The organism is Flagellimonas iocasae (genome assembly GCF_042682725.1).
In the GTDB taxonomy this organism is placed as follows: domain Bacteria; phylum Bacteroidota; class Bacteroidia; order Flavobacteriales; family Flavobacteriaceae; genus Flagellimonas; species Flagellimonas iocasae.
The window spans coordinates 230,687-346,029 of sequence record NZ_JBHUHU010000003.1; the positions used below are offsets into that span (position 1 = coordinate 230,687).

The 115,343-nt window shown below is 42.0% G+C and carries 96 protein-coding genes (1 of these 96 cut by a window edge); 53 read left to right on the top strand and 43 right to left on the bottom strand.

Going from position 1 to position 115,343, the window contains the following annotated elements; genetic code table 11:
- Nucleotides 1–158 precede the first annotated feature (158 nt).
- From ACFSJE_RS08330 to ACFSJE_RS08350, 5 genes are all read left to right on the top strand, one after another.
- Nucleotides 159–569 (top strand): VOC family protein, encoded by a 411-nt coding sequence (locus ACFSJE_RS08330; RefSeq protein WP_379830529.1) that lies wholly within the window; start codon nt 159–161, stop codon nt 567–569.
- Nucleotides 570–571: 2 nt separating this feature from the next.
- Nucleotides 572–988, top strand: coding sequence for a YybH family protein (locus ACFSJE_RS08335; RefSeq protein ID WP_379830530.1), 417 nt, complete (start codon nt 572–574; stop codon nt 986–988).
- A 115-nt stretch (nt 989–1,103) separates the two neighbouring features.
- Nucleotides 1,104–2,786: a hypothetical protein gene (locus tag ACFSJE_RS08340; RefSeq protein WP_379830531.1), complete on the top strand. Its 1,683-nt coding sequence runs from the start codon at nt 1,104–1,106 to the stop codon at nt 2,784–2,786.
- Between the two features lie 107 nt (nt 2,787–2,893).
- A complete protein-coding gene (locus ACFSJE_RS08345) occupies nt 2,894–3,331 on the top strand; it encodes a VOC family protein (RefSeq protein WP_379830532.1) in 438 nt (145 codons plus the stop codon).
- Between the two features lie 185 nt (nt 3,332–3,516).
- Nucleotides 3,517–4,215, top strand: a complete 699-nt coding sequence (locus ACFSJE_RS08350; RefSeq protein ID WP_379830533.1) for a hypothetical protein — start codon at nt 3,517–3,519, stop codon at nt 4,213–4,215.
- Between the two features lie 173 nt (nt 4,216–4,388).
- Here the strand turns inward: ACFSJE_RS08350 and ACFSJE_RS08355 are convergent, their stop codons facing one another.
- The 4 genes from ACFSJE_RS08355 to ACFSJE_RS08370 all read right to left on the bottom strand — a co-directional run bounded on the left by ACFSJE_RS08355 (nt 4,389) and on the right by ACFSJE_RS08370 (nt 8,388).
- Nucleotides 4,389–5,234, bottom strand: a complete 846-nt coding sequence (locus ACFSJE_RS08355; RefSeq protein WP_379830534.1) for a pseudouridine synthase — start codon at nt 5,232–5,234, stop codon at nt 4,389–4,391.
- A 73-nt stretch (nt 5,235–5,307) separates the two neighbouring features.
- The gene (locus ACFSJE_RS08360) at nt 5,308–6,213 is read right to left on the bottom strand and encodes a geranylgeranylglycerol-phosphate geranylgeranyltransferase (RefSeq protein ID WP_379830535.1); all 906 of its coding nucleotides are present in this window, start codon (nt 6,211–6,213) and stop codon (nt 5,308–5,310) included.
- A 10-nt stretch (nt 6,214–6,223) separates the two neighbouring features.
- A complete protein-coding gene (locus tag ACFSJE_RS08365) occupies nt 6,224–7,162 on the bottom strand; it encodes a mevalonate kinase family protein (protein ID WP_379830536.1) in 939 nt (312 codons plus the stop codon).
- 131 nt (nt 7,163–7,293) lie between these two features.
- The gene (locus ACFSJE_RS08370) at nt 7,294–8,388 is read right to left on the bottom strand and encodes a diphosphomevalonate decarboxylase (protein ID WP_379830537.1); all 1,095 of its coding nucleotides are present in this window, start codon (nt 8,386–8,388) and stop codon (nt 7,294–7,296) included.
- Nucleotides 8,389–8,480: 92 nt separating this feature from the next.
- On the opposite strand from ACFSJE_RS08370, the gene ACFSJE_RS08375 reads away from it, so the two are divergent.
- Nucleotides 8,481–8,957: a TspO/MBR family protein gene (locus ACFSJE_RS08375; RefSeq protein ID WP_379830538.1), complete on the top strand. Its 477-nt coding sequence runs from the start codon at nt 8,481–8,483 to the stop codon at nt 8,955–8,957.
- 69 nt (nt 8,958–9,026) lie between these two features.
- On the opposite strand, the gene ACFSJE_RS08380 is transcribed toward ACFSJE_RS08375, so the two are convergent.
- Nucleotides 9,027–9,569: a DUF1697 domain-containing protein gene (locus ACFSJE_RS08380; protein WP_379830539.1), complete on the bottom strand. Its 543-nt coding sequence runs from the start codon at nt 9,567–9,569 to the stop codon at nt 9,027–9,029.
- A 62-nt stretch (nt 9,570–9,631) separates the two neighbouring features.
- Here ACFSJE_RS08380 and glpK point away from each other — a divergent pair, with 62 nt between their 5' ends.
- Both glpK and ACFSJE_RS08390 read left to right on the top strand, forming a co-directional pair.
- Nucleotides 9,632–11,131, top strand: a complete 1,500-nt coding sequence (gene glpK / locus ACFSJE_RS08385; RefSeq protein WP_379830540.1) for a glycerol kinase GlpK — start codon at nt 9,632–9,634, stop codon at nt 11,129–11,131.
- A gap of 40 nt (nt 11,132–11,171) precedes the next feature.
- Entirely contained in the window at nt 11,172–11,900 is a 729-nt protein-coding gene (locus tag ACFSJE_RS08390; protein WP_379830541.1) for an MIP/aquaporin family protein, read from the top strand.
- Nucleotides 11,901–11,906: 6 nt separating this feature from the next.
- Here the strand turns inward: ACFSJE_RS08390 and ACFSJE_RS08395 are convergent, their stop codons facing one another.
- Together ACFSJE_RS08395 and ACFSJE_RS08400 are read right to left on the bottom strand one after the other, a co-directional pair.
- Nucleotides 11,907–13,172 (bottom strand): BaiN/RdsA family NAD(P)/FAD-dependent oxidoreductase, encoded by a 1,266-nt coding sequence (locus ACFSJE_RS08395; RefSeq protein WP_379830542.1) that lies wholly within the window; start codon nt 13,170–13,172, stop codon nt 11,907–11,909.
- Entirely contained in the window at nt 13,172–13,924 is a 753-nt protein-coding gene (locus tag ACFSJE_RS08400; RefSeq protein ID WP_379830543.1) for a glycerophosphodiester phosphodiesterase, read from the bottom strand. The genes ACFSJE_RS08395 and ACFSJE_RS08400 overlap by 1 nt, the downstream gene beginning before the upstream one ends.
- Before the next feature lie 190 nt (nt 13,925–14,114).
- On the opposite strand from ACFSJE_RS08400, the gene ACFSJE_RS08405 reads away from it, so the two are divergent.
- A complete protein-coding gene (locus ACFSJE_RS08405) occupies nt 14,115–14,534 on the top strand; it encodes a hypothetical protein (RefSeq protein WP_379830544.1) in 420 nt (139 codons plus the stop codon).
- A gap of 48 nt (nt 14,535–14,582) precedes the next feature.
- On the opposite strand, the gene ACFSJE_RS08410 is transcribed toward ACFSJE_RS08405, so the two are convergent.
- From ACFSJE_RS08410 to ACFSJE_RS08420, 3 genes are read right to left on the bottom strand one after another with little or no spacing between them, the layout of a single operon-like run.
- The gene (locus ACFSJE_RS08410; protein ID WP_379830545.1) at nt 14,583–16,454 is read right to left on the bottom strand and encodes an alpha-amylase family glycosyl hydrolase; all 1,872 of its coding nucleotides are present in this window, start codon (nt 16,452–16,454) and stop codon (nt 14,583–14,585) included.
- The gene (locus ACFSJE_RS08415; RefSeq protein WP_379830546.1) at nt 16,451–18,757 is read right to left on the bottom strand and encodes a glycoside hydrolase family 65 protein; all 2,307 of its coding nucleotides are present in this window, start codon (nt 18,755–18,757) and stop codon (nt 16,451–16,453) included. The genes ACFSJE_RS08410 and ACFSJE_RS08415 overlap by 4 nt, the downstream gene beginning before the upstream one ends.
- Before the next feature lie 57 nt (nt 18,758–18,814).
- On the bottom strand, nt 18,815–19,858 hold the full coding sequence (locus ACFSJE_RS08420; RefSeq protein ID WP_379830547.1) for a LacI family DNA-binding transcriptional regulator: 1,044 nt from the start codon (nt 19,856–19,858) through the stop codon (nt 18,815–18,817).
- Nucleotides 19,859–20,207: 349 nt separating this feature from the next.
- Between ACFSJE_RS08420 and ACFSJE_RS08425 the strand changes: the two genes are divergently transcribed.
- The 8 genes from ACFSJE_RS08425 (at nt 20,208) to ACFSJE_RS08460 (ending at nt 38,133) form a co-directional block, all read left to right on the top strand.
- Nucleotides 20,208–23,321 (top strand): SusC/RagA family TonB-linked outer membrane protein, encoded by a 3,114-nt coding sequence (locus ACFSJE_RS08425; protein ID WP_379830548.1) that lies wholly within the window; start codon nt 20,208–20,210, stop codon nt 23,319–23,321.
- An 18-nt stretch (nt 23,322–23,339) separates the two neighbouring features.
- Complete coding sequence (locus tag ACFSJE_RS08430; RefSeq protein WP_379830549.1) at nt 23,340–24,950, top strand: RagB/SusD family nutrient uptake outer membrane protein; 1,611 nt, start codon at nt 23,340–23,342, stop codon at nt 24,948–24,950.
- Between the two features lie 192 nt (nt 24,951–25,142).
- Entirely contained in the window at nt 25,143–28,454 is a 3,312-nt protein-coding gene (locus ACFSJE_RS08435) for a VCBS repeat-containing protein (protein ID WP_379830550.1), read from the top strand.
- On the top strand, nt 28,451–31,792 hold the full coding sequence (locus ACFSJE_RS08440; protein WP_379830551.1) for a VCBS repeat-containing protein: 3,342 nt from the start codon (nt 28,451–28,453) through the stop codon (nt 31,790–31,792). Before ACFSJE_RS08435 ends, ACFSJE_RS08440 begins: the two co-directional genes overlap by 4 nt.
- A complete protein-coding gene (locus tag ACFSJE_RS08445; RefSeq protein WP_379830552.1) occupies nt 31,785–35,024 on the top strand; it encodes a VCBS repeat-containing protein in 3,240 nt (1,079 codons plus the stop codon). The genes ACFSJE_RS08440 and ACFSJE_RS08445 overlap by 8 nt, the downstream gene beginning before the upstream one ends.
- Nucleotides 35,025–35,028: 4 nt before the next feature.
- Complete coding sequence (locus ACFSJE_RS08450; RefSeq protein WP_379830553.1) at nt 35,029–36,360, top strand: vanadium-dependent haloperoxidase; 1,332 nt, start codon at nt 35,029–35,031, stop codon at nt 36,358–36,360.
- Nucleotides 36,361–36,382: 22 nt separating this feature from the next.
- A complete protein-coding gene (locus ACFSJE_RS08455) occupies nt 36,383–37,279 on the top strand; it encodes a GyrI-like domain-containing protein (protein ID WP_379830554.1) in 897 nt (298 codons plus the stop codon).
- Nucleotides 37,276–38,133 carry an NHL repeat-containing protein gene (locus ACFSJE_RS08460; RefSeq protein WP_379830555.1) on the top strand — a complete coding sequence of 286 codons (858 nt, stop codon included), beginning with the start codon at nt 37,276–37,278 and terminating at the stop codon, nt 38,131–38,133. The genes ACFSJE_RS08455 and ACFSJE_RS08460 overlap by 4 nt, the downstream gene beginning before the upstream one ends.
- On the opposite strand, the gene ACFSJE_RS08465 is transcribed toward ACFSJE_RS08460, so the two are convergent.
- Nucleotides 38,130–41,843: a metallophosphoesterase gene (locus ACFSJE_RS08465; protein WP_379830556.1), complete on the bottom strand. Its 3,714-nt coding sequence runs from the start codon at nt 41,841–41,843 to the stop codon at nt 38,130–38,132. The two genes, ACFSJE_RS08460 and ACFSJE_RS08465, sit on opposite strands and share 4 nt — an antisense overlap.
- A gap of 56 nt (nt 41,844–41,899) precedes the next feature.
- On the opposite strand from ACFSJE_RS08465, the gene ACFSJE_RS08470 reads away from it, so the two are divergent.
- A complete protein-coding gene (locus ACFSJE_RS08470; protein ID WP_379830557.1) occupies nt 41,900–43,093 on the top strand; it encodes a Pycsar system effector family protein in 1,194 nt (397 codons plus the stop codon).
- A gap of 1 nt (nt 43,094) precedes the next feature.
- On the opposite strand, the gene ACFSJE_RS08475 is transcribed toward ACFSJE_RS08470, so the two are convergent.
- Entirely contained in the window at nt 43,095–45,464 is a 2,370-nt protein-coding gene (locus tag ACFSJE_RS08475; RefSeq protein ID WP_379830558.1) for a GAF domain-containing protein, read from the bottom strand.
- Between the two features lie 117 nt (nt 45,465–45,581).
- Here ACFSJE_RS08475 and ACFSJE_RS08480 point away from each other — a divergent pair, with 117 nt between their 5' ends.
- The 3 genes from ACFSJE_RS08480 (at nt 45,582) to ACFSJE_RS08490 (ending at nt 48,888) form a co-directional block, all read left to right on the top strand.
- Complete coding sequence (locus ACFSJE_RS08480) at nt 45,582–46,478, top strand: metallophosphoesterase (protein ID WP_379830559.1); 897 nt, start codon at nt 45,582–45,584, stop codon at nt 46,476–46,478.
- Nucleotides 46,479–46,487: 9 nt separating this feature from the next.
- Nucleotides 46,488–47,651 (top strand): helix-turn-helix domain-containing protein, encoded by a 1,164-nt coding sequence (locus tag ACFSJE_RS08485; protein ID WP_379830560.1) that lies wholly within the window; start codon nt 46,488–46,490, stop codon nt 47,649–47,651.
- Nucleotides 47,652–47,754: 103 nt separating this feature from the next.
- A complete protein-coding gene (locus tag ACFSJE_RS08490; RefSeq protein WP_379830561.1) occupies nt 47,755–48,888 on the top strand; it encodes an acyltransferase family protein in 1,134 nt (377 codons plus the stop codon).
- 31 nt (nt 48,889–48,919) lie between these two features.
- Here ACFSJE_RS08490 and ACFSJE_RS08495 read toward each other — a convergent pair whose 3' ends face one another.
- Nucleotides 48,920–49,582 (bottom strand): outer membrane protein, encoded by a 663-nt coding sequence (locus ACFSJE_RS08495; protein WP_379830562.1) that lies wholly within the window; start codon nt 49,580–49,582, stop codon nt 48,920–48,922.
- Between the two features lie 179 nt (nt 49,583–49,761).
- Here ACFSJE_RS08495 and ACFSJE_RS08500 point away from each other — a divergent pair, with 179 nt between their 5' ends.
- Nucleotides 49,762–50,403, top strand: coding sequence for a hypothetical protein (locus tag ACFSJE_RS08500; RefSeq protein ID WP_379830563.1), 642 nt, complete (start codon nt 49,762–49,764; stop codon nt 50,401–50,403).
- On the opposite strand, the gene ACFSJE_RS08505 is transcribed toward ACFSJE_RS08500, so the two are convergent.
- Entirely contained in the window at nt 50,404–52,572 is a 2,169-nt protein-coding gene (locus tag ACFSJE_RS08505) for an acylase (protein ID WP_379830564.1), read from the bottom strand.
- Nucleotides 52,573–52,623: 51 nt separating this feature from the next.
- Complete coding sequence (locus tag ACFSJE_RS08510) at nt 52,624–53,586, bottom strand: TPM domain-containing protein (protein WP_379830565.1); 963 nt, start codon at nt 53,584–53,586, stop codon at nt 52,624–52,626.
- Nucleotides 53,587–53,775: 189 nt separating this feature from the next.
- On the opposite strand from ACFSJE_RS08510, the gene ACFSJE_RS08515 reads away from it, so the two are divergent.
- Entirely contained in the window at nt 53,776–55,512 is a 1,737-nt protein-coding gene (locus tag ACFSJE_RS08515; RefSeq protein WP_379830566.1) for an ABC transporter ATP-binding protein, read from the top strand.
- Here ACFSJE_RS08515 and ACFSJE_RS08520 read toward each other — a convergent pair.
- The 4 genes from ACFSJE_RS08520 to ACFSJE_RS08535 form a co-directional block, all read right to left on the bottom strand.
- Nucleotides 55,509–55,841 carry a 2Fe-2S iron-sulfur cluster-binding family protein gene (locus ACFSJE_RS08520; RefSeq protein ID WP_379830567.1) on the bottom strand — a complete coding sequence of 111 codons (333 nt, stop codon included), beginning with the start codon at nt 55,839–55,841 and terminating at the stop codon, nt 55,509–55,511. The two genes, ACFSJE_RS08515 and ACFSJE_RS08520, sit on opposite strands and share 4 nt — an antisense overlap.
- Before the next feature lie 54 nt (nt 55,842–55,895).
- A complete protein-coding gene (locus ACFSJE_RS08525; protein WP_379830568.1) occupies nt 55,896–56,954 on the bottom strand; it encodes an NAD(P)/FAD-dependent oxidoreductase in 1,059 nt (352 codons plus the stop codon).
- Nucleotides 56,955–57,018: 64 nt separating this feature from the next.
- Complete coding sequence (locus ACFSJE_RS08530; RefSeq protein ID WP_036380319.1) at nt 57,019–57,258, bottom strand: NifU family protein; 240 nt, start codon at nt 57,256–57,258, stop codon at nt 57,019–57,021.
- 2 nt (nt 57,259–57,260) lie between these two features.
- Nucleotides 57,261–58,400 (bottom strand): Mrp/NBP35 family ATP-binding protein, encoded by a 1,140-nt coding sequence (locus tag ACFSJE_RS08535; RefSeq protein WP_379830569.1) that lies wholly within the window; start codon nt 58,398–58,400, stop codon nt 57,261–57,263.
- A 282-nt stretch (nt 58,401–58,682) separates the two neighbouring features.
- Here ACFSJE_RS08535 and ACFSJE_RS08540 point away from each other — a divergent pair, with 282 nt between their 5' ends.
- The gene (locus ACFSJE_RS08540; RefSeq protein WP_379830570.1) at nt 58,683–60,341 is read left to right on the top strand and encodes an amidase; all 1,659 of its coding nucleotides are present in this window, start codon (nt 58,683–58,685) and stop codon (nt 60,339–60,341) included.
- Here ACFSJE_RS08540 and ACFSJE_RS08545 read toward each other — a convergent pair.
- From ACFSJE_RS08545 to trmB, 3 genes are read right to left on the bottom strand one after another with little or no spacing between them, the layout of a single operon-like run.
- Nucleotides 60,338–60,661 (bottom strand): MGMT family protein, encoded by a 324-nt coding sequence (locus ACFSJE_RS08545; RefSeq protein ID WP_379830571.1) that lies wholly within the window; start codon nt 60,659–60,661, stop codon nt 60,338–60,340. The two genes, ACFSJE_RS08540 and ACFSJE_RS08545, sit on opposite strands and share 4 nt — an antisense overlap.
- A 2-nt stretch (nt 60,662–60,663) precedes the next feature.
- Nucleotides 60,664–61,293 (bottom strand): LysE family transporter, encoded by a 630-nt coding sequence (locus tag ACFSJE_RS08550; RefSeq protein WP_379830572.1) that lies wholly within the window; start codon nt 61,291–61,293, stop codon nt 60,664–60,666.
- Nucleotides 61,294–61,296: 3 nt separating this feature from the next.
- Complete coding sequence (gene trmB, locus ACFSJE_RS08555; RefSeq protein WP_379830573.1) at nt 61,297–61,965, bottom strand: tRNA (guanosine(46)-N7)-methyltransferase TrmB; 669 nt, start codon at nt 61,963–61,965, stop codon at nt 61,297–61,299.
- A gap of 84 nt (nt 61,966–62,049) precedes the next feature.
- On the opposite strand from trmB, the gene ACFSJE_RS08560 reads away from it, so the two are divergent.
- Nucleotides 62,050–63,162 (top strand): glycosyltransferase, encoded by a 1,113-nt coding sequence (locus tag ACFSJE_RS08560; RefSeq protein ID WP_379830574.1) that lies wholly within the window; start codon nt 62,050–62,052, stop codon nt 63,160–63,162.
- Here ACFSJE_RS08560 and ACFSJE_RS08565 read toward each other — a convergent pair.
- Together ACFSJE_RS08565 and ACFSJE_RS08570 are read right to left on the bottom strand one after the other, a co-directional pair.
- On the bottom strand, nt 63,066–64,142 hold the full coding sequence (locus ACFSJE_RS08565) for a sensor histidine kinase (RefSeq protein WP_379830575.1): 1,077 nt from the start codon (nt 64,140–64,142) through the stop codon (nt 63,066–63,068). The two genes, ACFSJE_RS08560 and ACFSJE_RS08565, sit on opposite strands and share 97 nt — an antisense overlap.
- The gene (locus tag ACFSJE_RS08570) at nt 64,142–64,828 is read right to left on the bottom strand and encodes a response regulator transcription factor (RefSeq protein WP_379830576.1); all 687 of its coding nucleotides are present in this window, start codon (nt 64,826–64,828) and stop codon (nt 64,142–64,144) included. The genes ACFSJE_RS08565 and ACFSJE_RS08570 overlap by 1 nt, the downstream gene beginning before the upstream one ends.
- A gap of 178 nt (nt 64,829–65,006) precedes the next feature.
- Between ACFSJE_RS08570 and ACFSJE_RS08575 the strand changes: the two genes are divergently transcribed.
- The 7 genes from ACFSJE_RS08575 (at nt 65,007) to ACFSJE_RS08605 (ending at nt 75,523) form a co-directional block, all read left to right on the top strand.
- Nucleotides 65,007–67,856: a TonB-dependent receptor domain-containing protein gene (locus tag ACFSJE_RS08575; RefSeq protein ID WP_379830577.1), complete on the top strand. Its 2,850-nt coding sequence runs from the start codon at nt 65,007–65,009 to the stop codon at nt 67,854–67,856.
- Nucleotides 67,857–67,919: 63 nt separating this feature from the next.
- Nucleotides 67,920–70,163, top strand: coding sequence for a hypothetical protein (locus ACFSJE_RS08580; protein ID WP_379830578.1), 2,244 nt, complete (start codon nt 67,920–67,922; stop codon nt 70,161–70,163).
- Between the two features lie 155 nt (nt 70,164–70,318).
- Nucleotides 70,319–70,627 carry a T9SS type A sorting domain-containing protein gene (locus tag ACFSJE_RS08585; RefSeq protein WP_379830579.1) on the top strand — a complete coding sequence of 103 codons (309 nt, stop codon included), beginning with the start codon at nt 70,319–70,321 and terminating at the stop codon, nt 70,625–70,627.
- 145 nt (nt 70,628–70,772) lie between these two features.
- On the top strand, nt 70,773–71,096 hold the full coding sequence (locus tag ACFSJE_RS08590) for a T9SS type A sorting domain-containing protein (RefSeq protein WP_379830580.1): 324 nt from the start codon (nt 70,773–70,775) through the stop codon (nt 71,094–71,096).
- Nucleotides 71,097–71,170: 74 nt separating this feature from the next.
- A complete protein-coding gene (locus ACFSJE_RS08595) occupies nt 71,171–72,148 on the top strand; it encodes a LuxE/PaaK family acyltransferase (RefSeq protein WP_379831546.1) in 978 nt (325 codons plus the stop codon).
- A 114-nt stretch (nt 72,149–72,262) separates the two neighbouring features.
- A complete protein-coding gene (locus ACFSJE_RS08600) occupies nt 72,263–72,808 on the top strand; it encodes a quercetin 2,3-dioxygenase (protein ID WP_379830581.1) in 546 nt (181 codons plus the stop codon).
- 162 nt (nt 72,809–72,970) lie between these two features.
- The gene (locus ACFSJE_RS08605) at nt 72,971–75,523 is read left to right on the top strand and encodes a DUF3857 domain-containing protein (RefSeq protein ID WP_379830582.1); all 2,553 of its coding nucleotides are present in this window, start codon (nt 72,971–72,973) and stop codon (nt 75,521–75,523) included.
- Here ACFSJE_RS08605 and tyrS read toward each other — a convergent pair.
- The gene (tyrS, locus tag ACFSJE_RS08610; protein WP_379830583.1) at nt 75,496–76,794 is read right to left on the bottom strand and encodes a tyrosine--tRNA ligase; all 1,299 of its coding nucleotides are present in this window, start codon (nt 76,792–76,794) and stop codon (nt 75,496–75,498) included. The genes ACFSJE_RS08605 and tyrS overlap by 28 nt on opposite strands.
- 84 nt (nt 76,795–76,878) lie before the next feature.
- On the opposite strand from tyrS, the gene ACFSJE_RS08615 reads away from it, so the two are divergent.
- Complete coding sequence (locus tag ACFSJE_RS08615; RefSeq protein ID WP_379830584.1) at nt 76,879–77,877, top strand: NAD-dependent epimerase/dehydratase family protein; 999 nt, start codon at nt 76,879–76,881, stop codon at nt 77,875–77,877.
- On the opposite strand, the gene ACFSJE_RS08620 is transcribed toward ACFSJE_RS08615, so the two are convergent.
- Genes ACFSJE_RS08620 through ACFSJE_RS08630 form a run of 3 tightly spaced genes read right to left on the bottom strand, consistent with a single transcriptional unit; the run spans nt 77,867 to nt 80,394 of the window.
- The gene (locus ACFSJE_RS08620; protein ID WP_379830585.1) at nt 77,867–78,325 is read right to left on the bottom strand and encodes a DUF4296 domain-containing protein; all 459 of its coding nucleotides are present in this window, start codon (nt 78,323–78,325) and stop codon (nt 77,867–77,869) included. The genes ACFSJE_RS08615 and ACFSJE_RS08620 overlap by 11 nt on opposite strands.
- Before the next feature lie 3 nt (nt 78,326–78,328).
- The gene (locus ACFSJE_RS08625) at nt 78,329–79,663 is read right to left on the bottom strand and encodes a dihydroorotase (protein ID WP_379830586.1); all 1,335 of its coding nucleotides are present in this window, start codon (nt 79,661–79,663) and stop codon (nt 78,329–78,331) included.
- A 2-nt stretch (nt 79,664–79,665) separates the two neighbouring features.
- Nucleotides 79,666–80,394, bottom strand: coding sequence for a polyprenol monophosphomannose synthase (locus ACFSJE_RS08630; protein ID WP_379830587.1), 729 nt, complete (start codon nt 80,392–80,394; stop codon nt 79,666–79,668).
- 117 nt (nt 80,395–80,511) lie between these two features.
- Between ACFSJE_RS08630 and ACFSJE_RS08635 the strand changes: the two genes are divergently transcribed.
- From ACFSJE_RS08635 to ACFSJE_RS08645, 3 genes are read left to right on the top strand one after another with little or no spacing between them, the layout of a single operon-like run.
- Nucleotides 80,512–82,170 (top strand): ArnT family glycosyltransferase, encoded by a 1,659-nt coding sequence (locus ACFSJE_RS08635; protein WP_379830588.1) that lies wholly within the window; start codon nt 80,512–80,514, stop codon nt 82,168–82,170.
- Nucleotides 82,167–82,823 carry a DUF4271 domain-containing protein gene (locus tag ACFSJE_RS08640; protein ID WP_379830589.1) on the top strand — a complete coding sequence of 219 codons (657 nt, stop codon included), beginning with the start codon at nt 82,167–82,169 and terminating at the stop codon, nt 82,821–82,823. Before ACFSJE_RS08635 ends, ACFSJE_RS08640 begins: the two co-directional genes overlap by 4 nt.
- A 6-nt stretch (nt 82,824–82,829) precedes the next feature.
- Complete coding sequence (locus ACFSJE_RS08645; protein ID WP_379830590.1) at nt 82,830–83,573, top strand: uroporphyrinogen-III synthase; 744 nt, start codon at nt 82,830–82,832, stop codon at nt 83,571–83,573.
- Between the two features lie 51 nt (nt 83,574–83,624).
- Here ACFSJE_RS08645 and pckA read toward each other — a convergent pair whose 3' ends face one another.
- Nucleotides 83,625–85,241, bottom strand: a complete 1,617-nt coding sequence (gene pckA / locus ACFSJE_RS08650) for a phosphoenolpyruvate carboxykinase (ATP) (RefSeq protein WP_379830591.1) — start codon at nt 85,239–85,241, stop codon at nt 83,625–83,627.
- Between the two features lie 428 nt (nt 85,242–85,669).
- Here pckA and ACFSJE_RS08655 point away from each other — a divergent pair, with 428 nt between their 5' ends.
- Complete coding sequence (locus tag ACFSJE_RS08655; protein ID WP_379830592.1) at nt 85,670–86,794, top strand: leucine-rich repeat domain-containing protein; 1,125 nt, start codon at nt 85,670–85,672, stop codon at nt 86,792–86,794.
- A gap of 116 nt (nt 86,795–86,910) precedes the next feature.
- Here the strand turns inward: ACFSJE_RS08655 and ACFSJE_RS08660 are convergent, their stop codons facing one another.
- Complete coding sequence (locus ACFSJE_RS08660; RefSeq protein ID WP_379830593.1) at nt 86,911–87,309, bottom strand: DUF423 domain-containing protein; 399 nt, start codon at nt 87,307–87,309, stop codon at nt 86,911–86,913.
- Nucleotides 87,310–87,388: 79 nt separating this feature from the next.
- Between ACFSJE_RS08660 and ACFSJE_RS08665 the strand changes: the two genes are divergently transcribed.
- The 4 genes from ACFSJE_RS08665 (at nt 87,389) to ACFSJE_RS08680 (ending at nt 90,282) form a co-directional block, all read left to right on the top strand.
- Complete coding sequence (locus tag ACFSJE_RS08665) at nt 87,389–88,762, top strand: saccharopine dehydrogenase family protein (RefSeq protein ID WP_379830594.1); 1,374 nt, start codon at nt 87,389–87,391, stop codon at nt 88,760–88,762.
- A 47-nt stretch (nt 88,763–88,809) separates the two neighbouring features.
- Nucleotides 88,810–89,280 carry an Lrp/AsnC ligand binding domain-containing protein gene (locus ACFSJE_RS08670; protein ID WP_379830595.1) on the top strand — a complete coding sequence of 157 codons (471 nt, stop codon included), beginning with the start codon at nt 88,810–88,812 and terminating at the stop codon, nt 89,278–89,280.
- Between the two features lie 39 nt (nt 89,281–89,319).
- Nucleotides 89,320–89,640, top strand: coding sequence for a hypothetical protein (locus tag ACFSJE_RS08675; RefSeq protein WP_379830596.1), 321 nt, complete (start codon nt 89,320–89,322; stop codon nt 89,638–89,640).
- 123 nt (nt 89,641–89,763) lie between these two features.
- Nucleotides 89,764–90,282 (top strand): ferritin, encoded by a 519-nt coding sequence (locus ACFSJE_RS08680; RefSeq protein ID WP_379830597.1) that lies wholly within the window; start codon nt 89,764–89,766, stop codon nt 90,280–90,282.
- A 63-nt stretch (nt 90,283–90,345) separates the two neighbouring features.
- On the opposite strand, the gene ACFSJE_RS08685 is transcribed toward ACFSJE_RS08680, so the two are convergent.
- From ACFSJE_RS08685 to leuS, 3 genes are all read right to left on the bottom strand, one after another.
- A complete protein-coding gene (locus ACFSJE_RS08685; protein ID WP_379830598.1) occupies nt 90,346–91,047 on the bottom strand; it encodes a zinc metallopeptidase in 702 nt (233 codons plus the stop codon).
- 91 nt (nt 91,048–91,138) lie between these two features.
- Nucleotides 91,139–92,239: an alanine dehydrogenase gene (gene ald, locus ACFSJE_RS08690; protein WP_379830599.1), complete on the bottom strand. Its 1,101-nt coding sequence runs from the start codon at nt 92,237–92,239 to the stop codon at nt 91,139–91,141.
- Between the two features lie 380 nt (nt 92,240–92,619).
- A complete protein-coding gene (leuS, locus tag ACFSJE_RS08695) occupies nt 92,620–95,487 on the bottom strand; it encodes a leucine--tRNA ligase (protein ID WP_379830600.1) in 2,868 nt (955 codons plus the stop codon).
- A gap of 89 nt (nt 95,488–95,576) precedes the next feature.
- Between leuS and ACFSJE_RS08700 the strand changes: the two genes are divergently transcribed.
- The 5 genes from ACFSJE_RS08700 (at nt 95,577) to ACFSJE_RS08720 (ending at nt 99,051) form a co-directional block, all read left to right on the top strand.
- A complete protein-coding gene (locus tag ACFSJE_RS08700; protein ID WP_379830601.1) occupies nt 95,577–96,455 on the top strand; it encodes a cell division protein FtsX in 879 nt (292 codons plus the stop codon).
- 9 nt (nt 96,456–96,464) lie between these two features.
- Nucleotides 96,465–96,728, top strand: coding sequence for a DUF3098 domain-containing protein (locus ACFSJE_RS08705; RefSeq protein WP_379830602.1), 264 nt, complete (start codon nt 96,465–96,467; stop codon nt 96,726–96,728).
- Nucleotide 96,729: 1 nt separating this feature from the next.
- Nucleotides 96,730–97,524, top strand: coding sequence for an undecaprenyl-diphosphate phosphatase (locus ACFSJE_RS08710; protein WP_379830603.1), 795 nt, complete (start codon nt 96,730–96,732; stop codon nt 97,522–97,524).
- 31 nt (nt 97,525–97,555) lie between these two features.
- Complete coding sequence (gene truB / locus ACFSJE_RS08715; RefSeq protein WP_379830604.1) at nt 97,556–98,242, top strand: tRNA pseudouridine(55) synthase TruB; 687 nt, start codon at nt 97,556–97,558, stop codon at nt 98,240–98,242.
- Between the two features lie 140 nt (nt 98,243–98,382).
- A complete protein-coding gene (locus ACFSJE_RS08720) occupies nt 98,383–99,051 on the top strand; it encodes a hypothetical protein (RefSeq protein ID WP_379830605.1) in 669 nt (222 codons plus the stop codon).
- Here the strand turns inward: ACFSJE_RS08720 and ACFSJE_RS08725 are convergent.
- The gene (locus ACFSJE_RS08725; protein ID WP_379830606.1) at nt 99,034–99,696 is read right to left on the bottom strand and encodes a thioredoxin family protein; all 663 of its coding nucleotides are present in this window, start codon (nt 99,694–99,696) and stop codon (nt 99,034–99,036) included. The genes ACFSJE_RS08720 and ACFSJE_RS08725 overlap by 18 nt on opposite strands.
- A gap of 133 nt (nt 99,697–99,829) precedes the next feature.
- Between ACFSJE_RS08725 and ACFSJE_RS08730 the strand changes: the two genes are divergently transcribed.
- Complete coding sequence (locus ACFSJE_RS08730) at nt 99,830–100,393, top strand: DNA-3-methyladenine glycosylase I (protein WP_379830607.1); 564 nt, start codon at nt 99,830–99,832, stop codon at nt 100,391–100,393.
- Nucleotides 100,380–100,934, top strand: coding sequence for a hypothetical protein (locus ACFSJE_RS08735; RefSeq protein WP_379830608.1), 555 nt, complete (start codon nt 100,380–100,382; stop codon nt 100,932–100,934). The genes ACFSJE_RS08730 and ACFSJE_RS08735 overlap by 14 nt, the downstream gene beginning before the upstream one ends.
- Before the next feature lie 17 nt (nt 100,935–100,951).
- Here the strand turns inward: ACFSJE_RS08735 and aat are convergent, their stop codons facing one another.
- Nucleotides 100,952–101,608 (bottom strand): leucyl/phenylalanyl-tRNA--protein transferase, encoded by a 657-nt coding sequence (gene aat / locus ACFSJE_RS08740; RefSeq protein ID WP_379830609.1) that lies wholly within the window; start codon nt 101,606–101,608, stop codon nt 100,952–100,954.
- Nucleotides 101,609–101,720: 112 nt separating this feature from the next.
- Nucleotides 101,721–102,098 carry a DUF3127 domain-containing protein gene (locus tag ACFSJE_RS08745; protein WP_379830610.1) on the bottom strand — a complete coding sequence of 126 codons (378 nt, stop codon included), beginning with the start codon at nt 102,096–102,098 and terminating at the stop codon, nt 101,721–101,723.
- A 124-nt stretch (nt 102,099–102,222) separates the two neighbouring features.
- Here ACFSJE_RS08745 and ACFSJE_RS08750 point away from each other — a divergent pair, with 124 nt between their 5' ends.
- On the top strand, nt 102,223–103,368 hold the full coding sequence (locus ACFSJE_RS08750; protein WP_379830611.1) for a sensor histidine kinase: 1,146 nt from the start codon (nt 102,223–102,225) through the stop codon (nt 103,366–103,368).
- A 10-nt stretch (nt 103,369–103,378) separates the two neighbouring features.
- The gene (locus ACFSJE_RS08755) at nt 103,379–103,729 is read left to right on the top strand and encodes a hypothetical protein (RefSeq protein WP_379830612.1); all 351 of its coding nucleotides are present in this window, start codon (nt 103,379–103,381) and stop codon (nt 103,727–103,729) included.
- Here ACFSJE_RS08755 and ACFSJE_RS08760 read toward each other — a convergent pair.
- Both ACFSJE_RS08760 and greA read right to left on the bottom strand, forming a co-directional pair.
- Nucleotides 103,722–104,114 carry an HIT family protein gene (locus ACFSJE_RS08760; protein WP_379830613.1) on the bottom strand — a complete coding sequence of 131 codons (393 nt, stop codon included), beginning with the start codon at nt 104,112–104,114 and terminating at the stop codon, nt 103,722–103,724. The genes ACFSJE_RS08755 and ACFSJE_RS08760 overlap by 8 nt on opposite strands.
- A 67-nt stretch (nt 104,115–104,181) precedes the next feature.
- Complete coding sequence (gene greA / locus ACFSJE_RS08765) at nt 104,182–104,658, bottom strand: transcription elongation factor GreA (protein ID WP_379830614.1); 477 nt, start codon at nt 104,656–104,658, stop codon at nt 104,182–104,184.
- 185 nt (nt 104,659–104,843) lie between these two features.
- Between greA and ACFSJE_RS08770 the strand changes: the two genes are divergently transcribed.
- Together ACFSJE_RS08770 and ACFSJE_RS08775 are read left to right on the top strand one after the other, a co-directional pair.
- Complete coding sequence (locus tag ACFSJE_RS08770; protein ID WP_379830615.1) at nt 104,844–105,281, top strand: Rieske (2Fe-2S) protein; 438 nt, start codon at nt 104,844–104,846, stop codon at nt 105,279–105,281.
- 9 nt (nt 105,282–105,290) lie between these two features.
- On the top strand, nt 105,291–106,277 hold the full coding sequence (locus ACFSJE_RS08775; RefSeq protein WP_379830616.1) for an aldo/keto reductase: 987 nt from the start codon (nt 105,291–105,293) through the stop codon (nt 106,275–106,277).
- A gap of 3 nt (nt 106,278–106,280) precedes the next feature.
- Here ACFSJE_RS08775 and ACFSJE_RS08780 read toward each other — a convergent pair whose 3' ends face one another.
- Both ACFSJE_RS08780 and ACFSJE_RS08785 read right to left on the bottom strand, forming a co-directional pair.
- Nucleotides 106,281–107,282, bottom strand: a complete 1,002-nt coding sequence (locus ACFSJE_RS08780; protein WP_379830617.1) for a Gfo/Idh/MocA family protein — start codon at nt 107,280–107,282, stop codon at nt 106,281–106,283.
- Between the two features lie 109 nt (nt 107,283–107,391).
- Nucleotides 107,392–109,542 carry a TonB-dependent receptor gene (locus ACFSJE_RS08785; RefSeq protein ID WP_379830618.1) on the bottom strand — a complete coding sequence of 717 codons (2,151 nt, stop codon included), beginning with the start codon at nt 109,540–109,542 and terminating at the stop codon, nt 107,392–107,394.
- Between the two features lie 474 nt (nt 109,543–110,016).
- On the opposite strand from ACFSJE_RS08785, the gene ACFSJE_RS08790 reads away from it, so the two are divergent.
- Nucleotides 110,017–112,476: an ATP-binding response regulator gene (locus ACFSJE_RS08790; protein ID WP_379830619.1), complete on the top strand. Its 2,460-nt coding sequence runs from the start codon at nt 110,017–110,019 to the stop codon at nt 112,474–112,476.
- Here ACFSJE_RS08790 and ACFSJE_RS08795 read toward each other — a convergent pair.
- From ACFSJE_RS08795 to ACFSJE_RS08805, 3 genes are all read right to left on the bottom strand, one after another.
- Nucleotides 112,451–113,785, bottom strand: a complete 1,335-nt coding sequence (locus tag ACFSJE_RS08795; protein ID WP_379831547.1) for a sigma-54-dependent transcriptional regulator — start codon at nt 113,783–113,785, stop codon at nt 112,451–112,453. The two genes, ACFSJE_RS08790 and ACFSJE_RS08795, sit on opposite strands and share 26 nt — an antisense overlap.
- Nucleotides 113,786–113,924: 139 nt before the next feature.
- Complete coding sequence (locus ACFSJE_RS08800) at nt 113,925–114,227, bottom strand: hypothetical protein (protein ID WP_379830620.1); 303 nt, start codon at nt 114,225–114,227, stop codon at nt 113,925–113,927.
- Between the two features lie 649 nt (nt 114,228–114,876).
- Nucleotides 114,877–115,343, bottom strand: the 3' portion of a protein-coding gene (locus ACFSJE_RS08805; protein WP_379830621.1) for a DUF4301 family protein. Its footprint extends 1,633 nt past the window's final position; the window shows 467 of its 2,100 coding nt (coding positions 1,634–2,100); its start codon lies beyond the right edge, outside the window; its stop codon occupies nt 114,877–114,879.

A 115,343-nucleotide genomic window follows, 5' to 3' on the forward strand; every position in this document is an offset into this window, starting at 1 on the left:
GCAACGTGCAGGGGATTTTTTTTACAATTCTCGCTCCCTATGGGTAAACTATGCTGGAAACAAATTCAATACGTCGCATTTACCCTTGAATTCGTCGGTATAGCCCCTCTATATATTTGCTGAAAGATTCTAAATTAGCATGGTACCACTAGCCAATCATGAAACAGATTTTCATCAATCTCCCCGTTAAAGACCCAAATGCGTCCATGGCGTTTTATTCCGAATTGGGATTTACCAACTACCCCCTGTTTGCGAACAACGACCAAAAATGTATGGTTTGGAGTGAACAGATCTATGTGATGCTTCAATCCCTTGAAATATTTCAGGGCAATACAGAAAAAACAACCCAGGATACACCACTCTCCGTCACGGCTAAGTTTACCCTTCCTGTGGAAAGCCTCGATAGGGTAAATTTCATCGCCCAAAAAGGAGTGAATGCAGTAGGAGTTGAAATCCAGCCCATGAAGGATGAGGGTTTTATGCAAATCCGAAGTATAGCAGATTTGGATGGACACCATTGGGATATCATCCATTTGGATATGGAAAAATTCAAAAGAATTAAAACCTGATTATGAAGGATATAGAAGATTTTTTTATTGCTTATAAAAACGCCGTTTGGCAAAAAAACGCCGCTGAACTGCTTTCACTTTATGACGAGAATGTGGTCTCCTTTGATATGTGGGACCGTGGTTATTACAAAAATTTACAAGAGTGGAGCCCGGAAATTGAAGACTGGCTGGATTCCTTGGCAGATGAAAAGGTAAAGGTTGATTTTGAAATGGTGGTCACACATGCTTCGGAAACTGTTGGTTTTGCAAGTGGGTTGATACGTTTTCGGGCTATTTCTTCTGACGGGACCGTGCTTAGGGGCATGAAAAATAGAATTTCTGTGGGCTTCTCAAAATTTGGGACAAAGTGGAAGGTGGTGCATCAACATATTTCCGCACCGGTGACATCGGAAAATCTTATGGCTGTTTTGAATCTATAAAAATCATTACCTTCACGGGCCTATGCTGAATTTGACTCAGCATCGTTCGATAGCGTTCATTTTATGATGAGCATCAACTATTGGAACATTAACCTTTAAACCAACCAGAAACCACATGCCATTGAAAACTTCCCCCGTTATTCTAGCACTACTCGTATTGCTTTCTTTCAGTTGTAAAAATGCCACTAAAGAAGAATCAGCAGAAGCCCAAAGCGAAACAGTAAATTTCACCTCCAACAAATACGAAGATTTGGTTTCCTTGTTCAAGGAGTGGAGGACCTTTGAAAACCCACCACTTCTTGATGGTGCACCTGACTACACGGCGGCAACATTTGAAAAACGATGGCCGAATTTTAAAGAATTACAATCAAAACTACAATCCATTGACACCACCAATTGGTCCGTGGAAAATAAAGTGGATTGGATGGTGGTTTGGGCCGAAATGAACGGATATGATTTTTACCATCACATTTTAAAACCTTGGGAGCGCGATCCCGCTTTTTACAAAACAGTTTGGATCAGTCGAAGTGATGTCCCCGCCCATGAAGGTCCAACGCATCATGCGGTAACCGACCTCTGGACGTACTCTTTTCCACTATCCACAGAAGAAAGGCAGCGATTGTTGTCCGATTTAAAGGTAATTGCACCTCTAAACTCCCAAGCCAAGAAAAATTTAACCGGAAATGCCAAAGATTTATGGGTCACCGGGATTAGGGACATCCAACAACAGAGCAGGGTACTTTCAAGGTTAAAAGAGCGAGAGTACATCAAAGATGATGCGGAATTGGTTTCCGTTATTGATGAGGCCTTGACCTCAACAGATGACCTCGTCTCTTGGTTACAGGAGGAATCGAAATCAAAGAATGGTCCATCAGGAATTGGGAAAGAAAATTATACGTGGTTCCAACAAAATGTAAACTTGGTTCCATTGACTTGGGATGACGAAGTCATGCTTCTAAAGCGAGAACTTGCACGCGCTTGGTCCTCCTTAAAATTGGAGGAACACCATAATAGAAATCTCCCCGAATTAATGGAGGCGGACTCGCCCGAAGCCTATGATAAAAAGGCGGATGCAGGGGCTAAAAGCTTGATTGCGTTTTTGGATAAACAGGATATTGTTACCGTAAAACCCTATTTTGAACCCGCACTACGAGAACATTTAGGTCGATTTGTACCCAAGGAGACCCGTAATTTTTTCTCCATTGCCATGCACTACGACCCTAGAACGCTATACTCCCATTCGTACCATTGGTTTGAACTGGCGCGTATGGATAATGAGCCGCACAAAAGTGAGATTCGAAAAGGCCCCGTTTTATACAACATTTACAATTCACGGAACGAAGGAACGGCAACTGCTGTGGAAGAAATGTTTATGCAAGCTGGATTGTATGATGATAGCCCAAGAACCCGGGAAATCATTTACATATTAATTGCCCAGCGCGCCGCAAGAGGTTTGGGGTCTTTATACGCCCATGCCAAAGAAATGACCATGGAGGAAGCCGGAGGAATCCATAGTGAGTATACCCCTCGTGGTTGGATGAAAACCGAAAAAGAGTTGCTCATTTTTGAACAACATCTGTATTTGCGCCAGCCCGGATATGGAACCAGTTATATTACCGGTAAATATTTATTGGAGACTGCCTTGGCCGATTATGCCAAACTCAAAGAGGTAAAAGATGAACCCTTTGTGGTAAAAGACTTTTTTGATACCCTAAACAGCATTGGAAACATTCCAGTTACGTTGGGGCACTGGCAAATGACAGGTTCCAATGACCATTTAAAAACCATTATGAAGTAAGATCCAATGGATACGTGGCGCAATCCGCCTCTTTTTTGACGTGATTCCCCGTGATGTATGTTTTAGGTTAGTGGTACTTTAGATGTATACAAATCAATTGGAATACCATGGCACTGATCAACCCACACGTTAACTTCAACGGAAATGCCGAAGAAGCCTTCAATTTTTACAAATCCGTATTTGGAGGAGAGTTTGCAACTATAATGCGGTTCAAAGACTTGGAAAGTGATGAATTTCCAGTAGCGGAACACGAAGCCCATAAAATAATGCACATTGCCCTGCCCATTGGCAACAACATTTTGATGGCCAATGATGTTCCCGAAAGTATGGGCAGAACCAACGAAAATGAACACCGAAGCAAAATATCCATAAGCGCGGAAAGCAAAGAGGAAGCTGACAAATTGTTTAACGGCCTTTCTGCCGGCGGACGAATTGAAATGCCCATTTCCAAGAGTCCCTGGGGTTCTTATTTTGGAATGTTCAGGGACAAATACGGCATTGAATGGATGGTGGATTATGATCCAAAATTTAAAGGGAAAATTTAGCTCCTAAAATTTTTTCTAAAAACTTTAAATCAATCCAAAAAAGGAACACATCAAATGTATCTGGATATTTTCCATGAAAAATCCTAACTTCACTCCTGTCTGCCGACAGGCAGGTATCGGTTAATATAAATCATTAAAACGATTCATATCTTCAAACGTTATGGGCAAGGTGAACAACGAACCAAGTGAAAGCAAGAATATTCTCAAATAGACAACTAATTGGAAGGACTGACTTACAAGTTGGAGACGAATCAATGGGCGGATTATTTGGAACCTTTGTTCCGACTGAGTTTTACATCGACAATATTCAAAAGTTCGTTTGGGAATTTTGGGCGACAAATAAGCCTGACTATAAAAAATGGAATGAATTACGACTAAATACTCAATTAGAAAACGGACTGTTTCTTTTCCCTGAAGGTGGTTACACAATTGACGATATTAGAGAACTGCCGAATGAAACAAAACGCCTTGACATTGCAGGGGTTGACAGAAAAATAATAAAAGACTTTTTCCTAACTAAACCGCCTAGACCATTTGTTGAAGAACCTTGGAATGAACTTCAAATTGAACAGAAAATTGCTTTTGAAGATGAACTAAAAAAAGAACTAGGAACAAACACCGATTCTATTTTTAACTTCCTAAGCAAACCCAAAAAGCATGAACTATCGGACATAGAAATCTCAGCTTTTTGCCACGACCAGAGAAGTGACGATGTGTTGTTTGAAATTTGGAAACCGAATCTTAACAAAAGATTTGCCTTAGTTCATTTGACTTGGACAGGAAAAAAGGAAAAGGAAGGATACCCGATTACGACATACTACAACGACTTTGATGATTTTAAATACTCGAAAATGTATCCTGACAAAGCTGAATGGGAAGACTAAAAAAATAAACCCTGCCCATAAAATCGGCTATAGCAAATGCGAGCTGACTGCTTAAATATGAAGATATTACAACTAAATAAAATTACAGTAGGCGGACAAGAAAGCGGTTTCAAAATCCCGCACTTGCCATAGCCAGGGCCGATAAGTGCAATTCCAGAAAATTCCCCTAAAACTTATTTTATCATCTTCAAATTAATGACCTCCTGCTCAGTGAGGTGGCGCCAATGACCTCGTGGCAAGTCTTTTTTAGTGAGTCCTGCGAAAATGACACGGTCCAGTTTGGTGACTTCATAGCCCAAATGCTCAAAGATGCGGCGCACAATACGGTTTCGTCCACTGTGAATTTCCACCCCTATCTCGCGTTTGGGTGCTCCTTGGATAAAACTGATGCTGTCCACTTCAATGGACCCGTCTTCCAGTTCCAATCCGGCTTCAATCTGGTGTAAGTCGGCCAAACTTAAACTTTTATCCAAATGCACATGGTAGATTTTGCGAACGCCATGGGTAGGATGCGTCAGTTTTTTGGTCAAATCCCCATCATTGGTAAAGAGTAGCAGACCTGTAGTGTTTCGGTCCAAACGACCAACGGGTAATAAACGAGATTTGGTGGCGCTGGAAATCAATTCCATTACCGTGCGTCTCCCCTTTTCATCGCTGGTGGTAGTGATAAAGTTTTTGGGTTTGTTGAGGAGGATGTATTCTTTTTTCTCTGGATTAAGGCGCTTTCCATCAAAACGGACATCATCGGAACGTTTTACCTTAAAGCCCATTTCGGTGATGACCTTTCCGTTTACGGAAACGTTTCCGGCTGCGATATAGGTATCCGCTTCCCTACGGGAACAAATGCCAGCATTGGCAATGTAGCGGTTCAACCGAATCTCATCAGGATTCGATTTTTTTACCGGGGCTTGCTTTAATCTAGGATTTGAAGTAGCCTGCCTTTTATAGGGCTTTTGAGAATTTCCTTTTTTAGAACCTTGGCCAGGTCTTTTACCACGGTTACTGTCTGATTTCGCCATCAGTCTTTATTTTTTTGCAAATGTAGTCTTTTACACCCCTAAAGTCCCCTCAAGGGGACAATTTATTATCAGTTCATAAAATGCGGTTCAGCACCAAATTCACATCAATCAACAAAATACTGAAGACCCCGGCTACAATGATGAATTTTAAGATGTTATGAAGCCCCACGTAGTGTTTTTTGTCCTTGGATTTCCATAAAAGCATCAAAAATAAGATCAAGAGGGCAATGCAGGCGATGAAATAGAGGTACATATAGCCCACATCAAAGGTTTTGATGAGCAACAGGGCAGGTACCAACGTCAATACAATCAATAGTGCAATAAGGAATTTGGAAACTTTTGCTCCATAGATAATCGGGATGGTGCGGTAGTTCTGGGCCATATCGCCTGCCATGTTTTCCAAATCCTTGATCATTTCGCGGGCCAAAATCAATAAAAATAGGAACAGGGCATGGACAAAAATGACTGTCTTAAAATTGTGATAGTACACAAACACCACAAAGAATGGGGCAATGGCCAAAGTGGCCGACACCAAATTACCCACGAAAGGAATTCGTTTCAGTTTGTGGGAATAGAACCAAATACCAAAAATATAGGCTGAGAAAAACAGCACCGCCCGAAACGAAATGTAACTGGCCGCCAGAACTGCCACAAAATTCAAGATAAAATAGGTGGTCAATTTAAAGCGTTGGCTAACGAGCCTGTCCAACATACTTTTGGTGGGTTTGTTGATCAAATCCTTTTCAGCATCATAAAAATTATTGATGATGTACCCGCTGGCTATCACAAGTGCCGAAGCCGTTACAATCAAGAACAGATTAAGGTCAAAAATTACTTCCCTAAGCGGTATATCCGGAGAGAGAATATAGATGGAGGCCAAGTACTGGGCCAAGGTAATCACTAAAATATTGTACCCGCGAACCACGGAGAATAGACTCAACAGCTTAAAAAGCAAGAGTTTGTTTTTTCTACTAAGCATGGGATTGCTTTTAGAAGTTGTAGACCACCTCTAAATTGTAGTCTTTGAGTGCCTTTTTGGCCTTTTCCAAATCTTCGGTAAAGCCCAGAATATAGCCGCCGCCGCCTGAGCCACAAAGTTTTAGGTAGTAGTCATTGGTTTCGATACCCTGCTGCCATAGTTGATGGAACTTAGCCGGAATCATGGGCTTAAAATGATCTAAAACCACATGGGAAAGTTGTTTTAGGTTTCCAAAAAGGGATTTGATGTTGCCATTCAGGAAGTCCTCCACGCAAGCATCCGTATGTTTCACGAACTGGTTTTTGATCATGTTACGGAATCCTTCTTGCTTCATTTTTTCCATAAAAATCTGAACCATGGGAGCCGTTTCTCCCGTGATTCCGCTATCCAACAAAAATACAGCTCCTTTGCCATTGGTATTTTGCGATGGAATGCTGGTGGATTCAATATTATCTTGGGAATTGATGAGGATTGGCAAACTTAGGTAACTGTTCAACGGATCTAATCCTGAGGATTTTCCATGGAAAAAAGATTCCATTTTACCGAAGATTTTCTTCAATTTTAGAAGCTTTTCCCGGGTAAGATTTTCCAATACGGTAATCTTATCATTGGCATATTTGTCGTAGATGGCGGCCACTAGAGCGCCACTACTACCAATACCATAACCTTGCGGAATGGAACTGTCAAAATACATCCCATTGGCGATATCCTTTTCCAAGGATTCCATATCAAAAGAGACCAATCCCTTTTCGTTCTTCTCGATGGTTTTTAGATACTCCGCAAAAGCCTTTAAACTCTTGTTGGATTTTTGGGCCAACTCAGACGAGTTATTGTCCCACTTTAAAGCTCCTTTAAAAAAGTTGTAGGGAATTGAAAGTCCTTTGGAATCTTTGATGATGCCATACTCTCCAAAAAGTAGAATCTTAGAATAAAATAATGGGCCTTTCATACGCTTCTACTAAGATACAAACAATTTTGTTTAATTTTAAAAACAAACCGATAAACAAAACAGTTTTCTCCTTGAAATTGTTGTTTCCTATTAAAACACGGGACAAATAACGCAAAAAAACAGCTTTGCTGTTAGTTCCGGTTAATTATTTTTTTAGCTCCCGTTCCAATTCGGTCGCAAAGATAGTGTCCTTTCTCGCAGTGTGCAACCAATTCATCCTGAATAAATTGAATGGCCTTTTCCTTAACCGATTCCGGGTACAGCACATGCACATTGGCCCCTGCATCCAAGGTAAAGCAAATGGGAACTTTGGTCTGACTCCGATAAGCCCAAATTTTGTTGATGATTTCCAAGGTATCGGGTTTCATCAAGATAAAATAGGGCATGCTGGTCATCATCATGGCATGAAGGGTAAGGGCCTCACTTTCCACCACTTTGATGAACTCCTCCAAATCTCCTTCAGCAAAAATCGGTTTAAGCTTATCCAAATTGTCATATGCCTGATGAAAACGGTTTTGTGCATACGGATGACCGTGCATCAAGTCGTGCCCCACCGTACTGCTCACCTGTTTTTGACCTTTGTGCACCAACAAAATGGTATCGTGGTAATTTTTGAAAACGGGGTTGACCTCGAATGGATATTTTATTCCAAACAGATTTGAACTATTGGGAATTTGAGGATGTTCCCCCCATTGAATCAAATCACCTTCAATACTCCTACAAGCACTTCCTGAACCCAATCGCGCCAAAAAAGAGGCTTTCTTTTTGAAAAATTCTTCATCCATAGCAGGATTCAATTGCTTTTCAATGTCCATCAAGCAAAGTGAGAGTGCTGCCATTCCACTTGCGGAAGAAGCAATCCCACTACTGTGCGGGAATGAATTCGAAGTCTCAATCGTGAAATGGTAGTCCTTCAGAAAAGGAACATATTCGACTACTCTATTGAAAAAAGTTTCAATCTTGGGCTTGAAATCCTCCTTCGGCTTTCCTTCAAAAAGCAATTTAAAAGAAAATGAATCTGTCTTGGTTTCTTTCTTTTGATACGAAACTGAAGTTGTGGTAGCACAGGCATCCAACGTAAAGCTAATGGAAGGATTTGCCGGAATTTGATGGGCCAATTTGCCCCAATACTTCACCAAGGCAATGTTGCTCGGTGCTTTCCAGGTCACTCTTCCATTTTCTGAAAAATGTGGATACGGTACAGGCACAAAATCTTTTTCCGTCATGGGAAGGCTATTTGGGCAAATATACGCTTGCGGCACACTTACTGAAAATAGGATTGAAATAAATTCTTATTTTAGACGGAGTTGCACCAACCATGAAAAAAAGAATCGGTTATATCGCCATAAGCGTTGCTGTTTGCCTACTGATAGGATTCTTAGCCGGAATTGCTACACAAAGTTCCGTAAATGATTGGTATGTAACGCTCAACAAGCCAGAATTCACTCCCCCCAATTCTCTTTTTGCTCCGGTTTGGACGGTGCTCTACATTTTGATGGGGGTGGCCGCAGGAATGGTATGGTCCAAGGGATATCATCATGTTTGGGTAAAAACGGCCTTGTACCATTTCTTTTTTCAGCTTTTGGTGAATGCTTTATGGAGTATTGTCTTCTTTGGTTTAATGAATCCATTCGCTGCCCTTCTGGTCATATTGGTGCTATTGATCTTAATCATGCTGACCATAAAATGGTTTAATGTGGTGAGCAAGCCAGCCGCCATTTTAATGATTCCTTATGTGCTTTGGGTATGTTTTGCAGCGGTCTTAAATTATAAGATTTGGGAGCTTAATTCTTAAAAAAGAAAAAGTTCAAGAGACAAGTTCAAGTTCAAAAATCGATTTTCTTGTGGGTTTGGAGTTTGAGATTTAATGATTCTTTGTCATTTCCCAAAGTTTTTCCATGGTTTTCTGATTGCGGGTCGTAGCTTCCACTTTTAGCTTTCGCTCAATGAGATTATTGTTGAGTTTGGAATTGCCATATCCTTTTTTACACATCAGATAAACGCATTTTTCCGTAATATGAAACGCCTCATTTTCAAAGCTGACTTCTTCCAATTGTTGGGTCAATTCTTTTTGCGGAGGCTGTTTTAGCAACACATAATATAGTTTGTTTTGTTCCTCTTTATCGGCAAACGGATTTGCATCCAAAACCTTTTTAATGTCATTTCCAGTTACCACCAAAGTGGGCACCTCAAAACCAAAATCCTTTAAAATTGCCTCAAAAACTAATTGTTCCAAATCTCTGGAATCTGAACTTTCACTATCAAAAATAATGTTGCCACTCTGTATGTAGGTTTCAACATTCTCCAGTCCACTTTTGGCGAGTGTTTTTCGCAATTCAGCCATTTTAATTTTCTTTTGGCCACCCACATTGATGCCTCGCAAAAGTGCAATAAAGGTCATTTTCATAATTTCTTAAAAAAGATACTCGGATAAATTTTACTAAATTCAAACGCATTAAATTAACTAAAATGAACCAATATATCCTTGCCTTAGATCAAGGCACCACAAGTTCCCGTGCTGTGGTCTTTGATCAAAAAGGAAGCATAATTTCTGTCGCACAAAAAGAATTTACCCAAATTTTTCCTCAACCGGGATGGGTGGAGCACGATCCCAACGAAATTTGGGCCACCCAAGCTGGTATGGCAGCGGAAGCTGTCAGCAAAAAGGGGTTAAAGGGTGAGCAAATGGCCGCCATCGGTATCACCAACCAACGGGAAACCGTTGTGGTTTGGGACCGAAAAACCAGTGAACCCATCTACAATGCCATTGTATGGCAGGACAAACGCACCGCGGATTATTGCGATGAATTAAAAAGTCAAGGGAAATCACAACTGATTCGTCAAAAAACAGGATTGGTCATTGATTCCTATTTTTCGGGCACAAAAGTGAAATGGATTCTGGACAATGTGGAAGGTGCCCGGGAAAAAGCGGAGGCCGGTGATTTGGCTTTGGGTACCATCGATACCTGGCTCATTTGGAAGATGACGGAGGGCAATCTCCATATCACCGACGTTACCAATGCTTGTCGCTCCATGCTGTTCAATATTAATTCCATGGATTGGGATGATGAACTTTTGGAACTTTTGACGATTCCCAAAAACATGCTCCCCGAAGTAAAACAATCCAGTGAGGTCTACGGACATACAAGTCCCAATTTCTTTGCTTCCAAAATACCGATTGCCGGAATTGCGGGAGATCAACAGGCGGCTTTGTTCGGCCAAATGTGCACAAAAAAAGGAATGGTAAAAAACACCTATGGAACGGGATGTTTTATGTTGATGAACATTGGGGACAAACCCATTGTTTCCGAAAATAAACTCTTGACTACCGTGGCATGGAAAATCAACGGAAAAACCCAATATGCCCTTGAAGGAAGCATTTTTATTGCCGGAGCAGTCGTACAATGGCTTCGTGATAGTTTGGGTATCATTAAAAAATCTTCGGATGTGGAGAAATTGGCGGAATCGGTGGACAGTTCGGAAGGCGTCTATTTTGTTCCCGCTTTTGCCGGATTGGGCGCTCCCCATTGGAACCAACGGGCTCAAGGCACCATTTTTGGGTTGACTCGCGGAAGCACCGATGCCCATATTGCAAGAGCTGCCCTGGAGTCGATTGCCTACCAGACCATGGATATTTTAAAAGCTATGGAAGCTGATTCTGGAATTACCATCAAGGAACTTCGGGTTGACGGCGGGGCTACTGTGAACGATATGTTGATGAAATTTCAAGCAGATGTATTGAACACGGTAACCGTACGACCAAAGATTGTGGAAACCACCGTGATGGGTGCTGCCTATTTGGCCGGATTGGCCGTTGGCTATTGGAAAGATACCGATGAAATTCAGGATATTTGGCAAGCCGATGTCCATTTTGACCCCTCAACAGACCGAGAAACCATAGAAAAAGGGATTCAAGGGTGGTACTGGGCGATAAAAGCACTGGAATATTGGACAGAAATTCCCAAATAAGTAAACATAAACCAAACTAGTAACGTTATCTTCAAACCGTATGACTCCATTTATCGCTGAGATTGTCGGCACGTTTCTCTTGATGCTCCTTGGCTGCGGCGTCAATGCCAATGTTTCTTTACAAAAAACCTACGGTTCTGGTTCCGGATGGATCGTAATTACCACGGGATGGGCTTTTGCGGTCTATACTGGAGTGGTGGTGGCAGGGCCATACAGTGGCGCTCACTTGAATCCGGCTGTGACCATTGGGCTTGCTGTGGCAGGTGAGTTTCCGGTCGGCGACATTGCTCCCTACATCATCGCTCAATTTATCGGTGCCATGTTGGGTGCTTTTTCGGTTTGGCTGATGAACAAGGATCACTTTAACATTACTCCAGATGGGGACACCAAAAGAGGTGTGTTCTGTAATGCTCCTGCCATTCCCAATACTTTTTTGAATCTGCTTACCGAAATTCTGGGAACATTCGTATTGGTTTTTGCGGTTCTCTATTTTACGGATGCCACCCTATCTTCGGACAATACCATTATTGGTCTGGGGTCATTGGGAGCTCTACCAGTTGCACTGATTGTCTGGGGTATTGGTTTGTCTTTGGGAGGCACAACAGGGTATGCCATCAACCCGGCCCGAGACATGGGACCCAGAATTGTCCATGCGTTGGTCCCCATAAAAGACAAAGGCTCAAGTGGATGGGGCTATTCCTGGATTCCGGTGGTAGGACCCATTTTAGGCGCCATACTGGCTGCTGGAATTGCAATGTTGTTGGGGTAAGGTTTCTTAGGAGGCAATGGCTTTTGCGACCAAATAGGCTCCTGTCCATGCATTTTGAAAGTTGAATCCTCCCGTAATCGCATCCACATTGATGATTTCTCCGGCAAAATAAAGGTTGGGGTGCAACTTACTTTCAAAAGTCTTGAAATTGATTTCTTTTAAATCGACCCCACCTGCAGTGACAAATTCCTCCTTGAAGGTACTTTTTCCTTCAACCCGAAACGAACAAACTGTAAGTTGTTTGGCCAGCTGGCTTAATTTCTCCTTTGTGATATCTGCCCATTTTTCATCGGCATGGATGCCCGCTGCTTCCACCAGTTTGGACCATAAACGCCTGGGAAGTTTTGTAGCTTGGGTCCGTGAGACGGTTTTCTTGGATTCCACTTCTTTTACCTTTTTAAGGTATCCCTCCATAGATCCCGTGGTATAGTCGGGAGTCCAGTTGACGTTGACTCGGAACACATAATTGTAATCATGAAGTAGGTTGGCTCCCCATGCTGAAAGCTTTAAAATGGCCGGACCACTAAATCCCCAATGCGTAATTAAGATAGGACCTTCGGAATACAAAACAGGCTCTTCTTTGATGGCACTTTTAAGCTTCAAATCGCTTTTGTCATTGGTAAAAATACGCTTGGGAGGAACCTCTACCGAAACCTCAGAACTGATTCCCTGAATTCCTTGGATTCTGGTGTCTTTTACATTGAAGGTAAACAGGGATGGGACGGGGGGAACAATGGTGTGTCCCAGAGCTTCCAACTGGTTCCATATTTTGGAATTACTGCCTGTTGCCAACACCAACTTTTTGGTTTGATAGTGTTTGTTCATTGTGGTCACCTGCCATCCATCATCCTGTTTTGTGAAGTGTTTTACAGAACTGTTTCGTAAAACTTTTACACCGAGTCGTTCTGCTTCACTCTCAAAACAGTCAATTATACTTTGGGAAGAATCACTTTGCGGGAAAACACGTCCATCTTCCTCAATTTTTAAGGGGACGCCCCGCTCTTCAAAAAAAGCCATGACATCCATCGGCGCATGGGAATAAAACGGTCCCAAAAGTTCCTTTTCGCCTCGTGGATAATTGGTGGTAAGCTCCTTTGGGTCGAACTCTCCATGGGTAACATTGCAACGGCCGCCTCCTGAAACCTTTACTTTGGAAAGTACCGTTTTTCCCCTTTCAAAAATGGCAACCTTAAGATGTGGTGCTTGCTCTGCAATATGGATTGCTGCATAAAATCCGGCTGCTCCGCCTCCAACAATTATGACATCGAACATCAATGTACCCGCTCAGGATAGTTGGTGATGATGCCATCCACCCCAAAATCCTTCATCCGTTGAATGTCTTCGGGTTCGTTTACCGTCCAAGTGTATACTTTTAAATCCTCATCATGGATTTTGTCCGTATTCTCGGCCGTTAATGTTTCAAAATTGGGATTAATGGCCACGGCATTGAGTTCCTTGGCAACCGGAATGGCCTCCAACGGGTCTTCTTCAGTAAGGACCGCAATCTGGATATCCTTGTTCAGCTTTCGCATCTCCCGTAACTCATCCCAAATAAAACTGGAAATGATAATGTTCTCTGGAGACCAGCCTTTATCCTTTATGTAATAACTTAGGATATGATTGACTTTATCAGCAGTTAAATACCCCTTCAACTCAATATTTAGCGCCACTTTATTATCAATAAGTTTTAAAACATCTTGAAGGAGTGGGATTCTGTGCCCACCTTCAACAACGAGTTGTCTCATGGCAAAGAAGTTGTAATCCTCGATCATGCCGCTACCATTGGTCAGTCTATCCACGGTTCTATCATGAAATACAACGACTTCCCCACTCTCAATTTTGAACACATCAATTTCTATCATATCCACACCTAAATCCATGGCCTTTTTTATGGAAACCAAGGTGTTTTCAGTCTCATGCCCCATAGCTCCCCTATGGCCAATGACCAAGGTTTTTGAATCTTCCATACCACAACTGTTTAACATTAAAACGGCCAGAACGGCCATGAGCAAACTTTTTTTCATGTTGTTCGTGTTTGAGAACGCTAAAAATACAATTTGAAAACGAAACTTGGAACCCTTTTTAAGAACAGGAAATACGCTTTCGAAATTCCTTTAAAATGATTAATCCATTATCTATAGGTAATAATATTATCATATTGATAAATTTTATTTGATATATTTATCATATTAGTAACCAATTAAATAAACCAGCATGTTTTCAAAAACTAATTTATTGGCCACCTTGGTCAGCGCGATTGTCATGTTTTTCTTGGGATACCTCATTTGGGGTCTTGCCACAGTAAACTTTTTTACGGAGCATACCATTGTAAACTCAATGAAGGAAGTCCCCGATTTGGGACTTATTGCCCTAGCCAATTTAATTGGGACTTTTATTATGAGTACTCTGTATAGCAAATGGGCCAGAGGGCATCATTCACTTGGACAAGGGTTTGAGTTTGGCGCTTTGATTGGAGCATTTGTTGGCCTATCCATGGGATTGCTTTGGTATGCTACTGCCAATATGATGGATTTAACGGCCCATGTGGTCGAAGCTATACTGGACATCGCCTTCTATGGGATTATTGGTATTTGTGTTGCTTTGGTATATCAGAAAATGGCCAAAAAAGAATAACATCAATGACCTCCTAAACTTGGGCGGATTGCTTTGCAATCCGCTTTTTTATTGCTTCAGGCCAAAAATGAAAGACTGCAATGGTTCCAGGTCCACTTGTACTTCTCCCCTACCGTCATTCACGGAAAGCTTTTTACTGGCCTTCCCGTACAGTTTCTCTTTAAGTTGATAGGTTTTATTTTCCAGTTGCCAGTTAGCGATGATATCTTCTGGAAGCTTTAATTGAAGGTCATAGCTCTTGTGGGCATCAAAGTTGGAGACAACAATAAGTTTTTGGTTCGATGACCATCGCACATAGGAAAAAACCCGATGGTCATATCCTTCCGTATGGTCCTTGTTGTAGTAATGGATTTCTTGGTAGTCGCCCATTAAAGCATCGCTCCCAATGGTGAAATTTAAAAGGCGTTGATAGAAATCACGAAGATCTCGTTCCTCTTCTGAAAGTTGACCTCCATCAAATTTTTTATTGTTCATCCATCTTTGGTGATGGGGCACTCCGATATAATCAAAAATTGATGTTCGGGTAGGGCTGCCAAAACCGGCTTCCTCTGCTCCCGGCTCCCCAACCTCCTGACCGAAATAAATCATGGTTGGCGAAGTGCTTATCGTAGCGGAAACCACCATTGCGGGTTTGGCCAATTTGGGGTCACCCACAAAATCTGGACTGGCGATTCGCTGTTCATCATGATTTTCGAGAAAATGGAGCATGTGGTGTTCTATATCCGCCACTTTTTGCTGCACCACGGGAATATGGTCTGTCCAACCGTAGCCCTTCATAATGTGCTTGACGCTGTCATAGAGGTCCACCTTATCATATAAATAGTCCATTTTTCCCAAATGGATATATGCTCGATATAATTCTGGATTGTACACCTCTGCCAATAAAAAGGCCTCAGGTTTTTTCATTTTGATGTTGGAATTGAGATAGCTCCAAAATTCCACTGGCACCATTTCGGCCATATCAAATCGAAAACCATCCACCCCAAAATCCAACCAATACAGCGCTATATCCTTGAATTTGTGCCAAGAATCGGGAAGGGTCTTGTCCTTCCAAAATTCATAATGGGCTATGTAGTCCTTTGTCCAAAAGGCTTCGGGGAGCTCATCAAAGTCTTTGGTGCCATCTGGCCGAATGCCATAATTGACTTTTACTGTTTCGTACCAATCATTGAAATGGGGTTGGGCCAAACGGGAACCGTTGCCCGTCCATTTCGCAGGATTTTCTTCAAACGTATTATCTACCAAGGAACTCTTCTCTCCCCCCAACGGCAAATAGCCATTTTGCCACTCAGGCACTTTAAAGGCCTCTCCGGGAATGTAGTAAAAGTTATTGTTGACATCGTACTCCTTACTCGTATCATCACTCACTCCAAAATCCTCAACGCCTTCAGGATTGGTAACACCCTCATAATTTCTAGCCACATGATTGGGTACAATATCGATGATGACCTTCATTCCTACGTTGTGGGTTCGGTCAATAAGCGCCTTGAATTCCTCTAACCGTTTTGCAGGATCTATGGCCAAATCGGGGTTTACATTATAATAGTCCTTTACGGCATAGGGCGAACCGGCCCTGCCTTTAACCACATCGGGGTCATCATTAGAAATTCCGTAAGCGGTATAGTCATTGATCAACGCATGGTGGGGCACCCCGGTGTACCACATGTGGGTTATGCCCAAATCCTTGATTTGGTTCAAGGCCTCATAGGTGAAATCCGCAAACTTGCCCACACCATTTTCTTGGATGGTTCCCCAAGGTTTGTTAGTGGTATTGGTGTTTCCAAAAAGGCGGGTAAAAACCTGATAGACTACGGTTTTTTTCTTCATTGGTGGTTCAATGGGCTTTTGGTTACGCTTCTCCTTACATGAATATACTGCGCCCAGCACAATCAAAAAAGTGATGAGCCGAATAGTTTTCATGCCCGGATTGTTTCTCCTGGCACCAATTTTACCGGTTTGCCATCAACTTGAATGGTCAAGGGCTCATTTCCAGTGATTTCAAAAGAATTTCCATCCGCTGAAACGTGAATAGTGACAATCTGATTCCTAAAGTTGATTTTAAAGGAATAGGATTGCCATTGGTCTGGAATTTTGGGTGCAAAACAAAGTTGGTCATTGAGAATACGCATGCCCCCAAATCCTTCCACAATGCTCATCCAGGTCCCAGCCATGGAGGTAATGTGCAATCCTTCCTTCACTTCTTTGTTGTAATCGTCCAAATCCAGTCTGGAGGTTCTTAAATAAAACGTATATGCTTGTTCCATTCGTCCCAATTTTGCCGCCTGGATGCTATGCACACAGGGTGATAACGAAGATTCGTGAACGGTGAACGGTTCGTAGAAATCAAAATGCCGCTCCAGTTCTTCTTGACTAAACTGATCTTCGAAGAAATAGAAGCCTTGAAGCACATCTGCTTGTTTAATATAGGGAGACCGTAAAATTCGGTCCCAACTCCATTTTTGGTTGATGGGTCGTTCGGATTTTTCCAAATCCTGAACTTTGACCAATTTCTTATCTAAAAACCCATCTTGCTGTAAAAAAACTTCGTGTTTTTCTGAATAGGGGAAATACATGTTGCCGGCCACCTTTCCCCAATCCTCAGTTTCGGAAGGGGTCAAATTGGTTATGGCCACTATTCTTTTATAGTCATCTGAATAGGATTCCTGCACTATTTTGAGCTGTTCCAAGGCATACTGAATGCACCATTTGGCCAAATAGTTGGTGTACCAGTTATTATTGACGTTGTTTTCGTACTCATTGGGTCCGGTTACGCCCAACATGACATATTTCTGCTTTTCTTCTGAAAAATTAACACGTTGATGCCAGAATCGGGCAATGCCGATCAACACTTCCAATCCCATTTTTGGGATGTAGCTGTAATCGCCTGTAAATCGGTAATAGTTGAAAATGGCGAAGGCTATAGCTCCATTCCTATGGATTTCCTCAAATGTGATTTCCCATTCGTTATGGCATTCCTCACCATTCATGGTTACCATAGGATAGAGTGCTGCCCCATTTGAAAAACCCAACTTTTGGGCATTTTCAATCGCCTTTTTCAAGTGGTTATATCGATATTTTAATAGGTTCCAAGCAACTTCCTGATTTTTGGTGGCCATATAAAAAGGTAAGCAATAAGCCTCGGTGTCCCAGTAGGTGCTTCCGCCATATTTTTCTCCAGTGAATCCTTTTGGACCGATATTCAATCTGGAATCTTTTCCCAGATAGGTCTGATTCAATTGGAAAATATTGAAACGAATACCTTGCTGTGCCTTTACATCACCGTCAATGGTGATGTCACTCATTTCCCAAATTTGGGCCCACACTTCTTTCTGCTTTTGCAATAATGCCTCAAACCCTAGTGCTGATGCTTTATCCAAAACGGCATTTGCCGCTTGTTGCAATTTATCTTTAGGATGATTTCTGTCTACAGTGTAGCCTCCAAATTTTACTAGCGTTAGGGTTTCATCTTTCCCCAAGTCAATTATATAGGAATGACCAACAGAAGTTTCATTCTTCTTTGCGGTGGGTTTCACATCAAATTTGGTTCCATCAACATAGACTTCACTCTGCATAAAGGTACACACCGAAAAGTTCGTCTTCATGGTATGTGAGGCGACGAAGGCTCTGTTTCCTTCGGAAGCAATATCGGTGATATTCCAAAATTTATCGTCCCAGTTGGTGTCCTTGTTTTTGATTCCGCCATCCAAATAAGGAGCCATGACTACTTGAGCATCTGTATTCAATACTTGAAGATTGTATTGAATAGCTCCGGTTTCATCCAGATCCAAACTCAAAAATCTAATCACATCTACGGCCACTTCCACATCATTGGGTAGGGTGGCCACAAAGCTACGCTTGTACCAACCTTCTTGCATATTAAGCTCACGACGGAAATGTTCCACTTTTTTGCAGGTGTTCAAATCCAGTGGAACATCATTGATGGTTACATCAATACCTATCCAATTGGGTGCGTTGAGCACTTTGGCAAAGTATTCAGGGTAACCGTTTTTCCACCAGCCCACACGGGTTTTGTCGGGATAATAGACCCCAGCTATGTAACTTCCCTGAAACGTTTCCCCGGAATAGTGCTCTTCAAAATTGGCACGCTGCCCCATGGCACCATTTCCAATACTGAAAAGGCTTTCGGATGATTCTACCTGTTCCTTACTGAACCCTTCCTCAATAATGGACCAAGGGTTCGCTTTGATGTAATCCTGATTCATTGCTTACCAAAATTGTGGAGCAAATGTAGGCACCTTTATGATATGGGAAGTATAAACTTAATGAAATATGGAATCCCTTACTACTAAGGTAGGCTCCAAAATCTTGGTTTGGAAAGTGTCTTCTTCCTCTTTTTCGCCCTCAACCTTATCAATTAGCATTTGCGCAGAGATTTCGCCCATTTTTTCACCATGCTGGGCAACCACGGTTAAACTGGGGTGCGCGTACTTGGACAAAAAGCCATCTGTAAAGCCAATAAATGAGATATCCTCTGGGATTCGTAGTCCTTTTTCCTGTGCCAATCGCATGCTATAAACGGCAAATATCTCATTCACACATAAAACCGCATCCACCTCTTGGGTATTGAAAAAGCTTTTGATACGCTCTTCATCCATTTCCATGGAGGACAGGGTAAGTATCCTGGATTCATCCACACCCAAGCCGCTTTCGGTCATTGCTTTTTTATAACCCAAAGTACGACCCTTACTTACGCTAAGGTAATCATCGGTAGTAATCAAAGCTATTTTTTTTCTTCCCTGCTCTATAAGGGTTTTGGTGGCCATATAGCCGCCGAACTCGTCATCAATAACCACCTTATCGCAGTCTATCTCGTTTGTGATTCGGTCAAAGAGCACGACAGGTATACCCTGTTCAGTTACCTCTTTTAAGTGATTATAGTCCCCTTTTTGTTGGGTTTCAGAAGACAAGGACATGATAAACCCATCAATGCTCCCATTGGCCAACATTTCCATATTGATGACTTCCTTATCAAAGGATTCTTCCGAAAGACAGACGATTACATTATATCCTCTTGCATTTGCGTATTTCTCGATACCTCGAATAACGGTTGTAAAGAAGTGGTGTACTATATCCGGGATCACAACGCCAATGTTCTTGGTCCTCTTGTTTTTAAGACTAATGGCAATGTTATTGGGCTTATAATTGTAGAGTTTTGCAAAAGCTTGGACTTTCTCTTTGGTATCCCTACTGATTTCCTCACTGTTTTTCAGTGCTTTTGAAACCGTTGAAATAGATACTTCAAGCTCTCTTGCGATATCTTTTAATGTAATCTTCACTTTGTTGTTGGTACTAATTTGATTCAAAGATTTGCGGTAGGAAATTACGCAATAAAGAAAAGGGGGTAGGCCAAAATATGCTTTTTAACAAAAACAATACCGAAGTTTAAAAAAACTCTTATTGAAACGTTAATATCCGCTAAAAAATAAAAATACTATATTAGTGGTAAAATTGCGCATTTCTCATTTATTTGCTTTTATTTTATGATATAAGTGTTTTAATCACATTAATTTTGTTAACCTTCTACAAATACAAAGTTATTAACACGAAACCGTTTTCGCTCTATGTTGCGATATGCTTAAATTTAGATTAACATTTTTTTTATATATGTTTAACACTTGAATTAAAATTAACTAAACTTAAAATTAATTATTTATGAAGATTACGCTACTTAGAAGCCTTTTGCTGCTGGGAGCATTTTTATGCTTTGGTTTGGCAAAAGCTCAAACAGTATCTGGTACTGTTTCGGATGCAACCGGACCTCTTCCGGGAGCAAGCGTATTGGTTAAAGGAACAACCAATGGTACGCAAACCGATTTTGATGGTAATTACACTTTAGATGGCATTGGTGATTCGGCCACGCTCGTCTTTAGTTACATTGGGTACAAGACCGTTGAGGTTTCTGTCAACGGCAGATCTACCATTAGTGTAACCCTGGAGGAAGATGCCCAAGCATTGGATGAAGTGGTGATCATCGGTTATGGACAAACTACCATTAAAGATGCAACGGGTGCGGTGGCCGCAGTTACATCAGAGGATTTCAACGGAGGTGTTATTGCTTCACCTGAACAGTTGATCCAAGGTAAGACCGCTGGGGTTCAAATTACACAAGCCAGTGGTGCGCCAGGAGATGGAGTCGCTATTAGAATTAGGGGTACAAACTCCGTTAGATCAAACAACAACCCATTATTTGTGGTGGATGGAGTGCCACTTTCTGGTGCAGACACATCACCTTCCAGTGGTGATACCGGTTTAGGTACTGGAACATCATCCAACCCTCTAAACTTTCTTAACCCTAACGACATTGAGAGCATCAGTGTTCTTAAAGACGCATCTGCAACGGCTATTTATGGTTCTCGGGGTGCCAACGGTGTGGTAATCATTACAACCAAAACTGGTAGGGGAAGTCAAGGTGGTGTTTTTGAGTTTTCATCCAACCTAAGTATTTCCACTCCAGCCAATGAATATAATTTATTGGGTAGAGAAGAGTTCTTGGACGCCGTTGAACAATTTGGAGGTGACCGAGATGCACAGGACTTTGGATATGATACAGATTGGCAAGACTATGTAACCCGCACAGTAGCTTCTCAAAATCTTTCCTATTCCCATAATTATGGCAAAGGGAATGTAAGGGCCACTTTTGGCTATGGCAAACAATTTGGTGTAGTCGAAAATTCAGACTTGGAAAGAATTACGGGACGTATCAACGCTACACATCGCTTTTTAGATGATAACCTAACTTTAAATTTCCAAGGAACTATCTCAAGGGTAAATGAGCAAAGAGCGCCTTTAAGTGGTAGTGCCGGATTTAATGGAGATTTATTGGGTGCGGCGTACTCAGCCAACCCAACTTGGCCTACCAGGGCAGATTTTTCAGCCGCTGGGGGGCTCTTAAGCCCTGCCACTTTATTGGAGGAGTTACGCACAACCAGTACTATAAATCGTGTATTGTTGAATGGCTCTGTTGAGTACAAATTCACACCAGAATTAACTGGTAAAATTAACGTGGGTTATGATAAATCCGAAGGTGAAACCTTGGCATTAACCACAAGAGATGCCATCAATGCCGGAAGAAACGTTCAAGGCAACGGACGTGGCAACTTCAATACATTGGACTTGGAAAACAGACTTGTCGAAGCCACATTGAATTATCGCAAGGAGTTTGACAATTCATATATAGATGCCATTGTAGGTTACTCCTTCCAGGATTTTGGAACCAACGGTCGTAATGTCGAAGGGTTCGGATTCTCCTCCTCCGATTTTAACGTAATGGAAGATGATTTAAGAACTTCAGTAAATAGTACACAAGCTCAAATCGACGGTGAGTTCCAACAATTTGGTTACGACCCAAGATCTAGTAGCATCATAGTAAACCGCCTATTGCCAAGTGTTGTTGCTGCCGACCCTGTTGCTGCCGGTCAATCCTCTCGTCCGGTAAGAGCTATTGCCGCGGATACATTTGACAACACAGATGAATTGCAGTCCTTCTTCGCAAGAGTCAATTATACCTTAATGGACAAATACTTGTTCACAGCTACGGTTAGGGCTGATGGCTCCTCCCGTTTTGGTGGAAACAATCAGTATGGATATTTCCCTTCCGCAGCCTTTGCTTGGAAAATCAATGAAGAGGATTTCATGGGGGATACATTCTCCACCCTTAAATTAAGATTGGGTGCTGGTATCACTGGTAACCAGGAAGGCCTTGGTTATGGACAGTTTATCCGACGTGAAAGATTTGGAAGTCCCTCTATAAATGATGATGGAAACTTTGTTCCTCCGGGTATTTCACCCGTTACCTTTGCGAACCCCGATTTGAAATGGGAAGAAACATTGGATTTCAACGTAGGTGTTGACTTTGGTTTTAACGACGATAAAGTATCTGGTAGTATTAACGTTTATCGTAAGCAAACTACAGATTTATTGTTGAATATTGAAGCGGCTCAGCCATCTCCACAGCCTAGATTCTTCCAAAACTTGGATGCTACATTAATTAACCAAGGGGTTGAATTCGAAATGAATGTAGATTGGGTAGCCACTGAAGATGTAAACTTTAGCACTTCCTTCAACGTAGCATACAACGAAAACGAACTTCAGGATTTTGATGGTCAGATTCCATCAGGTACTATCCGAGGACAAGGTCTTTCTTTGGCATTTGCTCAAATTTTGGCAGGTGATCGCCCATTGTTTTCTTACTTCCTTCGTGAATTCGGTGGATTTGATGAAAATGGGTTGCCCATAGGTGACGTACAAAGCTTTGTTGGTAAAGATGCCCTTCCTGATGTTAACGCAGGTTTATCCCTTAATTTTGGGTACAAGAATTGGGACCTTTCCGCGTACATGGCTGGTCAATTTGGTTTCTATGTTTATAACAACACCAAAAACGCATTCTTTACCGCTGGTTCCATTGGTAATGCCAGAAACGTAACGCCAGATGTCTTGACAAGTGGTGAAAGCAATTTGGCCTCTGCTCCAGTTTCCACGAGATTCTTGGAAAAAGGTGATTTTATACGAATGCAAAATGCATCTATTGGCTACACCGTACCATTAAGTGGCGACGGAGCTTTAAAAAGTCTTAGATTGTCAGTTACAGGACAAAACCTGTTCTTAATCACTGATTATAGTGGTTTAGATCCGGAAGTTAGTGTACAGGCAGGTCAACCAAACAATGGCGTAAGTGATGTTCTTAACGGAATTCCTACCGCAGGTATTGATTATACCGCTTTCCCAAGACCAAGAACGGTAACCTTTGGCTTAAATGCTACTTTCTAAATAAAAAAATTGAAAACAATGAAAAGAAATCGATTTAAACTATTTGCGCCAATTGCGTTAAGTATAGTTCTCGTAATTTCCTGTACGAATCTGGAAATTGAAGAGACAGACTCGAATTTCCCCGAGAATACCGGAGAGGGATTCTCAGGGGTTAGTAACCCTGCCAGTCAGGTAGATGGTCTTTACAACGACCTTAATGGTCACTTTGGAGATCAGGCAAATTATTATGCGTTGACAGAAGTTTCAACAGATGAACAGTTGGTTCCCACAAGGGGTACAGACTGGGGAGATAACGGTATTTGGAGAACATTGCACCAACACACTTGGGATGCATCGCACCAATACATCCTAAACACTTGGAACCAGTTTAACCAAAACGTGTTCAGGGCCTCAGAAGTAATTGACTCTAGAAGCAATTCGCCAGCAACTACGCAAGCAGAAGCACTGTTTATTAGAGCTCTGAGTATGTGGGTAATCATGGATCTTTATGGCCAAGTTCCCTTTAGGGAAGTGGATGAAGGACCAGAAATCAATCCCCGTGTTCTTTCAAGATCAGAAGCTTTAGACTTTGTTATTACTGATTTGGAAGCGGCCATTGCAGGATTACCCTCTGCCGCCGCCCCAAGTGGGGATGCCAACAAACGAGCCAGTAAAGCGGCTGCTCGATTCTTATTGGCCCGTGTTCTTTTGAATAAGCATATTTACAACGGTTCTGGTACTGCTGATTCTGCAGATATGACCCGCGTAATTTCCCTAGTGGATGAAATTGCCGCTGAAGGGTATGAACTACAAGCCGGTTATTTTGATATTTTCCGTGAAGCTTCAGATACAGAAACAATTTGGTGGTTGGAAACTTCTGTCGGTAACCGTATTTTTAATGGACTGCACTACAATTCCACTCCATTGGCTGGTGGTGGCTGGAACGGCTTTAGTACACTGGCTGAGTTCTATGACATGTTCGAGGGTGACCCCAACAGTAATAGAGGTGAGTTGGATGGCACCCCATTGGACGGTCAAGAAGAGCGCCGTGGATGGGTTCCCTCAGCAGGAACTCCCTTTACAGATGTTGCAGATACCAAAGATGACGATAACGATGGTTTTGAAGATGGTTCCAACGTTGGTTTTGGATTCTTGATTGGTCAACAATATGCCATTAGTGGCGCTGCCTTAAAGGACAGACCTGGAAACAATCTTGCGTTTACAAAAGAACTTCCAGGATTGGTCGGTAACAACGAAAGAACAGGTATCCGTGTACAAAAATACGGTGCTAGATATGGAGAGTTCCGTGGTCATGAAATCATTTTTAGATATGCCGATGCCCATTTGATGAAGGCTGAAGCTATGATGAGAAGTGGTGGGGATCCAACTGCTATGGTCAATGAGTTAAGAACACTTAGGGGAGCAACCCCACTAGGTACTGTTTCTGAGGCTGATCTTTTGGCCGAAAGAGGTAGAGAGTTGTATATTGAATTTGTACGTAGAGGTGACATGATTCGTTTTGGACAGTATACTAGAGATTGGGAGTTTAAAGACCCAAATAGTGTTGGTGACGAGACAAAACTATTGTTCCCAATTCCAAACAATGCTTTGCTTTCCAATCCAAACTTGGTTCAAAATCCAGGATACTAAACATACAAAGTTTAGGTTGTTTATACATATCGAAAGGCCGCCAATTGGCGGCCTTTTATTTTTTAGTGGCAAGTAACGCTCTATCTGCCCAACCCCACATTTTAGTTGACTTTTAACCTGTCATTAATCAAATATTAATCATCTTACTTCCCATATTTGCTAAGGAATTGACTAATTTGAAACCCACTTTTGATGCATGAAATGAGAGGATTATGTCTATTATTTTTTGGAGGTTTATTATGGATGGCCAGCTGTTCAACCGACGAACCAAAAACGCTTTTTGTTCAAAAGAAATCATCACATACAGGGGTAAATTTTGCCAACAACCTTACCCAGACCCCAGAACTCAACATCCTAAATTATCTCTATTTCTATAATGGAGCCGGAGTCGCTTCAGCTGATTTTAATGGCGATGGCTTGGTTGACCTTTATTTCACATCCAACCAAGGGGCAGACAAACTTTACCTGAACAAAGGGAATTTTAAATTTCAGGACATTACCCAAGCCGCAAAAATCAAAAATGATACCGGATGGACCACCGGGGTGACCCATACGGACATTAACAACGATGGTCTTCTGGACATCTATGTGTGCAAAGTGGGCGACCATGGTATCATAAGAGGGCAGAATCTTCTGTACATAAACAAAGGAATTGATGAAAATGGCATCCCCACATTTGAAGAACAAGCAGCTATATATGGGTTGGATTTTATTGGATATTCCACTCAAGCCGCTTTTTTCGATTACGATTTGGATGGAGACTTGGATATGTACCTTCTCAATCACTCCGTAAATCCAAATCGTTCCTACGGAAAAGGAACCAAAAGAAAAATGATAGACTCCATGTCCGGGGACATCCTATATCGAAATGATGATGGCCATTTTACAAATGCTTCCAAGGAAGCTGGTATTTTTCAAGGAAGTATTGGCTACGGTCTTGGATTGGCAATAAGCGATATTAACAATGATGGCTATCCCGATATCTATATTGGCAATGACTTTTTTGAAAATGACTACCTCTATATAAATCAAAAAGATGGAACATTTAAGGAAGTGATTTCCCAGGATGATACAAGAATGGGTCATACCACTCATTTTTCCATGGGCAATGATATCGCCGACGTCAATAACGATGGTCTTGCCGATATTTTGTCGCTGGATATGCTCCCTGAAAATTTGGAAACATACAAAACCTCGGGATTGGAATACGCATACCCAGTCTACCAGCAATACCTTAAGAATGGCTTTGCCCCACAGTACATGCAGAACGCCCTTCACCTTAACTTGGATGGTGAAAATTTTGGGGAAGTTGCCAATCTTAGCGGCATTAATGCTACCGAATGGTCTTGGGGCGCACTTTTCGCAGATTTCGACAATGATGGATTCAAGGATCTTTTCATTTCAAATGGCATTCAAGGGGTGACCAACGACATGGATTACATCAATTACATCTCCAATGAAGAAATCCAAAAAAATATTGAGTCTGGACTATCCGACAAGGATATGGATTTAGTAGATCGTTTACCCAGCAAAAAAGTGCCCAACTACTTTTATAAAAACAACGGAGGAGTCACATTTTCCGATGTCACCGATAGTTGGAGTCAAAAAACACCTTCTTACAGTAATGGGTGCACCTATGCCGACCTTGATAATGATGGTGATTTGGACCTGGTCGTGAACAACGTGAACGATGAAGCATTTGTTCTGGAAAACACACTGACCGATGGAAATTTCATCAAAATAGCTTTCGATGGAACACAAAAAAACAGATTTGGCATTGGAGCCAAAGTCATTCTCCATCAAAAAAACAACATATCATCCGTTCAGGAGAATATGGCCACGAGGGGGTTCTTATCTGCCAAAGAAAACAGATTGAATTTTGGTGTTGGCAAGGACAGCATCATAGATTCAATACAAGTTGTGTGGCCTAATGGGATGTTTCAAACACTCAAAAATGTCACAGCCAATACCTCCATAACAGTTTCAGCCAAAAATGCATCGGGGAATTTTTACAGCGACTCCACTGCCGTAAATCAATCGCAATTTTCAATTGCAACTAAAGCTTTCGACTTCGTTCACAAAGAGCAAGCTTCCCTTGATTTTGATAGAAATCCGCTAGTTCCTTTTTCCTATTCCAACGAAGGACCTTCGGTATCCGTTGGAGATATAAACAATGATGGGGCGGATGATATTTTTATCGGTGGCGCAAAAGGACAGCCCTCCTCCCTATTCATCCAAGTGGAAAATGGCGGTTTCACCCCATCCCAGCCGGAACTTTTCCAAGAGGATGCTATTAATGAAGATACTGATCATGCTTTTTTTGATGCAGACAATGATGGGGATTTGGATTTGATTGTCGCAAGCGGGGGAAACGAATTTTCTAGAGGCAAACCTTTGCAGCCCAGACTTTATACTAACCACAATGGCACCTTCCTCAAAAAAGAAGGGGCATTTATGGAAATTGAGGTGAATGCGTCCAAAGTTGGCACTGTGGATATTGACAACGATGGCGACCTTGATATTTGCATTACTTCCAACGCAGTCTCCACAAAATTTGGCGAGGTCCCGCGGCAATATATTCTTAGGAATGATGGCGAACTAAACTTTACGGATATCACATCATCTTTTTCTCCAGATTTTGCAACCGTCGGAAATGTTAGAGATTTTATCTGGAAGGATTTAGACGACAATGGATTTTTAGATTTGGTCGTTGCGGGGCACTGGACACCCATTACTATTTTCCTTAACGACGGTAAAAAATTGGTGAAACAGACCGGAAACGGCCTCGAAAATACCAACGGCTGGTGGAACTGCATAAAAATGGCCGACATTGACCACGATGGCGATTTGGATATTGTGGCCGGGAACTGGGGATTGAACACAAAATTCAGGGCGTCCGTGGACAAACCCATCACCCTTTACATCAATGATTTTGACGGAAACGGGTCCATAGAAACTGTGTTGACCTATTTTCATGGAGACAAGGAAACTGCTTTTTCATCCAAGGATGAACTCGCCAAGCAAATGCCCTTCCTCAATAAAAAATTCCTTTTTTATAAAGATTTTGCAAAGGCTTCTCTAGAGGAACTTTTTGGTAAGGATAATCTAGAAAAAGCGAACAAAAGAATGGTGTATCTCCTCGAGACTTCCTACTTTGAAAATGATGGCAACGGCAACTTCTCCCGTAGGGAGCTCCCACTGATTGTGCAGTCCTCCACCGTAAACGATATCCACATCGATAATAATGATGAAAAAAAGATTAATGAAATATTAATGGTTGGAAATAATTTTGAGATAAGTACCCAACTTGGTAGATTAGATGCCTCGCATGGGATTGTATTACAAAACGAGGAAGACGGCACCATACATTGGAAACAGAACTTGAATATTTCCGGGGCCGCCCGTAGCATCGAAAAAATAAACAGAAATGGGAACGAAGAACTCATCATCACGTTAAACAACGATTCTCCCGTTTTTCTAATCAAAAAACAGAACACCCAATGAAATTAAGAGCTGTAATCCTATGCCTTATTTTGATTCCCTTGGCCTGCACCAACAAGGAGTCAAAGGATGTCACAGAAGAAAGCATTGAGACCCTTTTCACCTTGCTCCCTCCTGATGAAACGGGAGTGACCTTTGTCAATGCTGTGGAGAACCAAAAGAACTTCAATATCTTCAAGTATAGAAACTTTTACAATGGGGGCGGTGTTGCCATTGGCGACATAAACAACGATGGCCTCTCTGATATCTATTTAACCGGTAATATGGTTGCCAACAAACTCTATCTGAATAAGGGTGATTTCAAGTTTGAAGACATCTCCGAAAGTGCAGGGGTCACTGGCAACAAACCTTGGTCCACAGGTGTGGTTATGGTGGATATTAACCAAGACGGTCTTTTGGACATTTACGTCTGCAATGCCGGGAACATGGAAGGCAACAACCATGATAACGACCTTTACATCAACAATGGAGACCTCACCTTTACCGAAAAGGCCGAAGAATACAATCTGGCCAAAACCGGATTTACCACCCATGCTTCGTTCTTTGACTTTGACAAGGATGGGGATTTGGATGCCTATATTCTTAATAACAGCAATATTCCAGTAAGTAGTCTTGGCTATGCCGAACAGCGTGAAGTGCGCGCCCAAGATTGGGAAGGCGTCCCGGACATTTTTAAGGGTGTGGGTGATATGCTGCTTCGCAACGACAATGGCAAATTTGTGGATGTTAGCGAAGAGGCCGGGATTTATGGAAGCCTCATTGGTTTTGGATTGGGTGTTTTGGTCACCGATTTCAATGGTGATTTATATCCAGACATTTATGTCTCCAACGATTTTTACGAGCGGGATTATCTGTACATCAATCAAAAAGATGGCACTTTTAAGGAGCAAATCAAGGACTGGACCTCGCATTTAAGTCTTTCCGCTATGGGAATAGACATTGCCGATGTCAACAATGATGGCCATAACGATATCTTCATCACCGATATGCTTCCCGAAAAAGAAACTAGGGTTAAATCAGTAATGGAGTTTGAGGGGTACAATGTTTTCAACCTCAAACAAAACAAAGATTTTGGCCAACAATATATCCAAAATACGTTGCAGCTCAATAATGGTAATGGCACCTTTTCTGAAGTGGCCTATTACAGTGGTGTTGATGCCACGGATTGGAGCTGGGCCGGACTTATGTTCGACATGGACAACGATGGCCTAAAAGACATTTTCGTTACCAACGGTATCAATCATGACCTCACTGATTTGGACTTTGTGGACTTTTTTGCCAATGAAATTGTCCAAAAAATGGCTTTGACCGGTAAAAAGGAATCCATCGATTCCATCATTAACAAAATGCCCGTAAAGCCACAACCCAACTACGCATACAAAAACAATGGCGATATTTCCTTTAAAAATGCGAACAGGGAATGGGGGTTTGAGTTGCCTTCGCGCTCCAACGGTGCGGCGTATGGGGACCTGGACAATGATGGGGATTTGGATTTGGTCATCAACAATGTCAACACAGAAACCTTTGTTTATAAAAACAACGCCAATACCCAGCTGAACAACAACTACATCCAATTAAAGTTCAACGGCCCAAAAACCAATACATTTGGTGTGGGTGCTCTGGTTCAATTTTATTTTGATGGAAATATCATCAACCAAGAAATGATTCCATCTAGAGGTTTTCAGTCCTCTATGGAATATGGCATGACGATTGGTCTTGGTAAATCCGAAATTCTGGATTCCATCCGAATTATATGGCCCGATATGCATACCCAAAAGCTCGAAAATATACAAGCCAATCAGCGTGTTACCCTAAATTATGGAGATGCCACGGAAATGTATGCTCCTTCAGAGAAGAAAAGCAAAAAATCCTTCCTTACCGAATTGGAAACTGCAACGACAGTGGCCCATGAAGAGGATAGCTACAACGATTTTGATTATGAAGGTCTTATCTACCAAAAGCTTTCACAAGAAGGTCCTTCCTTGGCCGTGGCCGACATCAATGGTGATGGAAATGAGGACTTTTATATTGGGGGAGCGAAGAATCAACCAGGAACCATCTATCTGCACAGCGGAAATGGAAAAATCACCCAAAAGCGGTCAACTGTTTTTGAAGAGGATCGTGCTTTTGAAGATGTGGCCGCTGCCTTCTTTGATGCCGATGGTGATGGTGATCTTGATCTAATGGTAGGTTCTGGAGGTAATAATGTGGGGGAACAACGGAATTATATTCCTCGTTTATACCTAAATGATGGTAGAGGAAATTTCACAAAATCTGCAAACCAATTGCCATCAACCTTTAAGAATATCTCCACCATTGCCCCCTTTGATTTTGACGATGATGGCGATATGGATGTCTTTATTGGCTCACGAAGTGTTGTTGGGGTATACGGGATTTCCCCAGACCATCTTTTCTTGGAAAATTTGGGTGATGGCACCTTTTCCGATGTTACCGAACGATTGGCCTACGACCTGAAAGATGCTGGAATGGTCACCGATTCCAAATGGGTGGATGTTGACGGAGATTCAAAGAAGGACCTTGTTGTTACTTCAGAATGGGATACCCCAAAAATCTACAAAAACACGGGTAGAAGGCTTGCCAAAATGCCTTCTTCGCTCGATAGTCTTTACGGATGGTGGAACACGATTGAAACTGCCGATTTGGACAATGACGGCGACATGGATTTAATTTTGGGGAACCAAGGGTTGAACCTTCATTACAAACCTTCCAAAGAGCATCCCATGAAAATGTGGATCAATGATTATGATAACAACGGAACCATTGAACAAATTGTGACCTTGGCCCAAGATGGTGGTGATTACCCCATCCACCAAAAGCGGGAGCTCACAGAACAGTTGCCCGGTCTAAAAAAGCAGAACCTTAAGGCTTCGGACTATGCTCACAGAACAATTCATCAGTTATTTCCAGAGGAATTGGTAAAGAATGCCATCATGAAAAAAGTGGAAAACTCAGCATCGGTCATTGCCATAAACGAGGGCGGCGGTAATTTCACCATTAAAAACCTTCCTCCAAGAGTCCAACTTTCCTGTGTGTGCGATATCACCTGTGCCGATGTGAACAAGGATGGCAACTTGGATTTGATCATGGCCGGTAATAATTTTGAGTATAAACCACAATTCTCACGGCTTGATGCAAGCTACGGTAATCTTTTACTGGGCGATGGAAATCTTGGCTTTACTTGGCAAGAATACGATGTAAGCGGATTTACGGTTCGGGATGAAGTTAAATACATGGAACAGTTCAAGGACAAAAACGGAAAAACTTTTGTAATTGTGGCCATCAATAACAATAAACCAAAGATTTTTGCCATTGATGAATAAAATCACCATAGCAGTTTTGGTCAGTCTCCTTTTTGTCAGTTGCCAGAAAGGAGGCAGTCTTTTTGATAATCCCTCACCAGAAAATACTGGGGTTGACTTTACCAACACCTTGACTACCACAGAGGACGTCAGTATTTTGGACTACCTCTACTTTTATAATGGCGGTGGAGTTTCCATCGGCGATATCAACAATGATGGCTTGCCGGATATTTTCTTCACTGGAAATCAGGTGAAAAATAAACTGTACCTAAATAAGGGCAACCTAACATTTGAGGATATTTCCACTTCCGCGGGAATTGAAGGCAATAGCAGTTGGAATACCGGGACAACCATGGCCGATGTGAATGGAGACGGTCTTTTGGATATTTACGTGTGTGCCGTGGTGGGCATCAATGGATTCAATGGGTTCAATGAGTTGTACATCAACAATGGCGACAACACCTTTACCGAAAGTGCGGCCAAATATGGGCTCGATTTTGACTCTTATAGTTCCAACGCCACATTTTTTGACTATGATCTTGACGGAGATTTGGATATGTATCTCCTCAACCATGCCGTGCACACCCAAAATTCATTTGGGCGATTCGACCTGCGTTTTGAACGCCGTTATGAAACAGGTGACAAACTACTTCGCAATGATGAAGGCCGATTCGTAGATGTCAGTGAAGAAGCGGGAATTTACGGAGGTGTCAATGGATATGGCTTAGGGTTGGCTATTTCGGATTTTAATCAAGATGGCTATCCAGACATCTACGTAGGCAACGATTTCCATGAAGATGATTACTATTATTTAAACAATGGAGATGGCACTTTCACGGAAAGTCTCAAAAAATATTTTGGTCATACTACCCGGTTTTCCATGGGAAATGATGTCACTGATATCAACAATGATGGTCGGCCCGATTTAATTTCCCTTGACATGTTACCTGAAGATGAAGTCGCCTTAAAATCTTCCGAAGGTGACGACAATGTCCAAACCCAAAAGTTACGCATAGATCGGTTTGGATATCACTATCAGTTTACCCGAAACATGCTTTTTGTAAACCAACCAGATGGCAATTACATTGAAACTGCTTTGATGAGTGGCATCGCTGCTACGGATTGGAGTTGGAGCGCCCTTTTTGGCGACTATGATTTGGACGGCACCCAAGACCTATTTATTTCCAACGGAATTCCAAAACGCCCTAATGACCTGGATTTTATCAAATTTGTTTCCAGCGATGAAATCCAGAAAAAAATAGACAACACTAAACTTGTGGATCAGGAGGCTTTGAATCTTATGCCTTCTGGAAACGTCCATAATTATGTGTTTCAAGGAAGTAAAGATTTAAAATTCAACGATAAGTCCGCAGATTGGATCACCAAAGACACTCTAATTTCCGGAGCTACCGCAATGGCGGATTTGGACAATGATGGTGATTTGGATCTTGTTACGAATAATATCAACCAACCCGCTTCATTGTATATCAACAAGGCTTCCAAAAATGGCAATTACCTTAAATTGAAGTTTAAGTTCTCAGCAAAAAACACCTTTGGAATTGGGATAAAGGTATTTGCCTATCAAAATGGAGCGCTTCAATTCAAAGAATTGTTCACAACTCGTGGCTTTCAGGCTTCCTCGGAACCCATGATTCATTTTGGGTACGGTTCGGTGCAAAAAGTGGATTCCATCAAAATCGTTTGGCCAGATAGAACCTATCAAACATTGAAAGATGTGGCCACCAACCAAACACTGACCATCTCTCCCGAAAATACAAGGCCCTTCAACTACGACTCCTTGCACAAGAACAGTAAACCTCTTTTTGAAGCTGTGCCAAATAATTTGGGTATCGATTTTACCCATGTGGAGGACAACTACACCGATTTTAACAGGGAGAAGCTTATTCCATATCAAGTTTCGGATAGAGGGCCCGCGCTGGCTTTGGGTGATCTTAATGGTGATGGAAAAGAGGATATTTTTGTGGGTGGGTCCAAGTTTATCCCATCAAAAATTTATGTGCAGCAAGACACTGCATTCGTCAGTCAGCGTTTTGATGGTATTGCCAAAGATTCCATCAAAGAAGATATTTCGGCGGCCATTGCTGATTTTAACAATGACGAAAAGAATGACCTTTTTGTGACCTCGGGTGGTGGTGATTTTTTTGGTAAATCCGATGCCTTGCTGGAGAGTTACTATATGCAACAAGATTCAAGCTTTGCTTCCGTTGAGCTTCCCAAGTTTTATCAAAATGCATCCGTGGTAAAACCCTATGATTTTGACAACGATGGTGATTTGGATATTTTTGTGGGAGGCCATACCATCACGGCCCAGTTTGGAGCTCCGGCCACATCCTACCTTTTGGAAAATAAGAACGGTAATTTTTCCACCTTTCCAGGATTTGAACCTTATTCCGAAGGAATGGTGACAGACGCCATTTGGAATGATTTTAACGGGGATGGTATAAAAGACCTGATTTTGGTGGGAGAATGGATGTCACCCAAGTTTCTTCAATACGAAAATGGAGCATTTACCGAGGCTCACCCGACCGACTTAAAAGGGCTTTGGCAACGTATCGCTCCCTTTGATATTGATGGTGATGGTGACACGGACTACCTGTTAGGGAACTGGGGTACAAATTCAAAGTTCAAAGCATCGAAAAAGTATCCCATGAAGTTGTTTTTCAATGACTTTGACGACAATGACCAGCCAGAAACCGTAACGGCTCTTGAAAAAAATGGAACCTATTATCCACTGGAATCTTTGGATGGACTTTCCTCGCAATTGGTATATTTGAAAAAGAAATTCACTACGTACAAATCCTTTGCAGGGAAAACCATGGAGGAGTTATTCGGCAAGGAAGCCTTGGAAAACTCGAAACTTTTGGAAGTAAATACGCTGGAATCTGGATATTTGCGGAATGATGACGGTAATTTTGTTTTTGTACCGTTCAAAAATGAACTCCAGCTATCACCCATCATGGATTTTCTGGTAGCGGATTTTGATGGTGATGGTGTCCAAGAAGTGTTGATGGGCGGTAATTTCTTTGGAGTAAAACCCTACCACGGTAGACTTGACTCCTTTCCCGGTGCACTTTTAAAAAATGAAAATGACATAGTACTCGGTAATGAATTAGGTTTGGACTTTACCAAAAAGTCACTGAGGCACTTAAAAACATTGACCTTTAATGGCAAAAAATATATTCTTGCCATTTTTAATAACGATAAAGCACAAGTTTATAGAATTAATGATTAACGCCATGAAAGAAAGAATTAGCATACTGGTAGTACTGCTTTTGGTTTTAACCTCTTGTCAAAAAAAGCAGGAGCCCATTACCGTATCCCCCGAGGAATATCACAAATCAGTGGACAAAGTGATTGAGGTCATGATCCATGATATATTCTCTCCTCCGGTGGCAAGCCGCATATTTGCATATCCCAACATTGCTGCGTATGAAATTATCGCCAAAAATAATGAACAGTACAAATCGTTGGCAGGACAAGTGCATGGGTTGGAAAGCATTCCAGAGCCAAAAACCGAGGAGGCCATAAATTATGAAATGGCCGCTTTGGTGGCCCATATGGACTTGAGCCGAAAACTCATTTTCTCAGAAGAAAGAGTAACAGAATTCCGAGACAGTCTTTACAATTTATGGACATCTAAAAATGAGCCGTTGTTCAATGCTTCAAAAGCCTACGGTTTGGAGGTTGCGGACTTCATTGCAGCTTGGATGGACAAGGACAATTACAAGCAAACCCGGACCATGCCCAAGTTCACCGTAAACACTGAAGAGCCTTCGCGTTGGCAACCTACCCCTCCTGCATATATGAGCGGTTTGGAGCCCCACTGGAGTAGAATTCGTCCCTTCGCTATCGATTCCGCCGCGCAGTTCAAGCCTATCCCACCTCCCGACTTTTCAATGGATAAAGATTCCCAATTTTTTAAAGAAGTGATGGAAGTGTACGAGGTGAGAAAAAGCATGATCAACAAAGGCGATAAGTCTGATGAGATTGCAATTGCCCAATTTTGGGACTGTAACCCCTATGTTTCGGTTACAAGGGGGCACTTAATGTTTGCCACGAAAAAAATTACTCCAGGCGCCCACTGGATTGGTATAACCAAAATTGCCTGTAGAAAAGACAACGCAGATTTTGCCAAGACGGTCTACGCTTATACCAAGACCTCCATTGCGATAGCCGACGGTTTTATTAGCTGTTGGGATGAAAAATATAGAAGTAATCTCATTCGCCCTGAAACGGTCATCAACGAATATATTGACGATAGCTGGGAGCCTGTATTGCAAACACCTCCTTTCCCTGAATATACCAGTGGTCACAGCGTGGTTTCAGGAGCTGCATCAACGGCCCTCACGGATATCTTTGGAGACGACTTTTCTTTTGATGATGACACCGAGATTCCATATGGTCTGCCGGTGCGTTCCTTTAAATCATTCAGGCAAGCTGCGGATGAAGCGGCCATAAGTAGAATGTATGGAGGAATCCACTACCGTGCTGCCATTGAAGTTGGTGTGAAGCAAGGTCGTGACCTCGGAAAATTCATCGTGGATAAATTAGACATGACTAGGGGGTAATTTTCTATTTTTGCCAGCTACTATGAGAAAAATTTCTATACTGGTCCTTACTTTGGTTGTGGTTTCCTTGTTATGGTATCTGTTTATTAAACCACAGGATTATCAGGTAAGTTTTAAGGCCAAAGCTCTTCCAGGGACCATTTTTGAAACCGTAAAGGCTTGGAACAAAACCTTGGATTCTGTTGTCCCAGTATCATTTGAAAGCCTGAGTGACTATACCCAAACCATTGTTTCTGGGGATTCCATACATCTATACGAATGGAACATCACCAAAATCCATGACTCATTGAGCCAAATTGATGTGAATATCAAGGATAGAGATTATTCCTTGATGAACAAAATCAAAATTCCTTTTTCCGATACGGATTTTGAGAAGGGTTCAAGAAAGACTTTGTTGGATTTCAATAGGTTTTTAAAAGAACATCTTAAAGAGTTCAACGTTTCCATCGTGGGTGAGGATGAACTCTTCAGTACTTACTGTGCATGCGTCTCCTTAACCACAGAGCCGGTTGAGAAGGCAGGAGGCATCATGGCAAATTATTCATACTTAAGCTCCACGATTTTTGAAAATGGGGTAGAACCCAATGGCCCGCCTTTTTTAGAAGTTGAGAATTGGGACCTAAAGGCTAATACCTTGTCTTATAATTTCTGTTTTCCCATTGTTCGCTCGGAAAAATTACCACTTCATCCCAGTATCACCTATAAAAGAATCTTTGGCAAACCCGCGCTTAAGGCAGTTTACCATGGTAACTATGTAACATCGGATAGAGCTTGGTATGCGTTGTTAAACTATGCGGAGGAAAATAACATTGAAGTAGAAAAAAAGCCTATTGAGGTGTTTTTTAACAACCCAAATATGGGAGGTAACGAAATTGAATGGAAAACTGAGGTATATATGCCCATAAAGGATTCTGAATGATTCGATATGCTCTAATTTTTGTTTTGTTCTTCACTCAAGCTTGTGCCCAAAAAACCCAATACGGTAAATTAAATCGCTTAGGTGATTTTCCCTCAAAACTCAATGAGGTCTCTGGGGTTGCCATTGGAGACGAAACTATTTGGGTCATTCAGGACAGTGGCAACCAAGACAAGATCTACAAAATCAATCAAAAGGGAAATGTCACCAAGAGCCTTAAAATTGACCATGCCAAAAATGAGGATTGGGAAGATCTTGCTATGGACAAGGCGGGTAATCTCTATATCGGGGATTTCGGAAATAACAACAACGACAGAAAAAATCTGACAATCTACAGGGTTTCAAGTTCACAATTGAAAAAAAAAGAACCCAACGCCGAAAAAATTGAGTTCCGTTATCCAGAGCAAACGGAATTTCCGCCTAAAAAGGACAGCCTGCTTTTTGATACAGAAGGCTTTTTTCATTGGGAGGGGCATTTGTACATTTTTACCAAAAACCGAACAAGGCCTTACACCGGCGAAACACTTATTTATCGTGTTCCTGATGTTGAAGGCGAATATGATGCAGAATTGTTAGGTTCTATTGTACTGTGTCAAAGTCAAAATCATTGCTCGGTAACCGGAGCCGATATTTCAGCAGATGGCAAAACGATAGCCCTTTTGGGGTATGGGCTTATCTTTTTGGTGAAGGATTTTGAACTTCCCAATTTTGATTCTGCTTCAATTCAAATCATTGATTTCAATAGTGAAACCCAAACGGAGTCCATTGGTTTTTTAGATGAAAAAACCCTTTTGATTGCGGATGAAAGAAACAAAGGAACAGGAGGTGGAAGTCTTTACTCCTTTTCGCTCAATTAAAATCCAAATCCTACTCCAAAGGCAAACCGAAGGCCATCAATACTATTGAACAATCCAAAATTAGCGGTTAGCATATCAGCACCATTCACAAAGAATCCTCCACCGTAGGAATTGTGCCATTTATCCGAGTCTTCATCAGGGAACCAAACCCTTCCATAGTCAAACCCGCCATAAACTCCAGGAGTCACTGGTAACAATCCAGTTTGTCGGCCTCTAAAACTGTATCGCAAATCGGTATTTTGATAAAAGGATGTTTTGCCGGTAAAACGCTGAAAACGGAATCCGCGCAGACCATCATTTCCGCCAATGCTGGCAGCTTGATAAAATTCATAGTCATCCCCAATGGTATAACGTGCTTTTAATTTGGTCGCCAAAACCAATCTGCCATTGGCACTAAGTTTATGGTCCACGGACAGACTAGGTGATATATATGCGAAGGACCTACCAGATTCTTTTATGTTGGTTTTATACCCTCCGAGGAGGCCAAAACTCATTCCCAATGTTGGAAACGCTTCGTTATCTGAGTTTGAATAAGCGTACTCCGCATCCACACCAAAGAAATTTTGGTGCACCTCTTCCCCATTTTCCACATAAAATTCATTGATGAACCTATCCTCCGTAGCTTCTACCTCAATGTCTTCATAAGAAACCCCAACACGAACTTTGGAACCCAAATAGCCTCGCCATACCAAGGAAGGAGCAAAACGCAATGTCCGCAGTTTAACCCTGTTGTAATCCAAACCAAGGGGCTCATCATCGTCATTGTTTTCCGTATCATTTCCAAAACCAAAAAAGTTAAGGGTAAAATTAGGACTGGTGAACCGGGCCTGAATTTCAAGGTTGACTTTGTTGATCACATTCGCAAATTCTCCTTTATAGCCCACATCAAATCCTTCCGTTGCGAAATAAAATGCGGCGTTGACCGTATGTTGTTGGGTGAACGGATTTTGCCGAAAACCGTTGTAGGTGTAAGTATCCATTAGGCCAATTCTAAATCCGTCATCTGGATTGAAACCGATGGTTGGCAATAGTTGATTAGTACTCGCCTTTATTTTTAAAAACTCATAGGTGTTCGTCTCATAATCATTCAAGCGATGGATTTTTCCGCCAAAGGCTTCATCATAGGTGTTCTTTTTTGTTTTGAAGTCATACACATACGCCTTTTTGGATTTTTCGCCAATCTTGTATACATCATTGTTCTGTCCTCCAACAATTCTAACCTTTATTTTGGACGTTTGGGTATGGACATCAAAAACATCATCATCATCCAGCCCATATACCCAAATTTCTTTGGTGAAACGCGGGTCATAGGTTTTTTGAAAGAAAATATCCGCCTTCTCCCCTCCTTTGATTCGGTAGCCTGTGACCTCAAGCCCACCATCCTTCAAGGAATTGATACTGAAGTAGTCATCCTTATCTGTACCCGTGATTACGCTAAATTTGTTGAGAACAGCAAAGTATTCCCGGGCGGTCTCCACCAGATTTTCCTTTCTGGCCAATAAGGTGTTTTTAATATTGGAAACGGTTTCGTCCCTTACTTCTTCGGGAAACGCCATGAAGGCCTCATCGATTACCTGCGCATTGATATGTTGCTGAATGAATTTGGCCTCATCCTCCCACACTTGCATGTCAGTTTCGGAAAGTAGAGCCATGTCCAGTGCAAAGGTCCGTGGCGAGGATGAAAATCCTTTTACACTTCGAATCTCATCATGAAATCCTTCAAAAATCCGAAGAGAGGGAACTGCCCTTGAGCCAAATTCCATGATCAATCCATCACCCCAACGTGAAAATACTTGATCCCTATCCCTCGGAATGGGTTTGAATAGTTTATTGCCATCTTCCGTTTTAAACTCAGCCCATCGCCATTGATCTACGTGGCGATCCCAATCCCCCAAAAGAATATCGAACAATCTGGCTTTCACATATTCCCGCTGGTCAATGCGATACTCCTCATCTTCCCTCAACTTATTGATAAGGTCATAGGTACTCTCAATTTTCTTGGTCTTCCCGAAACTTTCAAGCTCATCATGGCCATCGGACACATGCTCCTCGATCATGTAAAGTCCGCCTCCAAAATCGGTTTTGAAATCTCCCAGCACAGATTGCTTGGGCACGTAGTACAATTTTGGATTGGTGTGGTAAATGCCCACTGCATCTGATAATCGGGCCACGGTAAATGGCGCATAGGGATGGGCACCGGTGTATAAATCCAATAACAGGTCTTCCGTGTAAGTATCTTGAAACTGTCCAATAATATACTGATCTTGGAAGGCAATGGCCTGAAGGTATCGCTCGGCACTTTTACGAAGATCACGCATTACATATTCGCGACCTTCCTTATCTTCCAAACGTAACGAATTTGATTGGTTTCCCCCTCCTTTTCGAACCACTGCAAGTCCACCAAAAAGGGTATCCAAACGAACGGTTGGGGCCTTTACTTTTGTGGCGTAGTACTTTCTATACCGCTCGCCCCACAACCATTTATGGAACCCACTTTTATCGATTTGCTCATCGGTATATACTGATGCTTCCTTGTAGGCTGGGAAGTTTTCGGTAAGCGAAACTTTTTCGGTAGATCTATCGGGTGGCAGTACCTCTGTTGTAAACAAAGGAGCATCTTCAGGTTCATCGGCCGCGTAAAAACTGACACTTGAAGAACCATCGGTATAAACCTTAAGAATGGCATACCCCATTTCCCCTGTGGAGAACTTACTGCCGTTCAACAGCCGGGTAGCGCCAGTTTTGGCTCCAGCACCACTTACAATCTGTGGTTTACCTGATTCCACAATATATTGAAGGGTGTGCTCATGCCCCGAAGCAAAAATGACCTTATCCGAATATTGTGAAAGCGTCAAAATACGTTTTCTGAGTTCATTGTATTTTTTGTTGGATAGGTCCTCAATGCTCACCCCTGCTGTTCGCCTTAATAGATTGGCGACTGTTCCCAACACCGGAATTGGAACTCCCCCGCCGCTTGGATAAATATGCTGCTTAAAGGAATATTGCCCTCCATGGGTTCCGTAGGAAAACATGGGATGGTGCAGGGCAATAAGAATGGTCTTGTCTAGATTTTTTTTGATTTCGCTTTCCAACTCCTCAAAAAAACGTCCGCGGTCTTTAATCTCACAATTATCATTCATGGTCGGATGCTTATCCCAATCGGTCAAGTACCACTCCGTATCTATGGCAAGCACTATGATGTTGTCACTCACCTCAATCTTTTCTATAGGGCAACCATTATCTGGAAGAAAGACATCCTTGCTTTCCAATGCGTTTTGAATGTATTTTTCCTCACGTTCCAACCCCTTTAATCCGTCGCTGTACCAATCATGGTTACCGGGCACAAAAACGGTCTTTCCCTTAAAAGATTCAACGGTGCTCAATTGGGCATTTAGGTAGTGCTTGGACCGTTCGTGTCCTTCAGGGTCATCATCTTTGTCCGGGAAGCCGGCTGGGTAAATATTGTCACCCAAAAATAAGGCCGTACTATTTTTATCGGCTTGGGTCAAAACCGACTTAAACTTTTTAAGAGCTGGATTTAAATCGCCAGCAGGTGACAGACCGGCGTCGCCAATTAAATAGAAGGTATGCTCAACTTCTTTGTCTTTAGGGGCGTTGGCGGCACTATAGGTATCTACATATTTAGCCTCATAGGTTGCACAACCATACACCATTGCCAACAAGAGGAGGAACACGTAATGTTTCTTCATAAGCACATGAGGTTGAATCCAAAATTTTGTACTTTGGATAATTCAAACATACAGTTATGTCGGATATTGTTGAAAAAACTGAACGTTTTGTCACTGAAATTTTTGATAAAAAACTCGACCCGAGGTTTTTATACCACAATCTACGACATACCCAGCGTGTAGTTAAAAGTACTAAAGAATTGCTCAACTTTTATGACTTAAAAGAGGAGGATAATGAAAAGCTTTTGCTTACCGCTTGGCTTCACGATACAGGGTATATTGAGGACCCACAGCATCACGAAGAAGCCAGTTGCAAAATTGCCGCCGAGTTTTTAAGTGATAATGGATATAATACTTCGGATATTAAAGAGGTCTGCAATTTAATCTTGGCCACCAAAAAGCATCACAAGCCTCAAAATTTGATGGAAGAAATCATCCGGGATGCAGATATGTCCCACTTTGCCAAAAAGAGTTATTGGGAAACCACTGATTTTTTAAAGGATGAGTTGAAGGAACTGGGGATTGCAGATTATTCCACCAAGGAATGGCGCGATAAAAACATACAAATGTTCAAAGACGGTCAAAAGTTTTATACCGATTACGCCAAAGAAAATTGGGAAGAAGGAAAAGAACGTAATTTGAAACAATTGCTCAAAGAGAAAAAAACAGAGAAGAATATTGCCAAAAAAGAGGCCCTAAAAGCCAAATACAAAGAAGAAAGTCCAGACCGAAGTGTACAGACACTCTACCGCGTAACACTTAAAAACCACCTGAAACTCAGTGATATTGCCGACACCAAGGCCAATATTCTGTTATCTGTAAATGCCATTATCATTTCGTTGGTACTGGCCAATTTACTTACCAAGTTGGATAATCCCAGTAACACCTACCTTATCTACCCAACCATGATCCTTATCCTTTTTAGTATAGTTTCCATGGTTTTGTCGGTTTTGGCCACTAGACCCAATGTGACAACCGGCAAGTTTACCAAAGAAGATGTCGAACAAAAACGGGTAAACCTATTGTTTTTTGGAAATTTCCATCAAATGGATTTGAAGGAATATGAATGGGCGTTGAAGGAATTGGTCAAGGATAAAGAGTATGTGTATACCTCATTAACGAAGGACCTCTATTACTTGGGGTTGGTACTCAACAAAAAATACAAGATACTTCGGCTCACCTATAATATTTTTATGATAGGAATGGTGGTTTCCGTTCTTGCTTTTGGTATTGCGTTCCGATTTTTTGGCCCTGACCGATTGGTTTTTTAGGCTAGGATTTCAGTTCCTCCATTAAATCGTCATAGGTATAGGTCTGCTCCGATTTTTTGTCCTTTTTGTACAAAATTTCTGCTCGTATTGCTTTTAGCCCCGTTACCCCTTGAAGACCTTCCAGTTCAACTATTTCAATATTGTCGGTGAAATAGCCTTTGTTTTTCAAGAAACGGATATACCGCATGTACTCCCGCTCATCTTTTCGTTGGGAATATACGATGGACAATTTCCCTTTTTGGGTTAAACGCTCATTGGTTCCTTTGATAAAGGATTTATCAATACGCTTTTTAATGACTTCATACCGCGCATTATAGGTACCGTCCACATCAAAACGTTTTTCATCCATGCGAAAACGGATGGACAATGAGGTGCTGTAGACCAAAACAAGCGAGGCAACATCCAATTGCACTGGCAAGTGCGGCTTAAGGGAATAATATTTGTTTTCCATGTCACACATTACCTGAAGCTGCCACAACCTAAGATTGCTCAAATAAAGCTCATTGAACTTTCGGTCGCGGGCAATGGAACTACCGATGTACATATTGTGTTCCACCCCATCCGTCTTGTAACGTTCAAAATAATGCGGAAACATTTCCTGTGCGGCCAATTGCTTTTTATCTAAAAGTGCGGCCAGCTGCATATTGGCTTCCATAACACTATCATCATAATTGCGGCGATGATCGTAATAGGACTCCGTGGTGGCATCAATTTTGGATTCATATACCTTGATCAGTTCCTTAATCTCGGCATCTTCCTTTTTCAAATGCGTAAGCACTGGGTTGATTTCTTCCTTCACAAAATCAAAAACCGCCTGTTCCGTGTGGGTGTAAAGTGCTTCCCGGACCTCACTGAGATACGACTCCACCCGAAACATCAACTCTTCATAAATGGGCAATCCATATTTTCTAACGGCAACCTCCAACACATCATTGATTTCGGAAAGTTGAATCATTAAATCCCTTTGGATGGAAAGGTTTCGTTCCTTGGAAGAATCCTTGATATCGATTTGGCCATATAAAGGATACACATCCTTGAACACAATTTCCTTGAACACAGGCTGGTGTCCAGATAATTCATCGGTCATGAAACGTTTGGCCTCTTCCTGGAATTTCCAATAGACAGAAGGATGCACCGTGGTGCACTCGTGCTGAATAATGGCGTCCACCAAATTTTCCTCTTCCTCAATGGAACGAAGTACGGAAGACACAATGTACGGCATCACATCATCCAATTTATTGGCGTTGACGCTATTGAGCTCATTAACGGTGTCCGATACCAGTTCCAAAACCCCCAAAAGCTCCCCATTATTGGAGATCGGGGCCAAAATGGCACTTCGAATCCCCTGCTCGTACAAGTTCTTATAGGGTTGGGTGTTCTCTTTCTTAAAATATTTCTCCACATTGGAAATGGCGAAATACTTATTTTCATTGAAAAGCTTTCCGTGGGAATAGTCGCAGAGCATTACATCGCAAGATTCCGTTTCCTTGCCATTGAGAATGAAACTCTCCATACCCCTTCCGTAGATTTTGAAGAAGCTATTGGCACTGGAATCATACCCAGCAAATCCCACTTTGATTTTCTTAAGTTTGAAGAGCGACCTGAAGGTATCCTGAAAACTTTCCATATAGTTTTCACCTTCACTCTTCTTCTTGCCAATAAGGGTGGATTTTATTTCTGAGATGGAATGCTCGGTGGTCACATCGAACATATTGGAAATAACAAAGCCCTTCGCGATAAAACTATTCGGCGGTATTTTTTCCTTCCAAAGATCAAGATTGTCAAAATTATCCAACAACTCATCCACATCTTCCTGCGTGAGTTTCTTGGCTTTTTCAGTTGGAAGGATCTCCATAAAATCTGCATTGTACAAAATGCGATAATGGTGCATCACCCCATTGGCATCCGGAATATCGTAGAAAATGGGTCGCTTAAAATCCAAATTAAACCCATAGTAGAAATTTAGGATCACCGTACATTTCATAATGTAGCTGAGTCCCGTGGGAATATTTTTGATCTCGAGTTCAAAATCCTCTCCAGCGTCCTTTAAAATTTTCTGAAAGCGTTCTGATGAATTAAAGACCGAACTTTCAAAAGCGGTAGAAGCTGTTTTGATCTCATTGTTGGTCAATGCCGGAGCAAAGCTCTCCTTCAAAATAATACTGATGACGTCCTTATGCTTTTCCAGCAAACTGAGGTCCGTGAACCCATCCCTCAACACCGGATAAGGTGCCTGAGAATCCAAGACATACCTCGCCCAGTCAGCAAAGAATTTATCTTCGCTTTTGACTTGTTGGTCATAATGTTCCAACAATTTGTTGAAACTTACCAACTGCATCATTGGGCTATCAGTATTGCAATTCTGGCTCATACGGATGTTGGTCGTAAATTGGTCGGTAAAGTTACAAAAAGAAAGGATGCCCGTCTTATAATGGTAATCTTTATAGATTAATCGCCATTTTTGAAGATATTTAGTAAAAAATAAGCCATGTCCTCCAGTTTTAGGTTAGATCGGGCCTACCACAACGCCAAGATTATTCCTTTTGATGATGATTCCAAAATCATCTTCTTTAGTGACTGCCACAGAGGGGACAACAGCTTTGCCGATGACTTTGCCAATAACCGGAACATTTATTTTCATGCCTTGAACCATTATTACCGCCAAGGGTTTCAATATTGTGAACTTGGTGATGGTGATGAACTCTGGGAAAATATCACGTTTGAGTCCATTTTTGAAGCTCACAAAAATGTCTTTCAGCTGCTACGACAGTTTCACTTGGAAAGACGACTGCACATGCTTTGGGGCAACCACGATATGGTCTACAAGGACAAAGACTATGTGGACAAGCACCTTTCGAGCTATTTTGAACCGATTGATGGTTCGGACAAGGAACTTTTTGAAGGCATCACCTATCATGAAGGTCTTATTTTAAAGCATTTAAAAACGGGGCAGGAACTTTTTTGCACCCATGGGCACCAGGCGGATTGGTGGAACTATGTCTGTTGGCGAATTGGTCGGTTTTTGGTTCGAATTCTTTGGAAGCCGCTTCAAGTGGTGGGAATCGCCGACCCTACCAGCCCCGCCAGAAATTATAAGGAACTCATCCGGATAGAAAAGCGTATTAAACGATGGATTTTAAGGAACAATCTTAAAATCACTATTACCGGGCACACCCACAGACCCCGATTTCCAGAACCGGGTCAAATTCCCTTTTTCAATGATGGAAGCTGTGTGCACCCCAGAAGTATTACCGGTATTGAAATTGAGGGTGGACAAATTTCCTTGATCAAATGGCACATCGACACAAAGGCCGATGGCACCCTACAAATTGTTCGGGTACTGCTCGAAGGCCCTGAAAAACTATCGGACTATATAGAGAAATAATCTCACCTCATGGAACAAGCGCAGACAATATTGCAACAGATTCCCATTCGGTACAATCTTGCTTCGCATATAATGCTCATTGGCATTGTTCAGGGATTATTCTTGGTCTTGGTTATCTTTCTTAGAACCAAAAGAGATTCTGCAATTCGACTGTTTGGATGGTCTTTGTTGGTGCAGAATTTGGTGTTTATAGACATTTATCTGTGCTACACAGGACTCATGAAATACGTACTGTTCCTAAATGATTCCACAGAAGCTTTTGTCCTGCTCATAGCGCCTACACTCTATTTTTTCTTGTATTCTTTGCTGAAGCGGGAACCCTTTTCGCTTAAAAAACAGTGGTATCATTTTATTCTTCCTATCGCTTATGCAGTATCACAAATCAATTATACGCTGAGTCCGCTAGAGGTGAAACTCAATGCCTATATTGGGGCCTATCATCGTGATTTGGGCTTTGTAGAGATTCCTGAATCCTTTAATTATTCCTACCATATCGTAAAAAATAAAACCCGGTGGATAGTGCTCTTCAGTTTTTCATTTTACTTGGTCTTATCCGCTCGCTTACTATCACAAACATGGCACACAAAAGAACTGTCCAAAAAGAACATTAAGGCCGACAAATACATCTTTTCAAGAAATACGTTTGTTTTTTTCTTGGCCTTATTGGTCTTTGTTTTCTTCATATTCATCAATTTCGATGATGACAGTGGCGACCATTATATTGGCATTTTTGGAACATGTATCATCTTCCTGACTTCCTTTTTTATTCTTTCCGAATCCCGTTTTTTTGAAAAATCCTGGATTGCGGACAAATATGAGACCCTTTCTACCAACTCGCTCCAATTTGAAGCTGTGGAAAATTTTTTAAAGGATGGGACTTATTATTGTCGTCAAGATATTTCACTGAAGGATTTGGCGGAAAATCTCAACACAAATGCCAATACCATTTCAAAATTGATCAATTCTGAAACCGGGATGAACTTTAATGACTTTATTAACCAAAAACGGATTTTATTGGCCAAAACCCGTTTGTTGGATGAAGAATTTGCCCATTTAACCGTTGAGGCCATAGGACACACAGTTGGTTTTCGGTCCAAATCTGCATTTTATTCCGCTTTTAAAAAGCATGTGGGAAGTTCCCCTTCGAGTTACATGAAGCAAAAAAAGGGCTAAAACACTCCTAATTCCTCCAAAATTGTAATTCTGGACGTTTTGAAGCCCCAAAAACTGCAACACTTTGGGTGCTTGCAGCATCTTTGGTTAAAATTCATCAATCATGCAGACAAAATTCAGACGTTACGATTTAGATTGGCTACGGGTCATTGTTTTTGGACTCCTCATTTTTTACCATGTGGGGATGTTCTTTGTACCATGGGGGTGGCACGTCAAAAACAATACGATTTACGATTGGCTTATATGGCCCATGCTTTTTTTGAACCAGTGGCGCTTGCCCATTCTTTTTGTCATATCAGGTATGGGCACGTATTATGCATTTGGAAAACGAACAGTTGGGCAGTTTAATTGGGAACGGTTCAAGCGTTTGGGGATTCCACTCATTTTTGGCATGTTGTTCATTGTGCCGCCACAAATCTATTTTGAACGTGTGGCCAATGCCCAGTTCACTGGAACGTACTGGGAATATTTCACCACTGTGGCCCGTGATGGTATTTATCCCCAAGGAAACATTTCATGGCACCACCTTTGGTTTTTACCTTACCTACTGATTTTCTCTTGGATATTGTCCCCGATTTTCCTCCAAATTCGAAAAAGGCCTGGAAAATTTGTGCAATGGATAAAACGTCTGGTGGCAAAACCATTGGGATTGTACTGGTTTATTGTTCCGCTTTATTTTTGGGAATCTTTGGTGGAACCTTTCTTTGATATTACCCACGACCTCATCCACGATTGGTTTGCCATCATTAACTACAGTACCTTTTTCTTTTTTGGATTCGTATTGATCTCACTCGGCGAGACTTTTTGGGAAAGCGTCGAAAAAATAAAGAAAAAAGCACTGGTCATCGGGCTGATATGCTTTACAGGGCTTATTGTCTGTTGGCAGTTTGAAGATGGTTACTTCCGGCATTTCACGGAGGCCCTGTTGAAAGTAGCCAATCTTTGGAGTTGGATATTGGTACTGTTTGCCTACGCTGCCCAATATTTAAATCGTCCAAGCAAGACATTGGCCTATGCCAACCGCGCGGTATATCCTTTTTATATCTTACACCAAACGGTAACCATTACCATTGGGTACTATCTTATGAATTTGGATTGGGGATTTATTCCGAAGGCCACCCTTTTGGTTGTGGGCACGTTTGGAATAAGTTGGATTATCTATGACCTGTTCATTCTTAGGATTCCTTTTTTACATCCTTTATTCGGATTGAAAAAGAAAAAGCCCGCTATTGATTAGCGGGCTTCTGAATTTAATAAAATGCGATTCGCTAAAAGTAATAGGAAAGTCCAAAAAATAGATTGGAGGAATCCAAACTAAGGTTGAAACCACTATTTTCAGTTCTACCCCCATCGCTATAATCACTTTTATAGGTACCATATTGCAATACCCCAAATGAAGATTCAAAAGCCAAATTTTTGGAAACAAAGTAGGTAACCCCAGGTCGAATGGATAACGCAAACTGATCCGCTTGGCCGGTGCTTCTTTCAGCGGTATCTGAAATAGTTTCAGACCATGATGCGCTGTATTCAAATTCTCCTTGCATATTAATGAGCAGATTTTTGCCCACACTAAAATATCTTCTAACATAAGGTGCCACGGTAACAGATTCACCTTTGCTTTCCGATTCACCCGTAAAAGTACCGTTATCTATTCGTTCAAGATTGGATTTACTATGGCTATACCCAGCTTTTAGGCCTAACATCCAATTGTCAGCAAAAACATACCCAACGCGAGGTAAGACGGAAAATGAAAATCTATCCGAATTACGAATTGAAATTTGATTTGTGGACTCTTGGTTGTTTAACCCTACAGAAAAATCACCCCCAACATTCCAAATGCCTTTAGGAATGATTCTTTTGTCGTTTTCTGATTCTTGTGCTTGAAGGGTCACTGCGCCCAACAAGAGGGTAAAAAGTAATACGTGTTTCATTTTTTGATATAATTAAAAGGTTAAGCCAAAAAAGTATCAAGCTTCATACCTCATAATGCCAATAAATCTTATTTGTGAAGAGTTTAACTTGCATCGGTTTTTCATCGATTTAACGCCACTTTATCATCTTCATGGCAAGGTATTTGCTAACTTTATAATTATCTATCGACCAAGTTGCTATGAAAAAGCTTGTTTTGTTATTCTTGGGTTTTGTGCTGGGAATTGTTTCCCTTCACGCACAATCCGATATTCCTACGACCCGTCCTCTACAGATCGGGGACAACAACAATTTGGATATCAAAGCGAGTAACCAAGGAACTTCTCTTCGTATACCTTCGGTTCTTGATGAAAGTTTAACCTCCGAAAATGACAAACCCGGTATTAAGATGTTGCCAGACAGAGAATTGGTACAAGCAGGACACGATTTGGTCATCGACCCAAAAGTGGGTGAAAAGGAGAAAAAAGGCTCCAATGAGCATTTTGGTGATATGTATTTGGGTGATTTAAAAACCACCTCAAAATTCGTGGGTGTTGTTTGCCGCGATCATGAGTATGTAGATGGCGACCGAATCAAAATCTATCTCAATGGGGAAGTGGTTGAATACAATTTGCTACTTTCTGGAGCTTTTAGAGGGGTTAATCTGGATTTAGTGCCAGGTTTCAATCGTATAGAGTTTGAAGCTTTGAACCAAGGTTCATCCGGTCCCAATACGGCCCAAGTGGTAGTGGCTGATGAAAAAGGCCAGGTAATCCACAATAACCGTTGGAATCTTTCCACGGGCTCCAAAGCCAGCTTAATTATCGTTAAAGAAGAAGAGTAATCACTCTCCGTCTCCGGGCTTGTAGGTTCGCCCCGCTCTTTTTAGCACATCTTCCTTGTAATAAGCTGCATCCTTAAATTGTTTGTCGGCATAACGCTGTGCTTGATCATTAAAATGCGGTGAATCTGGGTCGCCACTCTGACCCCCAGCCAACATGGTCTTTGCCTTTACCTTATCCCCAAATTCAACTACGGCCACAAAACTGTTGCCACGGGTACCGTAAATTTTTTTGGTATCATTATCATATCTGGCGCCATAGGCTGCCAAGGCACCCCACGTTCCGCTTGCAAAACCAATGGGAATGCTGGGTTTGTTATCATCAAATGGCTGACGAATGTCCCCATTCAACCGTTGATAGCGATTGACCTCGCCCCAAGGCATTTGCCACATCCCGAAATCACTTTCCAATTGGGCCACTACTTCTTGAAAAAGTTCCATTTTCTTCGAATCAGGCCAAGTACTCCCCCAATAATTCACCCATTCCATGGAATACATACCTTCTGGCCTTTCCGCCTTGGAATAGCATCGTGTCCCATAATAATGGGCCAAGGTCATTGCAATGGATTCTTTAGAGGTGGTAAAATCCCAGTTGCGAAGCACCTCAATGGGCTCTTTCAATGCTGGCTTTGGATTTGCATCATACGCTTTGACCAAACCAGGAATCAAGGCTTTAAAGGCAGGTAAGTAGGGATCATGTGCCAACTCAATAAGGCTGTCCAAGGTGTATCCACTTCGCCCTGTCAATAATTCAATGGCATGAATACCTCTAAAATTTTCTTGATCACGTGACATATAATTTGGATAGTCCTCGCGCTTGGGACTGAATTCCAATGCCGAAGTATAAGGGGTGGAATTGCAATTTTGAATCCATCCGTTTTCTGGATTCAGCACCAAAATATTCTCATCCACCGTATGCAATCCTTGCCAATCGGTCTTGGGATTACTGCCGTCCACGGGTTCGGTATAATCAAAAATAGTATCGCGTTTCGGCACAAAATTGCCATGAAAATAGGCAATGTTGCCCTCTGCATCGGCATAAACCGTATTGTTGGAGGAATTGGTTCGGATATCCATCATCTCACGAAAACCCTTATACCCATTCTGCTTTGTTCGGATGTACGATTGCTCCAAGGCCTTTACCGGCTCCCACATCATGGCCGAAGCCGTCCACTGGCCATCTGCCAAATGAGTGATTGGTCCATGATGGGTACGATACATGGGGAATGTCTTTTCTTTTAAAGCATCCCCATCTTTATATTTTAAAGTAACTTCCAAGGAATCCACCGGGCGCAATTCTTCGCCGTACTGATAAAACAAATTCCCATCATTTTTGAACAGGGTCTCTTTGAATTCATCCATCACATCGGTATAGGTGGACGTGTGCATCCAACCCGTTTTCTCATTGAATCCTTGGTAGACAAAAAACTGTCCCCAGGTCACGGCGCCGTAAGCATTGAGTCCTTCTTCACTGACCACATGCACCTCGCCCCGAAAATAAAAAGAAGTATGCGGATTGATCAAGAGCATGGCGTTGCCCGATTGCGTCAGTTTTCCTGAAATGGCAATCCCGTTGGAACCCTGCGGCTCCGCCAACTCCTCTTCTTTTTTGATTCTTAGTTCTTCCATCTCTGGAAGTTCCATGCCGCTTTCATAAAACGCCTTTATTTTTTCGATGGAAATACGCTCAATATCCCCACCAATGGACCCCTCACTAAAATACATGGGCATCCAAGGTTCAAAATGCGTGAGTAGTTTGGGCTTCACCTCTGGATGGGTATGTAGATAGTAGTTGATGCCATCGGCAAAAGCATTACAAAGCTTTTTTAGCCATTCGGGACTGTTTTCATAATTGGCGATGGCCTCTTCTTGGGTCATGAACAATTTTGCCCGCAAGTCACTGTAGATGGCTTCCTCGCCTTCAACTTCTGCCAAGCGACCTGTGGCCCAAATGTAATTTTGTTCAACCCGATTAAAATCGTCTTCACACTGTGCATACAATAAACCAAATACGGCATCAGCATCTGTCTTTCCATAGATGTGGGGCACCCCAAAATCATCTCGAATAATGGTGATATTCTCAGCTTGCGCTTTCCATTTTTCTACTTCGGTTTGAGGTTGTTCAGAGCAGGATAGAAATACAAATAATACTGTGAGGACGGCAATTCTCATTTCGGGGATTTGTTTTGATTGTACCGTGAAAATACGTGAAATCAGAAACAATTACCAACTTCCACTGGCGCCACCACCTCCAGAGCTTCCTCCGCCCCCTGAAAAACTGCTGGAACTACTGCCCCCAGAGCTTGAACCGAAAGAATGGCTCCCTCCCGAAGAAAAGGTCTTGCTCATATACTTACTGTCTGATTTAACCCATGAGAGTTTAAAATCTTCCTTGCCCTTTATCCGAATCTTTAAAATGGCCAACACTATGGTTATCAAAAAGAACCCAACTGGTATTAGGTACAGCCATGACGTATTTAGATTTATGTTTTCAGGGTCAAAATCGAATCCAAAGACCATGGCTAGGAAAAATAAGGGCATCAATATAAAAACCAGCCCGAAGACCACCATCATCAGGGTTGGGATGAGCATAAATAGTCCAGGTAAGAGCCCAAGTTTTCCCGTAAACATGCCCCGGAACATCTCTACGAGATTTGAATACCCTTTGTAAAAAACAAATCCCCCGGCTGCAATAAAAATGCCAAGAAAAAGGGTCATCATCACAAGGGCCCACCACGGAAATTCACCCTCAGCATCAATTTCTTGATTGAATTCTTCCAATGCCTCGGGGTTGGTTAAAAACTCCATAATTTGATCTGTGGCCGTGTCCAACCCACCAAAATAATCTTCCTCTTTAAATTGGGGAATCATGGTATTTCTAATGATTCGGGAGGCAACCGCATCAGTGATATAGGGCTCCAATCCGTAGCCAACTTCAATGCGCACTTCCCTATCCAGTTTTGAGAACAAAATCAAGATGCCATTGTCCTTTCCTTCTTGCCCCAACTTATTCTGATTGAAGGTACCATTGGCATACTGCTCAATGGTCTCCGAGCCTAATTCGTTAATGGTAAGTACTACCAATTGATTCGTGGTTTCTGTTTCAAATTGGGTGAGTTTGACTCGTAGACCATCCAATTGGGGTTGTGTGAAAATTTCCCCGTTATCCGTTACAATCTGGGTCAATTGGGGGTATTCTCCTTGTCCGAAAGACAGGAAACACCACAGAAGCAATACACTTAATAACCTCGCTTTTAGCATCGTAACTACGATTGAAAGCCTTAAATATACCATTTGTAACCTTCCCTTGCATCAAAGCTTTCATAAGTTGTCCATTTAAATTGACGTAACTTGCAGCTCTTTTGACAAATTGCTATGCCCGAAAAAAAAGTTAGCATCTTAACTGCTTTTAAAACCATTATTTGGCCAAAACGAAAGCTTGTCTTCATAGGCCTTTTGTTGATTGCCATAAGTAAGGCGGCCAGTTTTGTTGCCCCGATTGCCTCAAAACACTTAATTGACGATGTTATCGTAAAAAAAGATATTACCCTGCTCAAATATTTGGTGGCCGGGGTTATGTTGGCCATTCTTGTACAAGCGGTGACTTCTTTTTTGTTGACTAAAATCTTAAGCGTACAGGCCCAATATTTAATTTCTGAGCTTAGGGCACAGGTTCAAAAGAAAGTGCTTGCCCTTCCCGTAAGATTTTTTGATAATGCCAAATCCGGGGCTTTAGTCTCCCGCATCATGTCCGATGTGGAAGGTGTGCGCAATTTGATCGGTACGGGGTTGGTTCAATTGGTAGGTGGTACCATTACTGCTGTGGTATCGCTGATTTTGCTCATGAGAATAAGTGTTTTCATGACGCTCTTCACCTTTATCCCACTCATCATTTTTGCCATTATTGCCTTAAAGGCTTTTAAAATCATTCGACCTATATTCCGTAATCGTGGTAAAATCAATGCCGAAGTCAAAGGTAGACTCACCGAAACTTTGGGAGGAATTAGGGTCATAAAAGGCTTCAATGCCGAAAAACAAGAGGAAGAAGTTTTTGAGGAGGGTGTGGAGCGCTTGTATCAAAATGTAAAAAAAAGTTTGACTACAACCGCTTTTATGACGAGTTCTTCTACTTTTTTATTGGGCGTGGCAACCACCAGTGTTATGGGATTTGGGGGATATAAAATAATCCATGATACACTTACGATAGGAGAGTTTGTGGAGTTTACCGTATTGTTGGGCCTCATGATTGCCCCTATTGTGCAAATGAGCAGTGTGGGGAGTCAATTGACTGAAGCTTTGGCCGGCCTTGACCGTACCGAAGAATTAATGAATTTGGAGGAAGAATCGGATGAGGAAAACCGCACAATTCTGCTTAATCAAGTAGTTGGGCATATGACTTTTTCCAACGTCAGCTTTTCTTATGAGGAGGATAAAGAAGTACTGCACAACATCAGTTTTGAGGTAAACCCGGGACAGGTCATTGCATTGGTGGGAAGTTCAGGTTCAGGAAAATCCACCATTGCTGGATTGGCCGCCAGTTTTTTAAATCCTGATTCCGGAACCATTACCATCGATGGCCACGACCTTTCCAAGGTTAATCTGAATAGTTTCCGACAACATTTGGGCGTGGTTCTTCAAGACGATTTTTTGTTTGAGGGAACTATTCGTGAAAACATCCTTTTTCCACGACCCAATGCAACCGAAGACAAATTACTTGAAGCCGTAAAAGCGGCTTATGTTGACGAATTTACGGACCGTTTTGAAAAAGGGTTGGACACCTTGATAGGGGAGCGGGGCGTGAAACTTTCCGGAGGGCAGCGTCAGCGAATTACTATTGCCCGTGCCATTTTGGCAAATCCCAAAATCTTGATTTTGGACGAAGCTACATCGAGTTTGGACACAGAGTCCGAATCACTAATCCAAAAAAGTTTAGGAGAGCTTACCAAGGGCAGAACCACTTTTGTGATTGCACATAGATTGAGTACCATTCGTAAAGCCGACCAAATTCTGGTCATTGAAAATGGCCATATTTTAGAACAGGGAACCCACGAACAATTAATAGCTTCCGAAGGAAGATACTTCAACCTATTTACCTACCAAGCCAGAATTTAAGCTTCCTCAGGGGCCAATTCCACCTCCAAGCCATCCAAATCTTCAGTGATATGGAGCTGACATCCTAAGCGGCTGTTGTCCTTCACAAAAAAAGCTTCGGCCAACATGGCTTCTTCATCATCCGATTTTTCTGGAAGTTGATGGTCGGAAAGTATATAACATTGGCAAGAGGCACACATGGCCATTCCCCCACAAATTCCAATGGTCCCCTCGGGAGCCAATTCGTAGGAGCGCACCACTTCCATCAAGTTCATGTTCATATCGGTTGGGGCATCCACTTCGTGTGAAACGCCCTCTCGGTCGGTTATTTTTATTTTGATATCACTCATAATCTTTCTAGGGACACCCCTAAAGTCCCCTCAAGGGACACTTTTCACTTACTATTAATCTATTGCTTTGACTACGGCCTTCGGCGCTTCTTTTTTACTACCATCAAATCCAGTTACGCCACCAACAGTGGTGTATTTCATCACATACTTTTTATCGGGATGGATGCGCTGGTAGGCACTTTGGCACATCAAAGTAGCTTCATGGAAGCCGCATAAAATCAATTTTAATTTCCCGGGATAGGTATTAACATCACCTATGGCGTAAATTCCGGGAACATTGGTTTGGTAGTCCAGAGAATTATCCACCTTAATGGCATTCTTCTCTATTTCAAGACCCCAATCCGCAATCGGTCCCAATTTTGGGGAAAGTCCAAACAGTGGAATAAAATGGTCTACAGTTACATCCACTTCTTCTGAAGTCTCTGTATTCTGAATGGTGACTTTCTCCAATTTTCGTCCCCCTTTGAGTCCAACCACTTCCGCAGGTGTCATCAAATTGATTTTCCCTTCATTCTTGAGTTGCTGTACTTTTTCAACGGAATCCAAAGCACCCCGAAACTCATTTCTTCGGTGTACCAACGTCACCTCGTCGGCAACATCGGCCAAGAAAATAGACCAATCCAACGCAGAATCCCCTCCGCCTGCAATCAAAACTTTCCTGCCACGGTACATTTCCGGTTCCTTGATCATGTATGCAACTCCATTATCCTCATAAACCGAAAGGTTTTCCAACAATGGTTTTCTGGGTTCAAAACTCCCCAATCCCCCAGCAATGGCGATAACCGGAGCTTGGTGTTTGGTTCCCTTATTGGTTGTAACAATAAAAGTCCCATCATCCAACTTCTCAATGGTTTCCGCCCGTTCGCCCAAGGTAAATCCAGGTTGAAACGGTTTGATTTGCTCCATAAGATTATCCACCAACTCACCGGCCAAAACCTCGGGGTAGCCGGGAATATCGTAAATAGGTTTCTTGGGATATATTTCGGAGCACTGACCACCAGGTTGGGGCAATGCATCGATTAAATGGCATTTAAGTTGCAACAGGCCAGCTTCAAAAACAGCAAAGAGACCCGTAGGTCCCGCTCCAATAATGAGTATGTCGGTCTTGATCATGTAACAAAGGTTTTGGGTACGCAACTTACCGCTTGCTCACGGAAAGATTCATGACTTTCATCAGTTAGCTCACGTTAATGACTTCCTCGATTTGTGGGGCGTATTTTTTTATGGTCATTTCCACACCGCTTTTCAAGGTCATTTGGTTGACGCTACAGCCAATGCAGTTCCCCTCTAATTTGACTTTTACAGAATTGTCGTTATCTATTGAAATCAATGTGATGTCTCCTCCATCACTTTGAAGAAAAGGTCTTATTTCCTCCAAAGCCTTCTCAACATTTGTTTTAATTTCCTCTGATGTCATGCTCATTTCTTTTTAACGGCGGCACAACCAGCCATTGTTGTAATCTTTATTGCTTCAGTGGGCGGTAAATCGGTATTTCGTCGTACCAACTCACTGACCACGCTCTTGGTCAATTCCTCAAATGCTTCCTCGGTTGGGGTTGCCGTTTGCAATGCAGCGGGTCTACCCACATCTCCTGCTTCACGAATACTTTGCACCAAGGGAATTTCCCCTAAAAATGGCACATCCAAGTCTTCAGCCAAGTTTTTGGCGCCATTTTCCCCAAAGATATGGTATTTGTTGTTAGGCAACTCCTCTGGTGTAAAATAGGCCATGTTTTCCACAATACCCAAAACAGGCACGCTGATGGCTTCTTGCTGGAACATGGCAACTCCTTTTCGGGCATCAGCTAATGCAATTTCCTGTGGCGTGCTCACCACCACTGCTCCGGTTACGGGCAACGATTGCATAATGCTCAAATGGATATCTCCGGTTCCAGGAGGTAAATCCAAGAGCAAAAAGTCCAATTCTCCCCAATGGGCATCAAAAATCATCTGGTTGAGCGCCTTTGCCGCCATGGGACCACGCCAAATTACGGCTTGGTTGGGTTGGGTAAAAAATCCAATGGACAGCAATTTAACCCCATAATTCTCGATAGGTTTCATCTTTGCTTTGCCATCCACGTTGATGGATAATGGCTTTTCCAACGCAACATCGAACATAATGGGCATGGAAGGTCCGTAGATGTCCGTATCCAAAAGTCCCACTTTAAAGCCCATTTTGGCCAAGGTGACCGCCAAATTCGCGGTAACTGTGGATTTACCCACACCCCCTTTTCCAGAGGCGACGGCAATTATATTCTGAATTCCAGGAATTGGGTTTCCCTTAATTTGATTGACTTGGGGTTTAGCAGGTGCATCAACCTTTAGGTTGACTTTAATTTTTGCTTTTTCGTATACCTCTCTGTGGATACACTTTAAGATTTCCACTTCGGTCTTCTTTTTGGCTTGAAGACTTGGGTTTTTTATGGTGACATCCACTTCAACTTCATCGCCAAATACCTGAATATTGGTGATTGCTCCACTCTCAACTATATTTTGTCCATCTCCCGGCGCAGAAATTTTTTCCAATGCCTTAAGAATGTCTGCCTTTTTCAGCTTCATGTAATCCTAATTTTATATGCAGTCGTTTGTACTGATTCTAAATTACAAAGATACGGTGTTGCGCTTAGATTTTGAAGTTGGGCCATTGAATTTCAATATGGTAGAACAACTTACCTCTATAATGTGATGATTCGCCTTATTTTATGACATCTTTCGGCCATTTTCTATCGTTCCAAATTTGGAAATAACGATTCTAAACTGGCAGAAATAAAGTGCAATTCACCACTTTTTTTTGAAAAAAATGTAGCTTAGGCTATTGAATACACCAATAATCAACCACAAATGCCAGTCAAACTCAAAATCAACCATTTTGTTTGCTTAGTTGGCTCCATTTTTCTGATTTCCTGCGCCACAAAACAGGAGTTCACCAAAAGGGATGTCAAAAAATCGGAACGGCTGATTGGCATTCATTTTCAGAAAGAAGCACTGGACACTTTATATCCCTATTTGCAAAGAAACCGGGAAGGATTCGACTCGCTCCGAAAATATCCGTTGGAAAATGATGTGTTTCCTGCTGTTCGGTTTGACCCCATTCCTTTCGGCTTTGAGATGCCTGAACAGCTGGAAAATCAGACTTGGGAAATCCCCGACAATGTAGAAATTCCAGAACCTTATGATGCTTTGGCGTTTTATACCATTCCGCAGTTGGCCTCCTTGCTCAAAAAACAAAAAATCACCTCAACGGAGTTGACCCAGTTCTTTTTGGCTCGATTGAAAAAGTATCAGCCTATGTTGCAGTGCAGTATCAGTATTACCGATAGTTTGGCTTTGGCGCAGGCCAAACGGGCCGATGACGAGATACAAAATGGGAAATACCGTGGTATTTTGCACGGAATCCCGTATGGCACAAAAGATTTGATGTCCGTTCCCGGATATACCACCACCTGGGGTGCAGCACCGTATAAGAATCAGATGTTGGATGAGACCGCCACAGTGGTAAAAAAACTCGAAGAGGCAGGGGCCATTTTGGTTGCCAAATTGGTTTCGGGAGCATTGGCCCGGGGCGATGTTTGGTTTGGAGGAAAGACCAAAAATCCATGGGATACCAAGCAAGGCGCCAGTGGTTCTTCTGCAGGGTCGGGTTCCGCTACATCGGCGGGATTGGTGCCGTTTGCCTTGGGAACTGAAACCTTGGGGTCCATTACTTCTCCCAGCACACGAAATGGGATTACCGGGCTTCGCCCGACTTACGGTAGGGTAAGCCGTTATGGGGTGATGAGTTTGAGTTGGTCCATGGACAAAGTGGGACCTATGGGAAGAAATGCTGAGGATTGTGCTATAGTTTTTAGTGTCATCCAAGGAAAAGACGAGAATGATTTAACTACTGTGAACCTCCCTTTTGGAGTGGATTGGAAAAAAGATATTGCTGAGCTTAAGGTGGCTTATCTCAAAAAAGACATTGAAAAGGACACTACCGAAAGTGGGGACAATCTCAGAAATGCTTTAAAAACCTTGGAAGAGATGGGAATCCATCCCACCGCTGTGGAAATGCCGGAGGACATTCCATATAGAGGATTTGATATTATTTTAAGGGCCGAAGCGGGAGCCTTTTTTGACGAATTGGTACGATCTGGTGAAGTGGATATTATGGTGGAGCAGGACCAGCGTTCCCGGGCCAATTCCCTGAGGCAAAGCAGATTTATTCCGGCGGTGGAGTATCTGCAAGCCAATCGCCAGCGGCAAGTTCTAATCCAAAAAATGCAAGACCTCATGAAGGACTATGATGTTTTGATTTCCCCAACTTTTGGCAATAATCAATTGATGGCCACCAACTTAACGGGACATCCCGTCATTGCAGTTCCAACGGGGTTGGATGAGGAAATTCACCCGACCAGCATGACTTTTGTAGGCAATTTATATGATGAAGCGAGTATTTTGCTTTTAGCCAAAGCCTTTCAAGAAAAGACCGAATTTGATGAAATGCATCCTCCAGGATTTTAAAGTTCCTTGGCCGGGTCCCAGAAATGGGTTTGAAAATCGATTATCTGGTTGTCTTTAACCTCAATCCCTTCATTTTCCAAAAGCTGTTGCATCAAATTAGTTCCACCAAAATGATGCTTCCCTGTCAGCACACCAACACGGTTCACCACCCGATGGGCAGGCACATCCTTGGCGGAAGAATTGTTCATGGCCCAGCCTACCATCCGTGCACTTCGGGCAGCACCCAAATATTTGGCAATTGCTCCGTAAGACGTTACCCGGCCATACGGAATGAGTTTAGCAACTTCATAAACTTTGTCAAAGAAGTTTAGCTCCTCCATTTTTATCGATAAAAGATTCGGATGAGGGTGATCACCAATAGTACGAGCATCAATGCACTCAATATGTAATTGGAATTCTTCGAGAACCGATTGGTCTTCGTCTCCAGCTTATCAAAATAAAAGGTGTAGAGGTACAGTACGGAAAAAGTCCCGGCTCCAGCAGCTACCACAAAGGTTGTGATATCCTTGGCCTCAAATTGTATCCATCCGGCCTCGTTCCACATGGCATTCAAGCCACTATAATATGGAATGGTCAAAAGATTGAGGGCGGCCAACAAAATCCCTTTAAAGAAACTGTTCTTTTTGCTGACGTTTACTTTTTTAAAATTCTTGACTTGTTTCCGCTTGGCAATGACAAAAAAGTAAATGGCAAAAAACGCAAATACCCCGATGGCAATCTTCAACAAAAGGTCGATTACTTCAGGGTTTCGATATAAAAATTTTGAAATAAGTACAGCGATATAGGCCTGAACCATAATCATGGAAGAGACCCCCAAACTAAAAATGATTCCATTTACCTTTCCTTTCTCCACACTGGTCTTGGCTGCATTCATATTGAGCAACCCCGGGGGCACGGTAGTCATAAAGGCCGCCGAAAATGTGGCGAAGAAAAGGATGATGATATGGGTCATTGGTCAGTTGATCCTAAACTGGATATAGGTAATCGGTTTTCCAACCTCAAGATACTGATTTTCGTAGAAAGTTTGAATTTCAAGCACCTCTGGAGGGCTTCCTTCGTTCTTATAAACATCATGGTTTGAATACAAAATTTCATGTCCAAGTCCCTGCAAAAGCCCAAGGGTATAGCCGTGCATGAATTCGCTATCGGTCTTCAAATTAAGAACTCCTGATGGTTTTAGTATTTTTTTATATCGCTCCAAAAATACTGGGTTCGTCATCCTATGTTTAGTCCGTTTGTACTTGATTTGTGGGTCTGGGAAGGTAATCCAGATTTCATCCACCTCATTTTCCCCAAAAAGATGTTCTATCAGTTCAATTTGGGTCCGAAGAAACCCAACATTATTCAAGTTTTGCTCCAAAGCCGATTTGGCTCCACGCCAGAACCGAGCTCCTTTAATATCAACCCCAATAAAGTTTTTGTCCGGATTACGCTTTGCCAACCCAAGGGTGTATTCTCCTTTGCCACAACCCAGTTCCAATACAATGGGATTGGTGTTCTTAAAAAAAGAGGCCCATTTGTTCTTCAACTTGAACCCAGACAGGACCTCATCCCTCGTGGGCTGTACCACATTGGCAAATGTCTCGTTCTCCTTAAACCGTTTTAGCTTGTTTTTACTTCCCACCCTCTGTGCTTTTGAGCAAAAATTTAATGTTTTCGCAAAACTAAGGAAATCTAAAAGCAATTTGGATTTTGTTTTTTTGCCCTTATGCAAAATTCGAAACGCATTTTGGTGGCTCCATTGAACTGGGGATTGGGTCATGCCACGCGCTGCATCCCCATCATCAATGCGCTTTTGGAGCACGGGCACCAACCCTTTATTGCTTCGGATGGGGTTGCCTTGTCCCTTTTGCAGAAGGAATTTCCGGATTTGCCTTCTTTTGAGTTGCCCTCGTATAAAATCACTTATGCCGAAAAGGGAAAAAACTTCAAAATAAAGATGATTTGGGATTCACCCAAAGTGCTTAAGGCCATGGCCAAGGAGAAAAAAGCGGTGAAAAAGTTGGTAAAGGAGCATCAATTGAATGGTATTATTTCGGATAATAGACTTGGGGTGTATTACAAAAAAGTGCCTTGTGTTTTTATCACCCATCAGCTCAATGTGCTTTCCGGCAATACCACATGGATGAGTTCGCAGGCACATCAAAAAATCATAAAAAAATTCAATGCGTGTTGGGTTCCTGATGTTGAGGGCAAACCCAATTTAACTGGCAAGCTGGGTCACTTGAAAAAGTCCAAATTGAACATTAAATATCTTGGCCCATTAAGTCGATTTGAGAAAATGGATGTTCCAGTCATCTACGATTTGATGGTTTTACTTTCGGGTCCAGAACCGCAACGCACTATGTTGGAGGAAAAACTTTTGAAGGAACTTCAGCAATTTGAGGGCCATGTTCTTTTTGTGGGCGGCAAAATTGAAGATTCGCAGGCCAAAACGGAAATCAAAACTGAAAAAGGTTCGTTGCTGCGCATTAATTTTATGCAGTCCCACGAACTTCAAATGGCATTGAACCAAAGTGGAAAAGTACTTTGCCGTTCAGGCTATACTACGGTGATGGATTTGGCGAAATTGGAAAAAAGAGCCTTTTTTATTCCGACTCCCGGGCAGTATGAGCAGGAGTATTTGGCCAAACGTATGGAAAAGCAAAATTTGGTTCCGTACTGCGAGCAGGATGACTTCACTTTACAGGAATTATCCCGAATGACAACTTTTGAAGGGTTGGCTCAATTTGAATCTGAAGTTGATTTCGCAGATTTGTTCGCTGCTTTTTCCAGTGTAAATGAAAATTCGGAACCTACATCTTCCTCACTTTCCACGTAGATTTTTTCACCATGTACTTCCATGATGTGTTTAACAATGGCCAGTCCCAATCCTGAACCCCCTTCGGCGCGGCTACCACTTTGGTCTACCCTATAAAAACGCTCAAAAAGTCTTGGAATGTGTTGTTTTGGGATACCTTCCCCGTTGTCTGTAACGCGAACAATGACCTTATTTTTAATGAGGTTTTCCACACTGACCTCGGTGGTACCGTTGGGATATCCGTACTTAATAGAGTTTACAAGAAGATTGGTAATCACTTGTTGAATTTTTTCCCGATCAGCATTCACATAAATGGGATGGTTGTATTCCATATCGAACGTAAGGGAAATATCCTTCTCAGCGGCTTTCATCTCCAAAAGGTCGAACACATTTTTGATGAGTTCGATTACATCAAAATCCTCTCGTTCCAATTTTAGCCCTCCGACTTCCAGCTTTGTGATCAGGTCAAGATCCTTTACGATGTAAATCAATCGTTCTACACCCTTGTTGGCCCGCTCCAAATACTTCTGTCGGAGCTTTTTATCCTTCATGGCACCATCCAACAGGGTTAAAATATATCCTTGGACCGTAAAAAGTGGAGTTTTTAATTCGTGGGAAACATTCCCCAAAAAGTCCTTTCGGTATTCCTCCCGGATTTTAAGGGTGTCAATCTCAATTTTCTTGCCCTCCGCGAATTTTTCAATTTCCTCGGTGAGGGTCTTCATGTCGGTGGTTACGGGTTTTGAAGAGAAGGTAGATGACTCCAAAAGAGAAACGTCATCATATATTTTTTTGATTCGTCTGTAGATGAAACGCTCTACCCGGACCTGTAGAATGATGAAGCAAATTAGAAAACAAATTAAGGTAAACAGAATGGTGTAAGGCCAATCCATTTCCCCCTTGTCTAAAAGAAAGGCTATGAACAGTCCGCTTAAAAATGCGGTGATGAGCAGGGAGGACCTTAAGGCAAACTTGTAGGATTTCCTTAGTTTAATGGCCATTACATCACAAACTTATACCCTACGCCCTTAACGGTTTTAAAGTGATGGTCCCCAATTTTTTCGCGTAGTTTTCTAATATGGACATCGATGGTTCGGCCACCGACCACTACTTCATTTCCCCAAACTTTGTCCAAAATCACTTCTCTCTTGAACACCTTGCTCGGTTTTGAAGTAAGAAGGGACAATAGTTCAAATTCCTTTCTGGGCAGTACAATTTCTTCACCATCGTTGATAATCTTGTACTCCTCCCTATTAATGATAATGTTTCCAACCTTTACGATATCTTCAACATCTTTCTTCTCTTCCTTCAATCGTCTGAGTAGTGCCTTTACTTTGCTTACCAAAACCTTTGGCTTAATCGGCTTGGTGATGTAGTCATCAGCTCCGGCATCAAAACCAGCCACTTGTGAGTAATCCTCTCCACGGGCGGTTAAAAATGCTACAATGGTATTTTCAAGTCCTGGGGTGTTTCTGATCTGTTCGCAGGCTTCAATACCATCCATTTCAGGCATCATAACATCGAGTATGATCAAGTGTGGTTCCTTTTTCTTGGCTTTTGCCACGCCTTCCGCACCATTCTTGGCAGTAAAGACCTCATACCCTTCTGCAGACAGATTATAGCTTACAATCTCCAGAATATCAGGTTCATCGTCAACAAGTAAAATCCTAATGTCCTTGGTTTTCATGGGATGGTATATCTAAGTTAAACGCCCAAATGTAAAGATAATACTATAACGGGATAAATGCTTAACATTCATTTAATCTCATAACATTATTGTAACGGTTCTCAAATAAACACTTAACACACAGCTAACATCGCTTTTACAGCCTGTGGCGTTCTTTGCGCCAAATACTTACCTGATAATGAAATATTTTTTACTGATTATGACCCTTGCAGTGACAATGCAAGCGGTAGCGCAGGATACCACGGGAAGCATCGTAGGTAAACTGACCGATAGAGAGCTAAATGATGAGCCTCTAGCCTTTGCAAATGTCCTTATAAAAGGAACGACCAAAGGAACAACCTCAGATTTTGATGGGTTGTATGAAATTCCAAATGTAGAACCTGGCGTGTACACATTGACCTTTAGTTATTTGGGGTACGAAACCGTTGAAGTTCCCAATGTGGAAGTAGTAGCCGGTAAAGTAACCAGCGTAAATGCACCTATGAGCGCATCTGCTGGTTTGGCCTTGGATGAAGTGGTCGTGACCACTGTTTCCAGAAAGGACTCCGAAATTGCTTTGCTTTTGGATCAAAAGAGAGCCATCACCCTGGAAACTTCCATTGGTGCACAGGAATTGGCCAGAAAAGGTGCCAGTGATGCGGCTACTGCAGTGACCAAGGTTACCGGTATTTCCCGTGAAGAAGGTTCCAACAACGTATATGTACGTGGTTTGGGAGACCGATTCAACATCACCACGCTTAACGGACTTCCGTTGCCATCCAACAACACAGCCAAAAAGAACATTGATTTGAGCTTGTTTGGTACCAGTATCATCGAATCCATAGGAATTGACAAAACTTATAATGCACAAAACTATGGTGATTTTGGTGGAGCGAACATTAACATTGTATCCCGCAACTATACCGGTTCTGGTTTCTTGGAACTTGGCGTGGGTTCTGGCGTAAACACAGAAGCCATTGGGGTTGATCAATTCTATTTGTTTGATGGACCTAATTTTTCTGGTTTCTATGACAAATCCATTCCAAACGGTGCTTTCAACAATAATTTTGACACTAGTTGGGACCGCGAGACACGCAGCACTCCAATAAATTCAAACATTTCACTTAAGGGAGGGGATTCCTTCAATCTTGGTGAAAACTCAAAATTGAACTTCTTTGCTGTGGGTTCATTCAGCAATGGAAATTCTTATAGAGAAGGGGTAAACCGAGGTGCTCCCAACTTGGGAACAGGATTGCCAAACTCAGATTTTGACTATCAAAAATACAGCTACCAAACTGCTACTACCCTTATGGGTAACGCTGGACTTCGTTTGGGTGCTGCCAATGAGATCAAATACAATTATTTGTTGCTCAACAACACTGAGCAGAAGCATGAAGAATTCAATGGTATTCTGGATAGAGAGGATGATGCTCCAAACGGAGGCGGATTCATTCAACGTAACACTTTTGAAAAGACCCTTTTGTTGGTTAACCAACTTTTGGGAAGCCATGATCTAAGTGATCGATTTGAGGTAAACTGGGGACTTGGCTACAACTATGTCCAAAATTTGATTCCAGACCGTCGCCAGAACATCCTGTTACCTTATAGCAATAATGATCCAGAAGGTCCAAAATCCTTCAGATTGGTATCTGCAGCATCGGCCAACCACAGATTTTTCCAAGAATTGCAGGAAGAAGAGGTATCCGCTAATTTGTCCACTTCCTTTAAATTCAAGAAAAACGAAGATGATGGATTTGATGGAAAATTCACTGTGGGTTACAACGGACGTTTTAAAAACGTTGCTTTTGATGCAACCCAGTTCAACTATCAAATATTGAATGTTGCCAATCAACCTTTCGTTGATCCTTACAACATTGATGCTTATTTTGAAGAATACGGTCCAAATTCTGGCTTCTGGCAGATACGAACCTTTAGAGGAACTGCGTCTACCGAAGGAGCTTTGGATCCACAGACCTATGGTGGTGAACAACAAATCAACGCGGGTTATGTAACCTTGGAATACAAGTTTACACCCAAATTTACATTGTTCGCAGGAGCAAGGGGAGAGCAAATCAATCAGACCATAGACTGGAGCACCGTTATTCAAGGTGTTGACAGCAATGAATTGGACACCTTTGAGTTTCTTCCCTCTTTAGCTTTGAAGTATGAGTTGAACGAAAAGCAAAATATGCGATTTGCAGCGAGTAAAACGTATACTTTGCCTCAGTTTAAAGAAAGAGCTCCTTTCCTTTTCCAAGAGGAAATCAACCAAGATACACAAGGTAACCCTGCCCTAACCAACTCCACCAACTACAATTTTGACTTGCGTTGGGAACTATTCCCATCTTCCAGTGAATTGGTGTCATTTGCAGTGTTCGGAAAGTATATCGAAAACCCGATCAATACGTTCTTGATTGTTTCCGCAGCCAACAACTTAAGCTATGCAAACACGGGAGACCATGCCACTGCTTTTGGTGCTGAGTTGGAGGTGAAATTGGACGTTATTGAAAATGAAAGGGAAACCGCAGATAACATATTAATCGACAGACTATCAATCGGTGGTAACGTATCTTACTTGAACACCACTCAAGAATTGGATTACCAAAAGGTTTCTGAAGAGACTGATTTTGCCGCAGCCTTTACCAACACCAAGGCCCCGCTCCAAGGAGCATCAGACTTTATTTTCAACGCTGATGCCAGCTATTACACAGAATTTTCCGAAACCAAAAACCTAAGGACCACATTGGCCGCCAATTATTTCTCAGACCGTATCTACGCTTTGGGTAGCACAGGTCGAGGTCATTTGGTGGATAAAGGATTTGTTACCCTAGATTGGATCACTGCCGTGGAACTTGGCGAGCACTTTGGCCTTTCATTGAATATGAGAAACCTGTTGAACCCTACAATTGAAAGGGTAAATGAGAATGCCGAAGGAGATCTGGATACAGAGAACCCAGCCATCCCAGGATTTTTGGAAAATGGTCCCGTGACCGCTTTATCCTTTAAAAAAGGAGTTGATTTCAGCTTGTCCTTGACCTATAAATTTTAAAACTCAGTACTGTATTAACCAAAATAAATATAAATCTGAATCTTTTAATCTAAAACTATAATTATGAAAAAATCAATTTTCAAATTTATCCTAAGCTTCGCTGCAACGGCTTTGGTAGTCTCTTGTATGAGCGACGACAACAGCCCTGGCCCCGATCCTGATCCAGACCCCGTAGCCACCTGTTCTGATGGCATCCAAAACGGAGATGAGACCGGTGTTGACTGTGGTGGATCTTGTAGCGCATGCGTGGAAGACCCCATTGAACTTTCTGGAGAAGTTACTTCAGACACAGAGTTGGATGCTTCCAAAGAATATAGCTTAACTGGCAGTTATGTTGTTAAAGCCGGTGCTTCCTTGACCATTCCTGCTGGTACCGTAATTAAAGCTTCTGGTGGAACCGCTGCTTTTATTGGTGTTGAAAGAGGTGCACAAATCTTTATCAACGGTACTGCTTCCGCTCCTGTAATCATGACTTCAGATGCCGCTTCGCCTGCTCCTGGAGACTGGGGTGGATTGGTAATCGCTGGTGACGCTCCAACCAACAAAGGTGTGGACGTAACCACTGAAATTGGTGACCTTACCTATGGTGGTGCCAATGCCGATGACGATTCTGGTTCCATTACGTACCTACGTGTTGAATACACAGGTGCAACCTTCTCCAATGACAAAGAATTTAACGGTGTTTCTTTGTTTGGAGTTGGTGCTGGAACCACTTTCGAGTATGTTCAATCCTACTTTGGTGGTGACGACGGTATCGAGTTCTTCGGTGGGTCTGTTGATGGAAACTATTTGGTATCCATTGGAAGTGGAGACGATTCCATCGACTTTGCTGATGGATGGACTGGTAGTGGTAGCAACTGGTATATCTCTGGTGGTGCCAAAGCTGGTATCGAAGGTTCCAACAATGGTGACAATGGTGATGCCACTCCTGTGACCACAACCACCTTGAGCAACATTACTGTTGTAGGTCCTGTGACCGAAGGTGCCCTTTTCTACAAAGAAGGTGGTGGAAGCTTCACTATCGACAACTTCTACATTTCCGGAGTTGATCTAGGTGTAAAAGTAACAGATACTGATGCTCCTGCAGGTGTTCGTATCGAAGGCGGTGATTTGACCATCACCAACATCCAGTTTGCTGAAACAGAAGCTGGATTCGCTATTACCGACTACGCTGGACTTAACCAATCCTTCTACACTGAAGGTATTGCCACTGGTGCCGGTAACGGTGCTGCTTCTCCATCTTGGGCTTCTGGTTGGACAACTGGTTTGGACAACAGCGAGTCAACTCAAGAAAACTTGGCCGGTGAAATTGCTGGTGATGTCGAATTGAGCGCTTCAGTTGAATATTTCTTGACCAGTGGATTGATTGTTAAAGCTGGTGGTTCTTTGACCATCCCAGCTGGTACAACCATTAAAGCTTCAGGTGGTACTGCTGCTTTCATCGGTGTTGAAAGAGGTGCACAAATCTTTATCAATGGTACAGCTCAGGCTCCTGTTGTTATGACTTCTTCCAGCGAAACTCCAGCTCAAGGTGATTGGGGTGGATTGGTAATCGCTGGTGATGCCCCAACCAACAAAGGTGTGGACGTAACCACAGAAGTAGGTGATCTTACCTATGGCGGTAATACTCCAGACGATGATTCCGGTAGCATAACTTACCTAAGAGTTGAGTACACTGGCGCAACCTTCTCCAACGAAAAAGAGTTCAACGGTGTCTCTTTGTTCGGTGTTGGTTCAGGAACTACTTTCGAGTATGTACAGTCATACAACGGTGGTGACGACGGTATTGAGTTCTTCGGTGGAACTGTAAACGGAAACTATTTGGTATCCATAGGAAGCGGCGATGACTCTATCGACTTTGCGGACGGATGGAACGGTAACGGTAGCAACTGGTATATTGCCGGTGGTGCCAAGGCAGGTATTGAAGGTTCAAACAACGGTGATGATGGTGATGCCACTCCCGTGACCACTACTACATTGAGCAACATTACTGTGGTTGGTCCAGTTACTGAAGGTGCCCTTTTCTTCAAAGAAGGAGGTGGAAACTTTACTATTACCAATTTCTTCACCACTGGTGTTGATTTAGGTATCAATGTGACAGGAACTGATGCTGAAGCTGCCGTACGTATTGAAGCTGATGCTTTGTCCATCGACCCAATTCAATTTGATGCTCCTGCAATGGGCTTCTTGAATACCAACTACGCTGGATTGAACTTGGATTTCTTCATCGTAGGTGACAATACAGGTGCTGGTGCCGGTGCTGCTCAACCAGATTGGGCTGCAGATTGGACCGTAGGTATCGAATAATTTTTTCGATATAACCCTAATAAATAACAAAAGCTCCCGAAAATTCGGGAGCTTTTTTTGTTATTCATCAATTCAAACTACCTTTTCGTCAAACTGCACACCACCACTTTCATATTTTTATATCTTTGTGGCATAGCCTTTGTTATCAATAGAATATGAAGCACTTTTACCTTGTCATTTTCTTTTTTGTCTGTGCCTTGGGTTTTTCGCAAGAAAGTACCTCAAGTTCAGATATTGACGGGTTCAAGTTATATCCAAACCCCGTAACGCAAGGCAAAGTCTATATTGAGACCGCGGAAAACGCCCCAAAACAAATCCTTATTTTTGACGTTCTAGGTACACAGGTCCTTCAGACCACTATTTTGGGCAAGGAACTCAATCTTTCAAAACTGAATAAAGGAGTTTATATCCTGCGCGTTTTTGAAGGCAACAAGATGGCCACTAGGAAGCTTATTGTCAAGTAGTTTGCCTATTTCAAGGACTTTCCGTTTTTGCTAAACCACACTTTTTACGCTTTTACCTACATATTTTTCTCTTTCACAACATTTTATAGCCCATGAGGAGGGGTTGACCTATTTTTACCTTGCACATGATCCCAAATCAGCTTGTATGAAGAAATTCTACATTATTCTTATTATGGCTTTACCTTTTGTTACCTACGGTCAAGAGTTGGTCAGTGTCAACACTGAACCCTTACAAGAGCTAAAGGGGTTTAAAATGTACCCCAATCCTGCTTATGGCGAGGAAATCTATATTACCACAGAAACCAATGGTAATAAGGAAATCAAAATTTTTGATGTCTTTGGAGAAGTCGTCCTAACCGATAGGATTGCAACCAATACGTTGGATATTTCCAGATTGGTACCTGGCGTTTATGTGCTCCAAGTAACCGAGAAAAAGAAAACAATGACCAGAAAGCTGGTCGTAAAATAACAACCATGATGTTTTAAAGGCCCTTCTGTAGAAGGGTTTTTATTTTTGGGTAATTTTACACCCCAATGGACAACATGGATATTCAAAGGATTTTTTCCATATCAAATACCCGGGAATTTGAAGATGTAGCCTTGGATGTGTTCCAGTTCCAATACCAAAACAATCCTACCTACCGGGTCTATTGTGACCATTTAAAGAAATCACCCTCCAATGTCACCCAATCCGGAGAAATACCGTTTCTCCCCATCGAATTCTTCAAAACCCATAAAATTACCGCTACCCCAAAAGACCCAGAAATCCTTTTTGAGAGCAGTGGCACCACCCAAACCTCGGTAAGCAAGCACTATGTCCCAGATGTGAAAATCTATAAACAAAGCTTTCGAAAAGGGTTCACCACCTTTTATGGACCCATTGAAGACTACTGCATTCTTGCTTTACTGCCCTCCTATTTGGAACGCGAAGGTTCCTCTTTGGTCTATATGGTTCAAGATTTGGTGGCCAAGTCCAAACACCCAGATAGTGGTTTCTATCTCTATGATCTTGAAGAATTACAGCAGAAACTTAAGCGGCTGGAAAGCCATCAGACCAAAACCCTGTTGATTGGCGTATCGTTTGCACTATTGGATTTGGCAGAGCTACACCCCATGCACCTTAAAAGCACCATTATCATGGAAACTGGTGGAATGAAGGGCAGGCGAAAGGAACTCATTCGGGAGGAATTGCACCAAATCCTTAAAAAAGCTTTTGGGGTTGAACAGATTCATTCGGAATATGGCATGACCGAACTTTTGTCCCAAGCCTATTCTCAAGGAGATGGAATTTTTAGAACCCCTCCTTGGATGAAAATCAGCACCCGGGACACAGAAGACCCGTTGACCATGCAATCCCACAACAAAACGGGTGGAATCAATATCATTGATTTGGCCAATGTGTACTCTTGCGCCTTCATTGCCACCCAAGATTTGGGCAAAATACACGCCAATGGTTCATTTGAAATCATGGGCCGTTTTGATAATTCTGATGTTAGAGGCTGCAATTTGATGGTTTTTTAGAATTTTATTGCCAATTTATTACCATCTACACAAATAAAATAGCTTTTTATCACAGTTCTTTCAGTAAGAAGAACCAATAATCCGTATTTTCATCGGATAACCAAACAAATAATTATGGACAGAAGTGCATTTTTAAAAAGAGGCGCCCTATCTGCGGCAGCCCTCGCATCGTTACCGGCATTCGCCCATTTTTCTCCAAAAAGTGGAAAGGATGGTGAACCACTTCCCCCTAAAATCGTCCGAAAGGGGGAGGGTAAAAAAGTGAATGTCATTGGAGACCAACAAACCTTTAAACTAACCAGTGAAGACACCAACGGCTTGTTCACTTTGATTGAGGAGGTAAATCCCCCGGGAACCATGATCCCTCCTCATGTGCACACCAATGAGGACGAGATATTTAAAGTATTGGAAGGAGAACTTGAGGTCACCGTAGGTGGGGAAACCACTATTTTAAAAGCGGGTGACTTAGCGTTTGCCCCAAGAAATGTGCCCCATACCTGGAAAGTTGTGGGTGATCAAGATTGCAAAACTATTCTCAGCGTTTTCCCAGCAGGTCTGGAAAACATGTTTGCCGAATTGGGAGGACTCCCTCCCGGACCGCCAGATTTTCCAAAAGTGGCTGAAATTTGTGGTCGATACGGAATCACATTCATCGCATAAATAAAGGGCCATCTTAAAAAGATGGCTTTTTTCTTTTCCTATTGTGCAATATGCATCTGTATTTGACCCACTCAACGATGTGATTTGAAGTCCATTCAAAAAATACTTACTTTTAATTTGAAACGTTATGCTACATAACTCTTCAGAAAATCCAGCCAAAAAATGATCAACTATTTCGGGTCCTTCCTAGCACTTTTTTGTTTTGTTTCCTTTACATATTCCCAAGATGTCTTAAAAAGACAACCTTCAGATTGGATTGATCCAGTTGATGTCCCTAATGAAGAAATCGATGTGGATAGTGGAGCCTATGATTATTTGTTGATTGATTTTCAAGACAACATTCCACTGGAAGAAAGTTATGCGCACTACGCCATCAAACTAAAGAATAGCGAAGGTATACAGGAGTTTTCCGATATCAGCGCTTCATTTGACCCCTCGTATCAAAAATTGACCTTCCACAAAATTACCGTTCTAAGAGGTGGGAAGCGTATTGATAAACTTGAGGAAAGCACGATCAATACTTTTCAACGGGAAAGTAATTTAGAGCGATCTCTCTATGATGGTTCCATAACGGCAGTTATCAATCTCACCGATATTCGAAAGGGGGACATCATTGAATACGCCTACACCATTCAAGGGTTTAATCCCATTAACAAAGGCAATTATTCTTCGGTAGTGTACCAACAATATACCTCTCCAGTCACAAAGATCTACAACAGGGTTATTGCCGGAAAAAACAGGCCAGTGTACTACAAACTCTTGAATGATGCCCTTGCTCCAACAAAAAAAGAGTCCAATGCAGGCACGGAATTTATTTGGGATGTGGATGGTAGTGACTATTTTCAGTATGATGTAAACGTACCGTATTGGCTGAACCTTCAGAAAAGGGTTTCATTGACAACTTTTAAAGATTGGTCCTCACTGACCAATTTAATGGAACCCTTATACCAAACTACGGACCAACCTTTGGATGTGCCCCATATTCCTCTTAAAAATGCGAAGAAGAATGAGGAAACCATCATAGAATTAATTCGGTTCGTGCAGGATGATGTCAGGTATTTAGGGTTCGAATCTGGAATTGGCGCCTACAAACCCCATAATCCAAAAAAGGTGTTGCAACAGCGTTACGGCGATTGTAAGGACAAGTCCATGTTGCTTGTAAATCTATTGCAGAATTTGGGAGTGAGCAGTTATCCCTTTTTGGTTAACACCGATTCCAAAGATGCTTTGGATGACCTCCTACCGGGCCTCAACCTATTTAACCATTGCATTGTTTATTTTGAGCATGATGGTCAATCCTATTATGTGGATCCCACGATGTCCAATCAAGGGGGCAGCCTAAAGAATTACACCATGCCAAAGTATGGAAAGGGTCTTTTATTGAAACCCAACACCAATTCATTGGTCCAAATTCCAGAATATAATACAATCCCAACGATAAAGGTTGAAGAAACCATCACAACAGATTCAATTGGAGGCAATGCCATTTTCTTGGTAAAATCCACCTATACCGGTAGCAGGGCCAATTACATGCGTGACTACTTTCTATCCAACACGCAAGAAAGTATCAACACTGAATTTGTAAACTATTACAGCAGCCTTTATCCGAGCATTGAAAGTACCCAGGCCATCCGGTTCACAGATGAGGAGCGCAATGGGGAAAACAAGGTGGTAATTGAGGAATACTACAATATTTCACCTTTCTGGACCAAAGATGAGGATACTGGCCTATTTATCTGCGAAACATTGCCGCTAGTGCTCCAAGGTATGTTGGAATACACGAATTCACCCCAACGAACAATGCCCTACTACCTTGGCGAACCCTTTAATTTTGAGCAAGAAACCACCTTAAGCCTACCTGAATCTTGGAATGCTTCTGAGAGTGATTTTGAAAGCGAAAATGAGAGCTATAGTTATAGCAATGAAATCCGGACTTTTGGGAAAACCATTCGGGTCAAGCATGCTTATTCCTTAAAGCAGAATCAGATTACATCATCGCAGGTGGCCAATTTTCTATTGGATCATGAAAAAATCAACAATCAAATTGGTTATCAGCTTTCACACCCTGGTTATGGTGCTGCTGAAGCTGGTTCCGGTGTAAGTTGGATATCCATCGTATTGGCACTCATTGTGATCGCCCTATGTTCCTTCGGTGCCAAAAAAATTTACGAAGAATACAATCCCAAACCAAAAAACGAAAACAGCGACATGTCTTTAGGAGGCTGGCTTATTCTTCCGGGTATTGGATTGGTTCTCTCCCCTTTTATCATCATTTTTCAACTGTTCTCTCAAAATTATTTTGATGGTGGAATCTGGTCCATATTTCAACAGGCCGGGTATGAAAACGCTTTTGCCTTGAACCTAATTTTGATGTTCGAAATCACGGTGAATATCGCTCTTCTGGTTTTTACAGCCCTTTTGATTATCCTTTATTTTCAAAGAAGGTCAAGCCTGCCCTTCCTCATCTTATTTTTCTACGGAGCAAACGTTATTTTACCGATTCTGGACTTGGTCCTATATAATGCAATAGCCCCACCAGAGTTATTGGACGCCAGTGGTGATCAGGAAACTTATACGCAAATCACAAGAAGCTTTATTGGTGCCGCTATCTGGATTCCTTATTTTTTGGTTTCCGAAAGAGTGAGAAACACTTTTACCAAAGTCTATGGTAAAAAGGAGCTTTTGGTTCAGGAAGTAACCACTAGCACAAAATAGTTCTTCTTACCCCTTTGAAGCAAAACGAACTTATTGTTGATCAAATCATCCTCCGTGATCAGGTAATCCTCTTGTACCTTTTCCTTGTTTACGGAAATTGAATTCTGTTTCAATTCCCTGCGGGCCTCCCCATTGGAGCCCAAGAAATTGGTCTTGGCCGCCAACGCACCGATCATGTCCAGTCCGGGAGTTAATTCTGCCTTGGAGACCTCGGCCTGTGGAACACCTTCAAAAACATCCAAAAAGGTCTTTTCGTTAAGTTGTTTCAAATCAGCGGAAGTGGATTTTCCAAAAAGAATCTCACTTGCCTTGATGGCATTTTCCAAATCTTCCTTGGAATGCACCATGGTGGTAATCTCCTCCGCCAATTTCTTTTGAAGTGATCTTAAATGTGGTGCCTCTTTGTGTTCAGCCACCAACGCATCAATCTCTTCTTTGGTAAGAAAAGTGAATATTTTGATATATTTCTCAGCATCCTCATCCGAGGTATTCAACCAATACTGGTAAAATTTATAAGGTGAGGTACGCTCAGCATCCAGCCACACGTTTCCACCTTCGGTCTTTCCGAATTTGGTTCCATCTGCTTTTGTAATCAACGGACAGGTCAATGCAAAACCTTTTCCTCCGCCAATCCTTCGAATGAGTTCAGTTCCAGTAGTGATGTTGCCCCATTGGTCACTCCCTCCCATTTGTAAGGTACAATCATGGTTTTGGTATAGATACAAAAAATCATACCCCTGCACCAATTGATAGGTGAATTCAGTAAAAGACATCCCTTCTTTGGCATCTGAGGACAATCGCTTTTTCACCGAGTCTTTGGCCATCATATAGTTGACGGTAATGTGTTTTCCAACATCACGAATGAACGCCAAGAATGAAAAATCCTTCATCCAGTCGTAATTGTTCACCAAAACCGCAGCATTGGCAGCATCACTTTCAAAATCCAAAAAACGACTCAATTGATTCTTTAAAGCCTCTTGGTTATGACGAAGGGTTGGCTCATCGAGCAGATTCCGTTCTGCCGATTTTCCGGAAGGATCTCCAATCATCCCTGTAGCACCTCCCACCAAAGCAAACGGTTTGTGTCCTGCCAATTGAAAATGCTTTAGCATCATTACGCCTACCAAGTGTCCAATATGCAGGGAATCCGCTGTTGGGTCAATGCCCACATAAGCGGCACGCATACCTTCCATGAGGTGCTCCTCTGCACCAGGCATTACGTCGTGTATCATTCCTCTCCACTGTAGTTCTTGAACAAAATTCTTTGTCATGGTCGTTTTTTAGAATTGCTGCAAATATAAAATGAACTTGTCAGTTCCCTCCATAAATCCGTTACAAATAGGTACTTTTATCGCATGATATTGGTCACTGGAGGCACTGGATTGATTGGTTCGCACCTGCTGTTCCATTTGGTAAAAAACGGACGTGGTGTTCGAGCTACGTATCGAAGCGCGGACACTCTTGATAAAGTAACCAAAGTTTTTGGGTATTATTGTGACCACCCCTCCAGTTTTATGGAGCGTATCGAGTGGTTTCAGGCAGATATCATCAATGTAGCGCAACTTGGAGATGCTTTTGAAGGCATTACCAAAGTTTACCACTGTGCTGCCTTGATTTCCTTCGACCCAAAAATGTATAAAAGCTTGGCCAAGATCAATGTGGAAGGAACCGCCAATGTGGTCAATCTCTCCTTAAAGCATGGTGTTGAAAAATTATGCTATGTGAGTTCCATTGCAGCTATTGGCCAAAGCAACAAGGGCAATATGGCCACAGAGGACAACGAATGGAATGACAGCAACGCTTCTGTTTACGGCATTACAAAACATGATGCTGAATTGGAGGTTTGGCGCGGGTCACAAGAAGGACTGAATGTAGCTATCGTCAACCCTGGAGTAGCGATTGGTCCTGGTTTCTGGAAATCTGGCAGTGGAACCTTTTTTACGTATGCGGCGAAGGGGAAAAAATCATTTATCCCCGGCGGTACTGGATTTGTAACCGTCAATGATGTGGTTACGGCAATGGTTTCACTCATGGAATCCAATATTGCCCAAGAACGGTTCATTTTGGTCAGCGAGAATCTTACGTATGAGGAACTTTTCCAAAAAATAGCTCCTAAATTGGGGGTTGCGCCGCCAACCAAGAAAATACCTTTTTGGACATTGGAAATTTTCTGGCGATTGGATTGGCTCCGAAGTAAACTCCTTGGAAAAAGAAGGCGATTGAGCAAAGTAATGGCCAAAGGGCTTTACCATCGAGAAATTTATAGCCATGAAAAGTTGGTGGATGCCCTCAACTTCAAATTTGAAGATTTGGATGAGGCAATTGCCTTTTGCTGCGAAAAATTTAAGGGGTAATGGAATCCTTTTCCTTAGATAGTGCTTGAATAGAATCTTTTTCTTCCTTCAATGCCTGAACGGAATCCCTTCGTTTGGTCTGCGCCTCGCGAACACTATCATTCCTCTTTTTTGTTGCATCTTCCATGTCCTTTTTTCTACGATCAATTCTTGCATCCACACTTTCATAAATAGATTGATATTCCAAAGGAACGGAAGCATAGTACAGGTCGCTTTCGGAAAACTGAATGCTATCGATGTCGTATTTGTCATAAAGAAACTCCATAATGTCAATACCAGTATCATCAAAAACACTTGAAAAAGCCGATTTAGTGGAATTCAAAATCGCCAAATCATAGAGGATACTTTCCATTTTTTCCTTTGGAATCAGGTTTTCGGGTTCTTCCACCACCTTTTCCCCACAGGAAAGAAACAACAGTCCAATAAAGAACAATACCGCCTTTCTCATAATCTACCGATTGAACGTAATTCGTTTTGCATTTTTCTTTTCCGAAAAAGTTCCTTGATCATAGGCCAAATGCCCGTTTACAAAAGTGCGCACCACTTTGGAGTCAAAAGTAACACCTTCAAAAGGAGACCATCCACATTTATAGAAAATATTGGCTTTTTTAATGGCTTCTTTGGAATTTTGGTTCACCTGGACCAAATCGGCATAATACCCTTCCCGGATATATCCCCTCCGGTCAATATCAAATAATTTAGCAGGGTTGTGGCACATTTTCTCCACCATTTTTTCCAAGCCGATGACACCCTCCTTCTCTTTTTGAAGCATAGCCAACAAGGCATGCTGCACCAACGGACCGCCCGAAGGCGCTTTGGTGTAAGGATTCTTCTTCTCTTCCAAGGTGTGAGGTGCATGATCGGTGGCCACCACATCAATTCTGTCATCCAACAAGGCTTCCCAAAGTTTTTCCCTATCCTCCGCGGTCTTTACCGCTGGATTCCATTTAATGAGTGTGCCTTTGTCCGCATAGTCTTCATCCGAAAACCACAAATGATGAATGCAAACCTCAGCAGTGATCTTCTTTTCTTCCAACGGAATTTTATTGGTGAACAAATCGGTTTCAATTCCTGTGGATACATGGAACACATGCAATCGCGCCCCAGTTCTTTTGGCCAAGGCAATGGCTTTGGATGATGAGAGGTAACAAGCCTCTGCACTTCTGATGATGGGATGAAGTTCAATGGGAATATCATCCCCGTACATTTCTTGGTATTTGGCCATATTGGCCCGAATGGTTCCCTCGTCCTCGCAATGGGCCGAAATCACCATTTCTGTATTGCTGAAAATCTTCTCCAAAACCGCTTCATCATCCACCAGCATATTTCCGGTGGAGGACCCCAGAAACAGTTTTACGCCTGAGCAAGCATTTTTGTCCAACCGCTTCAACTCTTCCAAATTGTCGTTGGTTCCCCCAAAAAGAAAGGAATAATTGGCCGAGGCATCCTTTGCTGCAATGGCAAACTTCTCTTCCAGTTTTTCTATAGTGGTGGTCTGCGGATTGGTGTTTGGCTGTTCCATAAAGGTGGTGATTCCGCCTGCGATAGCCGCTCTACTCTCCGTGGCGATGGTGCCCTTATGGGTAAGACCTGGCTCCCTAAAATGCACTTGGTCATCAATGATTCCAGGAAGTAATAAATCGCCCTTTAGATCAATCACATGGGCATGGGCATCGGATATATCCGTATCGATTTTGGCAATAAAATCCCCATCCAACAGCACATCCGACTCAAAAATGCGGTTCTCATTGACAACTTTGGCATTTTTTAATAGCGTTCTTGACATTTCTAAAAGTTCTTTTTGAAAAATATACTCCTAAACTTCATGGCGATGACCCCAAAAATGGCTTCGCGGATGATTGCAGAGTTCATTTTTGATTTTCCATTGACCCGATCCGTAAAAATGATGGATACTTCTTCTATCTTGAATTTTTTCAGGTAGGCCCTATACTTCATTTCTATCTGAAAAGCATATCCAATAAAACGAACATTGTCCAACTTGATGGTCTCCAGAACCTTCCGGCGGTAACAGATAAATCCGGCTGTGGGATCATGCACTTTCATTCCTGTGATGAACTTCACATAAAAGGAAGCTCCGTAGGACAACAATATTCGAAACAGCGGCCAGTTGACTACATTGACTCCTTTTTTGTACCGCGAACCAATGGCTACATCGGCCCCATTCAGACAGGCGCGGTGCAATCTGGATAAATCGGCAGGGCGATGCGAAAAATCTGCATCCATTTCAAAAATGTACTCGTATCCTTTCTCCAAAGCCCACTTAAAACCATGAATGTAAGCGGTTCCCAATCCAGATTTTTCCTTGCGCACCTCCAGAAACAATTGATTTGGAAACTCTTGTTGTAGCGATCTTACAGCATCAGCAGTTCCATCGGGAGAATTGTCATCCACCACGAGCACATGAAAATCTTTCTTCAAATCGAAAACCGTTCGTGTTATGGCCTCAATGTTTTCAATTTCATTGAAAGTTGGAATTATGACCAAGCCGTCTGCCATTCAATTCTAGATTAGAGGGTAAAAATACGGTTTTCTATTTAGCCATAATAGGTTACTTCGCAGACCCGCATGCTCTTGGGCAATATTTGTAACTTTGCGCCATCTAAAATCCATTTGATGACCCAAAAGTTTCCCAGACTTTTTCTTGTGCTACTGGCTTTTCTCTTTGTATTGAACCTTGTGCAGAGCCATTTTACAGAGCTTATTTTTGATGAGGCCTACTACTGGTATTATGCCCAAAACATGGCTTGGGGTTATTTTGACCACCCCCCAATGGTTGCATTTTTAATCAAATTGGGCAGTTTTTTGTTTGATGGGGAACTTGGGGTGCGTTTTATGAGCTGTATCCTATCGGCTGGCACCTATATTATCCTGTGGTTACTGGTGGACAATCCCAAGAAGAAGGATTATGTCATCCATTTTTTTCTGCTGGTGTTCTCCTTAACCTTAATGAATGCCTACGGCTTCTTAACCTTACCGGATACACCACTACTCTTCTTTACGGCCCTTTTCCTTTGGCTATATAAGCGTTTTTTAAAAGAACCTTCCATCGTTACAACCCTTTTATTGGGACTGACCATGGCCGCATTGATGTACAGCAAGTACCACGCTGTTTTGGTGATTTCATTCGTTTTTCTATCCAACATCAAACTCATTACCAACAAAAAAGCTTGGTTGGCGGTAGGGTTGGCATTGGTCTGCTACATTCCACATTTTGTGTGGTTGTATCAGAATGATTTTGTTTCCATCACATTCCATTTGTATGAACGGCCCAATCAAGCCTATTCTTTTGATGGCTTTACCCTTGGTTATTTCTTGAATCTCATTATAATTATTGGGTTACTTTTTTATTGGATTTATGGGGCTTTTTTCAAGTTCAAGGCTACGGATAAGTTCTCAAAAGCTATGATTTTCTTAGTATACGGAATTATTCTATTTTTCTTTATTTCCAGTTTCAACAGAAGGGTTCAAGCGCAGTGGGCCATTGTTATTTCCATTCCTTTGGCCATCATTGCCTATAATCAGCTTTTGGAAAATGCCAAGAGCCGTAAATGGATGTGGCGGATTGGACTAGTAAGTGCAGCCTTGCTGTTATATGCAAGGGTTTGGTTGGTTTATAGGCCCTTGTTTCCCATGATTTTTGAAACGCACGGAAATAAAGAATGGGTGGCGGACCTCACTGAAAAAGCAGGAGGCATTCCCATCATTTTTGAAAATTCGTACCGGCGTGCTTCTATGTACGAGTTTTATTCCCGAATCCCAGCAATATCCTTGAACAATTGCTTCTATCGCAAAAATCAATACTCCATTGACAATTCTGAAGAGCGGGTAAGGGGTAAAAAAGTGTTGTACGTTTCTAAATATCGAAAAACTGGGGACATCAACTATATGCACCTGGACAGTACCGTGTTTTTTGGAAATTTTATCGAAGATTTTCAGTCGTACCGGAAGTTGCAATGCATTGTGGAGAAATCTGAAATTGGGGTGAAGCACACATTAAAAGTATTCAATCCTTATACATTTGACATCCCTTTGGAAAATTTGGAATACACCATATCCTATTCCAACAAACACAAACAGGTCAAGGAAATGTTGCCGTTAAAGGTAAAAAATCTGTATCCCCAAGTTCAGATTCTGAAAGCAAAGGACACCGTTGCTTATGAATTTGAACTTCCGTTGCCAAAAATGGAAAATCCGGGGTATTTTAGAATTGGGATATCAGAAAATGGATTATTGCCCGGACTGAATGGAAAACCAATCAAGATTATAGAATGAACCCCATTGAGAAAACCGTTTATTCTTTGGACTGGATGACACTGGTGTTATTCATCAGTCTGCTGATATTCGCACTGGGAAAGTATCTCTATCACAGTAAATTCCTGAATTTTATCATTCTCCCGTTTAATGATAAATACGTGCTCTTACACAACAAAAAAGGGCAGCTTTTCAATTGGTTCCATATCCTGCTTACCATATTTCAAGCTATAAACCTGTCATTCTTTCTTTTCCTGTCCTTAAAAGCTTTTGATGCACTACCTCATAATAAAGAACTGAACGTATTTTTTATGATTTTGGGTTTTCTGGTACTTTTTCAGATTGGAAAACTGGTGTTGCAATTCGTCAATGGTTTTGTTTTTAATACGCAAGACCTTGTGTCTGAATTAGTGTTCAGTAAAATCTCTTACCTCAACCATGGCAGCATCATTTTATTTTTGAGCAATGTGGTTTTGGTCTATATTCTAATCGACTCAAAAATCGTGGTTTATGCGACCATAATCTTAATTTTATTGATAAATGGCATAGGGGTGATCAAGCTGTTGAAGAACTATCAAAAAGCTATGTTTCCGTATTTTGTGTATTTTATTTTGTACCTTTGCGCACTCGAAATTGCGCCCTTGGTGATAATTGGAAGCTATCTAAAAGTTTAAAAACTTATGAAAGTAAAAACAATTTTGGTTTCCCAACCAGAACCTAAAGTCGAAAACTCCCCCTATTCAAGATTGATCGAAAAAGAAAAGATTAAAGTGGATTTTAGACCTTTCATCCATGTTGAGGGGGTTGAGGCCAAAAGTGTTAGGCAGCAAAAAATTGACTTGAACAATTTTACGGCAATCATCTTGACCAGCAGAAATTCTGTGGATCATTTTTTTAGGATTGCCGAGGAGATGCGCTTTAAGGTTCCGGACACCATGAAATACTTTTGCCAGTCAGAGGCTGTGGCCTACTACTTGCAGAAATATGTAGTGTACAGAAAACGTAAGATTTATGTTGGGAAAAGAACTTTTAACGAGTTGATTCCCTTAATCAAGAAGTACAAGGATGAAAAATTCCTTTTACCCTCATCCGATGCATTGAAGCCTTCTGTGCCCCAAGCTTTGGATGAAATCAACGTTGACTGGAAACGCGGTGTTTTTTACAAGACCGTCATTAGTGACTTGTCGGACCTTAGGGACGTTTACTATGATATACTGGTTTTCTTTAGCCCTTCTGGAATTGAATCGCTTTTGAAGAATTTCCCGGATTTTGAACAGAACAACACAAGAATTGCGGTTTTTGGTAATAGTACCATCAACGCAGCAACGGAAGCCGGACTTCGAATAGACATTCAGGCGCCAACACCGGAAACACCATCCATGACTATGGCCCTACAGAAGTACATTACCAGTGTAAATAAGTAAACTATTTTATTGGAAAAAATCAACGCCCGGTCAGTGACCGGGCGTTTTGTTTTAGAAAGCATATCGTTGTGGTCCTCCCCTTCGGATTTCCTCACTGGCATACGCCTCAAACTTCTTGAAATTCTCCCGAAACGCATTGGTCAGTTTAAAAGCGGTGGTATAATAAGCTTCATCATTGTTCCAGGTGGCTCTTGGACTCAGTACGCTGGTGGGAACACCTGGGCATTCCCTAGGCTGTGCCACACCAAAAACAGAATGGATGTGGTATTTATCGTAACAATACAGTCCTAAATCGCCACGAAGGGCCGCACTGATCATGGCTCGCGTATATTTTAGCTTCATACGGGTACCCACGCCATACGGCCCTCCGGTCCAACCCGTATTGATCAACCATACATCCACCCCAGATTCCTTCATTTTGCGACTCAACATCTCCGCATATTTTGTGGGGTGCAAGGGCATAAAAGGGGCACCAAAACAGGCCGAAAACGATGGTTGCGGTTCCACTACGCCTGCTTCGGTACCTGCAACCTTGGCCGTATATCCAGAGATGAAATGGTACGCAGCTTGCGCAGGGGTAAGTTTAGAAATGGGGGGCAATACGCCAAAAGCATCCGCAGTAAGGAAAAAGATGTTCTTTACATTCTTTCCGATGGACGGTTGCTGAATATTTTCAATATGGTAAATAGGATAGCTGACCCTGGTGTTCTGCGTGATGGAAGTATCGGAAAAATCAACATTACCTGCATTATCCAAAATCACATTTTCAAGGATTGCTCCCTTTTTGATAGCTCCATAAATTTCAGGCTCATTCTCTGCGGAAAGATCTATGACCTTCGCATAACATCCGCCTTCAAAATTAAAGACGGTATTATCCGGCGTCCAGCCATGTTCATCGTCCCCTATCAACTTTCTATCGGGGTCCGTGGAAAGTGTAGTCTTCCCTGTTCCGGACAATCCAAAGAAAATAGCGGTGTCCCCATCTTCGCCCACATTGGCCGAACAGTGCATGGGAAGTGTATTTTTATATACCGGAAGGATAAAATTAAGGGCTGAAAAAATTCCTTTCTTAATCTCACCGGTATATCCAGTGCCTCCAATCAAGGCAATCTTTTTGGTGAAATTGAGAATGGCAAAATTATGTTGTCGCGTTCCATCGACCTCTGCATCCGCCATAAAACCGGGTGCATTGACAACCGTCCATTCTGGTTCAAAATTCTCTAACTCCTCATCTGTAGGTCGCAAAAACATATTGTAAGCAAACATATTGGACCACGGATATTCATTGATGACCCTTAGATTCATACGATACGATGGGTCAGCGCAGGCGTAGCAATCCCGAACGTACAGCTCTTTTGAATTAAGGTAATCGATGACCTTATCGTATAACGCATCAAACTTTTCACTTTCAAAAGGGATGTTGATGTTTCCCCACCAAATCTTATCCTCAGTAATGGCATCTTTCACAATAAAGCGATCCTTGGGAGATCTTCCGGTAAATTCACCTGTGTTGACAGCAAGAGCGCCGGATGATGCTTCTTTTCCAAAACCGTTTTCTAAGGTTAGCTCGTGAAGTTCATCAGGGGAAAGTTGATACTGAAAATTGTCGTGTGTAATTCCGTAGGGGGTTAACGAAATCGTTTTCGTAATTGAGTCAGAATCCTTCATTGTTTTGTTTTAATTGTAACACAAAACTAGAAAATTATACGATTTCTTGCTTTTATTTCTAGGTTAATTGAATCCTTTTCGGGTCAAAATGTAGTATCCTAAAAGAATCCATAGTAGAATTAAGAAAACCCATCCTATTGGCGTTAAAAAACCAATGATTTTAAAATCAACGAGGTTAAACCATTCAAAGTCAATATAAATTGAATAGTGCAATACCTCTTTGTTTCATCAACTCAAAGCATAAATCCGTCAATCCAAATAGGATCATTGTTAATTCAATATATCAAGTGCTAATTAATATGCCTTATTTATCAAACCAATAGAATTGCGGAGGATTACTTTAAGGATAAGAATTCCATGGCTATTGAGATGATCTATTTAAGGGGTCATGTTGACTAATCGATAAAGTTGAACTTAATAAAAACAGAATGGATACAGGTCAAATTTCCATGACATGGTGGAACGAATTAAATGAAACTTGGAAATCATGCATAAAAAAAGAACTGAAAATCAAACCAGACAAGGACATCACCGAGGAACAACTTAAAAAAATACCTGAGTTGAAAAGAATATGGTGCTTTGATGGAGAAGAGGTCGATAGCCTAGCTCCTCTTAAGTTTATGCCAAAACTAATAGACTTTAGATTAGAAAACAGCAAAATTTCTGACATAAGTATACTGTCATCGTTAACCAAGTTGAAATTTCTCGGCCTGGAAGGGCTGTCTATAACAAGCGAAGATTTGAAATTTATCGAGCCCTTGGAGAAGCTAGAGCATCTGAATATTTCTGAAACTTTAGTGCAAGATTTAAAGCCGCTGACCCATTTAAAAAAGTTGGATGTTTTATACCTTGATAAAACTCCGGTTACAGACCTTGAACCATTAAGCCAGCTTAAAAGATTGTATGCTCTTTACTTTGAGAATACAGAAATTGAAGATTTATCCCCGTTGTATGATTCTAAAGAAATGTCACTTATTAGATGTAAAAACACAAAAGTTTCCCTTCAAGAATTACTGCGCTTTATACAGCATCATCTAGATAAAGAAGATAAAATCAACATTAATAGCGTTTATAATGACTATCTGGATAATGATCAAAAATTTATTGAAGCAGTAGAAAAAATTGATGTTGTTTTCGACGGAATTGAGGAGCTTCTAAGCAGACTTATATATAACAAGCTGATCAATGCACTAAAAAAAGGAGATATCCCATGGGCAGCCCGAATTGTAAAAGCATACATCTCACGCCTTCCAATTGAGCACAGTTTACAAATTAAGCAGGAGCTTTTTAGTAATGCAATTGTTGTTCTTTGCCATCACAAAGATGCAAAACTTGCAGAAGAGGTCTTCGAAAAAATGAAACCAGGAACAATGTCAGCCAGTGGCGCATTTAATCTATCCTGCTTTTATGCCTTACGCGGAAATAAAGAGGAATTGCTCAAATCCATTGGTTTAGCAATAGAGTTAGGTCGTGAGAAAGAAAGCTTTCTAAAAGACTCCGATTTTAGTGCTTTTCACCAAGATGCTGAATTTTTAGCGCTCGTTTCAGGTTGAGTGAAGTTATAAATTAAGGCTACTTTAAGATTACAGGCATTTTATAAACTGAGGTTCCACCTTGGCAGGTTCTTCTTAGGACTAAAATACCCCGTAACAATCCTTTATTCAACAAGTTAAAAAATAGTGGCTTTCTTTGAATTGATGACATTTTGACCCAAAATAATCCATCCCAAAATTAAGAAAACCCCTCCTATTGGTGTTAAAAATCCAATGGCTTTAAAGTCAAATGCGGTTAAACTGTTCAATGCCAACAGATAGATGGAAAAAGAAAACAGAATAACCCCTGCAAGAATCATTACATAGATTCTTTTTTTCATTGATTTTTCCAACCCGTCCCAAATACCTAGGAAAAGTAAAAACAAACCGTGGTACATTTGATATCGAACTCCTGTTTCAAAAGTGTCTATAGCATCAGCATCCACCAACTTTTCTAAACCGTGGGCCCCAAAAGCACCCAGGATTATGGCCAAGAGACCAAATATAATTCCCGTCAACACTATTGTTCTGTTCATAACTTTTAATGCTTGTTTTTTTAGAGATATAACAATTTGATACCTTAGTATCCGTTTCATTCAAAATTACACAAAACCTATGGTCCGCACTATCTTAGTCGTTGGGGCTGGTAAGTCAACCTCATATCTTCTCGATTATATTTTGAAAAAATCCGATCAGGAAAACCTTCATCTGATGATTGGCGATCTTCAACCGGAGCACATCCCAGAGGAATTTTCATCTCACCCCAATTGCAGTGTAGTCCGTCTGGATATTTTCAATGAGGAGGAACGCAAAAAGGCCATTGAATCGGCTTCCATTGTCATATCCATGCTTCCAGCGCGATTGCATATCAAAATTGCTGAGGACTGTGTCCAATACAAAAAGCATTTGGTCACTGCTTCGTATGTAAGCAAGGAAATGAAAGCGCTGGATGATGAAGTCAAAAAAAACGGATTGGTTTTTATGAATGAAATCGGTCTGGATCCCGGTATCGACCACATGAGTGCAATGGAAGTCATTGACCGAATTCGCGACCATGGTGGAAAAATGTTACTTTTTGAGTCGTTCACTGGTGGATTGGTAGCCCCGGAAAGCGATTCCAATCTGTGGAACTACAAGTTCACTTGGAACCCTAGGAATGTCGTACTCGCTGGGCAAGGTGGCGTTGCCAAGTTTATCCAAGAGGGCACCTACAAATATATCCCGTACCAGAAATTGTTTCGGCGGACCGAGTTTTTGGCGGTTGAGGGCCATGGAACCTTTGAGGCTTATGCTAATCGGGATTCCCTAAACTATCAGGAAGCCTATGGACTTCAGGATGTGCTTACGCTTTATCGCGGCACCATGCGAAGAGTAGGATTCTCAAAAGCCTGGCAGATGTTCGTTATCCTCGGCATGACCGATGATAGCTATACCATTGAAAATTCCGAAGGCATGTCTTACCGGGAATTCGTGAACCTATTTCTACCGTACTCCCCAACCGATTCTGTGGAGCTGAAGTTACGACACTACCTAAAAATTGACCAAGATGATATTCGCTGGGGAAAGCTGTTGGAATTGAACCTTTTTGACCATTCCAAAAAAATACCTCTAAAAAATGCCTCTCCGGCGCAAATCCTACAACACATTCTTGAGGATAGCTGGACCTTGCAGAAGGATGAAAAAGACATGATTGTCATGTACCATAAGTTTGGCTACGAATTGAATGGGCAAAAGAAGCAATTGGATGCGCACATGGTGGTGCTTGGTGAAAACCGCACTTATACGGCCATGTCCAAAACCGTAGGACTCCCTGTAGCCATGGCCACGCTTCAAATTTTAAACGGAAAAATAACTACTCCCGGAGTACAAATCCCCATAAAAAAGGAGGTGTATGCTCCCATACTTTCAGAGTTAAAAACGTATGGAATAACCTTTAAAGAGTTCGAAGTCCCCTATTTAGGCTACAATCCAGACTCGGTTGCAAGCTGATGTATGAAGATTTTCTATATATTTAGCTTCAATCTAAAACTGTTCCTGTGAAAAACCATAACAATTCGGTAAAAATTGATGGTATAGACAAGAAAATTCTAAGGTATTTGATGGAAGATGCCCGTAAACCCATTTTGGAGATTGCCCGAAATATTGGAATTTCCGGAGCAGCCATCCATCAACGGCTTCGCAAATTGGAAAGTTCTGGTTTACTCGCGGGTTCCAAGTTTATCATCAATCCGCGCGTATTAGGCTATACCACAATGGCTTACATTGGTATTTTCTTGGACAAGGCCATGGCCAACCCAAGGGCCGTTAAGGAGCTGGAAAAGATTCCAGAAGTTTTGGAGTGCCATTACACTACTGGAAACTGGTCAATCCTTATCAAAGTGCTGTGCAGGGACAACGAACACCTTATGCAGGTACTGAACAAAAAAATACAACAAATTGAAGGAGTTTCCCGTACCGAAACTTTCATTTCCCTGAACCAACAAATTGATCGCCAAATTCAGATCTGATATTTGTATTCAATCTAAATAAACTTTACATTTGTACCCATGAATGTAATAGTTGCCACATCATATTACACCCTTTACCAGTCCGTTAAGGAGCGTTGCTTCTACGTGGATTTTGGCCAAAAAATGGTTCGTATGTCGCTGTGCCAATTGCTTGCGCTTCGGTACAAAGTGATGTCAATCCCCATTGAGAGCCATTTTGACGGTGATTTGAACAAGCACGGATTCGAGGTGTTATTGCTTTGCAACAAAGAACATCTTTTTGTGCTGAACACCTACGAAATTTTGGATTTGAAACAATTTGTGGAGCAAAGTTTTGTGGCTTTAGGCCTTTCAGTTGAAACAGAAGCGGCTGCCGTTTAGCTCCCAATTTTCGATTCTTATTTTTATTCAATCTTAAACTGCCTTAAAACAAAGAAGTTACTTCCAAAAGGCAGTTAAATTCCGTATTTTTGATAGTATTATTGACGATAAACCCAATTTGACATGAAAGATATAGCAAGACAAAGTATGAGCATTAAAGTGGAATCCATGGATTTGCTCAACGGACAGATTAAGATGGAAGCCCATGCCTCTGCCACCTATTTGGCCATGGCGTCTTGGTGCGAACAGAATGGGTTTTTTACCAGTGCCAAATTTTTCTACAAGCAGTCTGAAGAAGAACGCGGACACATGATGAAGATTTTTGAATTTTTGGTGGATACCGGAGGTAATCCCGTTTCACCGGAGGTCACAAATATCAATCACGATTATGCCTCGATAGTGGATGTGTTTGAAAATACCTTGGAACACGAAGTAAAAGTGACCAAGTCCATTCACAATATTGTAAAGAAAGCACGTGAATTGGGCGATTTGGCCACAGAGCGATTCTTGGATTGGTTTGTTCTGGAACAGGTTGAAGAGGAAAACACCATCCGCGACATTTTGGATATGATCGCGGTTACCGGAACTGAAGGTGTTGGACTTCAAATGATTGACAACCAAGTTGAAAAATGGATTGAATAAATTCCAAACAGTACAAAATAGAAAAGGGGCCAATGGCCCCTTTTTTTGTATCTCATAACATCATTAGTCTCTACCGCCGAAAACTTGGAAAGCCCAGTAAATTAATGATGCCAAGGCACCCAAGGCAGCTACCAAATAGGTTCTAGCAGCCCATTTAAGGGCATCCTCAGAACCAGCATATTCCTCTTGGCTAACCATATTTTTTTGTTTTAGCCACACCAACGCACGTCTACTCGCATCATATTCCACAGGAAGTGTGATAAAACTGAATACGGTTGCCAATCCCATCATGATCAATCCGGCTACGGCGATGTAGAAGCCGATGCCTCCGGCTACTCCAGTGGCGGCCATCAACATAATGCCTCCAAAGACAATCCATGTGGACATTCCCGAAGTGACACTCACCACAGGCACCAATTTGGAACGCATGGTCAACCACTCATACGCTTGTGCATGCTGCACGGCATGCCCACATTCGTGGGCGGCTACTGCTGCAGCTGCAGCATTACGCTGACTGTACACACCTTCACTCAAATTCACGGTTTTGTTTTTAGGATTGTAGTGGTCCGTCAACATTCCAGGGGTCGAGATTACTTTTACATCCCTGATTCCATGATCATCCAACATTTTTTGGGCGATTTCGGCCCCGCTCATTCCATTCCGAAGGTGTACCTTGGAATATTTCTTGAACTTGCTCTTCAATTGACTGCTCACCAACCAACTGACCAGTGCAATTCCACCAATTAATATATAATATGTCATCATAGCTTTTCCTGTTTTGGTAATTTAAATATACCACAATAAAGCAAAAACCCCGCCAAATGTTGGCGGGGTCGTTTTACTGACAAAATGTATGTTATACCAACGCTGGCTCCCAATTAAAGGCCTCCATAATTTCCTTGTAAACTACTTCACCCTCCACAATGTTCAATCCTTTGGCCAATGATTTATCCAAATTGCATGCGCTACGCCATCCCATATTTGCCAATTTTAGCACATAGGGCAGTGTTACATTCGTCAAGGCAACTGTAGAAGTATAAGGCACTGCCCCTGGCATATTGGCTACACAATAATGAACCACGTCATCTATAATATAAATGGGGTTCTCATGGGTTGTTGGTTTGGTGGTTTCAACGCAACCCCCTTGATCTACAGCAACATCCACAATCACGGTTCCGGGATGCATTTCCTTGAGCATATCCCTCGTGATCAGGTTTGGTGCCTTGGCTCCTTTTAACAGGACACCTCCAATAATTAGATCGTGGGTTTTGATATATTTTCTGATATTGAATTCGTTTGAGAATTCGGTAACCACATGACTCGGCATAATATCGTTTACATACCGAAGTCTTTTCATGTTCACATCCAAAACGGTTACTTGGGCACCCAAGCCTGCTGCCATTTTTGCAGCCTGAATCCCAACGGTTCCCGCTCCTAAGACCAAAACCCGTCCTGGTGACACCCCGGGCACACCTCCCAACAGCACCCCTTTTCCTTTTACGGGCTTCTCCAAATATTTGGCTCCTTGTTGAATGGCCATACGACCTGCAACTTCAGACATTGGAGTGAGGAGTGGCAAACTTCCATCGGCATCCTCCACTGTTTCATAGGCTATACAGATGGATTTGCTTCGAATCATCGCTTGGGTCAATGCCTCACTAGAAGCAAAATGAAAGTACGTAAACACAATCTGCCCCTTTTGGATAAGACTGTATTCCTGGGCAACAGGCTCTTTTACCTTGACGATCATATCGCTCATGGCATACACCTGACCGATTGTATCCAAAATGGTGGCCCCAGCCCGTTGATAATCATGATTGAAAAAACCGCTGCCCTCACCTGCACCCGATTGCACATAGACAGTATGGTTGTTCTTTACCAGTTCAAAAACCCCAGCTGGCGTCATACCAACCCGGCCTTCATTGTTCTTGATTTCTTTTGGTACCCCTACAATCATTTTGATCTATTTTATGATTACACTACCAAAGGTGTTACAAAAAAAACAAATTGGGAAACAAAATCGATAAAAAGTAGGGGTAGATGGCTAAAAAACACATTTTCTAACATTTATACCCCTTTTTTTATAGGGGTACTATTGTTTTTTTATAATTTTTATGTCATATACCCTTAATTTTTTAGGGGTACTATATGTAAAAACAAAAATGCATGCCGATTGGCATACATTTTAGAAGTGTTTTCATAAAATCGTACTGATTGTTTTGTAAAACTACATTTTCGTCAACCTGAACTTGTTTCAGGTTCCCATAAATCCAGTCATCAAACTAATGGGATTCCGAAACTAGTTCGGAATGACGTAGAATCAAAATTGATGTAAAACTATCCTACGATATTTACAATCTTACCAGGCACCACAATTACCTTTTTAGGCGTGCGGCCTTGCAATTGTTCCTGTGTTTTTTCATGGGCCATTACAGCCGCTTCAATTTCATCCTTGCCCATATCCAAAGGCAGTTCCAGTTTAAAGCGCATTTTTCCGTTGAAGGAAATAGGGTATTCCTTGCTGCTTTCCACCAAGTATTTTCCATCGAACTTGGGAAATGGAGCCTCTGCAATGGACTCAGTATGACCTAATCGTTCCCAAAGTTCTTCAGCGATATGGGGCGCATAGGGCGATACCAAAATGGCCAGCGGTTCCAAAATGGCTTTGCTGGTACATTTTTGGGCAGTCAATTCATTCACACAGATCATAAAAGTAGATACCGATGTGTTGAACGAGAAGTTCTCAATATCCTCCTCCACTTTTTTGATGGTCTTGTGTAGCGTTTTTAGGTTTTCCGCATTAGGTTCCGCTTCGACTCCGCTCAGCGACCCGTCCATATATGGGGAATAAAGTTTCCAGAGTTTTTTGAGAAAAGAATGTACGCCAGTAATCCCTGCCGTGTTCCAAGGTTTGGATTGCTCCAAGGGTCCCAAAAACATTTCATACAACCGAAGGGAATCTGCCCCATACTCCTCGCAAATGGCATCGGGGTTGACTACATTGTATTTGGATTTGGACATTTTTTCGATTTCGCGACCTACAATGTACTTTCCATCTTCTAAGATGAACTCTGCATCTTTATATTCGGGCTGCCATTCTTTGAATGCTTCCACATCCAATTCATCGGAAGCATTTACCAAAGAGACATCCGCATGAATAGGGATTACATTTTTACCCTCCTTCAGCCCTTTTGAATATACCTTATTAGAGTCCAAATCTTTATATATAAAAGCACTCGTCCCCGTAATCATCCCTTGGTTAATCAACTTTTGGGCATACTCGTCCTTAGGCACATAGCCTCTGTCAAACATAAACTTCTGCCAAAAACGGGAATACAACAAGTGGCCCGTAGCGTGTTCGCTTCCCCCTATATATAAATCCACATCTTGCCAATAGTCAATCGCCTCCTCAGAGAAAATAGCCTCATCATTGCGCGGGTCCATATACCTATTAAAGTATTGGGAACTTCCCGCCCAACCCGGCATGGTGTTCAACTCCAATGGAAAAACGGTTTTATGATCAATAAATTGATTATTGACCACTGTACATTGTTCAATGTCCCAAGCCCACGTAGTGGCATTGCCCAAAGGCGGCTCGCCGGTTTCGGTGGGGAGGTATTTTTCCACTTCAGGGAGTTCCAACGGCAAATGTTCCAAATCAATCATCTGCGGCATGCCGTCCACATAATATACAGGGAAGGGTTCCCCCCAGTACCGTTGACGACTAAACACCGCATCACGAAGGCGATAATTCACTTTTCCTACCCCATATCCGATCTTTTCCAACTCCGAAATGATTTTCTTCATGGCCTCTTTATAGGAAAGCCCGTTTAGAAAATCGGAATTGGCAATTACAGTGGTTTCCTTGTCGGCAAATGCCTCTTCGGAAATATCAACACCCTCAAAAATGTTGGGGATGGGTATGTTATAGTGTTTTGCAAAATCGTAATCGCGTTGGTCACCACAGGGAACGGCCATAACGGCTCCGGTTCCGTAACTGGCCAAAACATAATCTCCAATCCAAATAGGAATGGGCTCTTTGGTAAATGGATGCTCTGCATACGCTCCCGTGAACACCCCCGAAACCGTCTTTACATCGGCCATCCGGTCCCGCTCGGAACGTTTGGCGGTAGCTTCTACATAAGCTTCCACCTCAGCTTTTTGCTCTGGCGTGGTGATTTTGGCCACCAAATCATGTTCCGGGGCCAAGGTCATAAAACTCACTCCAAAAATGGTATCAGGACGCGTAGTGAAAACTTCAATTTTATAGGGGTGATTGAGCGGAGTCGAAATCCCCTCTTTGTCGCTTCGACTTCGCTCAGCGTCCAATACGTCAAAAGTAACCGAAGCTCCTACCGAGCGGCCAATCCAATTGGTCTGAGAATCCTTGAGCGGCTGTGGCCAATCAATTTTATCCAAACCATCCAACAAACGTTGGGCATAAGCCGTAATTCGCATGCTCCATTGCGTCATTTTTTTGCGTATTACAGGATGGCCTCCACGTTCGGAAACGCCGTTCACAATCTCATCATTGGCCAAAACGGTACCCAAAGCTGGGCACCAGTTGACTTCAGTATCCGCCAAATACGTCAATCTATACTTTAAGAGGATCTCTTGTTTTTCCTTTTCCGAAAAACTGGACCATTCCTCAGCAGTAAAAGCCGGGGTGTCATCATCACAAGCAGCTTCAACTTTTTTATTTCCTTCTTTTTCGAACAGGGCAACTAAAGTTGAAATATCCTCTGCCTTATCGGAAACTTTGTTATACCACGAGTTGAACAATTGAATAAAAATCCACTGCGTCCATTTGTAGTACCCAGGGTTGGAAGTACGCACTTCACGGTCCCAATCGAACGAAAAACCAAGTTCATCCAACTGCTCCCGGTATCTTTTGATGTTATTTTCGGTGGTTATTGCAGGGTGTTGTCCTGTTTGAATCGCATATTGCTCCGCAGGCAATCCGAAAGAATCGTAGCCCATAGGATGCAACACATTGAACCCTTTGTGTCTTTTGTAGCGTGAATAGATATCCGTGGCGATATACCCCAGTGGATGCCCCACATGCAATCCGGCCCCAGAGGGATAGGGAAACATGGACAATGCATAAAATTTGGGTTTATCAGAGTCATTGGATGCTTTAAACGTTTTGTTTTTAGCCCAATACTTCTGCCATTTGTCTTCAATCTGACGGAAATCGTAATTCATGCTATTCACTTTCATTTTCGAGTTGCAAAAATAGGTTTAATCCCCTAAATACAATTTACTTTTCTATTTTTACGTATTGATTCGACTCTATGAGCCAATATATTGAAAGATATCAGCGAAGAAAACTGATTTCCTCCTATTTTTCCGTGGTTTTGAGTATCGCTCTGGTACTGTTCCTGCTGGGAACGCTTGGTCTTTTGGTGCTGAACACCAAAAAATTGGCCGACCACTTTAAAGAGCAGATTACCATTTCGGTCTTTTTGAAGGACAATGCCAAACCTGTGGAGATTGACCAATTGCAGAAAAGCTTGACGTTGGCAGAATATACCAAGTCGGCCGATTATATTTCAAAAGAAGATGCCGCGGAGCAGTACAGCGAGGACATTGGAGAGAATTTTGTGGAATTTTTGGGATACAACCCGCTGAAGAACTCCATCGATGTGCATTTAAAAGCCGATTTTGTCTCCCCGGAGCAGATTGCAGAAATTGCAGAGGATTTGGCCGCCAAGACGTATGTTGATGAAGTGAGCTACGATAAGCCTCTGATCTCACTGCTTAATGACAATGCCCGAAAAATCAGTCTTTGGATTTTAGTCGCCAGTGCCATTTTTACGGTAATTGCTGTGCTGCTCATCAACAGTTCCATTCGATTGTCCATTTATTCAAAACGATTTATCATCAAGACCATGCAGATGGTGGGAGCCACAAAGACCTTCATACGCCGACCCTTCATTTGGCAGAACATAAAATTGGGTATGGTGGGAGCCGCCGTTGCCTTAATTTCATTGGGTATCCTTGTTTATTATATCAACAAAAATTTCCCTGAACTGAATCTACTCCAAGATTATATGGTGCTCATCTTTTTGTTTGTGGGCGTTTTTGGGCTTGGGGTTCTAATTTCATGGGCCAGCACCCATTTTGCTACGCAACGCTTTTTGAATTTGAGAACAGATGATCTTTATTACTAACTTTGCGGCATGAGCAAGAAAAACAAGAACGACCAGAAACCCACCAAGGAGTTCATTTTTCAGAAGAAAAACTATCTGTTCCTTTTTATCGGCATCATTTTTATTGCCCTGGGCTTTATTTTAATGAGTGGTGGTGGGAGCGATGACCCCAACGTGTTCAATCCAGATATCTACAGCTTTAGAAGAATCCGTTTGGCACCCACTTTGGTGTTGATTGGTCTTGGCATCCAGGTATATGCCATTTTGTTGAATCCTAACAAAAAGAAAGAATAATTTGGAGCTTATTGATGCTATCATTCTTGGGATTATCCAAGGATTGACCGAGTTTTTACCTGTTTCATCCAGTGGACATTTGGAGTTGGGAAAAGCCATTTTAGGCGCGCATGCCGTCCCAGAGGAAAGTCTGTTATTTACTGTAATCCTTCACTTTGCCACAGCCTTGAGCACCATTGTAGTTTTCCGAAAAGATATTCTGGAAATATTCAAGGGGCTTTTTCAATTTAAATGGAACGAAGAAACCCAATTTTCCTTGAAAATCATTCTTTCCATGATTCCCGCTGCGCTTGTAGGCATCTTTTTGAATGATTTTATTGAGGTATTTTTTGATGGAGCCATTGTGATTGTGGGAATTATGCTCATTATCACTGCGTTTTTGCTCTATCTGGCCGATTTGGCCAAAACTACAGATAAAGGAGTTTCGTTCCGAAGTGCATTCGTCATTGGAATGGCCCAAGCCGTTGCCATCCTACCAGGGATTTCCCGAAGTGGGGCCACCATTTCCGCCGCTGTTCTTTTGGGAGTGGATAAAGGTAAATCCGCCCGATTCTCTTTCTTGATGGTTGTTCCTTTAATCTTGGGTAAAATGGCCAAAGATGTCATGGGAGGTGAAATCAACTTTCACGGAGACCAAGCCGTTGCAATGGGGGCTGGATTCGTAGCTGCCTTTATCGCCGGACTTGCTGCCTGTACTTGGATGATTAAATTGGTACGCCAAAGCAAGTTGACCTATTTTGCCATTTACTGCCTTGTTGTGGGATTGATCGCCCTCGCTTGGAGTATTTGGGGATAGATCCCTATTTTTGTTGCAAACCCCGAAGCTGTTGAAAACCAAAGAAGATTTTTTGAATGGTCAAATCCTGTTGATTGACAAACCGTTGGAATGGAGTTCCTTTCAGGCGGTGAATGCACTCAAATGGGCCATCCGCAAAAAATTTGACCTTAAAAAGATAAAAATCGGTCATGCAGGTACCTTGGACCCGTTGGCAACCGGACTTTTGGTCATCTGTACGGGAAAATTCACGAAAAAAATTCCAGAACTTCAGGGGCAAGTCAAAGAATATACAGGAACCTTTACGCTGGGAGGCACCACACCATCTTATGATATGGAAACCGAAGTGGACCAAACCTATCCCACAGAACATCTTTCAGAAGAGACAATAAAGGAAGCCACCCATCAATTTTTAGGGGAAATAAATCAGGTACCCCCTGTGTTTTCAGCCTTAAAAAAAGATGGTAAACGGCTGTACGAATTAGCTCGCGAAGGCAAAGAAGTGGAAATAAAATCTAGAAAAATCGAGATATTGGAGTTTGAAATCACCCGAATTGCATTGCCTGAAGTTGATTTTCGGGTGGTCTGCAGCAAGGGAACCTATATCCGCTCCTTAGCACACGACTTTGGAAAGGCTGTTGGTTCGGGAGCCTATTTATCGGCCCTCAGAAGAACCAAAATAGGGGATTTCAACGTAAATAATGCTACAAGCCCCATGGTTTTCAAAGAAAACCTGTGATTTTATGCCTAAAAACCACCTGAAGAGTAGGTTGCATAAAAGCCAGGGGTAAAATATTTTTGAAAAAAAGCGGTTATACTAGAACCATGAACCTTAATCTTAATAGAAACCAATTATCACTGCTAATAACATTCTTCTCGATGTCTATTGTGGTTTTGTTGTTATTCAACATTCACCTTGGGGGCATGCAAGAGGAAGAGTATGTTATTGAAATGAGTTTGGCGGATGAGGATATTGAGGAGTTGTTGGAACAGGAAGAGGAACGTTTGGAAGAATTGGCCAATAATGACCCCATAAAAAGTCATATGGCGTTTAACGAAACCGCAAAACCCTCCGTTGGTAACCCGGAACCTCTCAAAACCCTAGAGGAATTGATTGAGGAGCGCGCCATGAACAGTGAAGAGGGTGAATATTCAGGAGACAGTAATTTCTCAGAACAGTTGAAACAATTGAAGGCCCAACGTGATGAAAAAAAGCAAAAGTTGGGCGAGCGCGATGCACAGAAAGAGGAGTTTACCCATTTTCAAAAAGAGAGACGCACCTCCATCTCCTATTCCTTGGTGGAACGAAATGCATACTACCTACCACCTCCAATTTACACCTGTATTGAGGGCGGCAAAGTGGTTATCAATATAAAAGTGGACGATAACGGCTACGTTACCGAAGCTACTTTTAATGATAAAAGCTCTGGAACCAGCAACGGTTGTTTGGTGGACAATGCCATCGAATATGCACTCAAAGCTAGGTTTAGTTCCGATTCCAAAGCAACACAAATTGGAACCATTACCTACCTATTCCAAGGGAAGTAAATCCAAAATATCCTTTAAAATACCTTCTCCTTTGTCTTTGTTGTACCACACCTGAAGGTCCTGTTTAAACTCCGGGGTAAGTTTTCCATGTTCCTTTTTGTAGGCTTCCACCATTTCAGTGGCTACTCGAGGTCTTGGACCCCACTCCCCAACAATTTCACCATTAGTTTTGTCCCATAGAATCACCTTGGGAATGGAACGGGCTTCGTTGGTCAAAAAGGTGTCCATGATTTCAGGAACTTCGTCCCTTAGCACAATTTTGTAATCGATATTTGGATTGAGTTCAGCAATCTTGTTGACGATAGGCATACTATGTGCCGCATCCCCACACCAACTTTCGGTAATGGCCAAAAACTGAAATTGCGATTCCAAACGGGCAATTTTTTCTTGAATCACTTCAGGAATTGAAAAGGTTTTGTCCCATCGCTTCATTCTACGATCGTTGAGTTGGGTATAGTGAACATTGGCCTCCGTTTTAAGATGGCCCGTTGTCTGCCCTATTTCCACCAAATGATGCACCAAATCCCTGTATTTTTCATAATCCATTCCCATGGAAATGCCCTGTTGCACCAATGTGGACTTATCTTCCTGTGTGTGTTTTTCCATTAGTTCCATAAAACTTCTTTCCGCAAATTTATCCTTCAAAAACAGCCAATCTGCTGACTTTTGTCATTTGTTGCAAAGCATTGGAAAACCTTACACCTTTCCATTGGACGGATTTTGTCGGATACTTTTCCGTTCTTCAGAAGTTCTCCTAACTTTAGCCAAAATTTTCACTATGGATAAACATCGATGTGGTTGGTGTGTTGGCGACCCACTCTATGAAGCCTATCACGATTTGGAATGGGGCGTTCCTGTTAAAGATGATGACACGCTGTTTGAGTTTTTGATATTGGAAACGTTTCAGGCTGGGCTAAGTTGGATCACCATTCTCCGAAAACGGGAAAACTTCAGGGAGGCTTTTGACCATTTTGATTATAAAAAGATTGCTGCATACAATCAGGATAAAGTTGATGAGCTCCTCCAAAATCCTGGTATCATTCGTAATAAACTAAAGGTACATGCAACGGTTTCCAATGCCAAGGCTTTTATGGACATCCAGCAAGAGTTTGGAAGTTTCAGTGACTACATTTGGGGTTTTGTGGACGGAAAACCCATCAAAAACTCATTAGAAAATTACAAACATGCCCCTGCAACCACCGAACTCTCTGATGTCATCAGCAAAGATCTAAAAAAGCGCGGATTCAAGTTTGTGGGTAGCACGGTGATTTATGCCCATATGCAGGCAACTGGTATGGTAAACGATCACGAAATTCATTGTTTTAGATATGATCAGGTATAGCCTCATTTTTATAGGCTGTCTGTGCTCTTTTCAGATTGCGATCGCACAAAACAAGTACGACCAAGAGTCTAGAATTAAAAAAGAGTCTTTTCCTGAAAATGCTTTTGCCCTCATCAAAGATTATTTGGAAAACGCCAAGCGTGTTCGGTTCTATCAAAAGACGGATAGTGTAAAGAAAGGCTTTGAGGCTAAATTCAAAAAAGGAAGATTACACTATAGTGTAGAATTCAATGCCGGCGGAGAATTAGAAGATGTGGAGTTTAGAATTAATGAAAATGACATCCCAGAGGACACCTGGTACACTATCAAAAATTACCTCGACCTAAAATATCCAAAGTTGCGTGTCAAGAAAATACAGCAGCAACATCCACTGGTTGATAACAATCCAGAAAAGACCGTGCATGATGCCTTTCAAAATTTGATGCTACCCAACATTAACTATAAAATCACTTTTTCTGATAAAACAGCGGGCAAGTCACATTCTTATGATGCATTGTTCAACGCGGAAGGCCATTTCTTGAAGGTGCAGGAATTATTTTAATCACAACACCTGCAATCCTATAACAACTCCATAAATCTTTTACGGGGAATCAATTCAGCTCCCAAGCTTTCCAAATGATCGGTATGAACCTGACAATCGATAAAGCGATACCCTTTTTCATCCAATTCCTGGGCCATTTTAATAAATGCAAATTTTGAGGCATTGGGCTGAAGACTGAACATGCTCTCGCCACAAAACACATCCCCTAAATCCACCCCATATAGACCTCCAACTAAGTTGTTATTCTCCCACACCTCGTATGATCGAGCGAAACCTTTTTTATGTAGCTCAGCGTAAGCAGCTTTCATTTTTGATGTGATCCAAGTACCATCCTGTCCTTTGCGCTCCACAAAGGCGCACTGCTCAATTACTTCATCAAAACAGGTGTTTTGGGTCAATTTGAAGGACCCATCGCGCAAAACTTTACGCATGCTTTTGGACACTTTTACTTTTTTCGGAAAAAGCACCATTCGCGGGTCTGGGCTCCACCATAAAATGAGCGCATCATCATTAAACCAAGGAAAAATGCCACTTTTATAGGCCAGCAGCAATCGCTCTGGGGATAAATCACCCCCAACCGCCAACAGCCCATCTTCATTTGCTGTTTCAACCGGCGGGAATTCCAATCGGTCCCCTAAAAAGTGAAGGGGGAAATAATTCCTGTTATTTTCCAAAGCGCAATTTTTACTAAAATACGGATTCGAAACAAGAAAAAGGAATCCTGTCTTGGTCAACGTATTCGACAGCCAAAAGAGCGACTTTTAAAATAATAGGGAAGTTATTCCATTAAAAAGGTAGATCGTCGTGGTCTTCCTCATTGAGGTCATCCACTGGCTCAAAGGCTTCCATGGGTGGAACCGGAGGCATGTTGTCAGCGCTACCCTCGGGTTGAAGATTTTCAACACGCCATCCTTGGATGGAATTAAAATATTTGGTCTCACCCTGTGGGTTTACCCATTCCCTCCCTCTAAGGTTGATACTGACTTTTACCATTTGCCCTACACTGAAATTGTTCAGTAAATCACATTTATCTTGGACAAACTCCACCAAGATATGCTGTGGATATTGTTCTTCTGTGGTAACGACCATTTCTCTTTTTCGGAAACCATTGTTCCCATACGTTTTGGTCTCATCTATCATTTTTATTCTTCCCTGAACTTCCATGTATGCTAATTTTCAATGAATTTCAAATGTACATAAAATGATGTCCAAAGGAAACCCAAGTTTATCACGAAGTATCAACATATTTTCCATTTTCCGCTATCTTTAATCACAATTCTGCCAAAAAATGAACTTTAATCCCAAACGGAAAGCTTCCAATATTACCCTGCTGGTTTCGGCATTCATCATTGTTAGCTTGATTTTGTGGAACACCAACAGTTTTTTTAAAAAGTTCAAGGAGGAGGAACGCCTAAAAATGGAAATATGGGCCACTGCCCAATCCGAACTCATCCAATCTTCCGTGGATCAAGAATTGGGGAACCTCACCTTAAAGGTAATGGGTAACAACACCTCCACTCCCATGATTTTGGTGAACGAAGAAGGATCGTACAAAACACACAACATTCCACAGGAAAAGATTGCCGACAGCCTATATATCCAAAACAAGATAGAGCAGTTTCAAAATGAAAATGAACCTATACAGATTATTCAGGATGGGGAGCTTTTGGAAACGTTGTATTATGGAAATTCCGAAGTATTGAACAAATTAAAGTTCTACCCCTTGGCCCTCTTGCTTATCATTTTCTTGTTTGGAGCGGTCATTTTCTTTTTCTTCCGGACCAATAAAGCATCGGAACAAAATAAGCTTTGGGCGGGAATGGCTAAGGAGACAGCCCACCAAATTGGCACTCCGTTGACCTCACTTTTGGGTTGGAACGAGTTGTTGAAGTCAGAGAAAATCAATCCAGACATTACCGTTGAAATTGCCAAGGATATAGATCGTCTTCAGACCATAACGGAACGGTTTTCCAAAATAGGATCTATCCCAGATCTGGAAGTGCATGATATTGTGGAGGAAACCAAAAAAGCGTATGAATATTTAAAGAAGCGTAGCTCCAAGTTGATACATTTTTCTTTCAGCTCCAATGTGGATGAGCTTTATGTGCTCCTGAACCCTCCTCTTTATAACTGGAGCATAGAAAATCTGGTAAAAAATGGGATCGACGCCATGAAGGGAAAGGGAAATATTGCCATCCAAATAGATAAAAAAGGCCAAAATGTTAATATCTTAGTTTCGGATACGGGGCACGGTATCCCAAAAAGTGATTTTCAGAACATCTTCAGTCCTGGAGTAACTTCCAAAAAAAGAGGGTGGGGATTGGGTCTTTCGTTGGTAAAAAGAATTGTGGAAGAGTACCACAAAGGAAAAATTAAAGTACTTTCGTCCAGCAAAGAAGGAACAATCATGCAAATTACGCTAAGAGCAAAATGAATAGTGCACCATGTCAAAGGAAAAGAAAATTGTAATCAAGGATGCCGACATCACGAATAACTGCCCCGAGTGTTATAACCAAGAATTGAAGCTTACCTTTTACCAAAAACACACCTTAAATCCATTTTATCACCGTACTACCGGCGAGGTTACGCATGAGATTAAGTGCAAAAAGTGCCATTCCATCATTTATCCGGTAAACTGGACCCCCGACATTGAACGGGTCTTTGATTACTACAACAAACTGGTGCGCCCAGACCGACCTTCGGTACGGTTTACCATGCTCTTTTTTATCCTTCTTATTTTGATCTTGTGCCTAGTAGCGGCGGGGATTTACTTCTATTTGGAGGGCGTTATTTAAGTTGCTGTTTAATTTTACTGGCTATAGCTTCAAATTCTTTGGCCTCTAAGCTTTCTTTATGCTGAAACGTGGCATTTTTCATCGTATGCAGTGGAATTAAATGCACATGAACATGGGGCACTTCCAACCCAATAACCGTCATCCCCACACGTTTGCAGTCAACAGCTGCCTCAATCGCCTTCCCCACTTTTCTGGAAAAAGCCATAAGTTTCATGTAAGACGCCTCATCCAAATCCAAAATTTTGTCCACCTCTTTCTTGGGAACGCAAAGCGTATGTCCTTTTGAGTTGGGATTGATGTCCAAAAAAGCGAAATTATCATCATCCTCAGCTATCTTATAGCACGGAATTTCTCCGTTGATGATCTTGGTGAAAATACTTGGCATGTTGGTTTGGTTTAAAATAAAAAATCCTGTCGCGTGACAGGACTAAATATAGACATTCTCTACACGTTTAGTTACGGCTGATCTCCAAAATCTCCAACTTTAACGTTCCGTTGGGCACTTTGATTTCGGCCACATCACCTACGGATTTTCCCAACAGCCCTTTTCCTATGGGTGAGGTTACCGATATTTTTCCGGTTTTTAAATCCGCTTCACTTTCGGCGACCAAGGTATATTTCATTTGCATACCATTGGCTTGGTTTTTCAATTTTACGGTGGAAAGCACCAATATTTTTGATGTATCCAACTGAGACTCGTCAATTAATCTGGCATTGGACAACGTTTCCTCCATTTTCGAAATCTTCATTTCCAATAGACCTTGAGCCTCTTTAGCGGCATCATATTCCGCATTTTCAGACAAATCCCCTTTGTCTCGCGCCTCAGCAATGGCCTGCGACGCTTTGGGACGCTCAACGTCCTTGAGGTAGTTCAACTCCTCTCTTAATTTCTTTAATCCTTCCGCAGTGTAATAAGATACTTTGCTCATATCGTCATGTTTTTATGCAAAAGAACATCGAAGAAAATCAAAAAATTTCCCCAATGGTCTCGTTCTCTACAAATACAAAAAATCCTCTACGGTTACCATGACCTGCATGGCTTTTTGCGAGGATTTAACGCAAATATAGGTAAATTTTGTTCAACTTTGTGGAGCGATGAATTGAAATCCATACTATGAAGTACTTTTGGGGCGGCGCCTTACTTATTCTTCTAATATCCTGTAGTTCAGATAGTACCAACAGAAATCCATATTTGCAAGAAGTGAATTTCAGGTTCGCTTTAAATCTGAACCTTCCGCTCTACAGTGGGCTCAATATCATAGGAAATCCAGTCTATGTTGGAAACAACGGAGTGGGAACCCGAGGGGCGTTTGTGATAAAATCCAGTTTGGATACTTATTATGCCTTCGAAGCCAGTTGCCCCAACCACACTCCAAACAATTGCTCCACCATGACTATTGAAGGGCAAAACGTGGTTTGCGATTGCGAAGGGTTCACTTATAATCTCTTCACAGGGCAGCAATTGGATCGGCCCAATGATGGCAAAAGATACTACGACCTTCTTTTTTATAGGGCCACACAAAGTGGAAATATAGTAACCATATCCAACTAAAATAATAGCATGCAATACAGAAAACTTGGAAAAACTGGACTTAACGTCTCTGAAATCTCTTTGGGAACATGGCAAGTAGGGGGCAAATGGGGCTCTGGTTTTGATGATTCCCTTGCGGAAAAGATTATCAATGAAGCGATTGACTCCGGAATCAATTTTATAGACACGGCCGATGTGTACGAAGCTGGTGCCAGTGAAGCTGCCGTAGGCAGAGTGGTAAAATCCAGGTCGGAGGAAATTTATGTGGCCACCAAATGTGGACGGCAAATAAACCCGCATGTTAATGAGGGGTATACCACGAAAGTATTGCGAAAATATGTGGAAGACAGTCTTAAAAATTCCGGGTTGGAGTGTTTGGACCTGATACAGCTTCACTGTCCGCCCACAGAAGTATTTTACAGACCAGAAATCTTTGAGCTTTTTGACCGATTGAAAGACGAAGGCAAAATAAAAAACTTGGGGGTAAGTGTTGAAAAGGTCGAGGAAGCCTTAAAAGGAATGGAATATCCCAATGTGACCACCGTTCAGATTATCTTCAATATGTTTCGGCAACGCCCTTCGGAACTGTTTTTTGAACAGGCCAAGAAAAAGGATGTTGGAATCATTGTACGAGTGCCTTTGGCCAGTGGTTTGCTCACCGGAAAATTTTCATCAAATTCTACTTTTGAAAAAGAGGACCACCGCTTTTTTAACCGCGAAGGTGCTGCTTTTGACAAAGGCGAAACGTTTTCTGGGATTCCATTTGAATTAGGTTTGGAAGCTGTGGAAGAGTTAAAAAAGCTATTCCCTGATCATAAAAACTTGGCGCCAGTAGCGTTGCGTTGGATTTTGGACTTCCCCGAGGTCAGCTGCATCATTCCCGGTGCCTCAAAATCGGAACATTTACATTCTAATTTGGAAGCCACGGAACTTCCTTCACTAACATCAGAACAGAATCAGGCGGTGAAGGCCATTTACGAAAAGTACATTAAAAAGGAGGTACATCAGCTCTGGTAGGATTTACATCACTCCCAGAATTCGGTCCATGACCCAACTGGTGTGCAAGGCTGATTTTCCCAATGATGGGTGTTCGCCATTGCCCAACAAATGGTTTTTGATGTTTTCCACATGATGTTGTTGCACATGTTCTGGATGTAGGATTTCCAAGATTTGGTGACCATTTGAATTTTTTAATTCAACGGGGGCCTCATCCAGTATCGCAAAGGTTATGGTTCCTTCGGAACCCAATATTTCAACTTTGTCCACACGGTCAAGAGTACCAAAATTCCAAACACCTTGCCCTGTGATTCCATTGGTGTGCATCCAAGAACCGGAAATAGCATCATAGGCGGAATACAACCCTTGTTGGTTGGTGGCCACTCCATGAACCTTCTCGATATCTCCCAATAAAAAAGTGAACAGGTCGAGACCGTGACTGGCCAAATCATCAAAATAACCTCCGGGTGCCACGATTTTATCTGTTCGCCAATTGTATTCGCCACTTAAGTCCATTTCACTGGGTGGTTTGGTCTTTTGCCACTGGATATGTCGCACCTCACCTATCTGTTTCTCATCCAACCATTGCTTTATTTGAAGGAAACGGGGCAATGACCGTCGGTAGTAGGCCACAAAAAGCGGAATTTTCTTTGATGCAAAAGCCTCATAAATTTCCAAACTATCTTGATAACTGGGAGCCATAGGCTTTTCAATACAGCAAGGTTTTCCTGCTGCTGCTACTTGAAGCGCGTAGAGTTTATGGGTGTCCGGCGGTGTTGCAATGTAAACAGCATCAACATTTGGATCTTCAATTACCGCCTTGGCATCTGTGGTCCAGTTGGCCACATTGTGCCTTTTGGCATAGTCTTCGGCCTTCTTTGCGTCACGGCGCATTACCGAATGCACTTCAAAACCCAAAGTTTTTCTATACGCAGGCACACTTTTTTTTTCAGCCACACTTCCGCAGCCAATTACACCCCATCTCAGGGGCTTGTCTTTGGAAAAAAGAAAATGGGATTCTGTCATAAGTTATAAATGTACAGAATCCCATTAAAAATAGTTGAGTCAACACAGTTCTCGATACAAAATTCTTTCAGGATATCACTCGAACTGACGTCTTTTTACCTCATTATGCTTAAAAATTAATGGTTGCACCGACCAAAAAGTTGACTCCGGCCTGAGGATAATATCCTGCACCTTCAATAGTAGTGATGGTTCCGGGATTGGAAAAATCATCATCGTAGGTGTAAAAATAGCCGTTGGAAACAATGTCAGCATCAAAAATATTGTTCACCAAACCTGAAAGCACAATACTTTTCACAAACGAACCGGTTTCAATTACGTATTGAACGTTGAAATCTGTTTGGGAATAGCTGTCCAAGGTTGAATTTTCTGAATCGATGTTCCCCATATACTGTTTCCCCACAAATTTGGACAATAGTGACACTTGGAGATTCTGGTTGGGCTGAAATGTCAACACATTGCCAGCAACCACTTGGGGCGAATAGGCGATGTGGGTATTTCCCAAATCTTGAAGTGCACCATCCCGCTGAAAAAAGAAATCGAGGTTTCGGTTATCACTCAAGGCAATATTGGGCCGTAGTCGAAACTTGTTCCCCAATCGTAGACTGGCATCCACTTCCAATCCCAAACGATAGCTGTCGCCCACATTGGCACGTAAGGGTGCCCCAACATCATTGAGCTCCCCGGTGAGCACCAATTGGTCCTTATATCTCATATAGTAGACGTTGGTATTCAATTGGAAATCTGACGAAACATAACGCCACCCCAGTTCAAAATCGTTCAACTTTTCAGGTTTGGGGCTGCCGTTTTCATAATCGTTACGGTTCGGCTCCCGATTGGCCCTGGCGTAGGACAGATAGAAATTGTTGTTTTGATTTAAATCGAAGGTAACGCCAGCTTTTGGATTGAAAAAATTGAAGGTATCGTCCACGAATCCGGTGTCATCACCATTAGCTTCGTATCCGACTCCGCGGTATTGCAAATCACCAAAAATGGACCATTGATTGTTCAATTGATAATTGGCCTTCGCATAGGCATTGAAATCCGTTTTTTTGGAATTGTCATCATAATAGCGATCACCAATTTCGCTATCGCTGGCATATCGAGCCCAAATAATTTCACCGAAATGATCTCCTTTGTACTCGTTATAGCCTCCACCAAGAATCAACCTTAGGTTGTCCTTATTATAAGTCGCGGAAAACACAGTGCCATAAAAGTCATTGACAAGCCATCTTCTTCGAATTAAATCTGTGGTTTCTACCGTCTCTCCACCGAGTTCGATGGGTTCCAAACCATAGTCTCCAAAATCCTCATCTTCCCGGTATTGCTCAAAAAAACCACGCCCGCGGGTGTAGTGCAATGCCAAATTGGTACTCCATTCGGGGCTTAAGGTTTCATTCCAATGGAGTTGGAAATGGTCTTGTTTGTAATCATCCACCTCGTTGTCATGAAATTGAATATTCCCATTTTCATCGGTGTACATCCCCACTGGATTGAAGGTTCTATCTTCAGCCAACTGCTCGGCCGTAACACCATCCCATGCTTGGTAGGTAATTTCATGGCCACCAAAAAGTAATGCTTTAACCAAGGTGTTATCGTCTCTATAAACCCCTTGAAGGAAATAGGCATCCAAATCTGACCGGGCCCGATCGATGTAACCATCCGAAGTGATTCGGGACAAGCGACCAGATATCTCAAAATGGTCACTCAGGATTCCGGTGCTGAACTTAATGTTGTTTCGGAGTGTATTAAAACTTCCTACGGAAGAGGAAATCCGCGCATAGGCTTCTTCCGAAAAAGCATCGGTCAACAGGTTTAAGCTGGCACCAAAAGCAGCTGCCCCATTGGTTGAAGTACCTACCCCACGCTGTAATTGCAAGCTTTGGGTAGATGAGGCAAAATCGGGCATATTTACCCAAAAGGTCCCCTGCGATTCAGCATCATTGTACGGAACCCCGTTGATGGTAACATTGACCCGGGTGGCATCGCTACCACGAACCCGAATGCCCGTGTAGCCCACTCCTGCTCCTGCATCAGAGGTAGTGACCACTGCTGGTAAAAAGTTCATTAAAATAGGGACGTCCTGCCCCAAGTTTCGAGGTGTGATGTCCTCCTGATCTAAATTGGAAAAGGTAATGGGAAACTCCTTGGTCACCCGAATGGCCTGCACTAGAACTTCGTCCAGTACCACTTTTTTTCCCTCCAAAGAATCGGTTTCCTGTTCTTGTGCACTTACACCAAGTGCCAGCCCTGAGAGGGCCATTGCTGCGAACAGATTTTTAAAGCGATGACGTTTACATTTTTTCGTCGGTCGCGTTGTGCCGCATTGTTGTGCTGCGGTCTTGCACTGAATAATTGAATAAAGCGGTTTCATCCGTAAAAATTTTACGAATAAAAGGGGTCATTATTCTTGTTACTATTTGATTTTTGTTTCTAAGGAAACATAGAAATTCCAAGATGCGCCTAGCGCAATCCCTTGGCAGCATTACCCGCCCAGGTTCATTGGGTATAATCTCAGCCTTACCTAGTTTTCAGTTTTAGGTTTTCAGTTTTAAGGTTTCTTTTCAGATACTCAAAACTTACAACTTGGAACTTAGAACTGATTAAAAGCACCCCTTTGAGATGAGCGCAAATGTAAGTAGCTGTCCTCTTTTTTCATAAGAATACGCAGAAATTAACTTTTGATAACAACTATGTGGTATACCTCAACCCGTATATACTTTATAAACTGATCACAATGGACCATAAATCCAAAGGCAAGTTTACGCTAAAGATTATAAGCAGTTATGTGGTATTGGGGCTATTGGCCTGTTTGGCCGCCGCCTTTATCTACACTGAATTTAAAAGTTATACGGCTTCACAAAACAAAGAAGACGACAGCCTAAAGTTGGTAAAGACCAATGTACTGTTGACCAACCTTTATGAAGCTGAGAATCTGTCCAAACTGGCACTTCAAACCAAAAACCCCAAGGACTTAAAAGTTTATGCGCAAAAAGTGGACTCCATTGATTCCCTTATTGATTCTTTAAAACCTTTGATTGACAATGCACCTGGCACTCAAGCAGCCAAGTTGGACAGTGTTCAAAAATTGTTGCAGCAAAAAGTCTATAATAGTGCCGAGCTACGAAAACTAAAAGTGGAGAATGAAAACTCTACCTCTATTGATTCCATCCTTGAAGCTTTCCATAAAATGGAAGTGGATATGGGCCGAATCACCCCTGAGACCTTTGTGCCCAATTTTAATCAGTTACCCCCACAAAATCAAGAGTCGATTCGGGAGTATGTGGCCATTCTCAATAAAAATATTCCAGACCCCAATGGAACCACCAATGCCAATAATATCGATTCCATCCTTCAAGTTTCAAAGTCCATTTTAAATAAAGCAAAAGTGGAGAATGCGGCCTTGGAGCGTTCCATGTTTCAAAAAGAACTACAGATTTATAGAACAGATTTGGAGCTTTCTCAAAAAATGCGAAGTATCATTACAACCTTTGAACGGGACATTGTTCAAAAAGCGTTTCGGGACAATCTGCAACAACAACAGATTTTAAGGCGTAGTACACGCTTGGCAGGCGGAGCAATAGTTTTGGGCCTTCTGATCGTTATCCTTTTTACCTTTCTGATTTCGCAGGATTTTTGGAAAATTCAACGGTATCGAGATCAATTGGAGCGGGAAAAGAAAAACTCCGAGTCCATCTTAAAAAGTCGGGAGCAATTGATTGCCACCGTAAGCCATGATTTACGAACTCCTCTAAATACGATAAGCGGCTATTCTGAATTGATGGAACACAGCGGCCTTAATGAAAAGCAACAGAAATATCTGAAAAATGTGAAATCAGCATCGGGTTACGTGGAAAACTTGGTGAATGACCTGCTGGATTTTTCCAAACTGGAAGCTGGAAAAATATATTTGGAAACCGTTCCTTTTGTGCTTTCCACCCTTGTGGAGGACACTGCCCTACATTTTAAGGAAATCCATTCCAAAAAAGAAGTGGAGCTACAATTGAACATTGCCGAGGAGTTGGAGCGACCCATGATGGGAGATCCTTTTCGAATCCGCCAAATCCTAACCAACATTATTGGCAATGCATTCAAGTTTACGCATGAAGGGTTTGTAAAAATCGATTGCTATGTCAAAGAGAAAAAAGTAATTATTAAGGTTGCGGATACCGGTATTGGAATCGAAAAGGAAAAACAGGAATTGATTTTTAAAGAGTTCACCCAAGCAGGAAACCAAACCGAAAAGAAATATGGAGGTTATGGATTGGGGCTCACCATATCTAAAAAGCTGACCGAACTTTTGAACGGGGATTTGATATTGGAAAGTCAAAAAGACAAGGGAAGCACATTTACCATTTCGCTTCCGTTGGAGTTTTCGGAGCAGTCCGTTCCCACAAGGCATACAGAAAAGCCGACTTTTCAAAATCGGTTGTCACTACTCATTCTGGATGATGATGAAAACATGTTGGGATTGTTGGAAGAAATCTGTCATATCAATCACATTGAAGTACACACCTTCAACCGCTATTCCAAATTGGTGGAAACTGCTCCTGAGGCATACAATGCCATCTTAACAGATATTCAAATGCCAGAAATAGATGGCTTCGGCGTGTTGGAAAAACTAAAACAACATTGGGTTGCCCACTACAAAGGCCAACCTGTTATCGCCATGACCGGTCAAAAAGTCAAGGACCAAACTCCATATATTGAAGCTGGCTTTATTGGTGTCCTTCAAAAACCGTTCACTGCGGAATCTTTGATGGATATCCTCAATAAAGTGCATGGGCATTCGGAACGCAACCATAGCATCAACCCAGAAAAAGAGGCAGTCCCAAAACCCGCCACCAATCTATTCAATACCAAAGGTATTTCTGGTTTTTTGGACAATTCCCATGCAGTCAAGGAAGTTCTAGAAGTCTTTATGGAAAGTACCCATAAAAATATAGGGGTCATAACAACGGCGGTAGAGCAAAACGATACTGAAGCGATTAAATCCTTATCGCACAAAATGCTTCCCATGTTTCGCCAATTGGAAATTAATGAAATTATTCCCATTTTGGAACGCTTGGAACACTTGAATGGGGATGCCCAGAGCAAGCAGGTTTTCTCCGATATCAGCCACTTAAAGAAGGTCACAACGAAACTGGAAAAAGCCGTTCAGCGCTACCTTGCTAAACTTCCAGCTGATATTGATTGATTTTATTGTAGAGCGTCTTTCGGGTCATTTCCAACAGTTTGGCCGCCTTGGTCTTGTTGAAATTTGTCTGTTTCAGCGCAGTTAAAATCCGTTCCTTTTCATAATCGGATTTTGAAAAGTTTTGTTCGATAGCTGTCCCTGCTCCATTGGCTACAACATCAGGAATTGATTGTGGCAAAACAGTATCTCCTTCGGTAAACAAAACAGCTCGTTTTATCATGTTTTTCATTTCCCTGAGATTTCCAGGCCATGGATAGTCCAGAAATAGTTGCTTTACTTCATCCGAAAACTCCAATACCTCCTTGTCCAATTCTATGTTGGATTTGTCCAGAAAATAATTCGCAAACAGTACAATGTCCTCAGCCCGCTCACGCAGTGAAGGCACTTCTATAGAAAACTCATTTAAACGATGGTACAGGTCTTCCCTAAAATCTCCTTCTTCTGAAGCTTTCAACAAATTTTCATTGGTTGCCGCAATTATTCTTAAATCCAAATTGATTTCTTTGGTGCTCCCTACCCGTTTTATTTTTCGCTCCTGAATAGCTCGAAGCAGTTGAATTTGGTGTTCATAGGAAAGGTTTCCCACTTCATCCAGGAAAAGGGTTCCTCCATTTGCTGCTTCAAAATGCCCTATTTTATCTTCAATGGCACCTGTAAAACTTCCTTTAACATGGCCAAAAAATTCACTGGTGGCAATCTCTTTTGGAATGGCCCCGCAATCCACGGCCACAAATTTTTCATCCTTGCGCTTGCTGGCCGTATGAATGGACTTTGCCGTGACTTCCTTCCCTGTTCCGCTTTCTCCAGTCAATAAAACGGACATGTTGGTTGGAGCCACCAATTGCACATATTGCTGCAGTTTTTTTGATTTTTCACTCTCCCCGACCAAAAAATTGGTTTGCCGTTCTTCTTTCGGGGGCACATTCTTTTCTTTTGGTTTGGATGTGGGTTTGGCCTCAAGGGCATTTTGTATAACGGATAGAATCTCTTCAGGTGTAAAAGGCTTGGAGATATAATCGAATGCGCCTTTTTTCATGGCATTTACCGCAGTTTTCACCTCGGCGTAGCCCGTCATTAAAATTACTTGGGTTTTAGAGGACTCTGCTTTTATACGTGGGATGAGTGCAACACCATCCCCCTTGGGAAGCCTAACATCGGAAAGGATTACATCAAACTTGGTTGTTGACAAATATTCTTCTGCCTCTTTGATGGAATAGCTAATGGACACCTCAAAACCATGCCGGGTCAAAAACTTTTGCAGCATTTGACAGAAGGAAGTATCGTCTTCAATGATTAGGATTTTGGGCATCATAGTGTCGGTAATCTAATATACGATGCCAGCACCTTTCGAGACTCCGCTACTTTTATAAAATTATCACAAAAAGAAAGGGCTGCAAGTGCAGCCCTTTCTAACCAAACTAACTAACCTAACACGGTATCGAAAACTATTACATGTCAATCCAGTTGCCTTCAGCATCAGCATACACAGTACCTTTGGTACCATCTTCTAACGCAAGTTCCAATTTATATTGGTCTTTATCGTTTTTGTATGCTTTGTCAACCTTGGCAGTGGGGTAATTGGTTGACACAGCTGTTGTTACGGCCTCAGGAAGGTCAGAAACATTGATTTCCTCAAAATCCCCTAAGGTGATTACGGTTGCTTTATCTACATTCAACTCTGGAGTTTGTACGCTCGCAAAAGCTGTGAATCCTGCAAATGATAATACGGTTGCTAAAACTAGATTTTTCATGGTATATGATTTTTAACTGTTAAACTTGACTAACTATATGAAAAACCAGTGCCAGAATTTTTAGTACTTCAAAAATTGAATCAACTTATTGATAATGTGTTATTTACAAAATATGCTGGAATTTACAGATTGTGTAAAAGTGTGTAACCGAAGTACACAACTGTATATTTTTTACACAAGAAAGGCTGCCGAAGCAGCCTCTCGATGCCAAATCATAATCCCAAGGAAAAAGATTATGAACAAGATTGGCATAGTGGAAAATGCATGATTAGTGTTTATTGAATAGCATCATCCTGGTTCTCGTGTTGATTCCTGTCCCTTGCATTATTTCTTATGTATGATGCCAAGAGGTAAATGACAATGGTCAATGAAATTATGTTTAGGAATAGGATTATTTTGTACACCATTGTTGTTCAGTTTCATTCTTAGGATGCGTTTAATTTTAAGAAAGCCGCACGAGTGTACGGCCTTCTTACCAAATCAACCAACCTAATTCCAAATAACCGGTACGGGTTATTTGTAGCCAACCCCACATTTTAGTGGGATGCTCTTTCTCTTTTGACACCATCTTTTTGATAAGGTCACAAAAAGAGACAAAAAAATCCGCCCTTTTCAGAGAGCGGATTTTAACTAATTGTGATTCAATTTTTTAAGCCTGATGCGTCGGCTTTAAAAGATCGTTGACTGTTTTCACTGGATTGAAGGTCACTAGAGGCACCTCTACAAAAATGGTGTTCCAAAAGGCCATGGCCCCATTCCAAAGGCCGGGAAGTTCCAATGCCTTTAATTCCTTGCCTTCTTGGGTTTTGCCTGTGATGAATCCTTGTTTCTCATCCACAAAATCCAAAAGGTTGTATTTTTCCCCTTTATAATTACGCACTCCGCAAACCAAATCAACAGGATTAAAATGGGTTGAATTCTTTAAAAGGTCCGCCTGTTCTTCGTTGGACATATCAATTTGTGCGGACTCAATGATTTGAAGCGAAATATACCCCTCTCCATCCTTTATCCAAAAAGGTCCACCTCCGGGCTCCCCTTCATTTTTGACCATTCCACAGATTCGAATAGGCCTGTTTATTCTGTCCTTCAAAATTGAGAGCTGCTCATCAACGGACA

Bases quoted from the DNA above. Each gene is read 5' to 3' on its own strand.
- ACFSJE_RS08600 (WP_379830581.1), top strand. From the start codon at position 72,263: ATGGACAGAAGTGCATTTTTAAAAAGAGGCGCCCTATCTGCGGCAGCC.
- ACFSJE_RS08470 (WP_379830557.1), top strand. From the start codon at position 41,900: ATGTCGGATATTGTTGAAAAAACTGAACGTTTTGTCACTGAAATTTTT.
- ACFSJE_RS08720 (WP_379830605.1), top strand. From the start codon at position 98,383: ATGTCTATTGTGGTTTTGTTGTTATTCAACATTCACCTTGGGGGCATG.
- ACFSJE_RS08605 (WP_379830582.1), top strand. From the start codon at position 72,971: ATGATCAACTATTTCGGGTCCTTCCTAGCACTTTTTTGTTTTGTTTCC.
- ACFSJE_RS08580 (WP_379830578.1), top strand. From the start codon at position 67,920: ATGAAAAAATCAATTTTCAAATTTATCCTAAGCTTCGCTGCAACGGCT.
- ald (WP_379830599.1), bottom strand. From the start codon at position 92,239: ATGATTGTAGGGGTACCAAAAGAAATCAAGAACAATGAAGGCCGGGTT.
- ACFSJE_RS08455 (WP_379830554.1), top strand. From the start codon at position 36,383: ATGAGAAAAATTTCTATACTGGTCCTTACTTTGGTTGTGGTTTCCTTG.
- ACFSJE_RS08585 (WP_379830579.1), top strand. From the start codon at position 70,319: ATGAAGCACTTTTACCTTGTCATTTTCTTTTTTGTCTGTGCCTTGGGT.
- ACFSJE_RS08630 (WP_379830587.1), bottom strand. From the start codon at position 80,394: ATGGCAGACGGCTTGGTCATAATTCCAACTTTCAATGAAATTGAAAAC.
- ACFSJE_RS08525 (WP_379830568.1), bottom strand. From the start codon at position 56,954: ATGATCAAGACCGACATACTCATTATTGGAGCGGGACCTACGGGTCTC.
- ACFSJE_RS08660 (WP_379830593.1), bottom strand. From the start codon at position 87,309: ATGAACAGAACAATAGTGTTGACGGGAATTATATTTGGTCTCTTGGCC.
- ACFSJE_RS08595 (WP_379831546.1), top strand. From the start codon at position 71,171: ATGGATATTCAAAGGATTTTTTCCATATCAAATACCCGGGAATTTGAA.
- ACFSJE_RS08675 (WP_379830596.1), top strand. From the start codon at position 89,320: ATGAATGTAATAGTTGCCACATCATATTACACCCTTTACCAGTCCGTT.
- ACFSJE_RS08415 (WP_379830546.1), bottom strand. From the start codon at position 18,757: ATGAATCAGGATTACATCAAAGCGAACCCTTGGTCCATTATTGAGGAA.
- ACFSJE_RS08560 (WP_379830574.1), top strand. From the start codon at position 62,050: ATGCAAAATTCGAAACGCATTTTGGTGGCTCCATTGAACTGGGGATTG.
- ACFSJE_RS08440 (WP_379830551.1), top strand. From the start codon at position 28,451: ATGAAATTAAGAGCTGTAATCCTATGCCTTATTTTGATTCCCTTGGCC.
- ACFSJE_RS08635 (WP_379830588.1), top strand. From the start codon at position 80,512: ATGACCCAAAAGTTTCCCAGACTTTTTCTTGTGCTACTGGCTTTTCTC.
- ACFSJE_RS08730 (WP_379830607.1), top strand. From the start codon at position 99,830: ATGGATAAACATCGATGTGGTTGGTGTGTTGGCGACCCACTCTATGAA.
- ACFSJE_RS08400 (WP_379830543.1), bottom strand. From the start codon at position 13,924: ATGAAAAAAAGTTTGCTCATGGCCGTTCTGGCCGTTTTAATGTTAAAC.
- ACFSJE_RS08790 (WP_379830619.1), top strand. From the start codon at position 110,017: ATGGACCATAAATCCAAAGGCAAGTTTACGCTAAAGATTATAAGCAGT.
- ACFSJE_RS08565 (WP_379830575.1), bottom strand. From the start codon at position 64,142: ATGGCCATTAAACTAAGGAAATCCTACAAGTTTGCCTTAAGGTCCTCC.
- ACFSJE_RS08460 (WP_379830555.1), top strand. From the start codon at position 37,276: ATGATTCGATATGCTCTAATTTTTGTTTTGTTCTTCACTCAAGCTTGT.
- ACFSJE_RS08665 (WP_379830594.1), top strand. From the start codon at position 87,389: ATGGTCCGCACTATCTTAGTCGTTGGGGCTGGTAAGTCAACCTCATAT.
- ACFSJE_RS08450 (WP_379830553.1), top strand. From the start codon at position 35,029: ATGAAAGAAAGAATTAGCATACTGGTAGTACTGCTTTTGGTTTTAACC.
- ACFSJE_RS08680 (WP_379830597.1), top strand. From the start codon at position 89,764: ATGAAAGATATAGCAAGACAAAGTATGAGCATTAAAGTGGAATCCATG.
- ACFSJE_RS08540 (WP_379830570.1), top strand. From the start codon at position 58,683: ATGCCAGTCAAACTCAAAATCAACCATTTTGTTTGCTTAGTTGGCTCC.
- ACFSJE_RS08425 (WP_379830548.1), top strand. From the start codon at position 20,208: ATGAAGATTACGCTACTTAGAAGCCTTTTGCTGCTGGGAGCATTTTTA.
- ACFSJE_RS08335 (WP_379830530.1), top strand. From the start codon at position 572: ATGAAGGATATAGAAGATTTTTTTATTGCTTATAAAAACGCCGTTTGG.
- ACFSJE_RS08755 (WP_379830612.1), top strand. From the start codon at position 103,379: ATGTCAAAGGAAAAGAAAATTGTAATCAAGGATGCCGACATCACGAAT.
- ACFSJE_RS08405 (WP_379830544.1), top strand. From the start codon at position 14,115: ATGTTTTCAAAAACTAATTTATTGGCCACCTTGGTCAGCGCGATTGTC.
- ACFSJE_RS08775 (WP_379830616.1), top strand. From the start codon at position 105,291: ATGCAATACAGAAAACTTGGAAAAACTGGACTTAACGTCTCTGAAATC.
- ACFSJE_RS08380 (WP_379830539.1), bottom strand. From the start codon at position 9,569: ATGAAAATGACCTTTATTGCACTTTTGCGAGGCATCAATGTGGGTGGC.
- ACFSJE_RS08780 (WP_379830617.1), bottom strand. From the start codon at position 107,282: ATGACAGAATCCCATTTTCTTTTTTCCAAAGACAAGCCCCTGAGATGG.
- ACFSJE_RS08535 (WP_379830569.1), bottom strand. From the start codon at position 58,400: ATGAAGCTGAAAAAGGCAGACATTCTTAAGGCATTGGAAAAAATTTCT.
- pckA (WP_379830591.1), bottom strand. From the start codon at position 85,241: ATGAAGGATTCTGACTCAATTACGAAAACGATTTCGTTAACCCCCTAC.
- ACFSJE_RS08785 (WP_379830618.1), bottom strand. From the start codon at position 109,542: ATGGCCCTCTCAGGGCTGGCACTTGGTGTAAGTGCACAAGAACAGGAA.
- ACFSJE_RS08530 (WP_036380319.1), bottom strand. From the start codon at position 57,258: ATGACATCAGAGGAAATTAAAACAAATGTTGAGAAGGCTTTGGAGGAA.
- ACFSJE_RS08355 (WP_379830534.1), bottom strand. From the start codon at position 5,234: ATGGCGAAATCAGACAGTAACCGTGGTAAAAGACCTGGCCAAGGTTCT.
- ACFSJE_RS08445 (WP_379830552.1), top strand. From the start codon at position 31,785: ATGAATAAAATCACCATAGCAGTTTTGGTCAGTCTCCTTTTTGTCAGT.
- ACFSJE_RS08590 (WP_379830580.1), top strand. From the start codon at position 70,773: ATGAAGAAATTCTACATTATTCTTATTATGGCTTTACCTTTTGTTACC.
- ACFSJE_RS08575 (WP_379830577.1), top strand. From the start codon at position 65,007: ATGAAATATTTTTTACTGATTATGACCCTTGCAGTGACAATGCAAGCG.
- tyrS (WP_379830583.1), bottom strand. From the start codon at position 76,794: ATGACAAAGAATTTTGTTCAAGAACTACAGTGGAGAGGAATGATACAC.
- glpK (WP_379830540.1), top strand. From the start codon at position 9,632: ATGAACCAATATATCCTTGCCTTAGATCAAGGCACCACAAGTTCCCGT.
- ACFSJE_RS08795 (WP_379831547.1), bottom strand. From the start codon at position 113,785: ATGCCCAAAATCCTAATCATTGAAGACGATACTTCCTTCTGTCAAATG.
- ACFSJE_RS08570 (WP_379830576.1), bottom strand. From the start codon at position 64,828: ATGAAAACCAAGGACATTAGGATTTTACTTGTTGACGATGAACCTGAT.
- ACFSJE_RS08435 (WP_379830550.1), top strand. From the start codon at position 25,143: ATGCATGAAATGAGAGGATTATGTCTATTATTTTTTGGAGGTTTATTA.
- ACFSJE_RS08745 (WP_379830610.1), bottom strand. From the start codon at position 102,098: ATGGAAGTTCAGGGAAGAATAAAAATGATAGATGAGACCAAAACGTAT.
- ACFSJE_RS08475 (WP_379830558.1), bottom strand. From the start codon at position 45,464: ATGAGCCAGAATTGCAATACTGATAGCCCAATGATGCAGTTGGTAAGT.
- ACFSJE_RS08685 (WP_379830598.1), bottom strand. From the start codon at position 91,047: ATGATGACATATTATATATTAATTGGTGGAATTGCACTGGTCAGTTGG.
- ACFSJE_RS08365 (WP_379830536.1), bottom strand. From the start codon at position 7,162: ATGAAAGGCCCATTATTTTATTCTAAGATTCTACTTTTTGGAGAGTAT.
- ACFSJE_RS08520 (WP_379830567.1), bottom strand. From the start codon at position 55,841: ATGAGTGATATCAAAATAAAAATAACCGACCGAGAGGGCGTTTCACAC.
- ACFSJE_RS08410 (WP_379830545.1), bottom strand. From the start codon at position 16,454: ATGAAAACTATTCGGCTCATCACTTTTTTGATTGTGCTGGGCGCAGTA.
- ACFSJE_RS08735 (WP_379830608.1), top strand. From the start codon at position 100,380: ATGATCAGGTATAGCCTCATTTTTATAGGCTGTCTGTGCTCTTTTCAG.
- ACFSJE_RS08490 (WP_379830561.1), top strand. From the start codon at position 47,755: ATGCAGACAAAATTCAGACGTTACGATTTAGATTGGCTACGGGTCATT.
- ACFSJE_RS08705 (WP_379830602.1), top strand. From the start codon at position 96,465: ATGAGCAAGAAAAACAAGAACGACCAGAAACCCACCAAGGAGTTCATT.
- ACFSJE_RS08495 (WP_379830562.1), bottom strand. From the start codon at position 49,582: ATGAAACACGTATTACTTTTTACCCTCTTGTTGGGCGCAGTGACCCTT.
- ACFSJE_RS08500 (WP_379830563.1), top strand. From the start codon at position 49,762: ATGAAAAAGCTTGTTTTGTTATTCTTGGGTTTTGTGCTGGGAATTGTT.
- ACFSJE_RS08390 (WP_379830541.1), top strand. From the start codon at position 11,172: ATGACTCCATTTATCGCTGAGATTGTCGGCACGTTTCTCTTGATGCTC.
- ACFSJE_RS08485 (WP_379830560.1), top strand. From the start codon at position 46,488: ATGGAACAAGCGCAGACAATATTGCAACAGATTCCCATTCGGTACAAT.
- ACFSJE_RS08770 (WP_379830615.1), top strand. From the start codon at position 104,844: ATGAAGTACTTTTGGGGCGGCGCCTTACTTATTCTTCTAATATCCTGT.
- ACFSJE_RS08700 (WP_379830601.1), top strand. From the start codon at position 95,577: ATGAGCCAATATATTGAAAGATATCAGCGAAGAAAACTGATTTCCTCC.
- ACFSJE_RS08480 (WP_379830559.1), top strand. From the start codon at position 45,582: ATGTCCTCCAGTTTTAGGTTAGATCGGGCCTACCACAACGCCAAGATT.
- ACFSJE_RS08430 (WP_379830549.1), top strand. From the start codon at position 23,340: ATGAAAAGAAATCGATTTAAACTATTTGCGCCAATTGCGTTAAGTATA.
- ACFSJE_RS08465 (WP_379830556.1), bottom strand. From the start codon at position 41,843: ATGAAGAAACATTACGTGTTCCTCCTCTTGTTGGCAATGGTGTATGGT.
- ACFSJE_RS08550 (WP_379830572.1), bottom strand. From the start codon at position 61,293: ATGACCCATATCATCATCCTTTTCTTCGCCACATTTTCGGCGGCCTTT.
- ACFSJE_RS08505 (WP_379830564.1), bottom strand. From the start codon at position 52,572: ATGAGAATTGCCGTCCTCACAGTATTATTTGTATTTCTATCCTGCTCT.
- ACFSJE_RS08625 (WP_379830586.1), bottom strand. From the start codon at position 79,663: ATGTCAAGAACGCTATTAAAAAATGCCAAAGTTGTCAATGAGAACCGC.
- ACFSJE_RS08395 (WP_379830542.1), bottom strand. From the start codon at position 13,172: ATGTTCGATGTCATAATTGTTGGAGGCGGAGCAGCCGGATTTTATGCA.
- ACFSJE_RS08330 (WP_379830529.1), top strand. From the start codon at position 159: ATGAAACAGATTTTCATCAATCTCCCCGTTAAAGACCCAAATGCGTCC.
- ACFSJE_RS08345 (WP_379830532.1), top strand. From the start codon at position 2,894: ATGGCACTGATCAACCCACACGTTAACTTCAACGGAAATGCCGAAGAA.
- ACFSJE_RS08615 (WP_379830584.1), top strand. From the start codon at position 76,879: ATGATATTGGTCACTGGAGGCACTGGATTGATTGGTTCGCACCTGCTG.
- ACFSJE_RS08340 (WP_379830531.1), top strand. From the start codon at position 1,104: ATGCCATTGAAAACTTCCCCCGTTATTCTAGCACTACTCGTATTGCTT.
- ACFSJE_RS08655 (WP_379830592.1), top strand. From the start codon at position 85,670: ATGGATACAGGTCAAATTTCCATGACATGGTGGAACGAATTAAATGAA.
- ACFSJE_RS08515 (WP_379830566.1), top strand. From the start codon at position 53,776: ATGCCCGAAAAAAAAGTTAGCATCTTAACTGCTTTTAAAACCATTATT.
- leuS (WP_379830600.1), bottom strand. From the start codon at position 95,487: ATGAATTACGATTTCCGTCAGATTGAAGACAAATGGCAGAAGTATTGG.
- ACFSJE_RS08760 (WP_379830613.1), bottom strand. From the start codon at position 104,114: ATGCCAAGTATTTTCACCAAGATCATCAACGGAGAAATTCCGTGCTAT.
- ACFSJE_RS08370 (WP_379830537.1), bottom strand. From the start codon at position 8,388: ATGACGGAAAAAGATTTTGTGCCTGTACCGTATCCACATTTTTCAGAA.
- greA (WP_379830614.1), bottom strand. From the start codon at position 104,658: ATGAGCAAAGTATCTTATTACACTGCGGAAGGATTAAAGAAATTAAGA.
- ACFSJE_RS08645 (WP_379830590.1), top strand. From the start codon at position 82,830: ATGAAAGTAAAAACAATTTTGGTTTCCCAACCAGAACCTAAAGTCGAA.
- ACFSJE_RS08640 (WP_379830589.1), top strand. From the start codon at position 82,167: ATGAACCCCATTGAGAAAACCGTTTATTCTTTGGACTGGATGACACTG.
- ACFSJE_RS08375 (WP_379830538.1), top strand. From the start codon at position 8,481: ATGAAAAAAAGAATCGGTTATATCGCCATAAGCGTTGCTGTTTGCCTA.
- ACFSJE_RS08545 (WP_379830571.1), bottom strand. From the start codon at position 60,661: ATGGAGGAGCTAAACTTCTTTGACAAAGTTTATGAAGTTGCTAAACTC.
- ACFSJE_RS08360 (WP_379830535.1), bottom strand. From the start codon at position 6,213: ATGCTTAGTAGAAAAAACAAACTCTTGCTTTTTAAGCTGTTGAGTCTA.
- ACFSJE_RS08750 (WP_379830611.1), top strand. From the start codon at position 102,223: ATGAACTTTAATCCCAAACGGAAAGCTTCCAATATTACCCTGCTGGTT.
- ACFSJE_RS08800 (WP_379830620.1), bottom strand. From the start codon at position 114,227: ATGAAAAATCTAGTTTTAGCAACCGTATTATCATTTGCAGGATTCACA.
- ACFSJE_RS08620 (WP_379830585.1), bottom strand. From the start codon at position 78,325: ATGAGAAAGGCGGTATTGTTCTTTATTGGACTGTTGTTTCTTTCCTGT.